Below are 115,343 nucleotides of genomic sequence, written 5' to 3' on the forward strand. Positions count from 1 at the left end.
GGCAGCCGGACCTTGTTAAAGTCAATATTATTCGCCATCATACTACAGAAGCTCTTCCGACGATAATGACAGCCAGCCCTTACCATCAGGGGATAAATATTCCTGCTAATGACAGGAAGCTTCATAAAATGGAAGGCGAGCTTTCTGTCAAAACTGCCCAAAAAATAGCAGTAAAAGAGCCTAAATTTACAAAACTGCCTCTTTCTGACGAGCAGTTGCCACAAGGGGCAGCGGAAGAGACATTCAGCTATATTGACAGTTATGGGCTCAATGATTACTTTTTAGCCCGCGGCTTTGCTAACATCTATGTTTCGGGAATAGGGACTGCCGGTTCTGATGGTTTTATGACCAGCGGGGACTACAGACAGATTGAGAGTTTCAAGTCAGTAATTGATTGGTTGAACGGCAGAGCTGCAGCTTACTCCAGTCCCAGACGGGACAAAAAAGTTTTAGCTTCCTGGGCCAGCGGCTTAGTTGCAACAACTGGAAAATCTTACTTAGGAACTATGTCGACCGGCCTTGCAACGACTGGTGTTGCCGGTCTGAAAGTAATCATTGCCGAGTCCGGAATTTCTTCTTGGTATGACTATTATCGCGAGAACGGTTTGGTTTACAGCCCCGGCGGTTATCCGGGAGAAGATTTAGATGTGCTGACAGAATTGACTTATTCCCGGAATTTACTGCCCGGTGACTATTTACGCCATAACAGAAGCTACCAGCATCTGCTTGATGAGCAGTCGGCTTCTCTTAAACGTTCCAGCGGAGATTACAGTCAATTTTGGCACGACCGTAACTATCTGCCTCATGCCCGCAAAATAGACTGTACGGCTGTTTACACTCACGGCCTGCAGGACTGGAATGTTAAACCCCGTCAGGTTTATAATATCTACAAAGCGCTGCCGGATCATATTCAAAAACATCTTTTTCTGCATCAAGGCGAGCATGTCTATGTGCACAATTGGCAGTCGCTTGATTTCCGTGAGAGTATGAATACACTGTTATCGGAAAAAATGCTGGGTCAGCCTGACCATTTTAGCCTGCCAGCGGTTATCTGGCAGGACAACAGCACAGAGCAAACCTGGCAGAGTCTGAAAGATTTAGAGGCAGATTCGCAGGTCCGTCTGTCACTCGGAAAAGAACAACAGCAGGTTGACAACCACTATAATTCAGCAGATTTTGTCCGCTACGGAGCAGATTTTAATAGTTTTAAAGCTGATTTATTTGCTGGTAAGGCAAATCAGATTACGGTAGATTTTATACTGGAAGAAAGTATCTTTCTTAATGGTGAAATCAATTTGCATCTAACGCTCAAGTCAAACAGCAACAGAGGCCTTCTCTCTGCCCAGCTTCTGGATTACGGTCTGAAAAAACGCTTGGCAGACCAACCGCGTATTATAGAAGGGAATGCGATTGACAATGGGCAGAATTTCGCTCGAGAAGCTTTGCGTGAACTGCCTCTCCAAAAAACAGCTCACCGAGTCCTTACTAAAGGAGCCATCAATCTTCAAAACAGAGAAGATTTACTGATTGTTAAGGCAGTTGAACCAGATAAATGGATGACTGTTTCTTTCAAACTGCAGCCAAGTCTCTATAAACTTCTGAAGGGGGATACCTTGCGGCTGCTGCTTTATACTACGGATTTCGAACATACCGTCCGCGATAACAGCGCCTATACACTAACAGTCGATCTTAGTAAATCCTATTTGGAAATTCCTATTCTTCTGTCAGACAGTGTTGAATAAAAGCAGCTAATACCGATAGTTTCGGTATTAAACAGAAAAAGAGAATGGGGCAAAAATCAAGATTGCTGAAAAAGTCATCTCGATAAAATATCAACTAACTGACAGAAAATCAATAAAAACAAAATAAAAAACGAACGATATAAACTTAGTCCCGTTTGACTAGTATAAAACGTTCGTTTTTTTACTGGCTCGAGTTTTCTTTCGCAAATTTTTCCAGTGGCCTCGCAAAAATCCTGCCTCATTTTACTTTTTGAGACACATGAATTTGACGCAGTGATTGATTGGAAGTTCTCATCCCTTGTTACGCAGGGGATAGGGTCTCCCTAATCAACTGTGCGAAGGTGAAACGTCAAAATCGAAATCATCATTTTATGACAATTTACCGATTTTTGTTCCACTCTCGCACTCTTTTCTTGTTCTGTTGCTAAAAAATCGCATGTGTTCGAATCTGTTTTTTTATTTCCGACAGTCGTAACTGCGGATGCATTTTATAAGGCTTTAACGTTAACAACCAGCAGTTTATTGTTTGAAAAATGCTTCAATATCTGCCTGACTGATGCCAATCATTGGATCAATAGTCAGCAGATTGTCTTCGGTCAGCCTGTATTTAATGGAAGGACTTTCTTCGTTCTGGTCCAATGTGTCATCAGAGTTTGCGCGAAAATCCATTTCAGGAGTCTGCGATTCTGCAGGGGCTGTTTTCGTCACTCCATTTTCGGTCTTGCCTTTTAAGAAGCGTTCAGTCAAATAAGTCTTGCGTTTAGCGCCCGGAGTTTTAATAGCATCAGCAAAAGCGGTTATTTCTCCCAGCATAATCAGTTTGCTTTTAGAGCGGGTGATGGCCGTGTAAATCAAATTTCGCTGCAGAAGACGGCCGCTCTGCCGGGTTACAGGAAGGATAACGACCTGAAATTCACTGCCCTGTGATTTATGGATGCTCATTGCGTAAGCCAAAGTCAACTTATGCCACTCATTGCGGGGATAGGTGACTTCAGTTCCGTCAAAATTAATAGTTAGCTCATCTTGTTTAGATTCTGCATACTTAGCGGGGGTAAGGTCAACGATATAGCCGATATCACCGTTAAAGACATTGAGTTCAGCATCATTGAGCAAATGGAGTACTTTATCGTTTTTTCGAAATTTTGTCTCACTGAAAAGAAATTCAAGAGATTCCTTTAAAGGATTCAGAAGATCCTGCAGAAGTCTGTTGAGATTATTGATTCCTGCCAGTCCGCGATACATCGGTGCCAGGACTTGTATCTCTTCTTTAGCAATACCGCTTTTAATAGCTGAACTGACAATTTGACTGACCATATCCGGGATATGCTGAGCCTGAGCTTCAAAGTAGGAGCGATCAGCTTTTTTATATGTAAAATCAACCGGCAGTTCACCCTTTTTTATCTGGCTGGCTAAAGTAACGATTGTAGAAGTGTCGGACTGTCTGAAAATTTTAGTCAGGGCGATTTGGGGCAGGCTGTCAATTTTTAAAAGGTCGTTTAGCACTTGCCCGGGGCCGACAGAGGGGAGCTGGTCACTGTCTCCGACGATAATTACTTGTGTCTGAGAAGACAGTGCGCTGAAGAGCTGGTGGGCCAGCCAGGTATCTACCATTGAAAATTCATCAATGATGATTAAATCGCAGTCCAGATAATCATTAATTGTTTGGTAATCGCTGTCGCTGTTGAGCCCTAAGTGACGGTGGATAGTAGCGCTGGGCAGTCCGGTCAATTCATTTAGACGTCTGGCAGCCCGTCCTGTAGGGGCTGCCAAAACAATGGGGAGGGCATTTTTTTTACTGTCTTTGAGCTTCTTCAGACGCGTATAAGCTGCAATGATACCGTTGATAACAGTAGTTTTTCCGGTTCCCGGGCCGCCGGTAAGGATAAATACTTTGTTGTTTAGCGCCTGCGCAATGGCTTTTCTTTGTATACTGTCATAAGCAAGTTCTTCCTCTTTTTCTAAGTCGGTAATAGCTGCAGCAAGTTCAGTATCGGAAAACTGCTTATCCAAAGGATGTTCAAGGATTCGCTGGAGATGTGCTTTGATCCCAGCTTCTGCGGCAAAAAGGCTGTTATCAAAAATTTTAGTACCAATATGCTGCACCTTATCCTCAGCAATAAGGTGACTGAGCTCCTGAGCAATAGCTTCAGGATCAAGCTCGATCGGTCTCGCTTCTTCTAAAAGGTCAATAGCTTTTTCCAGCAATTCACGCGCTTCAACATAGGTATCTCCCTGCTTGACGGCTGTCTCGAACAGACAGTGGACAAGGGCAGCCCGCAGGCGCTGAGAGGAATTGCTTTCAATACCTAATTCGGCTGCCAGATTGTCTGCCATTTTAAAACCGATACCCTGAATATCTTCAACTAGCTGATAGGGATTGTTCTCAATGATATCTAATGTTTCAGTCTGATAGTGATCAAAAATGTGAAAAGCCAAACGGTTTCCAATGCCGTATTCTGCTAATTTGGCAAGAATTTGTTCAGTGCCGTAGTTAAGCTTTAAAGCAGCAATAAAATTATCTCTATTGGTTTTAGACAGTCCGCTGATAGTCTCTAATTTTTCAGGTTCCTGCAAAATTTTATCAATAGTGTGGTCGCCGTAGAGACGGATAATTTTTTCGGCCGTTTTCTTCCCGATCCCCTTGAAATGGTTGCTGGAAAAATATTTAACCAATCCGGAAGAAGAGGGTTTAGTCCGTTCATAACGGCTGACTTTGAGCTGTTCACCGTATTTGGGATGCTGAATCAGCTCTCCCCAAAAGGTATAATTTTCTCCCTCTATAACATCAGCAATAGTACCAGTAACAATGATTTCATAATCAGAAAAACTGCTGTCAGTATCTTCAATTTCCAAAAGCAGAATCTTGAAAAAGTTGCTGGCATTTTCAAAAATAATACGCTCAATACTGCCAGAAAAATAATACTCCATAAAAACCTCTTTAACACAAGATAAGGCCGTTAAAAATCCGTATGAAAAGGCGGTAAGTCCGAAATCTTTGATTTCGCAGACGCACCCCTGTCAGGACGACTAGAAGGGTGCGGTCGGCTGTTAAGACGACAAAGCCTTCAGACGTCTACGGCTGGCGGTAAGTCCGAAATCTTTGATTTCGCAGACGCACCCCTGCCAGGATGACTAGGGAGCGAGACAGAACCCCAGACCATAATGTTCGGTGTCTCGCCCCCGCAAAGCCTAGCAGACATTTTAAAGCTTTGAAAAAGCGGCTAAAATGACGCTAGGCTACTGCGTCTTGTACATAACACTGACAAAATTAAGGATTAGTTTTTAAATCATCCTTTAGATCTGTCTATGGGCTATCAATACGACAAAACTTTCAGACATCTACGGCTGGCGGTAAGTCCGAAATCAAAAATGTTGATACGGGACGGTTGGAAGGGGATAAGAATTCTGATTTTTGCTTCCTCAGGTTGAATGAAAAAAGCCGGAAAATGATGTTAATCCGGACTGTTAACTGATTATGCCGATATTGGTCAGCGGCCAGAAGCGGAATTTCACTTCACCGGCGATAGCGCTTTTAGCAAAGGTTCCGACCTCACGGCTGTCTTTAGAGACAATGCGGTCATCTCCCAACAGATAATACTGGCCTTCAGGAACCTGAACAGTGAAATCGGTTTGTCCGTCTGCATCAGTAGTGAAAGCCTCTGCTTGAGCAGCCAGTTCTTGAAACAAGACATTGTAAGAATAGGTGTTTTGAAGTTTGTCCTGAGCAAATTTTTCTTTATAATCATCCAAGTAGGCTTCGTCAACTTCTTTACCATTGATAGTCAAAACATCATTCGTATAAGAGACAGTGTCTCCCGGCATACCAATCACCCGTTTGACAACTTGTTTAGTCTCTCCCTCCTCTGTTTCATCAGCAACAACAATATCAAAACGCTGAATTTTGGCAGTTGTTACCATAATCAGCCGATCTCCCTCTGCTAAAGTAGGATCCATGGAGTGACCGTCAACTTCGACTGGAATAAAGATAAATAGTCGCAAAAGGACAATAACAGTGAGCAAAAGGGTAAAGGGACCCCATTCTTTGATAAATTTTTTCATATTCTTCCTTATTATGATTTTAATAATTGCTGTGCTTTTTGGGTGTTAGCAAAATGAAGTTTGGCAGTATGAGCCAGACCGGGCATTCCGTAAGCGGCCAGGATTTCACTAGCTGTTTTATCCGATTTTGGCCCTGCCCCGCTGGGTAAGGTGAAACCGATATCCTGCCCCAGTCTTGTCAAATTTTCTAAAAAGAGTTTACGGGCAATGATGGAACTGACTGCTACAGCCAGATATTTTGCTTCGGCTTTTTCTTCCAGAGTGACAGACTGACTGAAACGGTTAGCTTCTTTCTGCAGGTATTTCTGATAGTTTTTAGGGCTGGTGAATGCATCAATGATAATATTGTCAGGCCGTATTCCCTTTTGCAGCAGTAAAAAAATAGCCTGATTATGCAAGGCGACTTTCACAGAAACAGCGTTATGCCGTTTACCCTTGCCGACAGTTTCATTGTATTTTTGCGGCGTCAGCAGAAGAGACTGATGCAGAATATCCTTTTCCAAAAGCGGCGCTATCTGTAAAATTTTAGAATCCGTCAGCTGTTTTGAATCAGCTACACCCAGTTCTTTGAGAAATTGATGCTTCTCAGGTTCAACGAAACTAGCTACAACGGCCAAACCGCCAAAGTATGACCCATTTCCGACCTCATCGGAACCGATCAATGACAGTTTTCCGTCACTTTCCTTTTTTGATTTTAGAATGCCGCCAGAGGTCTGGAACCCTAATTTTTGGGCAAGGTCTTCAGCCTGACTCCCTTGAAAAACAACCTTACCTGACGTATAGATAAGAATAGTCACCTGGTCGAGCTTAGCGGCGAAAGTGACATAGGGATTGTGATTTGAAATTTGCTGCTTTATCAAGCGTTTCTGCAAAGCTGTTAAAGTTTGCTTATCAGGTTTTGCAACAACAGTACTCATGTCTAATATTCTATCATAAAAAGACAAAAGTTTTAAAAAAATTCTTCGCCTTATTGTAGAAGTGCTTCTATAGTGGTATAATAGCAGTGAAGGAAACGTTTTCGTTTTTTGGTTTTCGGATGTGAAAAAAAGGGGGGTGGTTTTTATGAAAAAGGTGCTTACAGTTATAGGAACTTTCCTAATTCTAATTGCAGCTGTCTTGTCTGTTTTTATGTCAGCTGTCCGCAGTGAGGAAACGACAACGAGCTCCAGCGAGCCTGCTTCAGAACAAGCGGTAACTGACAATTTGCCGGAGTTAGCTGTTTTAGCAAAACCAACCATCAATCAGCCTTTGGCTCGAGATACGTTTATCTCTGGGACTGGGGAGCCAGGAACAGTTATTAGACTGTACGTTTTTACTGCCGAAACTTATCAAAACTATGTCTCAATTAGTTCAAATTACCCTGCCACAGTTGCTGAAATGGTAGAGGTTGGAGAAGATGGCAAATGGCGTGTGGATTTAACTGGCAGGCTGTCCGATATAGACGGCAGTCCGTATACATTGACAGCAGGCCATGTTGTAGCCGTAACAGCTATGACATTGGGAAATGCAAATGTTGTGACTGGTATGTCAGAAGAAGTAGCAGTAACAGTTGCCTCTGCACAGGGTGTCCCTGCTGAAAAAGCAGAAACGAAAAAGCTTCCGAATACCTGTGTTTTGCCCGAATAATGTTTAAGGGAGAAAGAGGGAATGGATTCTGTAGGTGCAGAAACCCTATTCCTCTTTTTCCTTTCACTGGACTGATGCTGAATTATCCGACAGATACAGCTGGTTAAGCAGGCAGCAGCATCATGAACAGTAGGAGAAGTCTCTTCTTTCGTCTGCTGTGTTTTATTGTTATAACGATATAATAACCTACAATAAGAGTTTGGGGCTTTGTCCCAAGCTCTTAGAGTTTCTGTTCGCCTTGTGCTAAGCGGTAAAGCATTAATCGTCCTGGGACATTAGACCTATTCATTATCATTTCTGTTTTAACTGTTTCCAATACAGCAGTTTATTGCTATCTGTCAGTCAGACTTTCTGAATACGTATGAGGATTGATGTGTCTTCATTTTTTCGAGGAGGAAGAGCCATGAAAAAGAAAACTGGGATAACCATTCTGCTGCTTTTGCTGGTGTTTTTTGCCGCTGTAGGCGCCATATCTTTTTTTCGAACGGATAGCGGTCAAAGCTCAGTTCTTCCATCCAAGCAAAGCTCGGTCCCTTCTTCACAAAGCCGCTATACAGTCAGTCAGGAAGAAAAAAACTATCTAAAAGCGCGTTTCGCTGATCTTTGGGCGGTTAATCCTGAAACAGTTGCTTATATTTATGCTCCCGGAACAATGCTGGATGAACCTGTTGTTCAAACTGGAGACAATGAAACGTACCTGAACAAAACCTTCGATGGCGGCTATGAGCCATATATGGGAACTGTCTTTATGGATGAGGACAATTCCAAAGATTTTGATGACAGCCTTACATGGCTTTTTGGACATGCCAGAGGCTCTACAGTGGCTGACCACCGTATGTTTAATGATGTCAATTTTTATGACAGTCAGTCTTACTTTGATGAACACCCCTACTTAGTGGCAGAAACACCAAGCAGGAAGTATTACTATGAAGCTGCTTTTATGATTATTGTTCCGGAAACGACTGCCTTGTACCAGACTTCTTTTGACAGTCTGGCAGATTTTAAAAATCAGCTTGCTCAAGTTGCTCAGGAAGCGCATACCAAGAACGCAGAGTTATTAATTGATGAGAATGACAAATACCTTGTTTTATCAACCTGCCGTGAAGAAGATGAAACAATCCGCAGCAATCTTTACTGGCGGCAAATTCCTGATGACGAATTGTCTGATTTTTTAGCTAAAGAAGGGGACCGTTTGGTTTATCAGAAAACACGGTAAAAAAACTGCCTGAGACCTTTTTCTGCATAGGTGATGCGCCCGTTCTGCCTATAAACCGCGCTGCTGACAGAGACAGCAATCTCTATTTTACGAAAATCTTATTTTGCGGTATAATGCTAAATGAGAGGTATGAGAGTATGACAAGTAAGAATCGCTATAAATTTAATTTTGGGGACAAACCTCTGACTTTAACGACTGATAAAGATAATCTTTTTATGGAAGAAGTGGAGCGTGTTGCCAAAGAAAAATATGAGGCTATCAAGGAAAAACTGCCGCAGGCTGACAATGAGACAGTGGCTATTTTAATGGCGATCAATTCACTGTCCACACAGCTCAGCCGTGAGATTGAATTTGAAAAAACAGAAAAAGAACTTGTTGAACTGCGGACTAAAACAATTGTTGGGATTCAGGAAAGAGCGGGGCATTCCCAGAAAACTCACACAGGCGGAGAGAAGCAATGATTACTTTTCTGCTTTTGCTTATTTTAGCCTGGCATTTTTATATTGGCTATACACGCGGGATTATTTTACAAAGTTTTTATTTTGCTGGCAGCATTGCCGGTTTGGTCATTGCCAGCCGCTTTTATAAGGGACTGGCACAGCTTATCACGCTCTGGATCCCTTATTCAAATCCGAGTGAGGGCGCAGAGGTTGCGTTTTTTACAAAGGTTGACCTTTTTGATTTAAGCTATGTTTATTATGCCGGGCTGGCTTTTCTGCTGATTTTTGTGGCAGTCTATCTGCTTGTCCGTTTGCTTGGAATATTTCTTCATTTGGCAAAAATCGACCGCTTTGACAGTGTCCGTACTAATTGCGTAAGCGGTACTCTCTCAGTCCTTGTAACGCTGCTGTTTTTTAGCCAATTGCTGTCGGTGTTGGCCACAATTCCTATGGACTTTGTGCAGAATCTCCTGTCAGGCAGTCTTTTAGTCCGTTTGCTGGTCGGTCACTTCCCTATTGTTTCTGCCTTGATAGAACATTTTTGGGTAACTAATATGCTGAAGTAAGGCAGCCGCCTTACTTTTTTTCATTTTTTAGGTATAATAAACGATATGAATAACAAGATTTTAGAACAGCTGGAATTTGTAAAAGTCAAAAGCCTCTTTGCAGCTTACCTGCAGACTGAGCAGGGGGAGCAGGAGCTGGCTGCTTTGGTGCCGATGGCAGACGAAAAAAAAATTAGGCGTTCGTTTGCGGAAATTCTGGATGTTGAGCATATTTTTACAGAAGAACACTCTTTTGCTACAGGACAGCTTCAGGATATTTCAGCCAGTATGCAGCGCCTTGAAGCATCGGCTGACCTAAATATTTCAGAATTGCTTGGTATCAAGCAAGTTCTGCAGCTTACAGCTGAGCTTCAGCATTTTTATACGGATTTAGAAAATGTTACCTTAACTGAACTTCAGCGTTTATTTGAGGGTCTCAGAATTTTTCCTCAGCTGCAGGGAAGTCTGCAGGCTGTCAATGAGGCAGGGTTTATTGAAAATTTTGCCAGTCCTGAACTGGCTAAAATCCGCCGCCAGCTGAATCAGCGTGAAGAGCAGGTGCGTCAGCTCCTGCAGGACTTCCTGAAAAAGCAAGCTGACTTTTTATCTGAAAGGCTGATTGCCAGCCGTAATGGCCGCAGTGTCCTGCCAGTGAAAAATACCTATCGCCACCGTATTCCAGGGGTTGTCCACGATATATCAGCTTCGGGCAGCACTGTTTATATTGAACCGCGGGGTGCTGTTGATTTGCATGAGGAAATCAGTCGCCTGCAGGCGGATGAACGCTATGAACTGCAGAGAATCCTTCACGATTTATCCCAGCTGCTGCGGCCGCATGTAGATTCTTTGGCTAATAATGCCTGGATTATTGGGCATATAGATTTGGTTCGGGCCAAATATCTTTTTCTGCGTGACCGTCAAGGAACAGTGCCCGCTGTATCCAAAGATAAAACGGTTCAGCTTCTTGCAGCCCGCCACCCTCTGCTGGCTGATCCAGTAGCTAATGATTTGCATTTTGCTGATGGTCTGAAAGCCATTTTAATCACCGGTCCTAATACGGGCGGTAAGACGATTATGCTGAAAACTCTTGGCTTAGCCCAGCTTATGGCTCAGTCGGGACTCCCTATTCTGGCCGCCAAAGGCTCAAAAATTGCTGTTTTCCGCCAGATTTTTGCTGACATTGGTGATGAGCAATCCATTGAACAAAGCCTGTCAACATTCTCCAGCCACATGACTCAGATTGTTGCCATTTTAAGTAAAGCGGATGCTGACAGTCTTGTCCTCTTAGATGAACTGGGGGCAGGAACTGATCCGCAGGAAGGAGCCAGTTTAGCGATGGCTGTTTTAGAGCATCTGCGTTTACTGAATATCAAGACGATGGTAACTACCCATTACCCCGAACTAAAGGCCTACGGCATTGAAACCGATGATGTGGAAAATGCCAGCATGGAATTTGACCAAGACAGCCTTCGTCCGACTTACCGCTTTCTTCAGGGGGTTCCTGGGCGGTCAAATGCTTTTGAAATTGCCCGCCGTTTAGGCCTGTCTGACTCAATTGTTGCAGAGGCAGAGGGGCTGACGGACAGAGACAATGATGTTAACCAAATTATTGAGCGTCTGGAAAGTCAGACACTTGAAAGCCGCAAACGTTTAGAACGTATTGCCGAAGTTGAGGAAGAGAATAAAAAATTTAACCGGGCTGTCAAAAAACTTTATAATGAGTTTTCGCATGCGCGTGAACAAGAACTGCTTAAGGCTCGCAGACAGGCTCAGGAAATTGTAGACAAAGCTGTGACTGAAAGCGACGAAATCCTTAAGAATTTAAGGGAAAAAGCAGCATTGAAGCCTCATGAAATCATTGACGCTAAAGCTCAGCTGCAAAAATTAGCTCCGTCAGCAGACTTATCCCAAAATAAGGTGCTGAAAAAGGCTAAACAGTCCAGAACACCGCGCATTGGTGACGATATTACTATTTCAGCTTACGGTCAGCGCGGCACCTTGACCCAAAAGCTTAAAGACGGAAAATGGGAGGCGCAGGTTGGGCTGATTAAGATGACTGTTGGAGAGGATGAGTTCACTCTCGCTAAAACGCAGCAAGGCAAACAGCAGCACAAGAAAAAAGAGCTTAATGTTGTTAAAAAAGTAAACAAGATGAATGGTCCGAAAGCGCGTTTAGATCTGCGCGGGAAACGTTACGAAGAAGCGATGCAGGAATTGGATGCTTTCATTGATCAGGCTCTGCTCAATAATATGGCACAGGTTGATATTATTCATGGTATCGGAACGGGGGTCATCCGCCAAGGGGTCACCCAGTATCTGCGCCGGAATAAACATGTTAAAAGTTTTGGCTATGCTCCGCAAAATGCCGGGGGGAGCGGCTGTACTATCGTTCATTTAGTCTAAAAAACGTTTAGCGTGTATGCCAATTTTTGAAAATTAACAGCGTGAGAGCTATCTATGAAATTAAGTTTTAGTCAGCTTACATGTGCTAATTACACAGCTGCTGCCCGCTTTCGTTTACGATTTTGACAAAAAAGTCATCAGTAAAAGCAAAATGAAAGCAGCAAAAATCAATCCTGATTTTGCCGATGGAGAACTGCTGAGCAAGGCTGATGTCACTCCTTATGAAATAGAAGAGAATGAGAAAAAATCGGTAAATCGTCATAAAATGATGATTTCGATTTTGTTGTCCCACCTCCGTAAGGAGGGGCGCTATCCCTTGCGCGATAAGGGATAAGAACTTCCAATCAGCTGCTGAACGCTTCTAAGGTCACATGGGCAGATGTGAACAATGACTAGAAAGCAACTGGGGTCCATACTCCGGTCAGTTTGCCAAACGACTGGCTAATTTTAGCAGATGCTGCGTTTTTGCAGCAGAAATATGTACTAGTAGGAAAGCGAGCTGCTTCAGTCTACACTGCTGTCGGGGGAAGTGTTGACCAAGCTGCCTAATACTTAGGTTATTGAAGGGCCGCCTAATGATTGAAAGGAAGTACAATGATTGAAATGACTTATTTAGACAATGCTAAACATAAACGAACTGTCAGTTTTACAGATTAAGCAAATGTGTCCGTTTTCAGCAGGCGATTTGGGATTATTTTCACACTTTAAAAGTTCTATACAGGGGGACGGAATCTAAGATTTTCAGACCCTTATGGGGAATTTTACCAATTTTTCTTAAAACAAGATTTGAGTCAGTATGATAATATCTAAAAAAAAGGCAAAAAATTATGCTTCCTTTTATAATAGCATCACAGCGAGTATTTCGGGCAAACCGCATTATGTCTGGCTTCTCAACGCTATGAATACTTTTTTAACCAGACTGGTTTATCTCACCTACCCCTTGCTTTTATGCTTTATTTTTTTGAAACAAAAGCAAGTCCTGCTTCCTTTTATTTTTATCCCTGCCTTTAGTTTTACAGGTGTATCGCTGGTGCGCCACCTTATTAATCGGCCGCGCCCCTATGAACGTTGGGAAATAACACCTTTAATCACTAAAGAGAGGAAAGGCTGCTCTTTGCCCAGCCGGCATGTTTTTTCAGCAGTTATGATAAGTATGGCTGTCTTATGGTTCCATATTTGGCTGGGCCTGCTTTATCTTATCCTGTCGGTCCTGCTGGCTGTCTGCCGTGTGCTGGGAGGAGTGCACTATCCTAAAGATGTTCTTGCGGGTTATGCTTTGGGCTTACTCGGAGGTCTGCTTTTATTTCTGCAGCAATAGTTTCGCTTCAAATACCAGCAGATTTCAAAAAACGCTGCAGTATGCAGTGAGTTTTCTCCTCTGTCCCGCACATACTATAACTGCAAGCGGGATAAGCCAAGCAGCTGTTTTACTGAGGAATAAAAAAAGAAGATAAGCATGATTACATAGCAATTGCAATCGCGCCTGTCTTCTTTTTAACTGACTAAAATGGCTGATTTCAGTCTCATCTCAGGAATGGAGAAGTGCCTTCTGATGAGATACCGCTTTTTATACTATTGTAAGTAACTATGCAGAGGGAAACTTGGAAAGGCAGCGGTCTGCAGTTTTTCAGCGGTAACAAATCCTGGAGGAGCGGCAATAACACTTGGAATACGGTTAACAATTGTGGCGCATGTCAAAGCAACAGTATCGGGCTTAGACACTGAAAATTCTAAATCAGGCTGACCCGATATAAACCAGTCGCACATGTCACCGTCATCTTTACGGTAAACTTTGCCGATGCATTCTACTTCCAGTTCAATCCCCTGCTGTGTCTTTATTGAGGTGACTGCTGACATTCCGGTTGCCTGACCTGCCGGAATAGTACGTCCCAGTGTTTGAGAATAAACATCTTCGTCTAAAACGAAAGGAACATTTTTTTGCTGGATACTGCTGATGGTCCAGTTCATTTTGGTACAGATTGCTTCAGCAGCATTCCACATATAAGATGGCAGGCTTTCTGCAGCGGCAATTTCTTGCTCAAAGCGATTCAAATCATAACCTGCGCCATGAGCTTCTGCTAGTGCCAAACCATAATCTTCGACATTATAACTGACTTTTCCGCTGACTTTTTTTATCTTATTCATGCCGGCCATGGCCAAACAAGGCATATTAATCCAGTAAATATCCTGCATACCGGATCCGCTGATAGTTGCGTGATTCATTTTAGCCAGTTTATCTAAACGGTTAGTTTCTGAAGGCGAGGTTGTCCAAGGGTAAATTGCTTCTTCACATGTCGAAATGACATTGACACCGTGCCTTAGAGCTGTTTCATAAAACGTAAACATTTCAGGCATATAAGAGAAAATTGTGACAATAGCAATATCCGCATCACACTGTTCAAAAACAGCCTCAGCATCATCAGAGATAACGACCCCTGTCTGGTAACCTAAACCGGCAAACTCTCCTAAATCCTGCCCGACCAGTTGGGGATTAGTATCGATAGCACCAACAATTTCAACATCATGTTCTTTTAAATAATGGCAGATAACTTTAGCCATTTTTCCACAGCCAAATTGCACTGCACGAATTTTTTCACTTCTCATAACTACCTCCTTAGTTAAGATACAAAGCCCGTTAAAGGAGCAAAGCAAAAATAGGAGACTGAGCGAAGAGCCGCAAGGCTCTAGGACAGGCTATCTTTTTTGCACAGCTCTTAGGGCGTGTTCAGTTCCAATAAGCTACAAAGCCCGTTAAAAGAGCAAAGCAAAAATGACGGTAAGCCAGAAATCTCTGATTTCGTTGGCGCACCTCTGCCAAGACGGCTACGGTGCGAGATAGAACCCAGATCATAACGTTCGATGTCATGCTACCGCAAAAGCCTGACAGACATTTAAAGCTTTGAAAAAGCGACTAAAAGGACCCTAGGCTGCTGCGTCTTGTTTATCGTACAAGCAATGATTGGGGAGGATAGAATTTTTGTCTGTCTTCAGTCATCTGCGGCTGGCCAAGCCTTGTGACAGAACTTCAAATTATAGATTCCCTCACTCTCACAGCGTATAGCCCTGCCTTAAGTTTGCAAATAGACGCTTTGGGAGAAATAGAGGACAGAAAGTAACAGACGATTTTGGAATCATCTGTTGGTGCAGGCGATTTCAAAACTTCAGGAAATGGCCTGTCCGCTGAAGGGACTGCTATCCGCAGCTCAGTTTTTGTCTGCGTTTTTTTCTTACTTATATTATAATGTCTATAGTAGCTAGAGAGTCAAGAGTAAAAATGGAATGCAAGCATACAAATGTTAGGAAGCATTATTTAACTTCTCTTGATTTTACTAACCTCGGCTGGATATGAGGCCCATGCCTTTTGAAACACAGGGAGGAGGGGGAACAGTGAGAACGCTTTTACGAATCGGAGAATTTTCAAGGATTAATCGTATTTCTATTCAGACTTTACGTTTTTATGATCAAATTGATTTATTAACACCTTTTTATGTTGATCCCATGACTAAATACCGCTATTATCACATTAATCAGTCCCCCTTGGTCGATGCGATTCAGCATTTGCAGCAGCTGAATTTTTCTTTAAAAGAGATCAAACTTATCCTTTCTCGGGAAGATTTTTCCATGCTTAATCAGCTGATTGAAAACCACAGGCAAGAGCTGCAGGAAAAAGAATTGATGCTGCACAGACAGCAGTATGCTTTAGATGAATTTCAAGCCTCTCTGCGTGTTTATGAAAACCACTTGCCGCACAAAGGATTGGATATTGTCAAACTGCCCGAAAGACGGATTCTTTCCTATCCTGTAACTGACAATATCTATCAGATGTCCGCGGAAGAATATGAAATGCAGCTGCGGCTTTTTAAAAAGAAACTGCAGCCTCACACTGCCCTTTTTCAGCATTTTGGCCGTGTTGGCTCAATCATGTCCAAACAACATTTTTTGGCAGGCTACTGGTATTCTAAAAAAATGTTTGTTCTGGCTCAAGAAAAACTTGACTTCCCTTTTACTGAGGCCGATTATCTTCCTCGGTCGCTTTATGCTGTGACTTATTGTGATTCTTTTCAAGAAGAGCTGGCTGTGCTGCCGGCTTTTTTAAAAGCCGTTCAAGAAACTGATTATCATATTTGCGGCGATTATATCTGCCAAGTCATTTATGAACATCCTAAGCTTAAAGATACTCAGAGAAAAATGTTTATTCGTATGCAGGTACCGATTGCACACAAGCGGGATTTGCAGTTTTATGAATAGACAGAGTTTTCTGCCGGTTTATTGGCTTTCCGTAGCAAATATTTGGCAAATAGCAATTTTTACCGTACAATAAGCTCATAAACTAAAAGAAACGAGGAAATAGAATGACACAGGTTGTTACAGATAAAACATTTACAGCCGAAACAGAGCAAGGGCTTGTTTTGGTCGATTTTTGGGCTACATGGTGCGGGCCTTGTTTGATGCAGGCTCCGATTTTAGAACAGCTTTCAGAAGAAATGGATGAGGATGAACTTAAAATTGTGAAACTTGATGTGGATGAAAATCCCCAAACAGCACAGCAATTTGGTATCATGTCTATTCCCACCCTGCTCTTTAAAAAAGACGGTGAAGTTGTTAAGCAAGTTGCAGGCGTTCACACTAAAGAACAAATCAAAGAAATTGTTGCTGAGCTCAGCTAAAACGCTGCTGCCATGAATTGAGAAACCTAAAGAACCAGTGCTGAGGAACAGACACTGGTTCTTTTTTAGGAAAACGTTAAGTGAGCTTTTTTCATCAGCCGGTAAAACGGTTTGGAACAAGGTCTATTAAAGTCCCAAAACCATTTATTACTCTGCCATTTGCCGTGAACTCTTAACAGTCTTTCGCGATGTACTCACACGATGATAAGAGCAGCTTAAGCAAGGAAGCTGTTAGCTTTCTTTAATCCTTCATATATTCTGCCAGCATTTTCTGCTGCGGTGCTGCGAAGGGGTAGCTGGCAAAATGAGCTGCAGAAACCCAGCGGAGTGTTTCATTCTCTGACAAATCAGCCGCCGGCAGCAGCCCTTCGACCAGTTCAATCTGCCATTTTTGATGACTGAAAGTATGTTTAATTAGGGCAAAGGTTTTGTCAGACCAGAGAGGTTTAAGCTGATAATTTTCTTCAAAGGCACTTTTTTGTGACAGGGTCTCAAGCAAGTTATCGGCGGGATCTTCAAGTAAGTTTAACTGCTGAGCGATGAAAGAGGTTTCAATCAGCGGAAAAGACCAAAATCCTTCAAGCAGGCGGCTGTCCTTGTTTTTTTCTAACAGATAATCGCCGTTTTCATTTCTGATGATAAAAGCTTGGACCTGCACAGGACGCGGTTTTTTCTTAGGGCGTTTAATGGGATATTTAGCCATTGTGCCATGCAGATAAGCAGCGCTGAAGAATCGGACAGGGCTTTCTTCCGGTCTGGGATTTTTAGCCGATTCAATATCGCTTCCTAAATCCATCAAAGCTTGATTAAAATCTCCGGGGCGGTTCGGATCGATTAAGACTTCCATCAAAGCCTGAAAGATTTTCCGGTTTTTAGCTTCGCCAATATCATAATCAACCTCAAAAAGACGGGCCAGAACCCGCATGACATTTCCGTCAACAGCCGGTTCAGGCAAATCGAAGGCGATACTGGCGATAGCACCGGCAGTATAAGGTCCTATCCCCTTAAGCCCAACGATTTTTTCATAGCTTGCTGGAAATTCTCCCTGAAAATCAGAGACAATCTGCTGCGCAGCCTTCTGCATGTTTCGGACGCGTGAATAGTATCCCAAGCCTTCCCAGGCCTTAAGCAGTTTTTCTTCATCGGCAGCTGCTAAGTCAGCAACAGTAGGGAAGCAATCAAGAAATTTCTCGTAATAAGGGATGACAGTCTGAACTTGAGTTTGCTGCAGCATAATTTCAGAAATCCATATTTTATAAGGATTTTTGGTCCGCCGCCATGGGAGATCGCGTTTTTCTTGATCGTACCAACTGAGCAGGGTCCGCCGAAAAGAAGCAATCTTCTCTTCGTCCCACATAACAATTCCGTATTCTTTTAAGTTTGTCATATTATTATTGTAGCAGACCGCTAAATTTTTTCAAAACAGATAAAATTTCAGCAAAAAGCTTGACAGAAGAAAACGCTTACAGTATAATAAAGGTGTAAAGAAATAAGGCTCAATTATTAGAGGAGGTAAGAGTCAAAACAGACAGTCAATGACGCTTAAAGTTTTTCAAATAGGTAGGCAATACTATTTATACAGAGGGAGCGGTGTTTATGTTATGTCTGAATATAGGCCGCTATAAGAACGGCGATTGAGTTGTAATGACTTCATTTTATCACTGAAGTTCAAGATTTTTAAGTTTGTCGGAGGTGGTTTTATGCTAAAGATAAATATTAAAAGGTATAAGAACGGAGATTAAGCGGCAGCGCAGAATTATCGGCGCTGAGAAGTTTGGGTATTTTTAGAATTGTTCGTTTTGGAGGGCTGCTTATGAATGTAGCTAGGTATAAAAACGGTGATATTGCTTGAATTACTAATAAAGAATTGAGCCTTATTAACAAGCAGGCAGATGCCCTGCAGATTGGTATGAGGTGAGATGATGCTTAAGCTAAATACAGGCCGCTATAAAAACGGCGATACTACTCCCTAAACCGTAACATTACTCATCACATTAGGGAAAAAGGCTGGGCAGAGACTTAGCAGATAGAAAATAAAATTTTAAGGTGAAGCTGGAACAAATGTTCCAGCTTTTTTTGCGACTATATTTACAGGGCACAGTTGTCCAGCAAACTCCAACATGCTGATAAATCAGCTTTCACGGCTCTATTCCCAATTTTTTGCTTTTATATTAATGCCCTGTCAAGATTATTACAGGCTAAGAGACCTCTGGGATCGGCTTTCATCAGGCAGCGTGTCTAAAACATAAATGGTATTGTTAAAATTTGTTGGGGCTGCTGTTGCCTCAGATTGCTATCAAAAAATTTTGTTAAAAATTCTAAAAAAAATCAAATATCTTCAGCTGCTAAAATGAGCAGCTTTATTTTTTATAAAACAGAAACTTTTGCACTAAGACAAAAATAAAAGTGTCAGTATATTTGCCTAATATAAGGGGAGGAAGCAGCTGGTGGAAAAGGAAAGCAAAACTGAGATTTGTTGTATTTTACAAAGATTACAAAATTGTTAATTGTTTTACATTTTAATGATAAATTAATTACAAATTTTATTACCCTTATGTTATAATTAACACGGGGAGATAAGGATTATAGGTATGTTAAGTAAAGAGAGAAAAAGCTTAAAAAAGCTTAAAAAAATTGAACTTCTGGAAATTATGTTGGCACAGAGCGAGGAAATCGAGCAGCTAAAAGAAAAGCTTGCCTCGGCGGAAAAAAGACTGGCAGATAAAGAACTGACGATCAAAGAGTCAGGTTCTATAGCTGAAGCTTCGCTCAAGCTGACGGATATTTTTATTGAGGCGCAAAAATCGGCAGACTTGTATTTAGAAAATATAAAAGCAAGATTAGGAGAAGGAAATGGAAGATCCGACGAAAGATAAAATTCAAGAAACTCCTGTTTTGCCTGAAAAATCCGAGATTGCAGCTGCCTATAAAGAACTCAGCTACCGCAGAAAATTTTTAGAGACCCTGAGAAGCACTGCTTTTATGCTGACAGTCGTTGCGGCTGTTGCGGTTTTGATAGCTGTGCTTTTTCTGCCGATTTTGCGAATCTATGGGAAATCTATGAAAGGAACGCTTGACAGCGGCGATCTGGTCGTTTCAGTTAAAAGCAACCACTTTGAAACAGGAGATGTTGTTGCCTTTTATTATAACAATAATATTTTGGTTAAACGGGTTATTGCTGAATCAGGCGATTGGGTTGATATGGATAAAAAAGGCAATGTCTATGTCAACCAAAAAAAGATTGCAGAACCTTATCTGAAAGAGAAAGCTTACGGCGAAACGGATATCAGCTTTCCTTATCAAGTTCCTGACGGCCGTATATTTGTAATGGGGGATAACCGCAAGGTATCTATTGATTCCCGCAACAGTTCAGTGGGAACAGTTGCCTCGGAGCAAATTGTCGGCAAGCTGATTTTCAAAATCTGGCCGCTGCCGGAATTGGGATTGATACAATAATTTAGTAAAGAAAGAGAAGATGAGCAATGAGACAATGGTTTAATCTTAAAAATCTGCGATTGCTTAAATCCAGGTATAAGAAATTAGTTGTTGCAGTTGCAATAGTTGTCGTTTTTATAACTACTTATGCCCTGATTTTACCAGCTATTACACTGGATCAAAACACTGCAGGGCAGCAGGCTGGCATAGAGGTAGCTGAGCCTGCTTCTTCAGAAGAAACGGAGGCTGAACCAGAAGCAGAAGATGGTACACAAACTGAAACGGACAATTCTGAACAAGATAAAGCTGAAGAAGAAACAGAGCTGATCAGCCAGCCGACAAGCTTACAATACAGCGGTGATGATTATGAAATCGCTGTTGATATTGATGCGGCTGCCAAGCTTCCTGTGGGCGCCGAACTTAAAGTTAAAGAAATCGACGAGAAATCAGACAGCTATGCCAGCCATTACGAGCAGACAAAGAAAGCTTTAGATGGCGATGAGTTGTCCTATGCCAGATTCTTTGATATATCGTTTGTTTATAAAGGCGAGGAAGTCGAGCCGGCAGCAACTGTTCAGGTGCATATCAAATATCCTCAGGGAATAAAGAAAGAGAAGAACAGTGAACTTTTGGCTCTGCATTTCCCTGATAATAGCAGCCAGTCAGATCTTATTGAGGTTCAGTCAACTGAAAAAGAAGGGAAAGTTTCGGAAGTCAGTTTTGCTGCAGACAGTTTCTCTGTTTACGGTGTCGTGCAGCGCGGCATTACTATTGAAGGGATCAATTACTACACCGTTCGGTTTGTCTATACAGATAATGACGGGCAGGAACAGGAAATATCAACCCTGATTGATGTCAAAGAAGGTGCCACAATTGGTTCTCTGCCCGAAGATCCTTTTAAATCAGGTTATCGTTTCGATCATTGGGAAAACAAGGAGACCGGCGAAACCGTTACAGCGGACACGCCGGTTACAGATGATATGACGGTTGAGGCTGTCTTTACAGATATCTCAATCTATACTGTGACTGTCAATTATTTTTACCATAATAACAGTGCCAATCGGGATGTGACTTTTGATTCTGAAATTTACCAGATTGAAGACAATGACACGCCCTACCGCATTACGCCCCCTGCTTCGACGGAAGTCAGCAAAGGCGAAGATACCAGTCTACCTGCAGATGCTATTTACTACCCCGAACAGTCCTTGATTGAACTTAAAGAGGAAGATTTAGCCGCTAAGGATGCTGCTGACGGCAAAGAAGATCAGAAGATAACCATTAATGTTGAGTATGTGCCTTACACAGCAGAGTATGATTATGTCTACATGCTGAAGGATCTTGACGGAGAAGGTTACTCTGAAATTGAAACGGTTCATGCTTACGGTGTTCTCGGTTCAACGGTAAGACCGCAGGTCCTGTCGTACGACTATGCCAATTTTGAAAAGACAGAGTCGGTTGAGATTACAGAGGCTAAAGGGCAGAAGCTCTATGTTTACTATACTCGAAAGAACTACACGCTTTCCTATGATACCAATGGCGGGTCTTATATAGCGCCGCAAACTGGCCTCTACCAGAGCAAGCAACCTCTGACAGAGACAGTTCCTACTAAGACAGGCTATGACTTTGTCGGCTGGCATGAAAAGGCTGATTTGTCTGATGAGGCTAAAACCAGCGGGTCGGTGACTTTAGACAGTGATAAGACCCTTTATGCTGAATGGAAAGGCAAGACGGTTGATTATACCATTGTCTACTATAAGGAACAGTATGATAATAGCAGCGGAACGACCTCTTTTGTCTACGACAGCGCTAAAAGTGCGCAGGGACAGGTCGGTACAACAGTTTCAGCTGCTGATGCTCCGGTAATCAGTACAGATACTACCGGCTATGAAAAAGACACAGCTCAAAATACCGCTTCTAAGGCAGAAATAGCAGCAGACGGCAGCACAATTCTAAAAGTTTATTATAAACTAAAACGCTATACCTTTATTTTTGATATTAATAATTTTTATGGCCGTATTGCTAAAAACGGTGGCACTTACACTGGTTCGAACTATCGCATAAGCGATGTTGTTTTAGGACAGGATGTCTCCAGCGTCTGGCCGTCTGGAACCAATGAAGTCTATGATGTTGATAATTATTCTCAATTTATAGGCTGGACAAATCCAAGCAATGGGAATATTTTGTTTACAACCAGACGGTTTGAAGTGACCCCGGATATGATACTAGGAGCAAATGCCAGTAATCAAAAAACCTATACAGCTAACTGGCGCCAGGGTCTGGTTACCTACAATGTTGAGTACTATCTGCAGTCAGCGGACGATCCGTCTGTCTATGTGAAATCTGAAACATACAGTCAAACTTTTGCTAGTACGGCAGGGTCAACACTTAGCCCTAAAGAAATCAATGGGTTCACCTACAGAAACGGGACGCCGAACGGCTATTCAGGAACAAGTGTTAATAATTATGGTGGTACCTATCGCTTCTATTACAATAGAGACAGCTTTGAGATTGATTATTATTATGGCAGCAACAAGATAGAGACTAAATCCAACATTCTTTTTGATGCCAATATTAATACCCAAACCTACAATTTCACACCGGAGCGGCCGGCTGATGTGGATGAGGATTATACTTGGGGCGGCTGGTATGCTGATGCCGGTCTGACAACCCCTTATGATTTTACTACCATGCCGGCTAATAATGTGGTTCTCTATGCGAAATGGCAGGCACCGAACTTTACGGTAGATTTTGATGTTAACGGCGGAGACAGCCAGGCGCCTGCAGCTCAGACTGTTGAAAAATATAAGGAAGCCAGCTTCCCGGACAGTCCGACCAGAAAATATTATGATTTTGCCGGCTGGTATACAGAACCTAATGGCGGTGAACTTTATGACTGGTCTAAACCGGTTACTGAGGATACGACTCTCTATGCTCACTGGCAGTTGAAACCCCTGACCTATACCGTCCGCTATTTAGAAGCGGGGACTAATAATCCGGTAGCTGCGGAAAAAACGGAGACCAGCCCGGCTTTTGCTCACGGTCAGACAATTTCGGAATCAGCACTTGGGATTACCGGCTACAGACCGGATGATACCAGCAAAACGATCAATCTGGATTATGAGAACAATATCATTACCTTCTATTACTCGCCTAAGCTAGCAGATGTGACCTATACGATTAAGTATGTCCTTGCGGATAATGAAGCTATTGAAGTGGCACCGACTGTGACTAAAACAGTTGATGGCAGCACTATCCGTGCTAAAGAATCTGCGGTGGCAGTTGATAAAGATCATATGGCTTCGCAGGCTGGAGTAACCGAGGATATGCTGTCGGCAGACTACTACCCGCTGGAAAATGTCGAAAGTTTGGTATTGTCTTCGCAGGCTGATCATAATGTGATTGTCTTTAGGTACCGTAATTATGATACCGCTCAGATTAAGGTTAATTATCTGGATATGGATGGCAATCCGATTCCGGGTCAGGACTCCTTAACGGTTTTGAAGAAGAAGCCGGGGACATATACGGTCAATCGTAAAGCCATCGAGGGCTACACCTTTGAAGAATCGATAGACAGCAATGATGACAAAAATAAGGTTATTTACCGGATTGATAAAGGGGAAACAATCACCATTGACCTTTACTATAAGAAAAATATAACGGTTGCTGCCCAAAACAAGGAAAAAATCTATGATGGCAAGCCTCTGACCAGCTCAGGTCTTTCAGATCTTGTGGCTAATGACAGCGATATGCTGGCTGAGGGAGACAGCTTGGACAGTGTGGCTTACAGCGGCAGTCAGACAGATGCCGGAGTCAGCCAGGTGATGCCTAAAGACCTTGTCATTAAAGACAGTGACGGCAAGGAACGCAATTACTATTATCATATTGATTACACTCCTGGTGTTTTGACTGTTCATAAGCAGCCGGTGACGGTAATCATCAATGGTCAGACGAAGGAAAAAGTGTATGACGGTCAGGAAGCAAGTGTCACCTATGATGATGTTGAGATTGTTGACAGCAGTAAGCTTTATACTGAGTCAGATTTCAGCTTTACCGGTCCGGAAGCTGACCAAAAAATAAAGGCAACTGATGTAGGCACTTACAATCTTAATTTGGAGAATAAGTTCGTCAATGAAAATCCTAATTTTGAAGTGACCTTCCAAGTATCCAACGGTCAGCTGGTCATTAAACCGCGCGAATTAACGCTGGTTTCAGCTTCAGCTGAAAAAGCTTATGATGGCTCAAGTCTGACAGACGGAACTGTGACAGTTAACGTTCCGGATGGTGCTGATTACAGCGGCTTTGTTGACGGAGAAGGAGCCAAGTACACAGTGACTGGCAGCCAGACTGATCCAGGTAAATCAGAGAATAGCTTTAGCTATACGCTGGATGCTGATACCAAGTCGCAGAACTATGAGATTACCGTCGAATTCGGTAGTCTGACTGTTTTGCCAACTCTCAATGTACAGAAAACCAATAAGGGCTGGGAAGCTTTATCCGGCGGTAAATTCCAAATCAGTAAATGGGATGGCAACAAATGGGCTGCAGTGACTGATTTTAGTGAGATTACTATCGACAGTAAGGACGGTGCTAATCTTCCGGGTCTGACAGCCGGCCGTTATAAACTTAAAGAAACGGCAGCGCCGGATGGCTATATTGTACTGGGTGATGATGTTTACTTTACTGTGACTGAAGTAGCTGCTGAGGACGGACTCTCATCTGCCTATACCATTGAGCTGACTAATGAGAACGGCGATGCTGCAGCGGTTCCTAATGCCAGACTGCAGTCGGGAGCCGGCCAGTACAGCCAGCGGCTGCAGATTGCCAATGAACCCGGTAAAGCTCTGCCGCAGACCGGCGGCACGGGCATTAACGGTTACCTTGTCGTTGGCCTGGCTTTAATGGCTTCAGCTCTTCTGGGAGCTGCTCTTATCAAAAGAAAGCACAGGAGGGGGTCGTTTTATGGCTGATACCTCTTGAGCAAACGATTCATTCTAAAAAAGTAAGTGAGGCTGAGAGCAGGTCCCTGTTTTAAGGACTGTCTAGCTGGATAACAATAGTATTATTTTTAAAAAAGAAGGGTTATTATGAAAAACATAAGAAAAATTGTAACACTGTTCTTAGCAGCTTTAACCACTGTTTTAGCTGCAGGTTTGGTGTCTGCTGATGATACAGCAGGTTCGATCACGGTAAGCAATGCTTCGGCAGGGCAGGAGTATTCGGTTTACAAACTGTTTGACGCGACATACAGTGCTGACGGGATTTCATACAAGGTGCCAAGCGGCAAGACCTTTACCGGCAATGAATGGTTTGATGTCGACAGCTCAGGCAATGTCTTGGCCAAAGAAGGCGCAGATGTTTCTACAGAGGCATTCAGAACATGGGCAGAAAGTTTCGGCACTCAGGTCGGCGACAAGGTGACAGCAGAAAATAACACAGTTGTCTTTAATAATCTGCCATTTGGTTACTATTTTGTGAAATCTTCTCTTGGGGCAACACTGACCGTGGACAGTACCAATCCTGATGCGACAGTGATTGATAAAAATGAAACCAAGCCTAACATTCCCGATCCAAGCGAGGGCGGTGGTAAGAAAATTGTGGTTGATGGAAACACCGTTTCAGAAACAACTGCTAAAATCGGTGACACCGTTGACTTCCAAATCAAATATATAGCCACTAACCACGTGACGGCTGATGGTAAAACCGAACAGATCACTAAATATACTATTAAAGATACGCCAGCAGCTTTAAATATCAACGAATCTTCTGTTAAAGTAACAGTAGGCGGGACTGATGTGACTACAGCTGCTGCAGTTTCAAAATCAGCATCCGGCGAACTGACTGTTACTGTGCCATGGGTAAACGGCAGTACTAGCATTTACAACTCACCGACAGACGTTATTGTCACTTACAGTGCTGTTGTGACCAAAGACGCGCAAGGGGGAACGGCTACCAACAAGGCGGCGATTTCCTACGACACTGCAACTACTCCTGACAATCCTGTTGACCCAAGCGATCCAGGTGATAATGAAACAACAGTCAAAACTTACAAATTTAATCTGGTGAAAACTGACGGAACTAAAAATCTGACAGGTGCTCAGTTTAAGCTCTATACAGCAGCCAACGGCGGTGAAGAAATCCAAGTTGTCAAAGACGGTGACAGCTACCGTGTTGCCGAAGCCGGTGAAACAGGTGTGGCTATCGAAGCAGGTCAAGTAGATGTTAAAGGTCTCAAAGGCGATACAACCTATTACCTTGAAGAAATTAAAGCGCCGGACGGCTACAACCTTTTAACAGAACGTCAGGCAGTCACTTTTGCCTCTGCTGATATTGCAAAAGTGGAGGTTGTCAACAAAGCCGGTGCGGAACTGCCATCAACAGGTTCTATCGGTACCACTCTCTTCTATCTCTTTGGTTCTCTTTTGGTGATTGGTGCTCTTGTCTTTATGATTGCTAAAAGAAGAATGAAAAATCAAGCTTAAAGCCGTTTTAAAGTATTGTTAAGCCTATAAAAAAGAAATCTCCGGAAGGAGCGGCAGCTTTTTCCGGAGATGACTCTTTTATAAGAACGGTGCTTTTTGCTGTGATTTTTAAGAACTTTTCTATCTTGTTTGAATTGAACACGGCCTAAACGCTGTGAGAAAAAGGAATATGTACGACCTACTGAAGACTTAAGTTTTAGCCAGCCGTAGCTGACTGAAGGCTTTGTCGTCTTGGCAACCGACCGCACTCTTCTAGTCATCTTGGCAGAGGTGCGCCAACGAAATCAAAGATTTCTGGCTTACCGTCTATTTTCTCTTTGCGTTCTTCACGGCCTTTGTATCTTGGTGAAACTGAACACGGCCTAAGAGCTGTGCAAAAAAGAGAGGCAGTCGTAGGAAGCCTTAGGCTGACGTACGAATGTGGCTGCTCCGTGAGTACAGCCTGTCCTAGAGCTCAGTGGCTCTTCGTCCAGTCTCCTATTTTTGCTTTGCTCTTTAAACGGCCTTTGTATCTTGGTGAAACTGAACACGGCCTAAGAGCTGTGCAAAAAAGAGAGGCAGTCGTAGGAAGCCTTAGGCTGACGTACGAATGTGGTTGCTCCGTGAGTACAGCCTGTCCTAGAGCTCAGTGGCTCTTCGTCCAGTCTCCTATTTTTGCTTTGCTCTTTAAACGGCCTTTGTATCTTGGTGAAAGGGGTTTGTCGTCTTGCTGGATTGGCTAAAGAAGCATATTACAGCTATAAGTTTGACAGGGGTTTTTCTTGTTGGCCTGGGTCTTTTGGCTTATCCGACTGTCAGTGATTATTGGAACTCTTTTCATCAGTCTGAGGCCATTATGGATTACGCTAAAAGTGTGTCGGACATGGATTCTGAAGCTTACGATGAGATACTGGCTAGCGCTGAAGCCTACAATGCTCAAAATAAGATGAATTGGAATTTTTCCGAAGAAGACCGAAAGCAGTATGAAAAAGAGCTCAACTTCAATGATAGCGGAATTATGGGCTACATCAATATCCCCAAAATTGATATTAAACTGTCTATTTTTCATGGGACAGATGAATCGGTTTTACAGACTTCGATAGGGCATCTTGAGGGGACTTCGCTGCCGATTGGAGGGACGGGAACCCACAGTGTGCTCTCCGGTCACCGCGGCTTGCCTTCTGCCCGGTTGTTTTCAGATTTGGATAAACTGCGTGAAGGCGATGTTTTTACCCTGCATATTCTGGATGAAACGCTGACATATGAAGTCGACCAAATTCGTGTTGTTGAACCAACTGACTTGTCGCAGCTGCAGATTGACCCTGATAAAGATTACTGTACCTTGGTGACCTGTACTCCTTATGGGATCAATACCCATCGTTTATTAGTAAGAGGCCACCGTATTGATAATCTTGATGGGAATGCCAATGTGATTGCTGATGCGGTACAGATTAAACCTATTTTTATTGCGCCTTTCCTTGCGGTTCCTATTTTATTGATTTTACTCGCCTATATTTTACTGGTAACCAGCCGTCCTTATCAAGAGCGCTATAAAAAACGCAAGCAGGACTACTTGCGTCAACATGGTTTACAGCCTGTACCAAATACAAATAAGAAGAACGATTACCAGAAAGTGCTGGATAAGCTAAAAGCGTATTCAAAGCACGACTAAGGCAAAAATTTTTAAATAAGCTGCTGACGACTATGGAAAGTTTGTGTGAAATTGCGGCAAAAACTAGCAAACAAGCTGGGACATTTGTTCCAGCTTGTTTTTTGTACGACGGGCATGTCGTATATCTGAGGTGCAAGTCCTCTGTGGGCACCAGCTACCGGTGAACCTAAAAGTGATTCCCAAGCCTGACTATCGTGAGGTAGCGGGGAGAGGAAGGGATAGCGAAATTGTGACTCTACGAACAGAAACGTGATATAAGGCGTACATAACGGATAAGGTGGCAAAAAGCACTAAAGTCCAAAAAGGTAGCCGTAACCTATATGCGTAAATCACGAGAGTAAACAAGGAAAGATATACGACTTATCCCGTGAGGTCTCATGAGCGTCACAGGCGTAGTCACAACGAATCATGAGAAGTCAGCCGAGGCCATAGTAGTGATGAGGCTTCTGTAATGGAAGTGGAGCGAAGGGCTGAACAATTAACCGAAGTATACCTACTTCACTTGTGTCTGTAAAACGAACGGTCTGATAGAACTGGGTGCGGTTACGTATTGACTAGAGGAAAGTTCACCAATATAAGATGTCCCTCAGACACCGAAACAAGAAAGGAATACGCACATGTCAAAGTTACTAGATAATATCCTATCTCGTTCCCATATGCTTGAAGCCTACAATCAAGTGAAAGCTAACAAAGGCTCAGCTGGCATTGATGGCATCACAATTGATGACATAGATAACTATCTCCGTCAACACTGGCGACCAACCAAGGAACTGATAAAACAGAGGAAATACAAACCTCAGCCAGTCCTGCGAGTTGATATTCCTAAACTCAAAGGAGGGGTCCGTCAGCTTGGGATTCCGACAGTGATGGACAGGATGATCCAACAAGCTATTGTCCAAGTCCTTAGTCCTATCTGTGAACCACACTTTTCTGAAATGAGTTATGGTTTCCGACCAAATCGGTCATGCGGAAAAGCCATCGTTAAGCTACTAGACTATCTCAATGAAGGCTATGAGTGGATTGTGGATATTGACTTAGAGAAATTCTTCGATAGGGTGCCTCAAGATAGACTGATGTCGCTTGTCCATAACATCATTCAAGACGGTGATACGGAATCACTGATTCGTAAGTATCTCCATTCAGGTGTGGTCATCAACGGCCAACGGTATAAAACCTTGGTAGGGACACCACAAGGTGGAAATCTGTCGCCACTCCTGTCTAATATTATGCTTAATGAGTTAGATAAAGAGTTGGAAAGCCGAGGGCTTCGCTTCGTCCGCTACGCAGATGATTGTGTCATCACAGTTGGGAGTGAAGCAGCTGCCAAGCGAGTGATGTACTCTGTTAGTCGTTTTATTGAAAAACGACTAGGTTTGAAAGTCAATATGACCAAGACCAAGATTGTCAGACCAGGCAAACTGAAGTATTTAGGATTTGGGTTCTGGAAATCATCTGAGGGTTGGAAAAGTCGTCCTCATCAAGACAGTGTAGTGAGTTTCAAGAGAAAACTTAAGAAACTCACCACACGCAAATGGAGTATTGACTTGGACAGTCGTATTGAGAAGCTCAACTGGCTCATCCGAGGTTGGCTAAACTATTTCTCAATGACGAGCATGAAGTCTATCATAACAAGTATCGATGAAAGGTTGAGGACACGAGTTAGGGTTATTATCTGGAAGCAATGGAAGAAGAAAACTAGGCGACTATGGGGGCTTCTTAAATTAGGAGTTCCGAAATGGATAGCAGATAAGGTATCTGGCTGGGGCGACCATTATCAATTAGCAGCTCAAAAGTCAGTTTTAAAACGTGCTATATCAAAACAAGTCCTCGTCAAACGAGGGCTGATTTCTTGCTTGGATTATTACCTGGAACGACATGCGTTAAAAGTTAGTTGAACCGCCGTGTGCCGAACGGCACGCACGGTGGTGTGAGAGGGGCTAGAAATTAGCCCCTACTCAATTGGCTCTTTGTCAACTGTAGTGGGTTAATGAAAAGCTAACATCTGGAGAGCACTAATTTTAAATTTTTTGCTTTTACCATTCATTATAGAATAATGACTATTCATGACAAAGTGATTTATTTTGATTTTCAATGCGCTATACTAATCCATGTAAAGACGAAGTGCACAAAACCCTCTTTAAAAAAATAAGGAGGAGATTTATGACAGATGAAACTGGGAATAAGAATTTTCCAAGAGACGGATGTAAGCTAACTAATAACTAGGTTTGATTGTCGCAAAAGTGCTTGTAGGAGGGAGGAATTTTAAATGATAATAACAGTTGTTGCAGATGACTCGGTCTGGCAAGAAGTTCCAATGTCAAAAAAAAGAATCCCTGATTAAAAAGCTAAACCCATGATTCAAAGGAGGAAACAGTCATGAAAAAGCAAAACAAACGCAGTACGGTCAGTGTCGGTGTCTTCTCATACACCTATACACGCGGACGCCACTCAATTTAATGTGAACTAATACAAGGAGGGAACAGGTATGAAAAAACAAAACAAACGCAGTACAGTCAGTGTCGGTGTCTTCTCATACACTTATACACGCGGAAATCATAAGATCTAAGCGGGAAATAATTTTTACTGATAGTTAACGGACGAACAGTTAACTATCAATAAGATGGGGTCTAAGTATAAGTTATTAAACCCCATCTTATTGATAAAAAATCGAAAAGGAAAAAGACAATGTTATATACTTCAATTTTAAAATCAGTAGCAAGTCGGAGAGATGTCAAAATATTTTTTGCTTTTATTATCTTGCCCTTGCTGGTACCATTTTTATCTCAAACAATGGATGGCGCCCAATCTCATTTTGGTCAAAGTTTTCTAACATTTTTGGACTTGACTTTAAATACTCAATATCGGATTATCCTACCAGTTATGACTTTTTCCCTGGTCGTTACTTCTGTTTTTAAAGATGAAATTGATTCTGGAATCATGTTCCTTTATAAAGATATCAATCGGACAAAGATTTTTAATGCAAAAGTCTTAAGTCTATTTACCGTTTACGGTTTATACCTCTTAGGTACAGCAGTAGCAGGCTTGCTTGCTTACTATGTAGTGATGGTGCCCAGAGGAAATGTATCGGGCAGTCTGCTCCCTGAACAAATGGCAGATATCGGTCAAGCGGTTGTTTCAATCATTTCAACTATTTTATTGAACTTGATTACAATTGTATTGGTAACAATGGTTTCAATTACATCAAAAACGATCCAATCCGTACTGATAGGTGTATTCTTTACATTGCTTGTGACAGTATCTCCAATGCTGGTTGGTATCCGATATCTATTTCCAAGCGGCTATGTGACGATGAGCCAGAAGAATTTTAGTCTGGCCTTCCTACTTATAATTGCCTTATCGGCTGTTTATTTAGGAATCTGTTACATTCGAGGATTACAAAAATTTAGAAAAATTGAATTTTAGGAGAAGCAGCAATGTTATTATCAAATATAAAACATCTCTTTATCGCAATAGGACCGGTTGTTATAGCTTCGCTAGTCTATATATTCGGTACCTCCATGCTATTCTTTAGTTCTGGCGATCAACTAGAATTCTCTTATCTACTTTCACTTATTTGTTTCATGCCCTTAGGGTTCATTATTTTACCGCATTTTATAGCAAAAAAGAATAATCTTTATTCAAGCGAGCATGACATTCGATTTGGTTGGCAATCATATGTAATATTAGCTGTTTTAATTTTCTTGGTCAATCACTTCTTTATCAAAAGCAATGAATATTTCCATCAAATGATTATTTCAGCCTGCGAGGAATTCCTCTTTCGGTTTGTCCTCTACAAGATTTTGTGAAAGCATTATCGTTTCTGGCCAACAATTATTATCACTTTCCTCTTGTTTGGATTCGTTCTTCATTTGAACTATCCATTCATAGACAATTTAACGCTCAGAGCGCCAATAGGCTTTCTCTTTGCATTACTGGCTTCACGTTTTGGGCTGCAATATTCGATTGCTGGTCACTGGCTTTATAATCTAGTCATTTCACAAATTTCTTTTTAGGAGGTCTCATTATGACACTATTATTCATCACTGCAATTATCTATATCATTCTTACATTAGCTGGTTCACATTTTTTACTAGCATTATCCGCACCGACCTTTGCTTTGCTGGTCTACATCTTACCACTTGTACTTAATTTCCTAGTGACAAAAGTGCAAAAGGATGACAAGCAAAAATTGATTGCAAGTGTGATTTGTCCAACCTTATCTTTATCATACTATATCGGTCTTACTTATTTGTCCTCATCTTCAGGTGTTTGGTCAAAATTTGTTGAAGCCAATAGCGTGGCAAACAGCAGTGTGAGTATGGAAATTACAAAAACACCGCTTGCTGCTTCACAACTTATCTTTGTTGCATTAGTTTTCTATGGTATCTCATTAGCAGCATATTTTATCGCGAAATCATCAGTATCTAGAAATAAAGGAGTTCAACATGCTTAAGGTTGAAAAAATTTCAAAAAAATTCTCAGGTAACGATTTTTATTCTCTCAAAGATGTCAGTATGGAAATTGAAAAAGGAGAGATTGTTGGTCTTATTGGTAAAAACGGTGCAGGGAAATCAACCCTGATGAAATTGATGGCAAAATCTTTAAAGCCAACATCTGGAACCATTACTTATAAGGAAGAAGATATTAACAGCCGCGACAATGTATTGGATGATTTTGGGATTATGATTGACCCTGTCTTCTATCCGGAAATGTCTGTTATTGATAATTTAAAATTCTACCTCAAATTACACGGCAAACAAGATTTATATCCTAATATTGAAAGTACTTTGAAAATTGTTGAACTTTGGAACGCTCGGAATCGTAAGCCAAAAGGCTTTTCATTTGGGATGAAGCAACGGACAGCTTTGGCAATTGCTATGGTGGCTGAATCCGACTTCCTTATTCTTGATGAACCTTTTGTTGGTCTGGATCCAATCGGAGTTCAAAAACTCATTGATATTCTCAAAAAATGGTCAAGCGAACGTCAAATCTCCATGTTGATTTCCAGCCACCAATTGGGAGAATTAGAGGCATTATGTGACCGCTATATTTACATTGATGCTGGGCAGTTAGCTGATTCATTCTTGGGACAGGAAGCTCAAAGTGTTGTTGTCCACTTGACAGAAGGGGCAGATCTAGAGTTCTTGCAGACACTCTTATCAGAATCTGTCAAATTGAACAACAATCAACAATTAGAGATTTCGACTGCCGCTGACAAGGAGACCTTGAATACCGTTTGGTCAAGTCTTGGAAACTATCATCTCATTGAAAGTATTGAAATTAAAGAAAATCATCTTAAAGATGTTTTTATGAAAGGATAAGTCTATGAATGGCATTTTTTCAGCAGTATTAGAATCAGTTTGGAAGCGCAAGGAAACCAAAATATTCTTGGTCTTCGCCCTCTATCCTTTGATTTACTATGTTGCATCTTTCTTTGGAGCATCAAACTTTATGCAAATTGATGTTGGACAAGGAGTCCAAGTTGGCTACCTCGATTTTGCTGACATGATGCTCAATTCAATAGATGCAATGATATTGCCAACCTTAGCCCTGTATTTTTTAACCATCTCAGTGTTTAAACGCGAGACGGATGATCATACCATGTTTTTATATAAGGATATTAATCGTAAGACGATCTTTCTATTGAAATTTTTCAGCCTAGCCCTTATCTTAGTGCTCTACTTTATTCTATTCCTTGCGGTAAGCATGTTTGTTCATTACAGTCGTGTTGTCAACATGGATTTTGGCAGCAGTCGCTTTGGATCTGATAATCTCTACAGCACCCTCTATGTCATCATTAATCTATTGGTGATCTTTCTTAAGGGGATTTTGTCCATTGCCGTAGCAGCATTTCTTTCTCTGCGCTTTGGAACAGGGGCAACCATGGGAGCTTCCATTGCCCTCTCTCTAATGATGGCCGTTGCCTCCATTATCGGTGGTCCCATTGCCATGATCTTCCCAAATGGTTACAACCAGTTTTTCAAAGGCATCAGTGATATTTGGATTCCTTTGGTGGGTTCAGTATCTGTTACTAGTCTCTACACTGTCATTTGTAATTATTTTAGTATTGAAACATTTAAGAATTTGGAGTTTTAATGATGACAAATCAACTGTTCAAATTGCTGATTAACTTCCTTAACAAGCCAAAATTTATTTTAGGGTTTGTCCTAAGTTTGATAGGAACAAGTTTAGGTATTTTGCTGCCGCAGCTAATTGGTAAATTATTAGATGTAAAGTTTTTAACAGAAATCACTTCCCGGCCAAACGTGTTAGCTGGGATGGTTCTATTTTTTATTTCTGCTTATGTCATTCGGGCAACCTCATCCTATTTAGTAGGTACATGTGGTAGCCAAGCTTTAAATAAAATTCAAAAATACATCTATAGTCACCTTTTAAAAACATCGGTTCAGGAATTGGATACCTATCAGTCTGGTGACTTGGCCAGTCGTCTGACAAATGACATGTCCATTGTTCTCAACTTCATCACAGTTGTCGTCCCAAATTTATTGTTAAATTTCATTATCATTGCTGGTTCAATTTACTTTTTATTCACAATCAGTCCATCAATGACTCTGATTAGTTTATTTATTGTTCCAGTGCTGCTGTCGATTATTGTTCCTATCAATACTCGACTAGAAACCTACTATAACAATTACCAAACTGGAGTTGGGGAAATTTCTAGCCGTATCAGTCATAAGTTTGTTCACATCCGTCTCATGAAGGCTTTTCGCGGAGAGCGTAGTGAAGCAAGAGAAATGGGAAAATCTTTTGACCGCCTGACTTCAAATTATAAAAAAATTATCGGTTGGTCTTCCTTCCAAAACACCCTAATCAGCAGTCTGATGATGGGATTCATTATCCTGATTCTGGTTTTGGCTGGTGGTGAAGTGGCTAGAGGGACAATGACAATGAGTTCATTAATGACTTTTGTTCTTTATCTTACGCAGATGATTGATCCAATATCAGATATTTCGGAAGCCATGACTGAAATTAGTGAGTTTAAGAGTGTTTCAAACCGCTTAATGGAGGTCCTGAAGCTGGCCAAAGATGATTATCGTGAGGATAAATTTAGTCTTGAGAATACAGCTATTAACATGAGCGGAGTCCATTTCGCTTATGATACAGATAATATTTTGAATAATTTGTCTGTTCAAATTCCTTCAGGCAAGCATGTTGCCATTGTTGGTCCGAGCGGGGCAGGGAAATCGACTATTTTTTACTTGCTAATGAAATTCTACCAAGATTACCAGGGAAGTATCCAAATTGGTCAGCAGGAATTGAAGAATTTATCACCCAGCCAGGTCCGTCAAATGATTTCTTACATTCCTCAAGATAATACCTTATTTCATGGCACAATCCGTGAAAACTTGCTTTATGGGAAAAATAGTAGCGTTTCGGAAGAACGTTTACAAGAAATCCTTGAGCAACTTGATTTATCTCGGGTAGTTGATGAATTGGAAAAAGGTATTGATACTGGGATATCAGATAGTGGATCGGGACTTTCAGAAGGACAAAAGCAACGCTTTAACATTGCCAGAGCCTTTCTAGTGGATCATCCTATCTATCTTTTAGATGAGGTAACAGCCAATCTTGATAGTGTTACGGAGAGCATTATTAGCAAGGCGATTGATAAGTTCACAGCAGGAAAGACTCGGCTGACGATTGCTCACCGCCTGAATACGATTAGAGAAGCTGATTATATTCTGGTTTTAAATAAGAATGGGTCTGTTTCAGATTTTGGAAAGCATCAGCAATTGCTCCAACGCAGCGGTCTCTACAATCATTTCCTGTCTGAATTGCAAGAAGCAAGCTAGGAAATGGATGAATACTGAATGAAACTATCTATTAAGAATTCTTAGTGAATCTCAAGAAGTTCTTTCAGCTTTCTAAGTTCTGGACAGCCACCTGAAACAGTCTATCTATCCTGGGCTGTCAAAGATTCAATCGCCATGCCTTGATCTTATACGAGCATATTCATTGCAGCAAAAATCAGACTGCTTTACTATTAGAGTAGATTTTCTGTCGTTCCCTCAAATAGCCAGATTTGCTACTTTGTTTTCTTATTTCAAGGTATTTTCTCCGTACTTAAAAGTAGCATTACTCTCTTGTAAAAGCTTATAATAAAACCGTGGGGGACATGTGAAAAAGTGATTATTTTTCTTAAGCATAACAAAAGACAGCCATGATTGCGCAATCATGGCTGTCTTTTGTTATACACGTTTCAGAAAGATTACAAAACTGTTTTTTGTTTATGTATTTGATGTCTAAAGCGCTTTTTTAACATTGAAGACTTTATTATGTTGTGATATGATAAAAAAGTCATTGGGTCATATAAAAAGGCCTGATCTTATTTTTTTATTTTTCAGAAGATGTTAGATTGATAAGAAATGTAATCATCAATGTATTGGCATATTTCATTTTTATCAAGTTCTTTGCTGCTTATGACCCCCAGAAAGCTTATGTGGGTTCTGAAAATCATTGTATAATTGAGTTGATCAGAGACTAAAATAATTTGATCTGAGTAGCCATTAGAACTAAAACGGATATATTTTGATTGTTGAATACCATCCCAATCTTTTAGTGTAGAGTCATCAATGATGAAGAATAGATTAACTTCACTAAGTAAAGGAAAATCTATGTGGTGAGAAATGACTAAGCGATGACTTGGATATTTTTGTTTTAAATAATCTTGGATAATGATTTCTAAGTCTGTCTTGTAAAATAAGGGCTGAATGAGATAAATCATTATTCTTCCTTTCCGTTTTTAATAACATTATAAAAAAATCGAAGGATTAGAGTTGCAAATATCATAAATAGGCTTTTTTTTGTCACAAATGGAATTAAAGTCTAAAAATTAATGTGTATTGATTTTGGAGAGGTGTATTATGTTAAATATATTTATATTAGAGGATGAGTATTTACAACAAACTCGTTTAGAAAATATCATTAAGCAAAGTGCTGCTTCAAAAAATTTAAAGTACAGACATTTAGAAATATATGGGAAACCCCAGCAACTGCTAGATGCTATTACTGAGAAAGGGAATCATCAGTTATTTTTTCTTGATATTGAAATCAAAGGGGAAGATCAAAAAGGAATGGAGATTGCCCGTGAAATTCGCTTAAAGGATCCTAATGCTGTTATTATTTTTGTGTCAACACATTCAGAATTTATGCCTGTAACCTATAAATACCGTGTTTCAGCACTGGATTTTATTGATAAGGGATTGCCCGAAGAAGAATTTCAAAAAGCTGTCGTTTCAGTATTGGCTCATGCTTATGAGCATATGGGGCGCACTATTGGAGAAGATGCCTTTATCTTTAAGAATAAGCATTCACATGTTCAGGTTCCCTTTTCGGATATCCTTTTTTTTGAGACCTCTACAACTGTTCATAAGGTAATCCTCTACACAAAGACAGGACAATTAGAATTTTATGGAAAAGTATCAGAAATCGCTACATCTGATGAACGACTGTATCAAAGTCACCGAGCCTATGTCGTTAATCCTGAAAATATTGTCCGCATTGACCGATCTAATCATTTAGTTTATTTTGAAGGGGATGAGTCTTGTTTTGTCTCCAAGTTAAAATTAAAAGGGCTGATTGAAAGAGTGGAGAAATAAATAGTGGTAGGTAGTATATATAGTGGGTTAATCATTCTAGTCGATTGGCTGATTAAATTATTTGTATTCAGTAAAATAAGCGGTCTGAAAATAGACTTAAAAAAATTCTGCTCATTCTGACTGGTATCCTTATTTTTACTTGGGTCTCACAAGGACTGGGGCCGTTCATTGAATCATTTTATCTTCTTTTTATACTGATCTTTATTTTACGGCCAAGATGGAAACCTTCTCAATATCTCTTTTATGGCTTAGTGCCGATTGTGTTAGTGGATTTATTTCAGCGAATCACAGGGATTTTTATTGTAAAACACTTATTCGTCTTCAATGTGAATACCTCTAGCGATGATTTTATCTTTAGCCTATTCTCTCTTCTCGTATTTTTACCCGTTTACTTCTTATTCATTCGAATCATGCAGGTTGATTTTGAGAATATTGATATCATTTTTAACGGTAAAATGTATAAAAGGTCATCGTTTATATCATCAATGCTTTCCTGCTGGTCTATTGTTTGGTCATCAATCCTTTAATGATTTGGAATAATCAATCTCAATTCTCGCTTGAAGTTCCAAATTATAAGTTCAGCATTGATGTGACTCGCTTTTACCTTTTATTCTTTATTGCAGCCATTATTTATGTTAATTTTAGGGTGAAGGATCAGCTGGACAAGGAACTGCGCCGTTCAAAAGAACGGCAACTGAAATCTCTGTCAGAGTATAGTAAACATGTAGAATCTCTTTATCGGGAAATCCGTAGCTTTAGACACGATTATACTAATATTTTAGTCAGTCTTTCTCAGTCCATTCATAATAATGATTTACCCATGATCAAGCAAATTTATAAATCTATTTTAGAGGACTCGGATAAAAAATTTTATGATGCCAAATATGATATGGCTAATTTGGCAAATATTAAGGATGAAGCATTAAAAAGTATTTTATTTGCAAAACTAAGTCAGGCTCAACATGCTGGTATTGATGTGACCATTGAGATCATTGAGCCGATTGGAGCACCTAATATGGAATTATTGGATGTTATCACTATCCTTTCAATTTTGCTAGATAACGCTATTGAAGCTTCTCTAAAAGCAGAGAAACCAAGTTTTTTGTTTGCTTACTTTAAAGAGGGGGATCAGACTATTCTTATTGTTGACAATGCAACAAAACTTGATAAAATTGATACTAAATCAATATTTAATTACGGGGAATCCAGTAAAGGTGAAGACAGAGGAATTGGTCTAGCTAATGTTAGGGAGATTCTAGGAAAGTATCCCGATGCCAGTTTAATGACCACTAGTTCCAATTACCGATTTAGGCAAGAATTACGCATTCTCGAAAAGAAGGCGTACATGCCAAGTTTGGATAAAGGCAGCTGAGAGCTTTGAACTTTATGCTGAATGACATCAAGCTTGTCAATGTCCGGGCATCGCTGTCGCTCGCAGAAGCAGGTCAATTAGAATCTCTTAAGTTATGAGATCGTGGACCGGACTAGAAGCAGCATGAAAAAATTATATATTCAAAGTGCAATAGTGAGTGGACTGAATTTTAGTGTATTTTTTAAACGATGATAGGCTTTGCCTTGTCTTGTTTAGAGTTAAAGGGAGCTGAAGCACCATTTGGCGAGTTGGACGGTTTAAAAAATTATCATAGGTTTACAAGAACTTTTTGCCCCTTTTCATTATAGGCCGCATGAGATTTTTTCTACACCCAAAAAGGCTCTATAATCTCTGCAGTAGGGTTACCTTACCCCACTACAGAAATTATAGAGCTGGCTTTTTTAGTTTAAGGCGGCTGACCATCTTAAATAAAGGCCTCTGAACGTTTATGAGGTTTAAAGGCGGCGATCTGTCACTATTTTTTCGCCTTTGCTAGCTTTTTAAATCGGTTTTTCAGTGGCTTTAATCGGCTGTCATTGCAGCCAGCTGGTCTACGGCTTTAATAAAAATTTCGGGCTTCTCAGCATGGATATCATGCCCGCTTTTGATATTGTCAATAAAGGTATTCCGACTTAATAGTTTATTAACACGCTTAGCATCTTTATCATCCATAGCGCTGAGAAGGATGCCGTTATCGTCATAATAACCTTTCATGCTGGCGGGTCTGGCGGTGTGCAGCAAAATAGAAGGACACTGAATTTTTTGGAGTGTATCTTCCTGATCGAAACTGTCAAACCAAGAAAAATCATAAAAAGCAAGGCCGAACCGCAAGTCATATTCTCCTGTTCCGTCTTGTAAATTAGCGGTCAAATCATAGATTTCATTGATTTTCAGCTCAGGCGGGTAATACCAGATTCTGGGGATACGCTGAGGATGTTTCTTCATATAGTTTAAGGCTGGGTCTTTGACAATTTTGTCAAAAGGCTTTTGCCCGCCGAAAAGCTCCGCCATATAACTGTGCTCTAAAGAATAACGGGTGAAATTCTTTTGGCCGCTTGACAGAAAATCCGCCATATCTTTGAATCCCAGCCAAGCAAAGGTCGTTTCTGCCCGTCCTTTTTCAGTGGAAAAGAAGGGAGCATCTTCTATCAGGAGGCCGCTGACTGATTCTGGTTTATTAGCAGCTATCCAAGCAGCGATCAGGCCGCCGGAGGAGTGTCCGGAAATCAGTACTGGCTTTTGGATGACAGAATCTATGAAGTAAATCAGATCCTGACCGATAGGTACTGCCGAGTATTTTGTCGGGTCTTTGCTGGATCCGCCGTGTCCGTAGTAATCAACAGCGTAAATATGATAGCGCTGGGAGAGTTCTCCCAATACTTTGGCGTAATCTTCCCAAGATACTTGCTGGCCGTGCAGCAAAACTAAGGGGGCTCCATTATCAGGTCCTTCGCCGTAATTTAAAACGGCCCCATCCGGCAAACGGACTTGTTTTTCCTCAAACTGGGCTTTTTCAATCAGTTTTGCGGCTTTTTGATCATAAGTCATATTGCGGTGGGCGTAAAACACCAAGCCCAGACCGGCACAAATTAAAAAAACAAATAAAATGATAAGCATTGTTTTCCTCTTTTTCCTGTTTTTCATTTCTTATTCCCCTGTATATCAGCTGAGAAAGGAATATTCTTCTGTCCGCCCTCAGCTGTCCTTTTCATTAATTTCAAGAGCCCGGTAACTTTCTAAGAAGAAATTGACATCTACTAAAGCCAGTCCTCTGTCTACATCGCCGATTAACAGTAAGTCATCCCCGGGTTCGATAGAAAAAAGTTTTCTGGCTCTTGCTGGCAGGCTGATCTGTCCGCCTTCCTGAACGGTCAGACTGCCAAAGATGTATTTGCCTTTTGTGTGGGGGAGTGACAGGAGTTCAGTATCCAAGTGCAGCAAATCCTCAATACTAACATCAAACAGCTCGGCCAGTTTTGCACAGGATAAGACATCTGGCAGACTGTTTCCTGTTTCCCACTTGGCAACAGTCTGTCTGGAAACTCCGATTTTTTCAGCCAGTTTTTCCTGAGACAGACCTTGTTTTTTCCTCAATAATTTGATGTTTTTATCAATCATCGTTTTCCCGCCTTTCAATGTATGCCTTTAAGTATAACAGAAAAGCAGAGACTTACAAGCAACTGTCTCTGCCATATTGGACTTATTCTGTTAAAAAAAGGAGCACCACCTATAGTTGCAGCGTCTCAAAGTTCTAATGTCTGACTGATTCGTGTTTAGTATTTAAAATGAAGCTCTTCCCCCAGAATTTACTGCTCATTCAAAAACTCAGACACATACTTTTGCTTTATTTTGCTTGCATTTACTTAGAAAATCTTGTATAATAATATTTTGTGAGTATCCCTCACTTACTCGTGGCAGGAAGTCATGAGTCATTAGTCCAAAAGGAGGAACAAATCAATGGCTAAATACGAAATTCTTTATATTATTCGTCCAAACATTGAAGAAGAAGCTAAAAATGCTTTGGTAGCACGTTTTGATACTATTTTAACAGACAACGGTGCTGTTATTGATGAATCAAAAGATTGGGAAAAACGTCGCCTGGCATATGAAATCCAAGATTTCCATGAAGGGCTTTACCACATCGTTAACCTTGAAGCAAATGATGCCGCTGCTCTTAATGAGTTTGACCGTCTTGCAAAAATTAATGATGACATTCTTCGCCATATGGTCGTTAAATTAGACGCTTAAGAAGAAGGTAATTTATGATTAATAATGTAGTACTTGTAGGCCGCATGACCCGTGATGCAGAATTGCGCTATACCCCAAGCAATCAGGCTGTAGCAACATTTACTTTGGCTGTTAACCGCAACTTTAAAAATCAAGCTGGTGAACGTGAGGCTGATTTTATCAATATCGTGATTTGGCGGCAGGCTGCAGAAAATTTGGCTAACTGGGCTAAAAAGGGAACTTTGCTTGGAATTACAGGGCGGATTCAGACCCGCAATTATGAAAACCAGCAAGGTCAGCGAGTTTATGTAACGGAAGTTGTTGCTGATAATTTTCAAATTTTGGAGAGCCGTGCTGTGCGTGAAGGCAACAATGCCGGCAGTTATCAGTCTGCGGGCGGGAACCAGTCTTTTGGTGCTCCCTCACAAGGCACTGCTCAGCAGCCTTCGCAAAATCAAACACCTAATTTTGGCAGAGATGAGAGCCCCTTTGGCAATTCAAACCCATTGGATATCTCAGATGATGATCTGCCGTTTTAGGAAAAAACAGATAAGGAAAAGTGCTTTTGTCCAAACCTTTACTTTTCCTGTATATGTTTAGCAATAATACGAATCGAATACAGCCTAAAATCCCAGTGAAAAAGATTTAGTTCATCGCGATGTGATACAAGGATAGTAAGGACCGACTTAGCTGTTCTGGCGGAGGTGCGCTGCGAGATCAAAAGATTTCGGACTTACCATTAGCCGCAGCAAGCTGACGGTTCTGGTTCACTCTCTGGTTTAGCATCTTTTCATGCGGTTTTTTCATGGCTTTTGCATCTTTAAATAAAGGAGAAATAGTATGGCTCAACAACGCCGCGGTGGCTTTAAACGCCGTAAAAAAGTTGATTATATCGCTGCAAATAAGATTGAATATGTTGATTATAAGGATACTGAGCTGCTCAGCCGCTTTGTTTCAGAACGCGGAAAGATTCTTCCGCGCCGTGTGACAGGCACATCAGCTAAAAATCAGCGTAAAGTCACAACTGCAATCAAACGTGCGCGTGTTATGGCTCTCATGCCTTTTGTTAATGAAGACTAAGCACTGTCTGTCTTTAGCAGGCAGTGAGATCCTGTACTGATAACATTAAAAACAGTTATAAGTTTTATGGTGATTCCCAATCGGCTTTATTTGTTAGCTTTGTTGGGAAGACGCCAATGCTTATAACTGTTTTTGTTTTTGCAGGAAACTAGGAACGCTTTTCCTTTGCTTTGTAGGCAAGCATAAACTTTTGTGGCGGCAGCTCTATTCTCTGCTACAGGCGTAACAGCGGCTATTTGCGCCAGAAGACAGAATAGTAAACGTGCGAGAAAGCTGGTTTCTTCGAAAGCGCGAATCTGCTCCTTTTTGAATATTAGCAACAATAAAAAATCAGTAGTATGCCTGACAAAGCCACAGCTCATTTCGCCTACTTATGATTTCAGAAAAGTGCTTAGGATTGCCGTTGCTGAGCTGTTAAGGCATTCAGAATATTATATTTTCTTTTGAGGTAGAAGCGCAGGGCGAGAGCTGCACCTCCAAGAAGGGTCAAGGCATACCAAGGGAGCTGAGGATTGGCTGCTGCTGGCAGAAGCGCTGTAGCAGAGTATACGAGGACAAAGGCCAGCATAGCAGCACCCAGAATGAAGAAAGTTTTCAAACGTCCCGGCCGCTGATCCCTTTCTTTGCCTATGTGGCGGTAAAGAAAATGGTAAGTGGCATACATGACAGCTCCAGCGCCAAATCCCAGTGTAAGCAGTGATAGGAGACCTGTAGCAGCCGTATTGCTGTTGAAAAGCATGAGGACGCCGTTAAGCAGTGCAACGATTCCTAAAAAAAGGAGCGAGGTATCCAGCCACATCAGCCAGGGATTGGTGTTTTTTTCTTGCTGTTCATCTCCAGCTTTATTCTGGCCGCCCCGCTGAGGAGTAAAGGAGGCTGCCCAAGCTGTTGGCGAACCCAGAAATGAGCGGGCAGGAATGCTTTTTTCTTGCTTTTCTAAGATTTCAGGCAGAGCTTCTTCAAGAATAGCCCTGATCTCTGTGTCTGTCTTGCCATCATCTGTAAATTGGTGTGTAGCAATATGTATGAATTCCTGATTTTTCTTAGTTAATTGTGAAAGTAGCTCTTTGTCCATGATTCCTCCTTAAATTAAGATACAAAGCCCGTAAAGAAATCCGTATGAAAATGACGGTAAGCCAGAAATCTTCGATTTCATGGGCGCACCTCTGCCAGGACGGCTAGAAGGGTGCGGTCGGCTGCAAAGCCGATAAAGCCTTCAGCCCGTCTACGGCTAGGGTTATTTAGCAAAATACTTGCCTCACGCTGGCAGGCAGCTTTTCACTAGGATTTTAGGGCGTGTTCAGTTCCAAATAAGTTTAGCCCTTGCTGGGGATAGCTAATTACTGCAAAAGCCCTCAGGAAGCCTGAGTTAAAACCATTTTTTTCTGATAAAGTAAACAACAACGATGGCGCTCATTATTGAAGCGATAAAGACGATATGCCAAAAGGCATGAGGCAGGCCGTTTAAGGGCAGCCAGTTGTTTTTAAAGTTCATACCGTAGGCAGAAAAGATAACGGTCGGAATATCCAGAGCCATTGTCATCAAAGCTAAGGTTTTCATGATAGTGTTCTGATTGTTGTTAATAATAGAAGCTGTGGTTTCGGTCATGGCATTGAGGACATTTTCATAGATCCCCGCCATTTCAATCGCTTGCTGTGTTTCAATCAGGGTATCCTCCAGCAAATCCTCATCTTCAATATATTTTTTCAGACTGCTGGTGCTGCTGGAAAGCTTTTTGACGATACGTTCATTAAATTTAAGTGAAGCTTTCAAATAAACGATGGATTTTTCCAGCTCCATCATGTCAATTAGCTGTTCATTCCGCGTTGCGCCTTCCAGCTGCGCTTCAATTTTGTCGCTTTGCCGGTCAATCGTCCGCAGGGCAGCCAAATACAGTTCAGCATTGCGGTAGAGGAGCTGAAAGACAAAACGGGTCTTCATAAAGGTGTAAAAATTGCGCACCCGCCGGTTATAAAAATGATCAAACAGTGTCAGTTCTTCCAAGCAAGTCGTGATGACAGCATTTTTGGTTACGATGATACCTAAAGGGATGGTCACATAATAACTCTTGTTATTGCGCTCTTCATAGGTTGGAACGTCAACGATAATAATAGTGTAATTATCTTCAACAGAAATCCGGGAGGTTTCTTCAACATCAAGAGGAGCGCGCAAATCAGTAATATCAATGTGAAACTGTTCAGCTAATTGACTCGATTCTTCCTGGGAGGGGTTGACCAGATTGATCCAAGCGCCAGGCTCGAATTGTTCAATTTCTTTGAATTCTAATGCTGTTGAAAGAAACATTTGCTTCATGACAAGCCCTCCTTCGAAGTATGATAGTGTGCTGAAAGTCTGAAAAAGGTAGGGTCAGTCTCGTTTTCAGACTGCATTGAATTTTCAGCAACTTATGCACACTGTTCTATTATACTATAATTGTTGAATTTTGGGGCAGGAGATTCCTATAATTTTTTGATATAATGTTAAAGACAGTTAGATAGGAGGATATGCTTTCAGAAAAAGCATGTAAGCTATGCAGGATAAACTGATAATACACGGGGCCAGAGCCCATAATTTAAAAAATATTGATGTTGAAATTCCGCGTGACAAATTAGTTGTTGTAACGGGTCTTTCCGGTTCAGGAAAGTCGAGTCTGGCATTTGATACAATCTATGCTGAGGGGCAGCGCCGCTATGTTGAGAGTTTGTCAGCCTATGCCCGGCAATTTCTCGGAAATATGGAAAAGCCAGATGTAGATTCTATTGACGGGCTTAGTCCTGCTATTTCTATTGACCAGAAAACAACCAGCAAAAATCCGCGTTCTACAGTGGGGACGGCGACAGAAATCAATGATTATCTGCGGCTGCTTTATGCGCGCGTCGGGATACCTTACTGTATTAACGGCCATGGCGCCATTACCGCTTCTTCTGTTGAGCAGATTACAGACCAGATTTTAAGCCTGCCGGACCGTACTCGGATGCAGATTCTGGCGCCGGTTGTCCGCCGTAAAAAAGGGCAGCATAAGACTGTTTTTGCCAGGATACAAAAAGACGGCTATATCCGTGTTCGTGTGGACGGAGAGATTTTTGATATTGCCGAGGTGCCTGAGTTGTCCAAAAGCAAAATGCATAATATTGAAATTGTTGTTGACCGTCTGATTAATAAAGAGGGTATCCGCAGCCGGCTCTTTGATTCGATCGAGGCAGCTCTGCGTTTGGCTGACGGCTATGTTATCATCGATACGATGGATGGCAATGAGCTGCTTTTTTCAGAGCATTATTCCTGCCCTGTCTGCGGTTTTACGGTGCCGGAATTGGAACCGCGGCTCTTTTCTTTTAATGCGCCTTTTGGCTCCTGCCCGACCTGCGACGGACTGGGCAGCCGGCTGGAGGTGGACTTGGACTTGGTAATTCCTGATAAAACCAAAACACTGCGCGAGGGGGCTCTGGCTCCTTGGAATCCGATATCATCGCAATATTATCCGGCGATGCTGGAACAGGCTATGGCTGCTTTTGGCGTGGATATGGATAAGCCGTTTGCTGAGCTGTCCGAAGATGAGCAGAATTTAATTCTTTATGGTTCCGGTGAACGTGAATTCCATTTTCACTATATCAATGATTTTGGCGGTGAGCGCGACATTGATTTGCCGTTTGAAGGAGTGGTTAATAATATTGATCGGCGCTATCATGAAACAGCCAGCGACTTTACGCGCAATGTCATGCGCGGCTATATGAATGAACTGCCTTGCATGACTTGCCGCGGCTACCGGCTTAACGAGCAGGCGCTCTGTGTCCGGGTTGGCGGTGAAAGGGGACTGAATATCGGTGAAATCTCTGATTTATCGATTGCTGATCACTTAGATCTGCTTAAGCGCATTGAACTGTCCGAAACAGAAAAAACCATCGCTGCACCGATTGTAAAGGAAATCAAAGACCGTCTGACCTTCCTGCATAATGTCGGTTTAAATTACTTGACACTTTCGCGTTCAGCTGGCACTCTTTCCGGCGGCGAAAGCCAGCGGATCCGTTTGGCGACCCAAATTGGCTCCAACCTGTCCGGTGTTCTCTATATTCTTGATGAGCCTTCAATTGGTTTGCACCAGCGCGATAACGACCGTCTGCTTGCCAGTCTGAAAAAAATGCGGGACTTGGGCAACACCTTGATTGTGGTGGAGCACGACGAGGATACCATGATGCAGGCGGACTGGCTTATTGATGTGGGCCCCGGTGCAGGCGACTTCGGAGGAGAAATTGTCGCTTCAGGGACACCTAAGCAAGTGGTTAAAAGCAGGAAGTCAATTACCGGTCATTATTTGTCAGGTAAAAAGGCCATAGCAGTGCCTTCTGAACGCCGTTCAGGCAGCGGCCGTTTCCTTGAGATAGAAGGAGCAGCAGAAAATAATCTGCAAAATCTAAATGTCCGTTTTCCTTTAGGAAAATTTATTGCTGTAACCGGAGTGTCCGGATCGGGCAAATCCACTCTAATTAACGGCATTCTCAAAAAAGCGGTGGCTCAAAAACTGAACCGCAATTCAGCTAAACCAGGAAAATATAAGACGATTACAGGAATCGAACACTTGGAGCGGCTGATTGATATCGACCAAAGTCCAATTGGACGGACTCCCCGCTCAAATCCAGCAACCTATACTGGGGTTTTCGATGATATCCGCGATTTGTTTGCTAAAACCAATGAAGCTAAAATCCGCGGCTACAAGAAAGGACGTTTCTCTTTTAATGTTAAAGGCGGCCGCTGCGAAGCTTGCTCAGGGGACGGTATTATCAAGATTGAAATGCACTTCCTGCCGGATGTTTACGTTCCTTGTGAGGTTTGTCACGGAACCCGTTACAACAGTGAAACCCTGGAAGTTCATTATAAAGAAAAAAATATTGCCCAGATTCTTGAAATGACGGTCAATGATGCGGTTGATTTCTTCGCACCAATTCCTAAAATTGCCCGTAAACTGCAGACCATCAAAGACGTTGGTTTGGGTTATGTTACTCTCGGACAGCCTGCAACAACCCTTTCAGGAGGAGAAGCACAGCGGATGAAGCTGGCTTCTGAACTCCATAAGCGTTCGACCGGCAAAAGCTTCTATATCTTAGACGAACCGACAACAGGTCTCCATACGGACGATATTAAACGTCTTCTTAAGGTTCTTGAACGTTTTGTGGACGACGGCAATACCGTTCTTGTCATCGAACACAACCTTGACGTGATTAAGACAGCTGACCACATTATAGATTTAGGTCCGGAAGGCGGTGTTGGAGGCGGTACTGTCGTTGCCACAGGAACTCCGGAAGAAGTCGCTCAAGTCAAGGAAAGTTATACAGGACAATACCTCAAATCAAAATTAAAATAAATCAAAATCCGGCAGCTCAGCCGGATTTTTTGTGTGTTTAGAACAAAAATTAACACATAAAATATTTAAACGGAAGATATTATATGATGGTAATAATATGGACAAATGATAAGCTTAGAGTTAAAATATATGTGAAATAATTAAAATAAATTTAGGAGATGACGATATGGCTGATATTATGCTAACTGATATTTTTAGGTTTGATAATTTGCTCTCACAGCCGAATTATAAGGGGAAAAGGATTAAACTACGTTTTAATAAAAACTGGGGTGATTTTAATTTTGTTAAAGAATATCAAGAAAATTCAGATTTATTTATACCATATTTATTAAGTATGCATCCTAAAAGAAATAATAATTCTGATATTCAATTTCATTTTATTGAAGTTCGCCCCCATCTTTGGTTATTTGTAGGAGCATATAATATTATCAGAAAAGACAGTGAAATACTGAGGGACCACTTTAGAAATTGGGATGTCGTATATGCTAAAGCAGAAAGATTAACAGAGTTTGATAAATATATAAACAGAATAATCATTAATTATTCATTACCATCTCGAAGTTTTTTCTATGTAGATAAACGTATTATTAATTCAGTTCCAGTTAGTGAAATATTATCTGAAGACTATTTTGAGAAAAGCAAAGATTTTCCTGGTTATGAAAATATTTCACTATCTTACCAAGAATTGAAGCAACATCTGCATAGCAGTATTTGGTATGAACATTTAACCGCAGTGTATGGTGTTTATTTGATTACAGATATTAAAACAGGGAAAATGTATGTTGGTTCAGCTTATGGAAATAACGGTGTTTATGGTAGATGGTCAGTCTATTTGAGTGACGGATATGATAAAACTGAACTGGAAGGTAATCGTTATCCGAATAAAAAGTTGAGAGAAGTGGTGAATAAAAATGGTATTAGATATATTCAGAAAAATTTTCGATATACTCTTCTTGAGATTTTTAGTAAAAATGAGCTTGGTAAACAAAAGGCTCTTAATCGTGAAATTTACTGGAAAGACGTCTTACAAACCAGAATGTTTGGCTATAATATAAACTGAGGAAAACTGAAATGGATATGAGAGACTATGAAAAACAGGAAGAATTGCGGAGGGCTAATGAGTTAACCGCAGAAAATAATCAAATCCAGAGAAAGCAGTTAGAGCAGCAGGAAAGACAGAGCTTAGAATCGTGGTATCAGCATGAGGAAGCGCTACAGGCAATAAGGGAAATTGAAAAGAATAAACAGACTGATCAATTTGAAAGGGATATGGATGATAGAATCTTTGAACTCAAACTAGAGATTGCTAAAGCAGAAGATGACAAAGCGAAAAATGAATTGCAAAGCTTACTAGAAGAAGAAAAACAGAAACGAGAAAGCTATTATCAGGAAAAGCAAGCTAAACTGCAAGCGAAGGCAGCTGCTCATGAAGAGGCAATAAAGAAAGCTCAAAGACAACAGCTTCTTTCTAGCATAAAAAAATTTTTTTTAATATTTTTTCTATTGATGATAATCTTTGCTGGTATAATTTGGTATTTTTCATCCAGTAATAATAACAGTTCGAAAAAATCCTTTGATACAAGAACTTCAAGTATAGTGGTAACAACAAATAGTACGAATGAAACCGGTACTTCTTCGGTTACTGAAGAAGCATCACAAGATACTAATTTCAACGTTCAGGTTACCATTGATGATTTGAATATACGAGAGTCAGCAAGTGCTTCAGCGAAAATTGTTGGGCAATGTCCTAAAGGAACTTATACTATTGTGGAAACAAAGACGGCAGATGGTTATACATGGGGAAAACTGAAATCTGGTAAGGGCTGGATTGCTTTAGATTATACTGAACAGTCAAATACAGAATGGGCAATGGTTTATCATTATTACTACGTCCAATCAGATACTTCTAGTTTAATGCAAGCAGGATTAGAATTAAAGACAAATGGGGAGGCGGTTCTGTTTCTAAATGGAGCTGAAATAATGAGTGCGAATCAAGGGAACCCAGTTTTAGGAAAATATATTATAAAAAAATATTCTGCAGACAAGCAGATAAGGTCTTATGTTGTTGACCAAAAAACAACTGTGGCAGGGGGAAATTCCCCACAGATTATAACTATTGTACCGGATATAATTATTGAAATTCATATCTCTAAAGAAGAACTGCAAAAAGCTGGTGAGAACCTGGCGGAGGATCAATATTTAATTTATTATGGCTATCAAAATTCTTCAGGTCAGCATGTTTTGACTGATGGTGATTGGCCGATGGTTTTTTTCCATAGAGGAGAGTAATCTGATCAAACCGTAGGATTTGTTTGTGAATTCCCCCTCTTTTATGGAAGAGCTGAACCCTTTTCGATTTGTAAAGCAACTGTATAAAAATTAACTGTTACCTATTTCCTAGAATTACTGCTGAAATCATGATAGAATAAAGGAAAACTATATGATGAACAAGGGCTTTTATGGAACAAAGAATCCTCAATTTTGAACAAAAACTTGCTCAGTCGGAGCTTGATGGTTTTCTAGTCACTAATTTGCTGAATATTTATTATTTAACAGGCTTTTCCGGGACTGAAGCCACTGTTTTTATCTCTAAAAACCGCCGGCTTTTTCTGACTGATGCCAGATACACGTTGATGGCAAGAAAAAGTGTTCAGGGTTTTGATATTATTGAAACACGTTCACCTTTGTCAGTGCTTGCCAACATCGTCAGCGCAGACGGTCTTTCCCGTCTGGGATTTGACAAACAGGTCACTTTTGCCTACTATCAAAATCTTAAAGCCTGTTTAGCAGGAGTCGAACTGGCTGCAATGGATGATTTTACAGAAGAACTGCGTATGATTAAAGATTCCAATGAAATTGCAGCCATTAAGCGTGCCTGTCAGATTTCTGACCAGGCTTTTGCTGATGTTTTGAGCTTTATCAAACCGGGAGAAACCACTGAATTGGAAGTCGCCCATTTTTTAGATTTTCGCATGAGAGAATATGGAGCAGCAGGTATTTCTTTTGAAACTATAGCAGCTTCTGGCGGCCGTTCGGCTATGCCCCATGGAACGGCGACAGACAAGGCTATTGTCTCTGGTGATATGCTGACGCTGGATTTTGGCTGCTATTACAACCACTATGTCAGCGATATGACACGTACCGTTCATATCGGTCCGCCAACAGATGAAGAATTTGACATTTATGAGACCGTTTTAAAGGCTAATCAAAGCTTGATTGAAGCGTCTAAAGCTGGCCTTAGCTACCGTGACTTTGATAGGATTCCGCGCCAAGTAATTGATGAGGCAGGATATGCTCAGTATTTCACACATGGCATTGGACACGGGATTGGTCTTGATATTCATGAACGTCCTTATTTTGGCAATGCTGATGGGGTTGTTGAAGCTGGCATGGTTGTTACTGACGAACCGGGAATTTACCTAGATAATAAATACGGTGTCCGTATTGAGGATGATCTTCTTATCACTGCAGCAGGCTGTGAGGTACTGACACAGGCACCGAAAGAACTGATTATGCTTTCATGAAACCAGTATTTAAACTGCCGTTTTAGCAGAGACAGGTGCCTAGGTCCTATTGACAAAGTTGAATACGGCCTAAGCTTTTTTCAAAAAAGAGACGCAATCGAAGGAAGCGCAATCTGACGTATGAGTGTGGCGGCTTCTGTGAATTTGCTTACCAGCATGATGCAAGCAAATTGCTAAACAGCCCTAGCCGTAGCTGACTGAAGGCTTTGTCGTCTTAGCAGCCGCCCGCACCCTTCTAGTCATCTTGGCAGGGGTGCGCCGACGAAATCACAGATTTCGGGCTTACCGTCTTTTCATACGGATTTTTAACGGCCTTTGTATTTTGAGGAAGGAATATTTTTTATGGTGAAGGATAAACGCCTATCTTGGCAGGATTATTTTATGGCTAATGCAGAACTGATTTCTAAGCGCTCAACATGCGATCGGGCTTTTGTGGGAGCGGTGTTGGTCAAAAACAATCGCATTATTGCTACTGGTTATAACGGAGGTGTTTCGGAAACTGCTAACTGTAATGAAGTTGGACACCAGATGGAAGACGGGCATTGCATTCGAACAGTTCATGCGGAGATGAACGCTTTGATTCAGTGTGCTAAAGAAGGCATTTCGACTAATAACACAGAAATCTATGTGACGCATTTTCCGTGTATCAATTGTACTAAGGCACTTTTGCAGGCCGGTATCAAAAAGATTACCTATAAGGCTAGTTATCACCCCCATCCTTTCGCTATTGAACTCCTTAAGGCAAAGCAGGTTCCCTATGTCCAGCACGATGTGCCGGAAATCAATCTGGGGAATGGCTTAAAGCCTATTACGGAGCAGAAAAAAATTTGAGTGCTTGTTTATTTTATGATAAAATGAGATGATAACTATTTATAAGAGGTAAAAACAATGATTGAAGCAAGCAAGCTAAAAGCTGGGATGACTTTTGAAACGGCAGACAAGAAACTGTTAAAAGTGCTGGAAGCCAGCCACCACAAACCCGGCAAAGGAAATACGGTTATGCGCATGAAACTGCGTGATGTACGAACCGGTTCCACATTTGATACAACTTACCGTCCGGAAGAAAAATTTGAACAGGCTATTATTGAGACTCGGCCTGCACAGTATTTGTATCAAATGGATGATACGGGCTTTTTCATGGATACTGAAAATTATGAACAGTATGAAATTCCGGTCGTCAATATCGAACAAGAGCTGCTCTACATTCTTGAAAATTCTGAGGTGAAAATCCAATTTTACGGCAGTGAGGTCATTGGCATAACAGTGCCAACTACGGTTGAGCTGACGGTAACTGAAACACAGCCGTCAATTAAAGGGGCTACGGTAACTGGTTCAGGCAAACCTGCAACTCTGGAAACTGGTCTTGTTGTTAATGTGCCGGACTTTATTGAAGCAGGGCAAAAATTAATTATTAATACAACAGAAGGAACTTATGTTTCGCGTGCCTAAGCCTTAGAGCCGGAGCTATAGAAAGGAATGCTATGACAACTGAAAATATTGGCGAAATTGTTATCTCTCCCCGAGTGCTTGAAGTGATTACTGGAATTGCTGCGACTAAAGTTGAAGGTGTCCATTCGCTGCATAATAAAACGGTGACTGACGGGCTCAGTAAAGCAACTTTGAGTAAAGGTGTCTATCTGCAGACCGAGGAAGATGGAACAGTTAATACGGATATTTATGTTTATCTGCAGTACGGTGTTTCTGTTCCTGAGGTTGCGATGGCTATTCAAAAAGCAGTGAAGGCCGCTGTTTATGAAATGGCAGATGTTGTGGTTTCGGCGGTTAACATCCATGTTCAAGGGATTGTAGCTGAAAAAACAGCAAAACCCGATATGAAATCTCTGTTTGATGAGGATTTCCTAGATGACTAAGACATTTGAAGATTCGCGCCGTGATTTGCGTGAGCGTGCTTTTCAGACTTTATTCAGCTTAGAACTTGGCGGCGATACTCTGGGAGCTATGCAGTTTGCTTACGATTATGATAAGGAACAGGAAAATCAGGAAATCCCTGTTTTTCTTTCCAGCCTTGTCACAGGAGTTTTAGCCTATCAAAAGGACTTAGATCAGATAATCAGCCAGCACTTAAGAACAGGCTGGTCTTTAGAACGCCTCACATTAACGGATAAAACCTTGCTGCGCTTAGGGTTGTATGAGATTAAATATTTCAAAGAAACACCTGACCGTGTAGCGGTTAATGAGATTATTGAAATTGCGAAAAAATATTCTGATAAAACATCCGCAAAGTTTGTTAATGGTCTGTTAAGCCAGTTTGTTGTCGAAGAGAAGGACGAAGCTGACAGTCCTGTCTGATTAGGCTGCAGAGCTTTTAAAAAATATAACAGGGTGAGCAAAAACGAAAATTTTTGCTCACCCTGTTTTTGGTTAAAAATGCGATTATAGTCATTTTACTGCAAAATATAGAGAGTCTCTTGCTTATTAGCAGAGGCTATTGAATTATGAAACCGTTTTCGCTATAATGTAAGAAAGTGAAGTTTACTGAACTGATCTGGTCTTTGTATCTTATTGGAACTGAACACGCCCTAAAAGCTCGGAAAAAAGATGCCCCTCCCTCGTGTTTTGCAGCACATCGGTCGGGTCCCTATTTTTCAGTCGCTTTCTTAACGGGCTTTGTATCTTATGTTAGGGAGTTGTTGATGAAAGAATGGACACTTGCAGAACGTTACCGTGTTTTAAAAGATAAAAGTGAGCTTGAGCTGCTCTACAACCGTACCAAGCAGTCGCTTTACCGTCAGGCTTACCATGTTCAGCCAATAACAGGGCTTTCCAGTGATCCTAATGGCTTTATCTACCACCAAGGTTTGTGGCACCTTTTTTATCAGTGGTGTCCCTGGGGAGCTGTTCACGGTTTAAAATACTGGTACCATACAGTATCGGCAGACCTTATTCATTGGCAGAATAAAGGGATAGGTCTTGCTCCGGATACACGTTATGATAATAAGGGTGTCCATTCAGGCTCTGGTTTCTCGGAAGGTTCTGATTTTTATCTTTTTTATACAGGCAATCATCGGGATGAAAACTGGATTAGGACGCCTTATACTTGTGCGGCTAAGGTTAACGAAGCCGGAGAAATTAAAAAATTATCTCAGCCGCTTTTTGGTCCCCATCCCGACTATGCGGAGCATCAGCGTGACCCCAAAATTGTTTATCACGAAGCAAAACAGAGTTATTATATTTTATTGGGAGCTCAGTCGAAGGAACTTAAAGGCAAGGTGCTGGTTTATAAATCCAAACATTTGCTTGAAGATTGGCATTTTGCTGGAGAATTGAGAGTTCCGGGCTATGAAGATTTAGGAGGCATGTGGGAATGCCCGTCAATTGCTCATATTGATGGTAAGGATGTCCTAGTGTTTTCACCTCAGTATACTAAACTTCCCGGAAGAAGCAACAACACTAACCATAATATTTATCTCATCGGCCGGATGGATTATGACCGTTTAACCTTCACAGCTGAGGGACCATATCGTTTTTTAGACTATGGCTTTGATTTTTACGCTGCCCAATTTGCTGCTAATGTTCAGGAAATGGACCGTGCTGTTTTAACAGCTTGGATAGGCCTTCCGGATAATCATTATCCGACAGAAAATGAAGATTGGGAAGGAAGCCTCACCTTACCCAGAGAGCTGCGGATCGTTAACGGCCGCTTGCGGCAGCTGCCGTTAGCGCAAATCAAAGAATTGAGGCAGGAAAAGCTGCAAAGTGAACAAGAACTGCCCAGAGTCTGTGAGATTCAGGCTATTAATAAGGGAGCAGATTTCTGCCTGAAGCTTTTTGCACGGTCGGACGGCAGCGGCGGTTTGATTATTTCGTATGATGCTGCCAACAATAGCTGTCTTATTGATCGCAGTCAGATGGCTCAGCGGTTTAACCGTGAATTGGGGGAACAGCTGACTATACCGCTGGACAGTCCTTTAACCAATCTGGCTGTTTTCGTTGACAGAAGTTCTGTCGAACTTTTTATCAATCAAGGCGAAGCCACCTTTACTTCCCACCTTTATCCAGTAGAGGAAGAGCATACTTATACAGTCAGCGGAGAACTGGATGTGGCTATTTGGACTTTAAAAACCGCAGTCAGTGACGAGTTTATTATTTAAAAATCCGCCAAGCTTTCAATACAAGCTTGGCGGATTTTAGTGTTATTATTGCTATCAGCTTTGATGTTTTTTGAAGTCTATCAAATAGACAGCTGCATCAAATGCTTTTACCCGGGAGTAGGGTGATTGGCAGAATATATTCTAATTTAAGGTCGTCATCACCTTGGATTTTTTTGAGAAGCAGTTCTACCATTAATTTTGCGATATCCTTGATGGGCTGTTTGACGGTAGTTAAATAAGGCACATAATTTTCGATGAAGGCTGTTCCGTCGTAACCAATAATTTTTAATTGCTCAGGAATGCTGATTCCGAGTTCTGCTGCAAGTTTCATCACCAGCATAGCCGTAACATCGTCAGAAGTGAAAACACCGTCTGGTTTGGTCCGTTTCATCAAATTTTTAATTTCCATCATTTTACGGACAGGGGAAAAATCGCTGGACAAATTAATGTAGGTTGCATCAGGCAGAACAGAACTGAAACCGATGCGCCGTCTGGCTGTCGGAGAGTCGCTGTCATCATTGCCGGTAATCATAACGATATTTTGGCAGCCTGCTTTTGTCAGCGTTTGAGCAGCTAGAGCACCGCCGGCAAAATTATCTGAGGAAACGACAGGAATGTTGGGAGCCAGATTACGGTCAAAGGCAATAATCGGTGCAGTAACACGGTTATAATCGGAAATTCCTAAATTATGGCTGCCGGAAATAATACCATCCACCTGGTTGGCTTCCAGCATTTCCAGATATTCCTTTTCTTTTTCGGAATTGTGCTCACTGTTACAGATGATAGTCTTATAGCCTGCTTCGAAAAAGTCACGCTCCAAATATTCGATCAATTCAGCATAGAAGATATGGCTGATATTAGGAAAAATCAGGCCGATAAGTTTGGCTGATTTTCCCTGCAGACTGCGGGCTAGGTTGTTTGGGCGGTAACCGAGTTCCTGCATGGCTTGAGTGACTTTTGCGATTGTTTTTTCTGATAAGTAGCCTCTTCTGTTAATAACCCTTGAAACAGTGGTCGGGCTCACGCCGGCCAATTTTGCAACATCAGTTAGTTTTGCGACCATAATCCAATTCATAGTATTTTCCGCTTACCTTACCGCTTTTGGCAAGGATGCCTGTTTGATTGTTGTCAGGGAAAATACGGCCGGAAAATACTTTTTCTCCTTTGTTAATAAAAATTTCAAATACCGATTTATCGATAAAAATACTGGCAGTTATCAGCCCCGGTTCAACAGAGCAGGAACGGCTCTGACCATATTCCAGTGCATACTGTTCCCCAGCTTGGCTTCTGTCAATTGTAACTGTACCGCGCTCACTGTCTACCTTGATGGAAAGACCTCTCCCTTTCTGATCGGCAAAGAGGATAATTTCTGTCTGACTGTGAGCTGCAAAAGTTAATTCCAGCTCATAAACATTGTCGGTAGCAGGCAAATCGACAACATCATGTCCTTCGTCTTTGCGCAGGCTGCTGATTGCTTCGACAGGATACTGGTACAGCTTTCCGTCTTTGATTTTCAGTTCTTTAACAAGTGAGAGAACACCTTGATAATCATACTTATCTGTCGGGTAATCAATATCAGGCAGTCCCAGCCAGCTGACTGTGAGGGCACGTCCGTCAGGAGCATTAAAAGCTTGAGTTGCATAAGCTTCAAAGCCATAGTCCAGATTTTGGATGGCAGACAGATTGTGAAGTTTCCCTGTCTGAGGCTCAAAAGACTGAGCAATCTTATACATATTAGGGTAAATATTATGATAATCTATAACAGCTTTATCAAGGCCTTGCGGACAGTAGAGCAGAACTGGCTGTCCATCGACAAACACAAGGTTAGGACACTCCATCATATAAGCAGTCTGATCGTTGTCAAAATCCAAATCAGCAACAAAACTCCAAGTCTTATAGTCGCGGTTATCAGCCTTATAAAGTTTAATGAAGCCCTTCTCATTTTTATCCTGAGCGCCGATTAAGGCATAATATTCTCCGTCAAAATAGAAAATCTGTGGATCACGGAAATGTGCTGTCACGTCATCAGGCTGAGCAATCAGTGTCTGAGGAACCTTTTCCCAGTTGCCGTCACTGTCAAGAAGCACTCCGTTTTGATAGGTCTGGCGCAGCCAGTTTTCATCACGGACATTGCCGGTATAGAAAATAAAAAGCTTATCACCAAACTGCATAGCCGATCCGGAATACATACCATGGCTGTCTAAAGGAGTAGTAGGGGTTAAAACAGTTCCAGTCTCTTCAAAATGAACCAGATCCTCAGATTCCGTCTGAACCCATGATTTCAGACCATGAGCCGCTCCAAAGGGGAAATATTGATAAAACAGCTGCCATTTGCCCTTGAAAAAAGAAAAACCATTAGGATCATTCAGCAAACCGTAAGGAGGTTCAACATGAAAGTTGGTATGCCAAGGAGAGCGCGCAGCATTTTCCTTGATTTTTTTAACCTCTTCTTCGGTCCATTCAGCATAAGGTTTATATCTTTGCTCGCGTGTTAGCGCCATCTGTGCCTCCGTTTAAATAACTTTATAACTATATAATAGACGTTTTCAGAACAAAAAGCAATTAAATGCGGTAAAAAAACATAATCCGAAGAAATTTCTGTAAAGCGCTTGACATATTAATAAAAAATGTTACAATAAGAATACAATGAAAGTGAAACGCTTTCAAATTGAAAAAATGAGGAGAATTGCTTTATGGATTATAATAAAGTGGCTGGGGAAGTTATCAAGGCCGTAGGGAAAGATAATCTAGTAGCTGCAGCTCACTGTGCTACCCGCCTTCGGCTGGTTCTGAAGGATGATACAAAGGTTAATCAGGAACTTCTTGATAACGATCCTGATGTTAAGGGAACTTTCAAAATTGACGGACAATATCAAGTTATTATTGGTGCCGGAGATGTAAACTTTGTTTACGAAGAACTGATTAAACAAACAGGTCTTTCAGAAGTTTCTACTGATGATTTGAAAAAAATCGTTGCAAGTAATACTAAGTTTAACCCAATTATGGCTTTAATTAAGCTGTTATCGGATATTTTTGTACCAATTATACCTGCCTTGGTTGCAGGCGGTCTGTTGATGGCTTTGAGGAATTTCTTGACATCACCGGATTTGTTTGGACCGCAGTCACTGGAACAGCAGTTTCCGGCAATTCAAGGTTTATCAGAGATGATTCAGCTGATGTCAGCTGCACCATTTATGTTCTTACCTGTACTGGTAGGTATTTCAGCTGCGAAAAGATTTGGTGCTAACCAATTCTTAGGGGCAGCTATCGGTATGATTATGACAACGCCGGATCTTGGCGGCGCTGATAAATTTTGGGATCTTTTTGGATACCATGTAGCCCAAACAAGCTATGTTTATCAGGTTATTCCTGTATTGGCAGCAGTATTTATTTTATCAAAGCTAGAAAAATTCTTCCACAAGCGTCTGCCATCAGCTGTTGACTTTACTTTCACTCCACTTTTGTCAGTAATGATTACTGGGATTTTAACCTTTACTGTTATTGGACCGGTAATGATGGTTGTTTCAGATGCTGTTACAAATGTTATTGTTTGGCTGTACAATACAACAGGATTTATTGGAATGGGTATTTTTGGTGGAACCTATTCGCTAATCGTTATGACAGGTTTGCACCAGTCATTTCCTGCTATTGAAACACAGCTTCTTTCTGCCTTGCAACAAGGAAAAGGAGCAGGGGACTATATATTTGTTGTAGCATCTATGGCTAATGTGGCACAAGGTGCTGCGACTCTTGCAATCTGGTTCCTGACTAAAAATTCTAAAACAAAAGGTTTGGCATCTTCTGCTTCGGTATCAGCTTTCTTGGGGATTACAGAACCGGCTCTGTTTGGTGTTAACTTAAAATACCGCTTCCCATTCTTCTGTGCTTTAGTAGGTTCTGCCATAGGTGCTGCAATTGCAGGTCTGACAAATGTTATAGCAGCTTCTTTAGGTGCTGCTGGATTCATTGGTTTCCTTTCTATTCAGGCTAAATCAATTCCAATGTACGTTGTTGCTGAATTAATTTCTTTCGCTATTGCTTTTGCTCTCACTTATGTTTACGGTAAAACAAGAGCTTCGTCAGTATTTGCCGCGGAAGCAGCTGCAGCGCTTGCTGAAGCAGAAGTTGAACCAACTTCAGATGCAGCACCGGCTGTTGAAGAAAAAGTTGTTGAAGAAGCACCTGTAGCGTTGGCTGATACAACAATCCAAGCACCGCTTTCCGGTGAAGTTGTTGCACTTGAAGATGTTAACGATCCGGTATTTTCAAGTGGTGCTATGGGCCAAGGTTTAGCTGTAAAACCAAGTCAGGATGCTGTTTATGCTCCTGCTGACGCTGAAGTAACCATCGCTTTTGAAACCGGTCATGCTTATGGCCTGAAAACAGAAACTGGTGCTGAAATTTTGATTCACATCGGTATTGATACCGTTTCTATGGACGGTGACGGCTTTGTTAAAAATGTTTCTGCCGGACAGAAAGTTAAGGCCGGCGATAAACTCGGATCCTTTGACTCAAGTAAAATTGCTGCAGCTGGGTTGGATAACACTACTATGGTTATCGTAACTAACTCAGCCGACTTTGCTTCAGTTGAAGGCCTGGCAAGCGGTTCTGTTAAACATGGTGATGATCTGCTTAAAGCGACAAAATAACAAACCGTCTGTGATCTGGTCAAAACAGGACTTTAGATGAAAAACGGCAGTTTTGTCTGCAAAAGGTGGTTTTGCCTTGTTAACACAACAAAACAATAAATGAAAGGCTGGGATCAAAGTCCCAGCCTTTTTTTAGAGACAGCAGGATCCGTTAAAAGAGCAAAGCAAAAATGACGGTAAGCCAGAAATCTACGATTTCGTAGGCGCACCTCTGTCAGGGTGACTAGAAGGGTGCGGTCGGCTGCAAAGACGACAAAGCCTTCAGTCAACTACGGCTGACGGTAAGCCAGAAATCTACGATTTCACAGGCAGCACCCCTGCTAGAGTGACTAGGGAGCGAGACAGAACTCCAGACCATAACGTTCGACGTCTCGCTCTGCAAAGCCTAGCAGACATTTTAAAGCTTTGAAAAAGCGACTAAAATGATGCTAGGTTGCTGCGTCTTGTTAATCATACAAGCAATGATTTGGGAGGCTAGGATTTTTGTCTGCCTTCAGACGGCTACGGCAAGCTAACAGTAAGACAAAATCTCAGATTATAGAGTCCCCTCACTCTCCAATTTCCACGTTTGAGCTGACATCATCTGCTGGGTGATGTTACTTCCCAGCTCTTATGGGGGTGTTTGCTTCCGCCGATATGCAGAGACCATAAAGAAAGTATCTGAAACTTAGCAGCTGGCCTAGAAAAGATAAAGCTTGCAGAACAGCGGTAATGAACCGTCTTTGGGCTGCTTTTCTTTGTTCGACTTTTCAAATCTGTGAAAAACGCTGGAGAATGAAGATATTTCCCTGTCTTTCCTTTAAATCGGCTTAGATTAATGCTATAATATAGATGATTTTAAAAACTATTAATGTTGAGGTTTTACAATGACAAAATTATACGGCAGTGTTGAAGCAGGCGGCACAAAATTTGTCTGCGCAGTAGGCGATGCTGATTTTCAGATTGTTGAAAAGGTGCAGTTTCCGACTACAACTCCCTATGAAACTATTGAAAAGACGGTGTCTTTCTTTAAAAGATTCGAGGAAGACTTAGCCGGTGTGGCTATCGGCTCCTTCGGACCCATTGATATTGATGAAAATTCACAAACTTACGGTTTCATTACGACAACCCCTAAACCGAATTGGGCTGACGTGGATTTAGTGGGACTGATTTCAAAGGATTTCAAGATTCCTTTCTATTTTACGACTGATGTGAACAGTTCTGCTTATGGGGAAGCACTTGTGCGCAAAGGAGTGGACAGTCTAGTTTATTATACAATTGGGACCGGTATCGGCGCTGGTGCTATTCAAAAAGGAGAATTTATCGGCGGTCTCGGCCATACAGAAGCCGGTCACGTTTATATGGCGATGCATCCTAAAGATGTTGCTGATGAGTTTTCAGGAACCTGTCCTTTCCATAAAGGCTGCTTGGAAGGCTTAGCTGCAGGCCCCAGCTTGGAAGCACGTACCGGAATTCGCGGAGAACAGATTGCGCAAAACGCTGATGTTTGGGAGATTCAGGCCTATTATATCGCTCAGGCAGCTGTTCAGGCCACTGTTCTTTATCGGCCTCAGGTCATTGTCTTTGGCGGCGGTGTTATGGCTCAAGAGCATATGATAAAGCGAGTGCGCAGTAAGTTTACAGCCCTTCTAAACGGCTATCTGCCGGTACCAGATGTTGAGAGCTATATTGTAACACCTGCTGTTGCTGAGAATGGCTCTGCAACACTTGGAAATTTTGCGCTTGCTAAGAAAGTTGCTGAGCGTTAAGTTAAGGAGCCGCCTTCAGAGAGGATTTGGGATTCCTTTCTGACTGATATCGCTTTTACAAATTTTGCCAATAGGCAGGAGCAGGAACAAAGATAAGACGGATTATCTTTCGTTTCTCTGCTCTTTTTTACTGTAATCACACTGCAAAGGGGGAATTATGAATTTTAAAGAACGCATTTCAATTCAGTTTACTAATTTAACGAAAACGGATAAGAAAATTTCGAATATTCTTTTAAAACATCCAGACTATTTAATTGACAACAGTGCTCAGGAAGCAGCTGAAATTATTGGAACATCACCGGCAGCTCTGGTCAGACTGGCTAAGAAAATGGGCTATAAGGGGCTGGCAGATTTTAAAATATCACTGGAAGATTATGCTGGACAGGAACCGAGCAGAGAAGACTACTTAGAAAAACCGTTAATAACTAAAGTCATTGACAATTACCGAGACAATTTGCATTTATTAGAGCAGCAGCTTGATGAAGGTCAGTTAGACCGGATTTCAGATATATTGGCTAAAGCCCAGCATATTAAAATTTTAGGTATCGGCAGTTCTGGTTTGGCAGCAGAACAAATGGTTTATTTTTTGCTCTATCAGGATAAATACACTGAAAGTGTCACCAGCAAAACAAAAATGTATTATCTATCCCGCAGTCTGACAAAGGAGGATGTTTTGCTGATTTATTCTGTATCGGCCAATAAAGATTATGATGAATTGCTTGCTGCTGCTAAAAAGGCAGGAGCTCAGCTCATTATGGTAACAATGAATAGTCAGGATAAAATAAGAGAAATTGCTGCGGAATTTGTTTTGCTGCCATCGAATTTGACCAACTTAGGCAGTGCTTCCGGAGAAATTTATCAGTTAGATAATCGTTCTTTGTTTTCAGTATTTTCAGAAATATTAGCTGCCTATATCCACAAAAAAGTGAAATAAATTTTATTTTTTAAAAGTATATTGAAATTTATTTTATTCGTGATATAATAGTTTCAGAAATGTTATTTCTGCTTTTCCAATAAAAATACTGTATGAAAGTTCGCAAAAGCGAAGCAGTCTTAAGGAAAGCTAAGCTCTTTGCAAAAAGCATGCACACCCAAGTGTTTCTTTAAATATTAATCGGGCTTAGCCGTCCTAGAAAGGGTGCGCCTGCGAAATCGAGGATTTCGGACTTACCGTCAGCCGTAGCTGACTGAAGGTTTTGTCGTCTTAGCAGCCGACCGCCCCCTTCTAGTCATTCTGGCAGAGGTGCTGCCTGTGAAATCATAGATTTCTGGCTTACCGTCTTTTCATACGGATTTTTAAACGGGCTTTGTATCTTGTTGGAACTGAACACGCCCTAAACGCTGTGTAAAAAAGATAGCCCTCCCTTGAGTCTTTAGTGACTCGGCGGTCAGGCTCCTATTTTTACTTTGCGTTCTTAACGGGCTTTGTATCTTTTTAAAGGAGGATATCATGAATAAATTTATGGATATGCTGAGTCAGAAAATTTTGCCGCTGGCTACAGCTTTGGGGAACAATAAGTATCTTTTGGTCTTGCGTGATGCTTTCATGCTGTCATTTCCCTTGACGATGTTTGGTTCACTGATTGTGGTGTTTAATAATCTGCCTTTTTGGCCGGATAATTTAAAAGCACAGTTTGCAGATCTTTTTGGCAATGGTCAGAGTGCGACTATGTCAATCATGACTGTTTTTGTGTCGCTGGGAATTGGTTATTATATGGCTAAAGCCGAAGAGCTTGAGGAAGGGCTCTTTGGAGCTGTTGTTTCTCTAGCCTCCTTTCTTATTTTAACCCCCTTTTTCTTTGATGTGCTGAATGATGACGGAGAAACTGTGGCTACAGCGACCGGCGCCTTAAGTCTGGATAGGCTGGGTGCTAAAGGGATGTTTTTAGGAATCTTGACATCTTTTTTAGCAGCTAAACTGTTTGTCTATTTAACTAAAAAAGGTTTTACGATAAAAATGCCTGACAGTGTTCCGCCGGCAGTAGCTAAATCTTTTTCTGCTTTGATTCCTGCTATTGGGACTTTGATGCTCTTCTTGATCCTTAACGCTGTAATGACAGCTGTTTTTAAGACAAACCTGCACGATGTTATTTACGATATGATCCAAAAACCGCTGACCGGTTTAGGCACCAGCTTGCCGGCAACTGTTATCGCTGTCTTTTTTGTACAGTTTCTCTGGTTTTTTGGCCTGCATGGACAAGTTATTATCAACTCGGTCTTTGAACCTTTTTGGCAGGCTAATATGCTGGATAATGCCCGCTTGACTCAGCAGGGAGCAGAGCTGCTGTCTCAGCAGGGGCATATCGTTACTAAATCCTTTATGGATACCTTTACTGTAGGCCTGGGCGGATCTGGTTCGACCCTGATTGTTGTTATCATGATGGCTTTTATTATGAAACAAAAACAATATCGGGAAGTTGGCCGTTTCGCTTTAGGTCCTGGAATTTTTAATGTCAACGAGCCTGTTATTTTTGGCCTGCCGATGGTGATGAATGCCAGCATATTTATTCCCTGGCTCTTAGCGCCGATTGTATCCGTTGTTGTTGCTTATCTCGGTTTTGCAAGCGGTTTGGTGCCTTTGACGACAGGAGCTCAGGTGCCGTGGACAATGCCAATTTTTATTTCCGGCTTTTTGGCGACTAACTCAATTATGGGTTCTTTGCTGCAGCTGGTTCAGGTCGCTGTGATTGCCGCAATTTGGTTTCCTTTCCTGAAAATGATTGACCGCAGCCAGACTTTGTCATCATTTTAATGGGCATAAAGCTGGCCGCAGCCGGAGTTCATTCCGGCTTTTCTTGATAAGGGAGATGGGCTTAGTCTTTTGTGAAAAGGAAGTGTTGGGACTCAAGCAAAAGTGGGAACCAATTGTTTTTTCAGGCCTGCAGAGCTTGATTGGGCTGGCTTCTGCCTCATCTACAGCGGAGCAGCAGGTCCACTGTGTGCCCTTATCAAAGAGGTGTTTTGCAAGAATTTGGCTCACTTTTATCCCAAAGCTGGTCATTTATGAAAAGCTTGGCTGCCTTTGTGGTTTGAAACAGGAGGAGAAAGAGGTATGGAAACATTACAATTTCCCGAAAATTTTTGGTGGGGAGCAGCTACCAGCGGCCCACAGTCGGAGGGAAACTTTAAAAAACAGCACCAAAATGTCATGGATTATTGGTATGCACAAGCACCTGAAGATTTTTACAATCAGGTGGGCCCGGACACAGCCTCGGATTTTTATCATGATTTTCAGACGGATATCCAGCTGATGAAAGTCTGCGGTTTAAATACTGTGAGAACATCTATTCAGTGGTCGCGTTTAATTGATGATTTTGAAAAAAATACAGTTAATACTGAAGCTGCAGCTTTTTACAGTGCAGTAATTGATGCTTTTTTGGCAAATGGCATTGAGCCTTTTATAACCCTGCATCATTTTGACCTGCCGGCGGAGCTTCTTCACAAATACGGCGGCTGGGAAAGCAAACACGTCGTTGATTTATTTGCTGGTTTCGCAGAAAGATGTTTTGCTTTGTTTGGAGACCGTGTTAAATACTGGTTTACTCACAATGAGCCGCTGGTTGTTGTTGAAGGCGGTTATTTGGATCAGTTTCATTATCCCAAGAAAGTAAATGGGAGAGCCGCTGTTCAAGTGGCTTATAATCTGCAGCTGGCCAGCAGCAAGGCTATCGCCAAATATCGGCAGTTAAAGCAGGACGGACAAATCGGGATTATCTTAAATCTGACTCCTGCCTATCCTGCAAGTCAGGCAAAAGCAGATATTGAAGCCAGTGAGAAGGCAGATTTATGGTATAACCGCCTGTTTATGGATGCCAGCAGCAAGGGAGAGTTTCCGCCTGCCTTAGTCGAACTGTTAGAACAGGAAGGGGTCCTGTGGCAGGCTGCTAAGGATGAACTCACCTTAATCCGGGAAAATACAATTGATTTATTGGGAGTGAATTTTTACCACCCTAACCGTGTTCAAAGGCCGAAATTTTCCCCAAAAAGTTTGGTAGTGGATTTTCGGCCGGATAAATACTGGCAGGCTTATGATATGCCCATGGCTCGGATGAATGTGGATAAGGGATGGGAAATTTATCCCAGAGCCGTTTATGACATTGCTAAGGATATTCAGGAGAATTACGGCAATCTGCTTTGGTATATCAGTGAAAACGGTATGGGTGTATCGCAGGAAGAGCGCTATCTGAATGCGGACGGTGTTATTGAAGACGATTACCGCATTCAGTTTATCAAAGAACATCTTTATTGGCTGCACAAGGGTATGCGTGAAGGAAGCAATTGTCTGGGTTATCATCTTTGGACACCGATTGACTGCTGGAGCTGGTCTAATGCTTACCGTAACCGCTACGGCTTGATTGCCAATAATATCCACACACAGACAAAAACAGTGAAAAAATCAGGCCGCTGGTTTAAAAAAGTTGCAGCGAGCGGCCGGCTTGAATTAGAAAATGATATAATAGAATAAAATAAAGCAAAAGGAGCTGGTCCAATGGCAGAACCATTGTTTTTAGAATCTGTTATGCATGATAAAATCTGGGGCGGGACTAGACTCAGAGACGAGTTCGGCTACAGTATTCCGACAGAGACAACTGGAGAATACTGGGCAATTTCTGCCCATCCTAACGGTGTATCCACGATTAAGAACGGCCAATTCAGCGGCCAAAAGCTGGATGATCTTTACCGGGACAGACCGGATTTATTTGGCTATCCTAAAGAAAAAGTCTTTCCGCTGCTGACAAAGATTTTAGATGCTAATAATTGGCTCAGTGTTCAGGTGCATCCGGATGATACCTATGCTTTGGCACATGAAGGAGAACTGGGAAAGACAGAGTGCTGGTATGTTATCGCGGCAGAACCGGATGCAGAAATTATCTATGGCCATCATGCGCAGTCAAAGGCAGAGCTGGCAGAGATGATTGACGAAGGGTGCTGGGACGATCTGTTGACCAGAATTCCTGTCAAAGCCGGTGATTTTTTCTATGTTCCCAGCGGAACGATGCATGCTATCGGCGGCGGCATCATGATACTGGAAACACAGCAGTCAAGTGATACGACCTACCGAGTTTATGACTTTGACCGCACAGATGCCGGCGGCCGGAAGCGTGAGCTCCATATTGCGCAGTCACTGGATGTTTTGACAATAGGTGAACCCGCTAATTCAACACCGGCCGGTCTGCAGATTGATGATTTACTGACAACAGTTTTGGTCGCTAACCCTTTCTTTACGGTCTATCATTGGCAGCTTTCAGGCAAAGCTGCGATGAAGCGGCCGGGCCCTTACCTGCTTGTCAGTGTCTTGCAGGGACAGGGCAAACTCATTTTAGACGAACAAGAAAGCTATCAGCTGCAGAAAGGGGATCATCTGATACTGCCGCATGATACTGAAAACTGGATTATTGAAGGAGAACTGGACATTATTGCCAGCCACCCCCACTCCAGCTAAACTGCGTTAGTAGGAAGCGGGGCACATCTCAAAACCATGAGGCTTTACCCGCTCTTTAATTTCTAGGCGAAACTGAAAACTTATAAGGCCTTCCAATAAGGTAAACGGCTCTGGGACAAAAAGTCCCAGAGCCGTTTATCGTTTAAGAGACCGTCAAATATACTTTTTAACAGGCAGTTTCCTCTCTTTCAAAATCTGACTGTGACAGTTAAAAGTCGGTCTTTTTTATTTCACTGCCTGGGAATAGGACAAATGCGAAAGAATTCCTGCAGCAGACAGCCCTTCCCTTTGTTTTTCAAACAGTCTATGCTATACTAACAAACATTAAAATGAATAAAAGATAAGGAGCGGGATATGGCTAAAAAGAAAGGTTTAAGCAGACCGGCTAAGGTATTCTGGGGACTGCTGGCTGCGGTTCTCATCGCCATCACAGGAATTTGGGGGTATAATCGTTATATGGAACAAAAGAAGATTGATAATTTATATAAGCATGGTTTTAAACTTTTAGAGGAACAAACAGCGCTCTATATAAAAGAAAATTATTCTGGTATCAGTAAAATTGAATTTTCTCCTATTTTCATTGATGGAGATGGAAAATTTACGATGTTAACAGCTAATGTTGTCCCTGTTGTATATGATGAAGAGGGGAACAAAGGGTATTTAGGCAAAAAAATGGATAATGTTATACCTGCCGGTTATGGTTTACTAGATGGTATCTCTGCTTTAGAATTTGATTTATGGGGAAACGATGTTGTTTATTTGTCTGATTCCGCTTCAGGGAAAGAAATTGATGTTTCAAAATATGATCGCCTGCCAGATAAGGCAAAGTTAACATCTGCTCCAAGTATTGATGAAAATATGGAGTTGCTGGTTCAAGGCGGACAGCTAAAAAATATTATAAAGTCTTCAGATGGCAGTCCTAACGTAAAAATTCAATATAATACAACTGTTAAGAAAGGAGATTATACCAAATGGCGTTAACCGATGCAGAAGTCCAAAAAATACAAATTAAAGTAAAAGACAATGTGGATAAGCAAGAAGGAGACATTATTAATATTGGTACTAAATCAAACCCTGAGTATTACCAAGTGGTCAACGGCGTAGATGAGACGACCCAGGCTCTGGCCGTTGTTCCGGTGGACAATATCAAGGGCGATAATCCAGACTACAGCCAAACCGCTATCGTTGTGGCAGGGACCTAAAAATGATGGCAAATGTCACTTGTCTTTTCAGTATTACTATGCTATACTAACAACAATTAAAACGAATTAATAAACTTGTCTACAGAAAACAAGGAGCAAGGCTATGGCTAAAAGAAAAGGTTTAAGCAGATCGGCTAAGATTTTCTGGGGACTGCTGGCTGCGGTTCTCATCGCCATCACAGGAATTTGGGGGTATAATCGTTATATGGAAAAGAAAAAAGTTGAACAGCTTTACCGATACGGTTTTCGGCTGCTGGAGGAACAAATTGCCACATACATCAAAGAAAATTATTCTGGTATCAGTAAAATCGAATTCTCACCTATCTTTGTAGATGGCGACGGTCGCTTTACGATAATGACAGTTGACGTTGTCCCAGTAGTTTATGACAATTATGGAAATAGAAGTTTGTTGGGGACTAAGATTGGAAATACTAGTTATGGAGGATATGGAGTAAATGGTGGGCTCACTCTTGATTTTGATATTAGCGGCAATGAAATAATTTATTTAGAAGATTTTGACAATAATAAGGAAATAGAAGTTTCTAATGATACCCACTTGCCTGATAAAGCAAAGCTTCTTTCTAGCAAGAAAATTGATGATAATATGGATGCCTTAATTGAGGATAAGCAGTTAAAGGATGTCACAAAATCTGCTGAGGGTAGCCCTGAAGCTGAAATTGTTTATAATTTAAAAATTAAAGAGGGAGAATATTGGAAATGGCGCTAACTGATGAAGAAATTAGGGATCTTCAAGAAATTATAAAAAAAGAATCCAGTACTAAAGAAGGAGAAATTATAACTGATAAAAAAGGAAGACCTTACCAAATAGTCAACGACGTAGATGAGACGACCCAGGCTCTGGCCGTTGTTCCGGTGGACAATATCAAGGGCGATAATCCAGACTACAGCCAAACGGCTATCGTGGTGGCAGGCACCCAGCCTGGTTTCACTGAATCCACTAAAAATGCGATTGAAGCTAGAGGCAAGATGACCCCACAGGTAGATGACATCTCCGATTTTTATGACAGCACGGCTGCCAAACTGGAAAAAGCCCATGGCGGCGGGACCATTTCCAATATGTCCGGCTTCAGCCAGTCCGGCCCGGCGGTCGCCAAGGTAGCTGCCCAACATCAGGTGCCTAAAATCACCAACTTCATGGACTGGGGTGCCAGTAGTTCCCTCTACTCCAAGGATAATCCTAAGGGCATTACCGCTGAGGAGAAGACTTGGCTGGATAAACATGCGACCATCTATATGGACTCGACCAGAGATGTGACCTATCTGGACGGGAAAAGCCATGGGGATATTCCTTATGGCAAGAAATATATTGTTGAAAGAAGGCAATTTTTTATCAGTTAAACAGTTTGCCTTTTTATTTATCCTATGCTATACTAACAACAATTAAAACGAATTGATAAACTTGTCTACAGAAAACAAGGAGCAGTCTATGGCTAAAAGGAAAGGTTTAAGCAGGCCGGCTAGGATTTTCTGGGGACTGCTGGCTGCGGTTCTCATCGCCATCACAGGAATTTGGGGGTACAATCGTTATATGGAAAAAGAAAAAGTGAATCAGCTTTATAAACATGGTTTTAGACTTTATGAAGAACAAATCGCCACTTATATTAAAGAAAATTATTCTGGTATCAGTAAAATCGAGTTTTCACCTATCTTTGTAGACGGCGACGGGCGTTTTACGATGCGAACAGTGAATGTTGTGCCTGTGGTTTATGATGAGGAAGGAAATAAGGCATACCTCGGTAGGAAGGTTGGAAATGGGAATGATGGTTTCTCAGATTTTGGGATAGCAGATGGCTTAATCGTAGATTTTGATGGCTTTGGGGAAGAAGTTATTGAGTTAGAAGACTTTGAGACGGATAAAGTCTATGATGTATCTGGCTATGAGACACTTCCCGATTTTGCCAAGTTGAAAAAAAATTCTATATTGGATGAGAACATAATGGCTTTAATAGATAGTCACCAATTAGAAACCGTTGAAAAATCATCAGAAGGAAGCCCTGATAGTGAAATTGTTTATAACCTAGAAATAAGGGAAGGAGACTACACCCAATGGCATTGACAGACCTTCAGATACAAGCTGTACAATCAAAAGTTAAAACTTGGAATTTATTAGAAATTGGGACTCAAAAATCAGTCAAAGGGCAAAAATACGAAATTGTCAATACCCAAGACGGCACGACAGAAGCCATCGCTGTAGCTCCAGTTGTTGATGGTAAGACAGACTACAGCCAAACAGCAATCGTAGTGGCCGGCACCCAGCTGATTGGCAAAGAAGGTTTTGGAGAGGATGCCTGGAATTCCACTAAAAATGTGATTGAAGCTAGAAGCGGGCTAACCTCGCAGGTAGATGACATCTCCGATTTTTATGACAGCACGGCTGCCAAACTGGAAAAAGACCATGGTGGCGGGACCATTTCCAACATGTCCGGCTTCAGCCAGTCCGGCCCGGCGGTTGCCAAAGTGGCCGCAGCGCATCAGGTGTCTAAAATCACCAACTTCATGGACTGGGGTGCCAGCAGTTCCCTCTATTCCAAGGCTAATCCTAAGGGCATTACCGCTGAGGAGAAGACTTGGCTGGACAAACATGCGACCATCTATATGGACTCGACCAGAGATGTGACCTATCTGGACGGGAAAAGCCACGGGGATATTCCTTATGGCAAGAAATATATTATTGAAGGCACCGGCGATTGGATTTCCGACCACGATACCGCTTTTCCGCGTATCAAAGGGAATGGTCTTGACATAGACTGGTATGTTAAGCACGGCCAGTTCACCTCCGGCATGACCAGAGAACAGGTGATTAAGGTAGCCAGAATGAAAGCCAAGAAGGCTAAGGGGCTGGATATCAAAGATCCTGATACTTGGTTTGACAGTACGGATTATCGCACTTATCTGCTGGAATATGTCAAGACATACGGTGACTTTGCGGTTGAACCGACCAAGGCCGAGCTTCTGAGCTCTTACAAGAAGACGGTTAAGGAGTTGAGAAGCCAGCTGAAAACAGCGACAGGGTCGAAGAGAATCAGTCTGCGTGAGGAGCTTCTGCGGGCGGTTGCTCAGAAGGCGAGACTGCATGCAGAAGTTAAGACAGAGGCTGTCCTGCAAAAGCTGGAGGAGAAAAAAGCCAGCTTTCAGGCCGATATCGAGGCGACCCGTCAGGCTATGTATGCCGTGGCAGAAGAGCTGTCGGAGAGTGAAGTGACCGACCTGCTGAGCCCTTATACCATGGAGAACTTATGGGACAGTCAGGCAGAGGAACAGAACAGAGCCGAGCTTGACGCCTATAAGAACAGGATGATGGCTTTTGCGGACAAGCTGGATGCGGCGGCAGATAACTTAATAGCGGCCGATCAGGAAGGGGCCGCTTTGTTTTCAGCCGGCAGCCAGTAAAGCAGGCAGAGGTTTAGCAGACTTTGCACACAAAGGGATTCATGGATAAAAAGGAATGTTATGAAAGTGACAGATGATTTAGATGCACTCGCCCAAGCGGCTAAGGAGACCAAGAAGGCGCAGGAGCGCTTGGTCATTCAGGGAGCGTTAGCGGCAAAAAGCAGGGCTTGGTCGGGAGAACAAGAGGAGCTGCAGACTTGGTTAGAAGGCCAGGCTGAGGAGCTTCAGTCGTTTGCGCAGGGATCGCTAGCCGGAGAGCTGGCGGATTGTTTTACGGGTCAGGCAGCCGACAGTGTGGCGGCTTATTTGGCCGAATGGCCGCAGGCAGACTTTAGCAGTCCGATACGGGCTTAGAAGAGGAGAAAGAGTTGATGGATAAAGAAGAACAATTGACCCAGGAGCATTTGGGGCGGGTCAAAGCCATAGACGAAGCGGCATGGGGCTGCTGGGACCTGCAGCAGGAGGCATCTAAGCGGACAGAGGCTTTGAGCAACTGGCTGCTCGAGCAGTGCCGTGAGCTTCCTGAGGCTATGCCAAACCATACGATATGGGCATTGGAAGATGAGCGGGATAAGCTGCTGGCCAAGATTCGTCAGAAAGAAAATGAGTTGGAGGAGGCTAGGTCAGAGGAGACCAAGAGCTACAATCAGGCGGTAGAGGAGCTGCAGGAGCAGCAGAAGCAGGAGCGCCAGCAGGAGGAGTCTTTAAGTATGCTCAAGCGTCGCTTGGAACTCAGCATTGCTCATGTGAGTTTTCTGGGCCTTCAATCCGACAAGAGCAAGGGGCGTTTCCGGTGTAAGGAGTGCCGTTATGAGTGGGAGGCGGCTCTTGACTCTGTCACGGGGCGAAAGTCCTGCCAGCAATGCGGCGTTTCCTTTGAGAAATAAGAACAGAAGAAGAGCAGTTCCGGCTGCTTTTTTTCTGCGAGATAAACTTTTTTAGCAGCTGACTGCCAGTTTTTTGCAACTGTTTTACCGCAAAAAAGCAGAAATATGCTATAATGAGTTGATTATTCTATTAAACATAAGGAACATGAAAATGAACAATTATGCAATTATTTTAGCAGCGGGGAAAGGAACCCGCATGAAGTCCGATCTTCCCAAAGTTCTGCACAAAGTGGCAGGACTGACAATGCTGGAACATGTCTTTGCCAGCGTTGAGGCGATTGCTCCTGCTAAAACAGTTACCGTTATCGGCCATAAGGCTGAACTGGTACGAGAAGTATCCGCCGAAAAGTCAGCTTTCGCTCTGCAAAGCGAACAGTTGGGGACAGGCCATGCTGTTATGATGGCAGCGGAAGAGCTGGCTGACCTTGATGGTCAAACCTTAATTATTGCCGGAGATACACCGCTGATTACAGGTGAAAGTTTGAGAAATCTGCTGGATTACCACAGGCGCCATAAAAATGCAGCGACTATTCTGACGGCTATGGCTGACAATCCTTTTGGTTATGGCCGGATAATCCGCAATAACCGCAGTGAGGTTACTAAAATTGTTGAACAAAAGGATGCATCAGACTTTGAACAACAGGTCAAGGAAATTAATACAGGAACCTATGTTTTTGATAACCAGCGTCTGTTTGCTGCCTTAAAAGAACTCAATACAGACAATGCGCAAGGAGAGTACTACCTGACAGATTTGATTTCTATTTTCCGTGACAGTGACGAGAAAGTTGGAGCCTTTACCTTAGCTGATTTTGCAGAAAGTCTAGGTGTCAATGACCGTTTGGCTTTAGCGACTGCTGAGAAAATTATGCGCCAGCGCATTAATAAAAAGCATATGCTCAATGGAGTGACACTTTCTGACCCTGACACGGCTTATATTGACAGTCAAGTTGACATTGCAGCAGATGTCACCATTGACGCTAATGTCACTCTCAAAGGGAAGACCCAAATCGGTACCGGTTCGCTGATAACCAGCGGCAGCTATATTGTTGACAGCACTATCGGTCAACAGACTGTCATCACGCAATCAATGATTGAAGAATCGACTCTTGCTGATCAGGTGACTGTGGGGCCTTATGCGCATGTCCGCCCGGGTTCGCTTCTGGCTCAAGAGGCACATATCGGCAATTTTGTTGAAGTTAAAGCAGCGCAAATTGGTGAAAAGACAAAAGCAGGGCATCTGACTTATATCGGCAATGCCTCTGTTGGAAAAAACGTCAATTTTGGAGCAGGAACAATTATTGCCAATTATGATGGCAAAGATAAGTATCAGACGACTATCGGTGATAATGTCTTTATCGGCAGCAATTCGACCTTAATTGCACCAGTAAAACTGGGAGATAATGCCCTGACTGCGGCAGGCTCTGCTATTAATGAAGATGTCCCTGCTGACAGTGTTGCAATCGCTAGAGGCCGTCAAGTTAATAAAGACGGTTATGCGATGACGAAACCACATCATCCCAATAATCAAAAAGGACAGGAATGATTCTATATCATTACGGTCAGAAAAAAAGGCTTAAAATCCTTTATATTGGAGGGGGAGGCAGAAGTGAGCAGCGTGGAACTGTTTTTACAGCGTCTGTAATCACTTTTATAACGTTAATATATTGAATAGGGCCTGAAAAGCTCAAAATAATAACAAATAGGCAGCTGCACGGTTTCTGGACTCTTTGCAAAGGATAATGTCGGAAAAACAGAAGCTTCATCTGGTGCCTATTTTTGCTTTGCTCTTTTCACGGCCTTTGTATCTTGTTTGAACTGAACACGGCCTAAACGCTGCGGGAAAAAGACCGCCCTCCCTTGAGTCTTTAGTGACTCAGCAGTCGGACGCCTATTTTCCCATTGCGTTCTTCACGGCCTTTGTATCTTGTTTGAACTGAGCACGGCCTAAACGCTGCGGGAAAAAGACCGCCCTCCCTTGAGTCTTTAGTGACTCAGCAGTTGGACGCCTATTTTCCCATTGCGTTCTTCACGGCCTTTGTATCTTGTTATAAAGGAGATAGTTATGACGATCAATTATAAGTTGCAAAAAAGTCTGCTGGCTTTGGAAGGTAAAGGTTATGGTGCCTACAAAAGTCTGATTGGCAGCTATGATTATCCCTCTTACCGCCTGATTATTGATCATGTTCAAGTGGATCCTTACGCCCCTCCCTCTAAGATGCGGCTTTTTCTGGCGAAATCAGCAGCCGGTATACCTGCCGATCTGCTGTCTTCCCGCTCAAAATGTATAGCTGTCAGTGATTTTTTAAATCGTTCTTTTGCTCAGGCTGTCAGAGCATACAGCCGGGATATTAAGGCAGCGGGCGGTAAGGGAAGCATTGCGATTGACCCCTGCGGGCAGGAAATCTTGGAGAAGACAGCTGTTATCATTCATCCCCATAGTCTGGAAATTCGTATTACGGTCAATTTGCCGGCAGCCGGCAGGCGAATTATGGGCAAAGCAGCTGATACATTACTGAATACTGTGCTTCCCCTTATTGCTGAAAAAGCCCTTTTTTATAAGAATATTAACCAAAAAAGTCTGCAGGGACAGGTCCGCTTATTTTTAGATCAGCTTTATATCCGTGAGGAACTGCGCAAAAGGGATTTAACCGCTTTTATCGGCAATGGTTCACTTTTGGCCAGATCCAGCGGTGTTTCTGATTTGCCCCTGACTTCAGCGGTTCCCTTTAAAAGTCCCGAAAACAGTGAGATTGCTTTTCACTTACCTAGTGGAAAAACCATCAAAGGTATGGGAATCGGTACTGGTGTCAGCCTAATTGTCGGAGGCGGCTACCATGGAAAATCAACCTTGTTAAATGCACTTGAGCGCGGTGTTTATTCTCATATTGCCGGAGACGGCAGAGAATATGTCATTACTAGGACAGATGCTGTCAAGATTAGGGCAGAAGACGGACGCAGTATTGCTAAGGTCAACATCAGTCCTTTCATTAATAATCTGCCTGCTAAGCAGGATACCAAAGTCTTTTCTACTGAAAATGCCAGCGGTTCAACCTCGCAGGCAGCCAATGTTATCGAAGCTTTGGAGGCTGGGAGTTCTCTTTTACTGATTGACGAAGATACTTCAGCTACAAATTTTATGATTCGCGACCGCCGCATGCAGGAATTGGTTGCCAAAGAAAAAGAACCTATTACCCCTTTTGTTGAGCGGGTAGAGTCGCTTTACAGAGATTTAGGAACCTCTGCCATTCTTGTTGTAGGCGGTTCCGGTGCTTATTTTGATGTGGCTGACAGAGTCATGCTGATGGATAACTATCGTGTCTATGATGTGACCGAACAGGCGCATGCAATTGCCCGAAAGGACAGTCATCAGGCGGTCGATCAAGGGCAGCAGCCTTTTGCAAAATCTGAAAAACGGGTAGTGCTGAGGTCAAGTTTTGCAAAGAAAGGCAGGGAAGACCGGTTTAAGGCTAAAGGAATACAAACAATGGCTTACGGCCGGGAGGCCATTGATATTTCCGGCCTAGAACAGATTACCAGTCCCTCACAGGTCAACTGTCTGGCGGTGATGTTTAGGTTTATTAAGGACAATCTGCTGGATGATAGCCGCTCGCTGCGGGAAATAGCCGACAGTCTCTATGCACATATAGATCAGGAAGGATTAGCGGCACTTGCTCCTGCGGCTTCGTTTCCAGGGGATCTGGCTCTGCCCCGCAAACAGGAATTCTGTGCAGCGCTGAATCGTTACCGCAGTCTGAAAATAAAATGACCTTATTGTTGAAAACAGTCATCAGATAACCAATAAAGGGGTTTGACGGCTGTTTTTTTGGGGGCTTGCCACAGAAAATAGCTTTTCTGTCTGAATTATAGTACAATTGGGATAACAGAATTGTGACAGTTTATGATTTTTAAATAAGGATAAACGTATGGAATTTGAAGAAAAGACGTTAAAACGGCGAAAGATTTTTAAGGGACATATTTTTGAAGTGGCTGTTGATGAGGTTGAACTGCCTAATCACCTTGGCCGCGCAGAACGCGAGCTGATTTTTCACCGCGGAGCCGTTGCCATTTTAGCTGTTACTCCTGACGATAAACTTATCATCGTCAAGCAGTACCGTAAGGCAATCGAAAAGATCTCCTATGAAATCCCTGCCGGTAAACTGGAAATCGGTGAAAATGGTTCCGAATATGATGCTGCTTTGCGCGAATTGGAAGAAGAAACGGGTTACAGCGGTGATTTGGAGCAGATTCACGAGTTTTATACAGCTATCGGTTTTTGCAATGAGAAAATCAAGCTTTATTTAGCTACTAACCTTAAAAAAGTTCCTCAGCCTCGGCCGCAGGATGAGGATGAAGTGCTTGAATTATTTGAGCTGACTTACGAAGAATGCTTGGATTTGATCCAGTCTGGGAAAATTGAAGATGCCAAAACAATCATCGCCCTTCAGTATTTTGCTTTGCATTTTAAAGGAGGTAAATAAATGGGAAAACCACTTTTGACAGATGAAATTATTGAAGCTGCTAATCGTGAGCAGAGACTATCTGAAGCGGCTGACGATGATTTTGAGACAAAAGTCCTTGATAAACAGCTGATAAAAGATGATTTGCTACATGAACATCGGGACGAACGGATTGTTAAAAGCCGCCGGATTGAGAATGCAAAGCGCGGCGAATTTCAATCTAAATTAAACAAAATTTTAATTGTTGTTGTCATCTTGCTGGCTATTCTTATTTACGCTGTTTTTAACTTGTAGTTTAGCAGATTGGTTACGGATTTTAGGTAGGAAAGATATGAGAATTGGAATTATAGCCGCCATGGAGCAGGAGCTCCGTCTTTTACTGGAGCAGCTGGAGAACCAGACAGAGCAGACTGTTTTTGGCAAGACCTATTATGCAGGAAAAATCGGCAGACACGATCTTGTTTTAGTCCAGTCGGGAGTGGGCAAAGTCATGTCAGCTATGAGTGTGGCTGTTTTAGCAGAAGTTTTTGCTGTGGATGCTGTTATTAATACAGGTTCAGCGGGGGCAGCAGCGGCTGATCTGTCTGTTGGCGATATCGTAGTTGCAGATAAACTGGCCTACCATGATGTTGATTTGACGGCTTTTGGCCATGATTACGGCAAGATGTCGGGACAGCCGCTTTATTTTGAGTCTGATCCACATTTTATTGCGGTCTTTAATCAGCTGCTGAAGGAAGAAGGATTAGCTGCCAAAGTTGGGCTTATTCTCACTGGAGACAGCTTTATTGCAGGAGAGGATAAGCTTGCAGCTATAAAAGGTCATTTTCCGCAGGCTTTGGCTGTTGAAATGGAGGGAGCTGCCATTGCGCAGGCAGCATGTGCTGCCGGCAAGCCCTTTATTGTTATCCGTGCGATGAGCGATACGGCAAGCCATGATGCCAATATCACTTTTAACGAATTTGTCCTTGAAGCCGGACGAAAATCGGCTCAGCTTTTGCTGGCTTTTCTGAATCGGCTTTAACAGTTTGGCTTATACTTTTTAGTATGGTATTACTATTTTTCTAAAACAAAAAAAGAATCTGTTTCAAATCAGATTCTTTTTTTGTTAAGATAAAAGGCTGTATTTAGTTTTTATACGGGAAGCTTCAACAATCTGCTGCAGAGTCAGCGTTCGCTGAATAAATATCAAACTTGGAGCTGCTACTCTTTTTTTTCAATATAGATCTGAGCTGCAATATTTTCAGGAATATCCAGTTTTTTGCCATTGTACACAATCGTATAAGTCTTAGCATAACTGTCGACCTGCCTGAGTTCAATCAGCTGCCCCAGCTTAAGCTCGTGTTTAGCTAGGTAATCAAGCAGCAGGAAATCGTCATGGATTCGTCTGACACAGTAACTCCCGCTTTTTTTAGCCCGATTCAGCGGCAAATGATAGGTTTCCTTAAGAAGCTCTCCTTTTTTAGGAATAGTTCCACCATGGGGACAGAAACGAGGATATTCCAGTACCCTGTCTAAACGTTCGATAAAGGCTGCTGAAACGGTATGTTCTAAAACTTCAGCTTCTTGATGAATTTCATCAATAGCATAGTGGAGGTAGTCCACCAAAAAAACTTCAATCAGCCGATGTTTGCGGTATAAATCCGATACCAGCGGCAGGCCTTTCCCAGTCAGCAGATAGCCGTGTGCTTTATCCTTAGCAATCAGACCTTCAGCAAGCATTTTTTTTATCATTTCCGAGACAGCCGGTGCTGAAACCTGCATTTTGGCTGCAATTTGTTTATTGTTGATTTTTTCGTGCTCCTGCCCGATTTCGTAAATGCATTTTAGGTAGTCTTCCTTATTTGGGGTCATTGTTTACCTCTCTTTTACTGTAAAACTATTATAACAAATTTTAGAAAACTGTTGACAAAATGCGTTTTTTAAGTTATCCTAAATTTAAAATTAAGTATACCTAATTTTAAAAAATATAAGGAGCTGCAAATGAAGAAAAAAATTACTGTTATAGTCAGTTTACTGGTCTTGGGATTTGTAGTCTCGGCCTGTTCAGTATCCGGGCAGAAGACTGGTAATAATAAATTAAAGGTGGTGGTGACCAATTCAATCATTGCTGACATCACTAAAAATATTGCTGGGGATAAAATTGACCTTCACAGCATTGTCCCTGTCGGCAAAGATCCGCATGAGTATGAGCCGCTGCCCGAAGATATTCAAAAAGCTGCAGAGGCTGATCTCATCTTTTATAATGGAATGAACCTCGAAACCGGAGGCAATGCCTGGTTTAGAAAATTAATTAATAATACTGGCAAGAAGAAAAATCACGATTACTGTGCAGTCAGTGAGGGGATTAAGCCCATATATCTTGAAGGAGCAAGCGGGCAAGGCAAAGTGGATCCGCATGCTTGGCTCAGTCTGGCAAATGGGATAGCTTATGCTGAAAATATCTGCAGGCAGCTAAGCGCTAAAGACTCATCTAACAAAGCTTATTATAATGAACAATGCAAGGCTTATATCGCCAAGCTGGAAAAACTGGACCAAGAAGCTAAAGAAAAATTAGCTGCTATTGCAAGGGACAAACGGTTAGTTGTCACCAGTGAGGGCTGTCTGAAATATTTTTCACAGGCCTATGATCTCCCGTCAGCTTATATTTGGGAAATTAATACGGAAGAAGAGGGGACACCCGATCAGATTCGTTCTTTAGTGGAAAGATTAAAGGAGCAGCCCCCTTCAGCTCTGTTTGTTGAATCCAGTGTTGATTCCCGCCCGATGGAAACTGTTGCGAAAGAGAGCGGGATTCCGATTTATGCGAAGCTGTTTACAGACTCCGTTGCTGAAAAAGGTAAGGCGGGGGACAGTTATTATGCCATGATGAAATGGAATATTGATAAAATAGCGGCTGGTCTGTCGCAGTAACAGCAAGATGAGGCAGCAGTGAAGCGCAAGTTTGCAGTCTTATCTCTTGTATATAGGGTCCAAATACTGTCAACATGAAACGTTCAGCGAAATCGAAGATTTCTGGCTTACCGTCAGCCGTAGCCGTCTGAAGGCTTTGCCGTCTTTACAGCCAGCCACAGCTTTCTAGCCGTCTTGGCAGGGGTGCGTCTGCGAAATCGGAGATTTCGGACTTACCGCCATTTTCATACGTTTTTTTGACGGCCTTTGTATCTTAGTGGAATTGAACACGGCCTAAACGCTGTGTAAAAAAGATAGCCCTCCCTTGAGTCTTTAGTGACTCGGCGGTCAGGCTCCTATTTTTACTTTGCGTTCTTCACGGCCTTTGTATCTTGATGGAACTGAACACGGCCTAAACGCTGTGTAAAAAAAGATAGCTCTCCCTTGAGTCTTTAGTGACTCGGCGGTCAGGCTCCTATTTTTACTTTGCGTTCTTTACGGCCTTTGTATCTTATTGGAACTGAACACGGCCTAAACGCTGCGGGAAAAAGATAGACTTCCCTTGAGTCTTTAGTGACTCGGCGGTCAGGCTCCTATTTTTACTTTGCGTTCTTCACGGCCTTTGTATCTTATTGGAACTGAACACGGCCTAAACGCTGCGGGAAAAAGACCGCCCTCCCTTGAGTCTTTAGTGACTCGGCGGTCAGGCTCCTATTTTTACTTTGCGTTCTTTACGGCCTTTGTATCTTATTGGGGGAATTAGAATTGTGATTAGGATAAGTCATTTAACATGCGATTACACTAGGACACAGCCTGTGCTGGATAATCTTTCTCTTACGTTGGAGAAGGGCAAAATTATCGGTATTGTCGGTCCTAATGGCGCAGGGAAGTCAACTTTTATTAAAGCACTTTTAGGTTTGGTGGAATACAGCGGAACAATTGAAGTACTTGGAGAAGACTACCGTCAGTTAAGCGGTAAAGCTGCTTATGTTGAACAGAGAAGCCAGATTGATCTTCATTTTCCTATTACCGTTAAGGAATGCGTACTTCAGGGGGCTTACCGCAGAAAATGGCCTTTTCCTTTATTGACTAAAAGAAAAGGCCCACAGCTAAATCAGGTTTTGGAGCAGCTGGGATTAACCAGCCTTAAGCACCGGCCGCTTCACGCTCTTTCTGGCGGCCAGCTGCAGCGGGTTATGATAGCTCGCTGTTTAATTCAGGAGACAGAGTATCTTTTTTTGGATGAACCCTTTGCCGGGATTGATCTTGTCAGCGAGAAAATGATTATTGATTTATTAAGAGAGCTGCAAAGTCAAAGTAAAACGATTGTTATGGTGCATCATGACTTAAGTAAGGTTAGAACTTATTTTGATTATTTGCTGATTTTAAAGCAAAAGCTAGTCGCTTACGGTCCAGTGTCTCAGGTTTTTACCGCTGAAAATTTACAGGCTGCTTACGGCAGCGGACTGTTTATTAATACTAATGGGGAGGTGTAGAATATGCTGCTGAATTTTTTTGATGGTCTGCTGCGTTACCATTTCCTGCAAAATGCTCTGCTGACAGCCGTTGTTATCGGGATTGTTGCAGGCATGATAGGCTGTTTTATCATTCTGCGGTCGCTGTCGTTAATGGGAGATGCGATTTCTCATGCGGTTCTGCCGGGCGTTGCTCTTTCCTTTATTTTGGGACTTCATTTTTTTGTGGGAGCCGTTGTTTTTGGTCTTTTGGCCTCGGTAATCATCACGTTTATTAAAGAAAACAGTACGCTCAAAGGTGATACGGCCATCGGGATCACCTTCAGCTCTTTTTTAGCCCTAGGCGTTATTTTGATAGGTTTGGCCAACAGTTCTACAGATCTTTTTCACATTCTGTTTGGCAATATTTTGGCGGTACAGGACAGTGACAAGTGGATGACACTCTTTATTTCAGCCTTGGTATTGCTGGCTGTTATTATTTTTTTTAAAGAATTGCTTATCAGTTCTTTTGACCCTATTTTTGCCCAATCAATAGGATTAAACGTAACATTTTATCATTATTTGCTAATGATTCTTTTGACTTTGGTTGCCGTTACGGCCATGCAGAGTGTCGGGACGATTTTAATTGTTGCTATGCTGATCACACCAGCGGCAACAGCTTACCTGTACGCCAACAGTCTGAAAGTAATGTTGCTGCTGGCAGGAGCTGTCGGCGCTCTGTCTTCTGTTCTAGGGCTTTTTCTTGGCTATACCTTTAACATTGCCGCCGGCTCATCGATTGTTTTAACGGCGGCCAGCATTTTTCTTCTTTCTTTTCTTTTGTCGCCTAAGCAAAATTGGATAAAAAAATAAAAATGCATCAAGGCTGGCTTAGTTACATATTATATTTTGTTCCTAAATTCTTAAGATTTCTTTTGTAAATCGGATGAGATCAGCAAAAAATTCAGAGTTTTGTTCAGATTTACAAGCTATTCCATACCATAAGGGATAATCAACCGATAGAGTTACAGAGGCTAGCTGATTATTATCCTGTGAGGTTACAAAGGAAGGCATGACAGCGATGCCGACATTTCCTTGAACCAAAGTATGGCTGAGAATAATTGAATCAGTAAAATAAATGGAGGCATTTGGGCACTGCCTTCTGATGAGGCTCTGGATATCACTTTGGCCCGGAGGTGCCTGAAGGGCATTGATAAAAATGAGATTTTCATTGGCTAATTCACTTATTTGGATAGCTGTGTGTGTTCGTAAGCGATGCTCAGGTGGAAGCAAACAGACAAAATGTCCTTCGATCAAGCTTATAAATTGAATGCTGTTAAGGTGCTCGACATCATCTAAAGTTGTGAAAATAAAATCACATTCGTCGTTTAGGAGCTGTTTCTGCAAAATAATATGGCTGGAATTACATAGATAGAGTTTGATATCAGGGTGTTCTTCTTTCAATTTTTTAACGATATATGGCAGACACTGCATTTCTAAAACAGTACCGGTATAACCTACAGATAGTGATGATGAAATTCTTTGCGAAATACTTCGTGCCCGGTTGATTGCCAGATTCATATTTCTGGTGATGTGTTTACAGTCTTCATAAAAACTTTTTCCTGATTCGGTCAACCGTACGTATCGTTTGCCTCTTTGGAATAATTGAAATCCAAGCTCATCTTCTAAAGTTTTTATGGCTTTAGTAACGGCTGGCTGGCTGATATGCAATGCATCGGCAGTTGTTGAAAAATTTAGCGTTTCAGCTAAATGAAGAAAGAGCTCTAATTTCTGAAAGTCCATAGCGTTCTCCTTATACCGAGAGACGAGAGCGTTAAAAAGCCAAGTGATGAGTCTTATAGTGGGTTCTGTTTTATCAAGATTTCTGGCTTTGCTTAAATCTGCTCTCATTTATACTAATAACCTTTTGTCATTAAGTATAACAAACTTCTATTATAAAAGAAAACGTTTTTATGTTATCCTTTTCACATGAAATAAAATAAAAAGGAGGACGTGAAAATGCGTTATATTGTAACTGGAGTTGATGGGCAGCTAGGCCGCCGCATTGCTGAAAATATGCTGGAAAGTGTCACTGGATCAGAACTGACATTTACTGCTTCAGATATTAATCGTTTAAAAAAGGAGCAAATTGCGGAATGGGAAAGAAAAGGAGTGCGGGTTGCGGAAGCAAATTATGACCATTTTAATCAAATGGTAGAAGCTTTTAAAGGCGGAGACCGTATTTATATTATGTCAGGGCTTGAGGTTGGCAAACGTACTAAACAGCATCGTGATGCCATCGATGCCGCCATTAAAGCAGGCGTCAAGCATATTATTTATAATTCCTGTATCGGTGCAACAGAACCTGAGTATGAAAAAGTTTACATCACACCGGATCATACAGCAACAGAAAAATATTTGCGGAGTTTAGATACTGTTACATGGAATACAATGCGAAACAATCTCTACCTTGAGAATTACTTGACCATGTATCCTATGCTTGCTTTTATGGCAGATAATGAATGGTACAGTACGGCAAAAGAAGGGAGAGCTACGTTTGTCCACAAAGACGATGTGGCACGTGCCGGAGCCGCTCTTTTGCTTGGTAAAGGAGAGGTGAATACTTCGTATAATATTTGTGGTTCAGAACATATTTCGGTTCGAGAAATTTGTGATTTAGTAGCGAAAGCTTCAGGACGGCCGTTGAAATATCTTGGAGTTGAACCGGAAGAGTACTATGCATATCTTGAAAAATTGCATATCCCTCGTTTAATTACCGGAGATTTTTCGCAATCTCCAGTCCCTTTTTGCGGTGCAGATATTGTTACCAATGATGAAGCTGTCTTGAACGGCATGGAAGATGTTGAATCAACAGCTATTAGAGATTTGACCGGTCAGGAACCAAAAACAGCTGCGGATATTGTTAAGCATTACAGCTATATATGGGAAGAAAATATTACTAGCTGGGATCAGATGCGCTGAGTGCAGAAGCAAGAGCAACCTACACGGTCCCTTCAGCTGTAAAAATTGGTAATTGGTAATCTTACAGCTAATTTTGACTCTCGCTATAAAAAATACTGTCACAAAAAATGTATTTTCTCTCCGCTCTCAAAAAACAGGCCAGCCTGTCCCAGTGAAATGAAACACTGGCAGGCTGGTCTATTTTTAGGTTTATTTTTTAAATGAATAATCTTTGATGATTTTAACAGAGGTAATTGTTACGTCGGTTTCAGGCTTATCTTGGCTATCGGTAGCTGTCTGTGCAATTTTATCCACAACATCCATTCCGTCGGTCACCTGTCCGAAGACAGTGTAATTCCCATCTAAACTGGGATAGCCTCCATCTTTGTAGGCTTCAATAACAGGCTGCGGGTATTGGCTTGCAGACAGAGATTCTGACTGGTTTTCCGTATTTTGTACAATAAAGAATTGACTGGTATTTGTGTTTTCACCGCTGTTAGCCATAGCCAGCGCACCACGAAAATGATAGAGATAAGGAGTGATTTCATTGGCAAAACCATTGCCGCTGTCAATACTGCTGTCTTTTCCTTTCCAGATGGATTCACCGCCGTCTCCCTGACCGCTGGGATCGCCTCCTTGAATAACAAAATCATCAATGACACGATGAAAAAGCACCCCGTCATAATAGCCTGTTTTGGCATGTGTCAGAAAATTTTCAACGGCCAGCGGAGCGTAATCAGGAAACAGTTTGACAGTGATATCACCCATAGAGGTTTGTATTTTGACTTGAGCCTCATTAGAAGCGACCTTTTTGGAAAGCTGCGGGAAGGCAGACGTTTTGGCTTTTAACGCTTTATCCAGAGCTTTTTGGTAGCTGCTGGCTGCTGACTGGCTGGCGCTGGCTGCCTGACTGGAGGCAACGTATTCCTCTCCTTTCAGCAAACGGTTGAGATCCTCACAGCCGGCTAAAAGAAAAAGTCCGGCAGCGGCTAAAGCCAGATAAAAATATTTCTTCATACGAACTCCTTTGTACATCACGATTGACTTCATTTTACCACATTTTGCTGAAAGAGCAGCCAGACAAATGTGATTTTAGAGTGCAGCTCTTACAGTTGTTTTTTATACCATTTGCCCCATTCTCTCATACTTTGGACAATCGGCTCTAAACTTAAGCCTAATTCGGTCAGAGAATATTCAACACGCGGGGGAACTTCCGGATATACTTCTCTGTGGACAATACCGTTTGCTTCCATAGCCCGTAATTGCTGGGTTAAGACCTTCTGGCTGATTGGAGTCAGTGATTTTTTCAGTTCACCAAACCGTTTGGTGCCTGTCAGTAAATCACGCAGGATGAGAACGACCCATTTATTTCCGACAATTGTTAATGTTGTTTCGACAGGACAGTCGGGTAATTGTTTTTTTGCCATTATGCCTCCTAAAAAAATAATTTTGTGGATAGTTTATTTTATTCATTTGGTACCTTAAAGTAACTAGAAAACTTAAAAGTGCGTACTTCCCAAACCGGATCTATAGGTATATTATAAGACTATAGCTTGAAAAAAACAAGCTAAATATATTTGGAAAAGGAGCCTAGGCAATGACAAACATTTCTATTTTTGGTAAGGGGAATATGGCTCAAGCTCTGCAGGCCCGCTATGAAGAAGCTGGCCATACTGTTACTTTAATCGGTCATGAAGCAGATGCAGTCTTAGGATCTATTGTGATCCTTGCAGTACCCTATTCAGCAGTTGAAGATATTCTGGAAAAATATGCTGATTCTTTGGAAAATAAAATTTTAGTTGATATGACTAACCCTTTAAATTTTGCAACATTCGATGATTTGGCTGTTCCGTCAGATAGTTCGGCAGCAGCAGAAATTGCAGAAAGGGTGCCAAAAGCAAAGGTTGTAAAGGCTTTCAACACCAATTTTGCGGCCAGCCTTGCAACGAAAAAAGTAGCAGATACAGCCGATACGACAGTTCTTCTAGCAGGTGATGATACAGCTGCTAAAGCGGAATTTACAGATGCTCTGACCGGTTCCGGCTTAACTGTTTTGGATGTCGGTAGTCTTAAGCGTGCGCGTGAGCTTGAATCATTTGGCTTTCTCCAATTAGCTTTAGCTGTTCAAGAAAAAATCCCATTCACTGGCGGTTTTGCACTCTATAAATAAAGTCCTCTAAAAGAAAACTCTATGTGATATAGAGTTTTCTTTTTAAATTGAATCGATTACATAAAATGTTCATTTTTTAACTGTAACGCCGCCGGTATTCTGAAGGAGTACAGCCTATCTTCTTTTTGAATTTAGTGTAAAAGTAAGAAAGGCTGGGATAGCCACAGTCGGCAGCGATATCTGCAATGCTGTCTTTTCCAAAAATCAGCCTGATTTGTGCTTCTCCTAAACGACAGCTGACGATATAATGATTAACCGTGTAGCCAGTGTACTTTTTAAATTGTCTGGAGAGGTGGAAAACACTGATATGAAAGGTTTCTGCCAGGGAATTCAAAGAGAGATCTTCTTTAAAATGATTGTCAATGTATTTTCTGATTTCCCGGATAGCATTTTCACGTTTATTTGCAGTTATCAGACGATGTCCTTCTGTCTTATAGGTGATAATCTGGAGAGCAGATGATAGAAGAGAATTGATGTGATTTATGCTTGGGGACGGATTCTTTAAAATTTCATTAAGCATTTCACGAAAAATAGAATCTATTATTTTCCGGTGACGACCTGCTGGTATAATAGGCCAAGAGTCATTTGAAAGCAGATAATTTTCTTCCATTCCTTCAAGTTTTAAACTCTTGATATTAAGACAAATTTCTTCAATTGAATTGGCGACACTAGATTTTTCTGCATGGAGGACTGATGGATTTTTAATGATGAGATCACCAGCCTGAACATCATAAAGTTTACCATCAATATACAGTTTGGTTTCTCCTTTAAAAAGATAGGAGATTTCCAGTGTATCTGCATGGGCATGCAAGTTAAAGGTCCAAGCGTCTTTTTCCTGTTCTTGAATATAGTAAAGGTTTGTTAGATACGGGCTTCCTAACGAGGAGGAGGGAAGCTGTTTTTTTAAATCACAAGTATAGGTGTACATGAGAGCCTCACTTTCTCTTTTAGTATATTTCTTTTTGTCAAAATGAGCAAGAAATAAAATAAATAAATTCACTTGTAAAATATAAAAGTCAGTAAAATAAGCTTTCATGGGCTTTCTGAAACAAAAATAAGCAATCTTTTAGAATAGTTTTAGTGCAAAAAATAGAATATACTATAGATGAGCGAAAGCTTAAATAAAATGTATCAAGGATGGTAGTGTCAATGGCTAAAGATGAATACAAGCAAATGGCCCAACAAATCATTGCAGAAGTAGGGAAAGATAATATTTCCAATGCAACCCACTGTATGACACGTCTGCGTTTAAATCTCAAAGATCAGTCACTGATAGATGATGAGAAGATTAAGGCGATTAAAGGTGTGATAGGGGTTAATCGTGCCGGGGGACAGTATCAGATTATTATCGGGCAGACTGTGGATAAAGTTTTTGCGGCCTTTACTGATTTAACTGGTTTGGCTGTTAAATCAGAATCGGAAAATAGAGATAAGCCAAAAGAAAAATTAACAGTTAAATCTGCTTTTTTAAAAGCCTTAGATTATCTGTCAGGCAGTATGACACCGCTCATTCCTGCTATGATTACAGCGGCAATGTTTAAGACTATTCAAGTAGTTGTCGGACCGGAATTACTGGATCTGGTCAGTGCAGATAGTGACTTTTACCTCTTATGTGGTTTTCTTTACAGTGCTTTCTTCTACTTTCTGCCCATTTTTTTGGGTTTTACTGCGGCTAAAAAATTGGGTGCCAGTCAAATTATGGGGCTCTATATTGGTGCTCTTCTGGTTGTTCCGGAATTGGTTCAGCTGGATGGTCAAGGTTTTACTGTTTATGGTCTTATTCCGACGACTATCCACAACTATTCTCAAACTGTCATTCCGGCGGTTTTAAGCGTTTGGGTGATGTTTTATGTGGAAAAATTTTTTAAAAAGATAATTCCGGCTGTGCTATCAACCATTTTTGCCCCTTTCTTAACGATGTTCATCATGACACCGCTTGTACTTGCCGTACTTGCTCCGCTGGGTAATATTTTAGGCGGCTGGATTGGGAGCGGTCTGATTGCTTTTGGCGGAATCGGAGGTTTCTTAGCAGTTGCTGTCGTTGCTGCTCTTTGGGAATTGTTAGTCATGACAGGCATGCATATTGTTTTAATTACTTTTGCCCTAACCAGTCTTCTTACAAATGGTGTTGACCGTTTTATTATGGTAGCAGCTATTCTTGCTACTTGGGCAACATTTGGATTAGCTTTAGGAGCGGCGCTTAAAATTAAAGATAAGGAAGAAAAAGCACTTACCTTTGGTTATGTTATCAGCGGTATTGTTGGCGGAGTGACCGAGCCCACTATTTACGGGGTCATGCTTAAGTATAAACGCACCATTGTGACATTGGCCCTAGGCGGTGGTTTAGCGGGTGCTTATGCTGGTTTAACCCATGTTGGTTTGTATGTTGCCGGCGCTTCAAATTTTCTCAGCGTTGTCGGCTATTTTGCTGGCGGAATGACTAATATTATTAATGGGTTTGTAGCAACAGGGATTGCTTTTTTCGGCACAGCTGTTTTGACATACTTTTTTGGATTTGAAAAGGAAAGTCAGCACATCAGTCCATCGGTGTCAGAAAAGACACAAACTATTACAATTACCAGTCCTGTGGCTGGTAATACTGTAAAACTTGCTGATGTGGAAGATGACGTTTTTGCTTCTGGCATGATGGGCAAAGGTATTGCTGTTGAACCATCTGAAGGGGCTGTTTTCGCACCGGCCGATGGAGAGATAAGCGTTCTTTTCCCTACTGGTCATGCGGTTGGACTGAAAACTGATGAAGGAGCAGAAATCCTTATTCATATCGGTATGGATACAGTGACACTGGACGGTCAAGGGTTTACAACATATGTGACCGCAGGTGATAAGGTAAAAAAAGGACAGAAGTTAATTGATGTTGATCTTGAGGTCGTTAAAAAAGCTGGGCTCAGCAGCCTTACACCGATTGTCGTTAGTAATACAGATGCATTTGAGAGAGTTGTGGCAACAACTGAAGATGATGTTTTACCAGGAAAATTCTTGCTAAAATTGATTAAATAAGGAGAGCTTATGCCAAAAAAATTACTGTTACGTGCAGATGATCTCGGTTATTCTGAGGCGGTTAATTATGGAATCGAAAAAACCATCAAAGACGGTCTTATCCGCAGTCTGGGAGTGATGGTTAATATGCCGGCTACCCAGCATGGTGTTGGTTTAATCAAAGACTGTTATCTGGCTCTTGGCGTACATACTAATATTTGTACTGGTAAGCCTTTAACGAATCCTGAACTTATTCCAAGTTTGGTTGATGAGAATGGTGAGTTTAAATCATCGAAAGTATACCGTTCTGCTAAGGAAGACTTTGTTGTCTTTGAGGAAGTGGTCTCGGAAATTGAAGCGCAGTATCATCGTTTTCTGGAACTTTTCGGCCGGCAGCCGGATTATTTTGAAGGGCATGCGGTAGCTTCAGACAATTTCTTTAAAGGTTTGGAGCATGTGGCAGATAAATACCATTTGAAGTATTCTGGTTTTTCTATGGGAGGATCTCCCCTTAGGATAGGTCAGTCACAGGTCCAGTTCAATATGGAATCAATGGCGCCAGATTACAATCCTTTTGATATGCTAAAACGTATGGTGGCAAAGGCCGATGAGGAAGTGGTACAGTTAGCAGTTTTTCATCCGGGTTATCTGGATACTTTTATTTTGTCGCATTCCAGTCTAACTTTTCCTCGGACACAAGAGGTTGACCTTCTGACTGATCCGGATGTTAAAAACTGGCTGATTCAGCAGGAAATCAGCTTAATAGATTACAGAGATCTGTGAGCTGAATGTAAAAGAATCGGTTCATTTATATTAGTAAAAATATTTGACTATTTTTCCTTCTTATTTTAAAATATAACAAACCACCTGTAGTAAGAGGAGCGTCATGAAGTTTATTTATTATAGTCTGACTGCCGAGGAGGCTCTTCAGTTACATTTTTGGTCTGAAGGGCAGTACTCTGTATTTAGCTTAACTGCTGACTATGAGATATTCAGAGAAAAACTCACTTGGCTGCTGGAAAACCAAACTTACTATAAAATTTCTTACCGCGGTGCCCATATAGAAAAGCCAATACTTACAGTAGTTGGTACTTTAATATCTAAGGGATTGACAGCTAAAAATATTAGTCAAAAGGTCAAAGTACTTGAAGAATTGACAGGATCTCCCAGTCAGCGATTAAGAAATGTACTGGCTGATATAGATACAGACTTTTATTCTTTTTACTTAGAATTACTGGCCCATCCACTTATGTTAGATATTGAGACCTTTGATGGCCGAATCTACCATAACAGTTTTGACCGTTTAGAAATTCAGGCACAGCTACGCCCTGCTGGGACAATCAAAGACTATCTGATGCACTTAGAATTAATCTTTCAAACAAAGGCATTTCAAAAGGTTTTCCAGCAAAAGAACTATCTGCTGCAAGAATTTTCGGGACAGTTTTCGATTCCTGTTAATCTGACAACAACCGATGCTCAACTGACGGAATCATTTTATACGCAGAGAAAGCTGCAAGATGCTGACTCAGTTTTTATACCGCAGAAATATTTACCCTTTACCTACTTTCTAAAAGGCAATCTTGAACAGCTTTATCATACTTATCAGAGCAGCCATCCTAAACAGGCTATCAGAAGACGGTTTGGTAAAAATGGTGCTCTTACCCAGTTGGGAGATTTTGTTATTTCGTCGGGCGCTTCAGCACCTATAGGTTTTCAAATCAAGGGATTTAAGCCTGAAAAAAACTGGACCGGTCAGGTCAAAGCCAAGTATTTTGACCATGCTATTCGTCTGGATTTGACGCATATTCAGACCAACATCTTGCTGCACACGGTAAAAGATGCCTATTTTCAACAGCAATTATCTAAAGTTTTGACAAAATGGCGGAACGAACCTGATAAGCGTCAGGCTTTGAACCGGCTTCTGTATCCGATTCAAGGGAGTATGGATACTTCTTTTGACCATCATTTGCATACTCCGCATTATGCTTACAGTATGCGTATAACCCATAACCTCCTTTTGATTGGTCTTTTGACAACATTAGTTGAGGAGGGCATGTCTCCGATCAGCCTTAATAACGAAGTAATTTTTTTAGAGACGCACCATTTGAACCAAAAACGACTCGAGCAGCATCTGCAAACCTTAGATAGCTACTTTGATTATCGTATTGTTGACAATTTATTTATCAAGGATACTAATAATTATACCTACTTTGATACCCGGGATCAAAAACAGGTTTTTAGAGGAGCGTCATTCAATCATTATGAGGGGGCTGATGTGATAACTAATTTGGATGCGCCGCCGATTGTGGATGCTGTTTTGCGCCGAATGATTATTGAACTGGGAGAATTTGATGTCTCTATGATTTCAGCTTATTTGGCGGATTTTATCCAAAAAGAGTCTTTAGAACGTATCAAAGAATATTTTATGCTTCCTTTGTACCCTTTAAAGAACCGCCGGCAATTTGTGTTTAAAAATGCTTGCTGTCAGGAAATTTTGTCTGCGAAAGCCTGTTTTATATCACAAAGTAAGGAAGCATGGACTTACAGGCGGCTGTATGTCAGTAAAAAAGCAGTCAGTCAAGAAGCAGCCTTTTTAAAAAAATACGGCATCAAGTCGGATACACCTTTAAAAGAAGTGGCTAACAGCCGACTGCGTATAGAACCGATAGACGCTTTATCTGCAGAGAAACTTGATTTAGGCTACTATTCGAAATTGATTGCTGATGAAATGGCTCTATGGGAGGTGAGTGAATGGCGATGACGCATTTGGAATTCTTTGCATCACTGGATTTTGATGACGGACTGGCCGTAGTGACTAAGATATTTGAACGTTTTCCTTTACAATACGGAACAACTCTAGGGCTTGACGGCCATCCGCAGATTCGTCCGCTAGAATTTAAATTTGAGGAAGGCGGTGTCTTGTATTTTGATACTGTGACCTTCTACAGTTCATATAGAGAAATGCAGACACATCCCTATTTGCAGCTTTGTATCGGCGAGCAGGAAACGATGACTTACCTGCGTCTGGGTGGCAAGGTAAACTTTACGAAAGACAGGCGGATTATTGAGCGCTGTTTTGAATCCAGTCCAGTGTTAACCTCACAATTTAGTGACCAGCCTGATAAGGTTATCGCTTACTATCTGACTGAAGTTTGGGCGGAATTTCAGTCCTTTTCGCCGAATTTGCCAGCCAAACGCTATCTTTTAAAGAACAAATATGATGTTTAAAAACTAAACACGCCTAAACGCTGCGGGAAAAAGAAACATGTGCGGTTCTAGTGCTGACTTAAGTTTTGGCCAGCCGTATCTGACTGAAGGCTTTGTCGTCTTGACAGCTGACCGCACCCTTCTAGTCATCTTGGCAGAGGGAGCTGCCTGAGAAATCAAAGATTTCTGGCTTACCGTCTATTTTCCCATTGCGTTTTTCACGGCCTTTGTATCTTGGTGGAGGAAAAAATGAAAGGAAAGAAACGTATTTTAGGGCTTTTGCTGCTTATCGCTGGAGTGATTGGCGGAGGGTTGATTTGGTTTAGACAGTCAGTCCGGACTTCTCAAAGTGAGACAGTTATCAGAATAGGGTCTAAAGATTTCACAGAAAATCTGGTTGTGGCTGAAATCTATGCTCTGGCGCTGGAGGACGAGGGCTATAAGGTTGAACGTGTCGCTAATATTTCAAGTTCGCTTATCCATGAGACAATTCTTAATGATGAGATTGATCTTTATCCTGAATATACGGGGACAGGATTATTGACTATTTTGGGAGAAGGACTGGAAACAGACCCTGAAAAAGTGTACGAAACCGTAAAGAGACAGTATAAGAAACAGTTTCAGCTAACTTGGCTGGATTATGCAGAGGCTAATGACAGTGCCGGACTGGCTATTCGCAAAGAAACAGCTGATAAATACAATATCAAGACTATTTCAGACTTGCAAGAAAATGCCGGAAATATTCGTATGGCTTCACAGGGTGAATACGAGGAGCGTGAGGACGGTCTGCCAGCGCTTGAAAAAGTCTACGGAAAATTTAATTGGCAGTCTTCACAAATTTATGACAACAGTTTGAAATATCAGGTCCTTGAGAATAATGAGGCAGACGTGACGCCTGCTTATACAACTGAAGGCCAGCTGGCAGAGACGGATAAGTTCCTTATTTTAGAGGATGATAAACATGTTTGGCCGCCATATAACTTAGCACCAGTAGTTCGAGATGATCTTTTAGAGGATTATCCTGAGATAGAGGAGATTTTAAATAAGATCTCAGCGAGTTTAGCTACTGAAACCGTCACAAAACTTAATGCTCAAGTTGATGTCGAAGGAAAAGAGTATGCTGATGTTGCAAAGGAGTTTTATAATAGTATCAAATGAGGGGGGAATATATAATGGAAATTTTATTAGATAAACAAACTGCTGTTATTTTCGGTGCAGGGCGGGGAATCGGCCAAGCGATGGCCCAAGTTTTTGCTGAAGCTCAGGCAACGGTTTATGTGGCAGATATTATGCTTGAAAATGCGCAGATTTTAGCCCAAGATATTGTTGACCAAGGCTATAAAGCTGTAGCCGTGTCCTGTGATGTTTCAGATTATGAATCGGTTGATGCTGTTTTAGAAAAAGCAGAAAAAGAAACGGGCCGATTGGATATTATTATTAACAATGCAGGGATAGTGACTCTGGATTCTTTTTTAGAAACTAGCCAAGAAGATATTCAGAAATTGTTTAATATCAATTTGCTTGGAGCAAATAATGGAATGCAAGCGGGAATTAAACGAATGAGGAAATATGATAAGGGTAAAATTATTAATACCTCATCATTTGCAGGACGCCATGCTTTACCAGAAGGGTTTTCTCATTATGGTATGACTAAAGCGGGGATCATTTATTTGACACAGGCAGGAGCGTATGCTGGAGCTGATTATAATATCAATGTTAATGCTATTTGTCCCGGTATTATCCGCTCACAAATGTGGGAAAAAATTTTAGACAGTTATGCCCAAGCCGAGCAAGACAGAGAAGAAGCTTGGAGAACAAGCTTGAAACATTTTATCCCTCTTAAAAGAGGCGATCAGAAGCCGGAAGATATTGCGTATACGGCTCTGTTTTTAGCTTCTGACTTGGCTGACCATATCACCGGGCAAGCCATTAATGTTGATGGTGGAGCTGCAATGAACTAATAGAAATAACAGATATAGTAGGAAAGGTATTGTATGAAAGAAAATAGTATTATGTATTTAGTAGAAGCTAAAGTTGATGAAAAAGACCTATCATCCTTAAGAGAACTGATTAAGAAAATGGTTGATCATACGCGTGAAGAAGAAGGTGCGCTCACTTATCACTGGTCAATCAAAGGAAATACGGTCCATACAATTGAACACTATCGTGATAACGAAGCTGCTAAGATACATCTGGCCGACTTCACACAGCATTTTGCAAAAGATTATATGGATCTTGTTGAGGTAACGGCCTGCACGGTCTATGGACGTCCAAATACCGAGGTGAAAACTGTTCTCGATGGTTTTGAGGCAGTTTACCGAGAAACGATCGATGGTTTTGTCAAATAAAGGGCTTAGAAAGTAGAAAGGGACGAAAAAAGATGGCTAAAACAGTTATGGTAACAGGAGGTGCGCAAGGGATTGGTGAGGCTATCTCGAAACGCTTAGCTAAAGACGGATTTACGGTTGTCATTGCTGATTTGAATCTCCAAAAAGCTGAGGCGGTTGCTGAAACTATTAAGTCGCTTGGCGGTCAGGCATTAGCGGTTCAAACTGATGTCTCAGACCGTGCCAGCTTCTTTTCAGCAGTCAGGACAGCTGCTGAAAGATTGGGAAGATTTGATGTGCTGGTTAATAATGCAGGTATCGCTCCGGGTACACCGATTGAAACTGTGACAGCAGAAGATTTTGATCAAATTTTCCGCATTAATGTAGCAAGTATTGTTTGGGGAACGCAGGCTGCCTTAGAACAATTTGAAAAGAAAGAGCGACAAGGGACAGAAATCATCGGCAAGATTATCAATGCCAGCTCACAAGGCGGTGTGGTCGGCAATGCTGGCGCCTTTCTTTACAGCGGTTCTAAATTCGCTGTGCGCGGTCTAACGCAGGTTGCCGCCAAAGATTTGGCTGCAAAAGGGATTACAGTGAATGCCTATGCTCCGGGGACGGTCAAGACCCCAATGCTTTTATCTGCAGTCAATGATATTGCCCAAGCTAATAATCAAGATGAAGAATGGGCTCTGCAGCAATTTAGTCAAAATATTACTCTGGGACGTTTGTCAGAGCCGGAAGATGTGGCAGCAGGAGTGGCTTTTTTAGCAGGATCAGACTCCGACTATATGACCGGTCAAACACTCGAAATTGACGGCGGCATGCAGTTTCATTAAAGGAAATATTGCGAACAGAGCAGATTGAGCATATTTCTTTGTATCTCAGTCAAAAAAGAAAGGAAAATACAATGGTCAGATTTGAAGAAAACAATATACAAGCAGTCGGCAGCACGTATTCTTTGGTTAAATGTAATCATGAGCCTGTTGTTCGTGTTGTTAAAGATAAGGCCATCATGGAAGATGATGAACCCACCTATGCCAAAATGTTAGACAGTGACTTCCATGATGGGACGATTGAAGCTGATGTCCTTAGCCGTCTGTTACCTGACGCACCAGACCATGCCCGTGGTTTTATTGGGATAGCTTTTAGAATTGCCGCTGACGATTCAGCCTTTGAGGCTTTCTATATCCGGCCAACCAATGGCAGAGCAAAGGTTCAGCTGCGCCGAAACCGTGCAACACAATATTTTTCCTATCCTCATTTTAAATATATGCATTCAAGAGAGTCGCATCCTGGGGAATACGAAGCTTATGCAGATATGGAGTTAGACAAATGGATCCATTTGAAAATAACTGTTCAAGGAGAAAAAGCACAGCTTTACCTGCATCACCAAAAACAGCCGGTTCTGATTGTCAATGATCTTAAGCACGGAGACAGCAGAGGGCAGATTGCTCTTTGGGTTGATATAGGGACAGAAGGTTTTTTTAAAAATGTAAAAATCACCTCTCTTTCATCATTATAAAAGGATTTTTTATGGGGAAAAAGATGCAGCAGGCAGAAAAACGTCTGTTTTTAATCCATTATTTATTAAAAGAAAACAGAGCTTACAGTGCTATTGAGATTCCTGACAGTAGCGAAGCGCAAAAAACTCTCCTTCGGGCCCTTTTAAATGTCAGACCGCCTCAGGCTGTTTCTTCCGAATTTTTAGCTGTTCAGGACAGCTATTTGCAGACAGAATTACTGAGAGGAGGGATAATCTCAATTGGGGATCTTTCTCCTCTTCAGCCTCAGCTTTACCTCTGGCGCGGAGATATCACACGGCTCAAAACAGATGCTGTTGTCAATGCAGCTAATAGTCAAATGCTGGGCTGTTTTCTGCCTAACCATGCCTGTATTGACAATGCCATTCATACCTTTGCAGGCATTCAGCTGCGGCAGGCTTGTGATAAGCTGATGAAGGTACAGGGGCATTTAGAGAAAACGGGAAAAGCGAAAATAACGCCTGCTTATAACCTGCCCAGCCGCTATGTTATCCATACAGTGGGACCAATCGTGACACAAGATCTTACAGATACCGAGCGGGATGATTTACGTTCCTGCTACCATTCATGCCTGATAATGGCAGAACAGCACCATTTAAACAGTATTGCATTCTGCTGTATTTCAACGGGTGCGTTTCATTTTCCTAATGAAGAAGCTGCACAGATTGCCGTGTCGGCGGTCAAACAATTTTTACAGGAAAGTAAAAGTCAAATGAAAGTGGTGTTCAATGTTTTTAAAGAAAAGGATGAAGAAATCTACCAAAAAATACTCCAACCATAATATTAGAACGGCCCGTCATCTTTTACAGGAAGCAGAAGCCGTTTTAGTCGGAATCGGTGCCGGTATGTCCGAATCTGCAGGCTTGACTTACTCAGGGGAGCGTTTTACTCGTTATTTCTCAGATTTTAAGGAAAAATATGGTATCTCAGATATGTATTCCGGCGGTTTTTATCCCTTTGCCAGTCAAGAAGAATACTGGGCTTGGTGGAGCCGCCATATTTACTATAATCGCTTTGCTGCTGATGCTGGAGAACCTTATCTTAATCTATTAGAGTTACTTAGAGATAAAAATTATTTCATTTTAACCACCAATGTTGATCACCAGGTCCAAAAAGCAGGTTTTAATAAAAAGAAGCTTTTTTATACCCAAGGGGATTACGGGTTATTTCAATGCTCAGTTCCCTGCCACCAAAAAACATATGATAATAGGGCCGTCATTCTTGAGATGCTTGATAAGCAGGAAAACATGGCTGTTCCTAGCGATTTGATTCCTTACTGTCCCAAATGCGGTGCTGTAATGACCGTCAATCTGCGTTCAGATAACCGTTTTGTCGAAGATGCCGGCTGGGAAAAAGCTAAGCAAGGTTATGGAACATGGCTGGAAGCAAATATTGATAAGAGAATTGTTTATTTGGAATTAGGTGTTGGTATGAACACTCCAGCTATTATCAAATACCCCTTTTTGAAATTGACGGCAGCGAATAAAAAAGCTGTATTTCTGACAGTTAACCAAATCTCTTTTCAGTACCCTGATGAAATCAATAAACAAATCCTACAGCTGACGGGCGATATCGGAGAAATGCTATTAGCTTTATTGCTGCAGTAACTGTCACACTCTTGCCTTTGCCCAGGGTGTTTGACCCGCTTTAAAAAAGCTGTTTTTATTAAATCTCATCAGAAAAAGTGACAACATAAGACCACTGATTTAGAAATTATGATAAAATAGGAGTAATTAAAAATTGGAGGAGATCTTATGGCAACAAAAGAAGAGTGGACCAGCTTATTTGAGACGGTTGTCGGCCGCAAGCCCAGTCCGCAGGAGTTTATGAAGGCAAAAGAAACCGGTTTTGATCCAAGTAAAATTATCGAAATTTCAAGCGCTGAGCGGGTGGATGCTGCAGCGCAGCCTCAAAATACTGCTGCAGTAAATAAAACCTCGGCTGCAGATGATAAGAAGGCTAAGGAAAATATCGTTTTACCGATTGTTTCCTTTGTTGTTTCAGGCCTTTCCCTGCTTTTGGCTCTGCTGACTCCCTGGAAGATTGCGTTCACCATATTGGCTCTTTTAGGATTGATTTTTGCCATGATCCTGCTGATTGTCAATTGGAAGAAAAGTAAGAAAATCCTGACTGTTATTGCTTTTGCGGCCGCTGCGCTTGCCTTTGTGTTTAGTCTGGGCGTGACAGCTTACACGACTTTCAATGGTGATTGGTTTAAGACTGTTACCGAGGAGCCTAATCGTGATAAAGATGCCGACGAGGATGACCTCGATGATGATGGAGAAGACAGCACGGATATCAATGACTATATTGACAAAGATTATCAATTCGACTGGACTGAGTCTGAGTTTACTTCTTTAAATGTCTATTCTGTTTCGTCAGATAAAAGCGGAGACAAGGTCAAAGATATTCTTAAAACCTACGGCAAAGCAAGTGATGCTCGAATCAGCGATAACAGTCTGTATCTGACTTACAAAGATGGCAATGATTCTAAAACGGTTGATCTGACGTTCAGCCGAAGAGATGGAGTCTATACACTGACCTCCGCTCATGCCTATAGTCTTACAGATAATGTTAAGACAGATTCAAACTATAAGTCAACTTGGAAACAGTCTGACTTTGATGCTTTAAAAGAAGCCTCTGATTCAGATTTGACAGCAGGCAGCAAGTGGGCAGATATTCAAAAGAAATTTGGTAACCCTGAGTCAGCTGTAGAAAGTATTTCTAATTACGGCTATGGTGATGGCTTTGAGAAAAGCTTGGATGTTACCTATAGTGACTATTCCTCTTCTGAGGACTATTTATCCTATGTCAGCCTTGGTTTTAAAGAAGAAGACGGCACTTATTATTTGACACACAAATACGCTAGTGGATATTAGGTCATTTTTTGACATAAATGCTTAAACAGCTTAACGGTTTACATGAAAAAGCCGGGATTTGAACAGTACCTCTAAAGTTAGATTTCTTGTCTGACTTTAGAGGTGCTGTTTTTATGACATTTAGCTGCTGGAAAGAACGGACAGGTTTATCCTTCTGAAAATATGGTAAAATAAGGGTGATTAAATTAAGGGAGGGAGATTTTATGGCAACAAAAGAAGAGTGGGCCAGTTTATTTGAAACGATAGTCGGCCGCAAGCCCAGTCCGCAGGAATTGATGAAGGCAAAAGAGACCGGTTTTGATCCGGGCAAGATTATCGAAATCGCAGGAGCTGCTCAGGAAAATTCCGCAGAGCAGGCTCAGCAGTCAGCGCCTGTCAGTTCTGATAGAGAAACGAATGAAAAGAAAGTTTGGCCGATGATTTCTCTGGCAGTTTCAGGTTTTTCCCTGCTTCTGGCCCTGCTGACACCTTGGAAGATTGTGTTTACCATATTAGCTCTTTTAGGATTGATTTTTGCCGTGATTCTGCTCATTGTCAATTGGAAGCAAAGCAAGAAAATCCTGACTGTTATTGCTGTTGCAACAGCTGCACTTGTTTTTGCAGCCAATCTGGGGGTGACAGTCTACACAAACGTAAATAACAAGAGCCCTCAAACCACTGTCAGTCAGAGTGATAAAGGTAAAAGCAAAAAAACTGAAGCGAAAAAAGATAAGGACAAAAAAGACGAGGACAGTGACGATACCAAAGAAGACAGTACAGACATTAATGACTATATTGACGGAGATTATCAGTTTGACTGGACCGAGTCTGACTTTCTGTCCTTGAAAGTTTATTCCATTCATGGCAGCGATAGAGGGACTAGAATTAAGACTATTCTCAAAACTTACGGCAAAGCAACGGAAGGCCGCATGAACGGTGACTTTTTGACCTTGACTTATTTCAATGGAGATTACAGTTCTTTAAAGGAAGTTGAGCTGCGTTTTGTTAGAAAAGACGGGATTTATAGTCTGGACAAAGCAACAGCAGAAGGTCTTTCAAATACTGTTGCGATAAAGAAAGATTATCGGGCGAACTGGACGCAGTCTGATTTTGATGCCCTGCAGGAAGCCCCTGAAGAACCCAACTCGGACTTAACAGTAGGCAGTAAGTGGACGGATATTCAAAAGCAGTTTGGAGATCCGCGTTTATCGGATCAAAGAATCGTCAACTTTGGGGACGGTGAAGGATTTGAAAAACAGCTGAGTGTGACTTATCTTGATTATTCTGCCGCTGAAGGCTACTTGCCCTACATTAATCTTGACTTTAAAGAAAAGGATGGGGTTTACTACTTAACACATAAATATGCTAAGGAGTGATCCGCTTTGAGGTTAAAATACAAAGTCAACATTCAGTGGCGTGTAAGGAGAAACCTCTTTTGCTCTGCTGGAAAAAGATTTCTAACAGCAGGCTCATGGCATAGCCATTGCTTATGACTCACTAAGACAATTTTTATCTGTAAACTGCAGAGCCGGGTTTTCCCGGCTCTTTTGTCTTTTCTTTCATGTGCATGCCTTCTCAGCATGCTTAGTGATCCGTTTTTCGTCCTGTCTAAAATCTTATCACTTTTGCAGCTGGTTTTTTCGGTATCACTGTGCTATACTATCAACAATTAAAACGAATAAAAAGATAAGGGAGCAGGCTATGGCTAAAAAGAAAGGTTTAAGCAGACCGGCAAAGATGTTTTGGGGACTGCTGGCTGCAGTTCTCATCGCCATCACAGGGATTTGGGGGTATAATCGTTATATGGAAAAGAAAAAAGTTGAACAGCTTTACCAGCACGGTTTTCAGCTGCTGGAGGAACAAATTGCCACGTACATTAAAGAGAATTATTCCGGTGTCCGTAAAATCGAGTTTTCACCGATTTATATAGACGGTGATGGGCGCTTTACGATGCGAACGGCTGAAGTGGTGCCAATCCTGTACGATGAGCATGGGAATAAAGCACAATTTGGCGGAAAAATAGACCATTTTGGACATCCCAGCTATGGGATTCTCAATTATTTACGAATAGACTGGGATATTTATGGTACAGAAATAATTGAACTGGCCAGCGGGAAAGACTATTATGTCGAAGTGGCCTACGGTCAAAGTTTGCCGGAAGCAACGAAATGGACAGAAAATGAGAATATTGATAATAATATTCAAGCCTTGATAGACATTGGAGAATTGAAAGGGATTGAAAAGTCGGCTCAAGGCAGTCCGTCGGCTGAGATCCGTTACAATGTGACATTTAAGAAGGGGATACTCAAATATGACACTGACAGATAAAAAAATACAGAATTTGCAGGATGTTGTGAAGGATTATACTTCATTTAATGAAGGTGAAATATTTCAAATTCCTGGGAAAGCCGAGTACTACCAAGTGGTTAACAGCGTAGATGAGACCACTCAGGCTCTGGCCGTTGTTCCGGTGGACAATATCAAGGGCGATAATCCGGACTACAGTCAAACCGCTATCGTTGTGGCAGGGACCTAAAAATGATGGCAAATGTCACTTGTTTTTTCAGTGTTACTATGCTATACTAACAACAATTAAAACGAATCGCCGAGGTTATCTACAGGGAACAAGGAGCAGGGTATGGCTAAAAAGAAAGGTTTAAGCAGACCGGCAAAGATGTTCTGGGGACTGCTGGCTGCAGTTCTCATCGCCATCATAGGAATTTGGGGGTACAATCGTTATATGGAAAAGAAAAAAGTTGAACAGCTTTACCAGCACGGTTTTCAGCTGCTGGAAGAACAAACGGCGCTCTACATAAAAGAAAATTATTCTGGGATTAGTAAAATTGAATTCTCACCTATCTTTGTAGATGGCGACGGACGTTTTACGATGCGAACAGTGAATGTTGTGCCTGTGGTTTATGATGAAGAAGGAAATAAAGCTATATTAGGTGGAACCATTGGCCATCATAGTTATGCTGGATATGGCATTCTGGAGGGAATCATGTTGGACTTTGACGGAAATGGGGGTGAAATTATTGAACTGGCAGGTAGGAATGGCAAAATGGTAGAGGTACAACAATATCAGCATTTGCCAACAGAAGCACAGTTGAGAGACAGCCAAAAAATTGATGAGAATATACTTGCTTTGATAGAAGACGGACAATTAAAAGGAGTGGAAAAAAAATTAAAAGGCAGTCCTAGTTGCAAAATAGATTATAATCTGGAGATTAAGAAGGGAGAATATTGGAAATGGCAACCCTAACAGACCAAGAAATCCAAAGGATACAGCAAAAGACTAAATCTGTTGCCAATAACGAAAACCAAACTGTTGGTGATACTTTTGATGTGGATATAACAGATTCTTCTGGAAACATTGTTGAGACGCAAACCTATGAAATTGTAAATAAAATAAATGGAACAACTGAAGCACTAGCTGTAGCTCCTATTAATAATAAAGTAACGGACTACAGCCAAACAGCTATCGTAGTGGCCGGCACCCAGCTGATTGGGAAAGAAGGTTTTGGAGAGGAGGCCTGGAATTCCACTAAAAATGTGATCGAAGCTAGAAGCGGGCTAACCCCGCAGGTAGATGACATCTCCGATTTTTATGACAGCACAGTTGCCAAACTGGAAAAAGACTATGGTGGCGGGAGCATTTCCAACATGTCCGGCTTTAGCCAGTCCGGCCCCGCGGTCGCCAAGGTAGCTGCCCAACATCAGGTGCCTAAAATCACCAACTTCATGGACTGGGGTGCCAGCAGTTCCCTCTACTCCAAGGATAATCCTAAAGGCATTACCGCTGAGGAGAAGACTTGGCTGGATAAACATGCGACCATCTATATGGACTCGACCAGAGATGTGACCTATCTGGACGGGAAAAGCCACGGGGATATTCCTTATGGCAAGAAATATATTGTTGAAGGCACCGGCGATTGGATTTCCGACCACGATACCGCTTTTCCGCGTATCAAAGGAAATGGTCTTGACATAGACTGGTATGTCAAGCACGGTCAGTTTGTCTCCGGCATGACCAGAGAACAGGTGATTAAGGTGGCCAGAATGAAAGCCAAGCAAGCTAAGGGGCTGGATATCAAAGATCCTGATACTTGGTTTGACAGTACAGATTATCGCACTTATCTGCTGGAATATGTCAAGACATACGGTGACTTTGCGGTTGAACCGACCAAGGCCGAGCTTCTGAGCTCTTACAAGAAGACGGTTAAGGAGTTGAGAAGCCAGCTGAAAACAGCGACAGGGTCGAAGAGAATCAGTCTGCGTGAGGAGCTTCTGCGGGTTGTGGCACAAAAAGCCCGGCTGCAAGCTGAGCTTAAAGTTCAGGCTGTTAAAGATGAGATTGCTCAGGCGAAAGAAAATCTGCAAGCTGATATTACGTCTACGCATCAGGCGATGTATGCTATGGCTAAAGAGCTGTCGGAGAGTGAAGTGGCCGACCTGCTGAGTCCTTATACCATGGAGAACTTATGGGACAGTCAGGCAGAGGCTAAAAACCTGGCAGAAGCTGATGCCTACCAAAACAGATTGATGGCTTTTGCGGACAAGCTGGATGCGGCGGCAGATAACTTAATAGCGGCCGATCAGGAAGGGGCCGCTTTGTTTTCAGCCGGCAGCCAGTAAAGCAGGCAGAGGTTTAGCAGACTTTGCACACATAAAGAGATTCATGGATAAAAGGGGATGTTATGAAAGTGACAGATGATTTAGATGCGCTCGCCCAATCGGTTAAGGAGACAAGGAAAGAGCAGGAGCGTTTGGCAATTCAGGCAGCTTTGGCGGCAAAACAAGGTGATTGGTCGGCCAAGGCGGCAGATTTGCAGAGCCGGTTAGAGACGAAAGCTTCTGACCTGCAGACTTTAGTGCAGGGGACGCTAGCCGGAGAGCTGGCGGATTGTTTTACGGGTCAGGCAGCCGACAGTGCGGCGGCTTATTTGGCCGAATGGCCGCAGTCAGACTTTAGCGGCCTGATACGGGCTTAGAAGAGGAGAAAGAATTGATGGATAAAGAAGAACAATTGACCCAGGAGCATTTGGGGCGGGTCAAAGCCATAGACGAAGCGGCATGGCGCTGCTGGGACCTGCAGCAGGAGGCGACTAAGCAAACGGAGACATTAAATGAGGAGCTGTGTTATTTTTGCCGGGACTTGCCGGGGGCTTCTCTCAGTCAGGCGATATGGGCATTGGAAGATGAGCGGGATAAGCTGCTGGCCAAGATTCGTCAGAAAGAAAATGAGTTGGAGGAGGCTAGGTCAGAGGAGAACAAGAGCTACAATCAGGCGGTAGAGGAGCTGCAGGAGCAGCAGAAGAAGGAGCGCCGGCAGGAGGAGTCTTTAAGTATGCTCAAGCGGCGCTTAGATCTCAGCATTGCTCATGTGAGTTTTCTGGGCCTTCAATCCGACAAGAGCAAGGGGCGTTTCCGGTGTAAGGAGTGCCGTTATGAGTGGGAGGCGGCTCTTGATTCTGTTACGGGGCGAAAGTCTTGTCAGCAATGCGGCGTTTCCTTTGAGAAATAAGAACAGAAGAAGAGCAGTTCCGGCTGCTTTTTCTTTTTGGCCATGTTTTATATTATTTGAGAAATTCTGTTACTTAAATCGGGCTGTTCTGGCACATTACGGATAGGCAGGACAGCAAACTTTCTTTAAATCAGGATCTGCAGAAAAAGATGACGTTAAAAGATGAGATAATTCTCATTTTTCTCATATGTAAAAAGCACGGCCATTCTTGAACTGACTTCTGTTTTGTGATAAAATAAAACGATAAGACTTTCGAAAGGAAATAGGATGGCAAATATTCTACGTAAAGTCATTGAAAATGACAAAGGCGAATTAAGAAGATTAGAAAAAATAGCAAAAAGAGTTGAAAGTTATGCTGATGAAATGGCCAACATGGCTGATGCAGACTTACAGGCTAAGACACCGGAATTTAAAGAGCGGTACCAGAATGGGGAAAGTCTGGAGGATCTTTTGCCTGAAGCCTTTGCTGTTGTCCGTGAAGCTGCCAAACGCGTATTGGGGCTTTATCCTTATCATGTTCAAATTCTTGGCGGGATAGTCCTTCATAATGGGGACGTTTCAGAGATGCGGACCGGTGAAGGGAAAACTCTGACAGCCACTATGCCGGTATACCTCAACGCGCTTGCCGGTGAAGGGGTTCACGTTATCACTGTCAATGAATACCTTTCGACCCGCGATGCGACTGAAATGGGTGAAATTTACAGCTGGCTGGGACTGTCTGTCGGGATTAATCTGGCGGCCAAATCAGCTGCTGAAAAACGCGAAGCCTATAATTGTGATATTACTTATTCAACGAACTCTGAGGTCGGATTTGATTACCTTCGTGACAACATGGTCGTCCGTCAGGAAGATATGGTTCAGCGTTCTTTAAATTTTGCCCTTGTGGATGAGGTTGATTCTGTTTTAATTGATGAGGCCCGGACACCTTTAATTGTTTCCGGGGCAGTCAGTTCAGAAACCAATCAGCTCTATATTCGGGCAGACCGTTTTGTCAAAACGTTAAATGAGGCTGACTATGTTATCGATGTTCCGACAAAAACAATCGGCTTAACCGACTCAGGAATTGATAAGGCTGAAAAATATTTTCATCTGGAAAATCTGTATGACCTTGATAATGTTGCGCTGACTCATTTTATTGACAATGCTCTGCGGGCGAATTATATTATGCTTTTAGACATTGATTATGTCGTCAGCGAAAATCAGGAAATCCTTATCGTTGACCAGTTTACCGGACGGACAATGGAAGGCCGCCGTTTTTCTGATGGTCTTCACCAGGCAATTGAGGCAAAGGAAAGTGTTAAAATTCAGGAAGAATCCAAAACCAGTGCTTCAATTACCTATCAGAATATGTTCCGCATGTATAAAAAACTGGCCGGTATGACAGGGACGGCTAAGACCGAGGAAGAAGAATTTCGTGAAGTTTACAATATGCGTATCATTCCGATTCCGACCAACCGCCCCATTGCACGTCTTGATAATGCCGATTTGCTCTATCCTACCCTGAATGCTAAATTTAGGGCTGTTGTTGCTGATGTTAAGAGGCGTTATGATAAAGGCCAGCCTGTTCTGCTGGGAACAGTGGCAGTTGAAACATCGGAACTGATTTCTAAAATGCTGGTGAAGGCAGGAGTGCCGCATGAAGTGCTCAACGCTAAAAATCACTTTAAAGAAGCTCAGATTATTATGAATGCCGGACAGCGCGGTGCGGTGACGATTGCGACTAACATGGCCGGACGCGGAACGGATATCAAATTGGGCGAAGGAGTGCGTGAACTTGGCGGGCTTTGCGTTATTGGGACCGAGCGTCACGAAAGCCGCCGGATTGATAATCAGCTGCGCGGGCGTTCAGGCCGGCAGGGTGATCCGGGTGAGTCACAGTTTTATCTCTCGCTTGAAGATGATTTGATGCGCCGTTTTGGCTCAGACCGTATCAAGGTTTTCCTTGAGCGTTTAAACATGGATGATGAAGAGACGGTTATCAAGTCGGGCATGCTGACCCGCCAGGTTGAATCTGCCCAGAAACGTGTGGAAGGCAACAACTATGATACACGTAAGCAGGTCCTGCAGTACGATGATGTGATGCGGGAACAGCGGGAAATCATTTATGCGGAACGCCGCGATGTCATTACAGCTTCCAGAGATTTAGGTCCGGAAATTAAAGCCATGATTAAACGGACGATTGCCCGGACTGTTGATTCCCATAGCCGCAGTACTGATCGGGACGATGCCTTGGAAGCCATCCTGAACTTTGCCAGAACCAATCTGGTGCCCGAAGAATCCATTAAACGCTCTGATTTAGAAGGACGAAAAGACAGTGAGCTGAAAGATGATCTGTATCAGCGTGCATTGGCCGTCTATGATCGCCAGATTGGTAAACTTCGTGATAAAGAAGCCGTTATTGAATTCCAAAAAGTCCTGATTTTGATGGTAGTGGACAATAAATGGACAGACCATATTGATGCACTTGATCAGCTGCGCAATGCTGTCGGGCTTCGCGGTTATGCCCAAAACAACCCTGTTGTTGAGTACCAGTCTGAAGGTTTCAGGATGTTTCAGGATATGATTGGCGCCATTGAATTTGATGTGACACGCACAATGATGAAAGCACAGATTCATGCACAGGAACGTGAGCGCACGGCACGTCCGGCCAGAACAGTGGCCGCAAGGAATATCAGTGCTCAGCCAGCTGCAGAAAAACAGGCTGAAGGGATTGATTTTTCTAAAGTTAAGCGCAATGATCCTTGTCCATGCGGTTCCGGCAAGAAATTTAAAAACTGCCATGGACGCAGGCGCTTATAAGACTATTGATTAAATTTCAGGAGAAAGCATGTCATTTAAATCAACAAACGAAAAAATTAATCTGACAGAAATCAAAAACAGTACAACCTTAGATGGGACTGCTCTTACTAAGAAAAAAGAACGCGACCGGCAGCTGAATGCTATTATCAGAGGTGAAGATGATCGTATCCTTTTGGTTATCGGTCCTTGTTCATCTGATGATGAGGCTGCTGTTCTTGAATATGCCGGCCGATTAGCCCAGCTTCAGGAAGAAGTTAAAGACCGGATATTTATGATTATGCGCGTCTACACAGCTAAACCCCGTACTAACGGCGATGGTTATAAGGGTCTTGTTCATCAGCCCAATGCTAAAGGGACCCCTCATTTAATTAATGGGATAAAGGCGGTTCGCAAACTCCACTACCGTGTTATTGAAGAAACCGGACTAACTACTGCTGATGAGATGCTTTATCCGGAAAATCTTCCTTTAGTTGACGATTTAGTTTCTTATATTGCTGTAGGTGCCCGTTCTGTTGAAAATCAGCAGCACCGCTTTGTTGCTTCGGGGATTGATGTGCCGACCGGCATGAAAAATCCGACATCCGGCAATCTCACTGTTATGTTTAATGGTATTTATGCAGCGCAGGCGCGGCAGAATTTCCTCTTTAACGGTGAAGAGGTGGAGACATCGGGTAACACTATGGCTCATGCCATTTTGCGCGGGGGGACCAATGAATATGGCAAAAATATCCCCAACTACTATTATGATAATCTTTTGGACACAATTGACCAGTACGAAAAAATGGCGCTTGAGAACCCTTTTATCATGATTGATACGAACCATGATAATTCAGGTAAGAACTATCTTGAGCAGATTCGAATCGTACGGCAGACGCTTATCAATCGTGACTGGAGTGAAAAAATTAAACGCTATGTCCGCGGCTTTATGATTGAATCCTATCTGGAAGATGGCAGACAGGATAAGCCGGAAAAGTACGGCCAGTCTATTACTGACCCCTGTCTTGGCTGGGAGAAGACCGAAGAACTGGTTCGCGAAATCTATCATACATTAGGGAAATAACATGGGAATTCATCAGAAAAGTGCGGCTCTTTCTGTTGCACAGATAAAAACACTGTCTAAATTGGAAGGCCGTTTTCTTGATAATAAGCTGGCTCGCGATCGGGAACTGGCTGCCATTATTAAGGGGGAAGACAGACGCCTGCTCTTGGTAGTCGGACCTTGTTCATCTGATAATGAATCAGCTGTGCTTGATTATGCCCAGCGATTGGCGAAGTTGCAGGATGAAGTGAAGGATAAACTGTTTATCGTTATGCGCGTTTATACCTCAAAGCCGCGTACCAACGGTGATGGCTATAAAGGAATGATTCACCAGCCTGATGCTGAGGCGGCACCCCGTTTGATGGACGGGATTGCGGCGGTTAGGCGCCTGCACTACCGCGTGATCGCTGAGACTGGTTTGACAACAGCCGATGAAATGCTTTATCCTGCTAACCTATCTTTTTTAGATGATCTGGTTTCATATCACGCTATTGGCGCCCGTTCTGTTGAAGATCAGGAGCACCGTTTCGTTGCCTCGGGTTTAGATGCACCTACAGGAATGAAGAATCCTACCTCAGGCAATCTTACTGTTATGTTTAATGCCATCTACGCTGCACAGAATCAGCAAAATTTTATTTTTCACGATGCCGAGGTGGAGACAGATGGCAACTCTTTAGCACATGCTATTCTGCGCGGTGCAGTGACCGCTGAGGGTGAAAGCAGGCCTAATTATGCTTATGAGGATTTGCTGAAGGCGATTAACCAATACGAAAAAATGGGACTGAAAAATCCTTTTCTTATGATTGACACCAATCATGATAATTCAGGGAAAGACTATCTTGAGCAGATTCGGATTGTCCGTCAGACGCTCGTTAACCGCGACTGGAATGAAAAAATTAAACACTATGTCCGCGGTTTTATGATCGAATCCTATCTGGAAGACGGCAGACAGGATAAGCCGGAAAAGTACGGTCAGTCTATTACTGACCCCTGTCTCGGCTGGGAAAAAACAGAAAAACTGATCCGTGAAATATATAGGTTCTTAGATATCGATTCTTATGAAGATTTGATTTTCACGTCATAATATAAAAAGAGGAGAGAGGCTGAAAAATGATTTTTCTGTCTGCTCTCATTTCTTTTTTGGAAAATACGGCTAAACGCTGCGGGAGTATACAGGCAGCCCGAATTTGAAAATGGGAGAGTGAGAGAACCTGTCATTTGAGGTTCTGTTACAAGGCTTACCGTCAGCCGTAGCTGACTGAAGGCTTTGTCGTCTTAACAGCCGACCGCACCCTTCTAGTCATCCTGGCAGAGGTGCTGCCTGTGAAATCACAGATTTCTGGCTTACCGTCAGCCGTAGCTGACTGAAGGCTTTGTCGTCTTAGCAGCCGACCGCACCCTTCTAGTCATCCTGGCAGAGGTGCTGCCTGTGAAATCATAGATTTCTGGCTTACCGTCAGCCGTAGCTGACTGAAGGCTTTGTCGTCTTAACAGCCGACCGCACCCTTCTAGTCATCCTGGCAGAGGTGCTGCCTGTGAAATCACAGATTTCTGGCTTACCGTCTTTTCATACGGATTTCTTTGCGGCCTTTGTATCTTGGTGAATTGAACACGGCCTAAACGCTGCGGGAAAAAGATAGACTGAGTCTTTAATGACTCAGCGGTCAGTCTCCTATTTTCCTTTTGCGTTTTTGACGACCTTTGTATCTTGATGAATTGAACACGGCCTAAACGCTGCGGGAAAAAGATAGACTGAGTCTTTAATGACTCAGCGGTCAGTCTCCTATTTTCCTTTTGCGTTTTTGATGGCCTTTGTATCTTGATGAATTGAACACGGCCTAAAATCCTAGTGAAAAAGATGAAGTCCGTCGCGATGCAGGTCATCGCTCGTCCTTCCCTATTTTCATACGGATTTTTAAACGGCCTTTGTATCTTGTGTAAAGGGGGAGTCATGATAGTAGGGCATGGTATTGATTTGCAGGCTATAGATGCGGTTGCTGCGGCTTATCAAAAAAATAATCGATTTGCTCAGCGGATACTGACAGAAGAGGAGCTGGCTGTTTTTCAATCTTTAGCTGCCCCTAAGAGGCAGATGGAGTATCTGGCTGGGCGCTGGGCGGCTAAGGAGGCCTTTTCCAAAGCTTTAGGCACGGGCATCGGAGCTGTGGGTTTTCGCGATATAGAGATTTTGGCCAATGCTAAGGGAGCTCCCGTTGTGACACGTTCTCCTTTTGCAGGCAGGAGTTTCGTCTCATTGAGCCACAGCGGCAATTTTGTTCAGGCCAGTGTTATTTTGGAGGCAGAAAAATGATTCCCAGTGTACATCGTCCAACAAGAGCAATTATTAATTTGCAGGCTATTGCTGATAATGTTCGGACTATTCAGCAGCATATTCCTCGAGACACTAAAACCTATGCGGTTGTTAAGGCGGATGCCTACGGACATGGAGCCGTAAAAACTGCCCATTTTATCAGCCGGTCAGTGGATGCTTTCGCTGTTTCTAATTTAGACGAAGCGCTGGAACTTCGGCAGTCCGGTATTTCTAACGATATCCTCATTTTAGGGCCCATAGCACCGGAGGATGTCGATCTGGCTAAAGAATCTGCTCTTACTGTGACAGTTAGCAGCCAGAACTGGCTCGAACTAGCCCGGTCTCAAGGCGTTGATATGCAGGGGCTAACTGTTCATGTAAAGGTCGACTCAGGTATGGGACGCATCGGTGTCAGAAGTGCTGAAGAAGCGAATACGTTACTAGCAGAGCTGCAAAAATCAGGCAGTAGGGTCGAAGGTATTTTTACACATTTTGCGACAGCAGATGAGGCTGATGATTCTAAATTGCAGCAGCAGCTGGCTTTTTTTAAGAATTTATTGGAACGGCTGGATAATCGGCCTAATTTGATTCATGCCAGCAATTCAGCTGCCAGTCTGTGGCACGGAGAAACGATTTTTAATGCGGTGCGTTTGGGTATTGCCATTTATGGTCTAAATCCGAGCGGAACTGCTTTACCTCTTCCTTATCCGTTGAAACCGGCTCTTTCTTTGGAATCTGCCTTGATTCAGGTGAAGAAAGTCGAAAAAGGGGCAGACATCGGTTACGGTGCCAGCTACACGGCTTCTGCAGAACAGTATATCGGAACAGTGCCAATCGGCTATGCTGATGGCTGGACACGTGATTTACAAGGATTTTCGCTGCTTGTTGATGGTTTGGAATGTGAAATTGTCGGACGCATTTCAATGGATCAGCTGACAATCCGTCTGTCAGAGCCCTACCCGCTTGGGACTAAGGTCACTTTAATTGGCTCTGACGGAGACAAAGAGATTTCTGCAACAGATGTCGCACATAAACGCGACACCATCAGCTATGAGATTCTTTGCTTACTCAGCAGCCGTATACCTAGGCTGTACTTAGGTTTGTGATAAATCCTTGATAAAAGGGCTGCAGCCAGCGGTTTATATGCATTGCTGAGCTGTGAGGAACAGTGCTTGACTAAACCGAGGCTGGGACAAAAGTCCTGCCTCATTTTACTTTTTAAACAGCTGAGTTTGGCGCAGCGGTTGATTGGAAATTCCTATCCTTTGCTGCACAAGGAATAGCGACCTCCCAATTCAACTGTGCGGAGGCGGGCGGCAAAATAGAGATCGTCATTTTATGACAATTTGCCGATTTTTGTCCCCCCTCTCTTTCTTTTCTTTTGTTATAATAAAAATAAATCGGCTAGTCTGGCAGTATAAGCTTAAAAGCTGCTTTTGAATCATCTTTTGTCTTTTTAACTATCTGGTGAGGAAGAATGGATCTACAGTCATCTATTGCAGAATTAAAGGGATTGGGACCTAAGTCTGCGGAAAAATTTCATAAAATAAATATCTACACTATCGAAGACCTCCTGCTCTACTACCCTTTTCGCTACGAAGACTTTAAAAGTAAATCTGTATTTGAATTAGCTGACGGCGAAAAGGCAGTTATCACCGGAACGGTAGTGACACCTGCCAATGTGCAGTATTACGGTTATAAACGCAACCGTCTTTCTTTTAAAATGAAACAGGGGGAGACGGTCATAAATGTCAGCTTTTTTAATCAGCCTTATTTGCAGGATAAAATAGCTGCTGGCAGTCAGCTGGCAGTTTTTGGCAAATGGCAGGCTTTAAAGTCAGCTGTTACAGGAATAAAAATTCTGGCAGAAGCAGCGGATGATATGCAGCCAGTTTACCGCTTAGTGCAGGGAATCACGCAAAATGCTCTGGTAAAAGCTATTAAATCAGCTTTTTCGGCTGATGCTCATAAATGGCTGCCGGAAAATCTTCCGCAGGTACTGCTTGACAAATATCGGCTGTTAGGCCGCAGTCAGGCCACTGCTGCGATGCACTTTCCTAAAGACTTGGCTCAGTACCGTCAGGCCCTGCGCCGGATTAAATTTGAAGAACTTTTTTATTTTCAGATGAATCTGCAGCTTCTTAAAGCAGCTGACAAGGCAGAAAGCAGTGGTATAGCCGTTAAATATGACGAAAAACGGTTGGAGCAAAAGTTTGCAGAATTGCCTTTTTCCTTGACGGAAGCGCAAAAAAACAGCTTGAGTGAGATTTTAGCTGATATGAAGTCAGGCAGGCATATGAATCGGCTCCTGCAGGGTGATGTTGGCTCCGGTAAGACCGTTATTGCCAGTCTGGCGATGTATGCGGCTTATACCGCTGGCTGGCAGTCTGCTTTAATGGTGCCGACAGAAATTTTAGCAGAACAGCATTATGAGAGCCTCTCTGCTTTGTTTCCAGATTTATCTATTGCTATTTTAACTTCGGGAATGAAAGCGGCAGTCAAACGCACTGTCCTATCGGCTATTGCTTCAGGTTCAGTCAATATGGTTGTCGGAACACATGCTTTGATTCAAGAGGCGGTGACTTATCACCGTTTAGGCTTAGTTATTACAGATGAGCAGCATCGCTTTGGTGTCAGACAGCGGCGGCTTTTTCGGGAAAAAGGAGCTAACCCTGATGTTCTCATGATGACTGCTACACCAATTCCGAGAACTTTGGCCATTACTGCTTTTGGTGAAATGGATGTATCAACGATCGATGAGCTGCCAGCCGGCCGTAAGCCGGTCGTGACACGCTGGGTCAAGCATAGTGAATTAGACACCGTTTTTTCGTGGATTCGCTCAGAGTTGAAAAAAGCAGCTCAGGTTTATGTGATTTCCCCCTTGATTGAGGAGTCAGAAAGCTTGGATTTGAAAAATGCAGTAGCCCTGCATGAGGAGCTGTCTGCCTATTTTGCAGAGGATGCCAAGGTTGCCCTCCTGCACGGTCGATTAAAAAATGATGAAAAAGACAGTATTATGCAGGATTTTAAAAATAAAAAAATCCAGATACTGGTTTCAACGACAGTTATCGAAGTTGGAGTCAATGTACCGGATGCTACTATTATGCTGATAATGGATGCTGACCGCTTTGGCTTAAGTCAGCTGCATCAGCTGCGCGGACGGGTAGGACGCGGAGATAAGCAATCGTATGCTATTTTGGTCGCTAATCCTAAAACGGATTCCGGCAAGGAGCGGATGCAGATTATGACACAGACTAATGATGGCTTTCTGCTGGCAGAAGCCGATTTAAAACTGCGGGGAGCCGGTGAAATTTTTGGGACACGCCAGTCAGGCCTGCCAGAGTTTCAAGTAGCTGATATTGTTGAAGATTTTAATATTTTAGAAGAGGCCAGACGGGTTGCTGCTCGCAT

Annotated in this window: 101 protein-coding genes and 1 pseudogene (2 of these 102 running past the window's edge); 85 read left to right on the forward strand and 17 right to left on the reverse strand. The window is 42.2% G+C overall.

The features are described 5' to 3' along the window. A protein-coding gene (locus tag DDV21_RS02160; protein WP_116877455.1) for a Xaa-Pro dipeptidyl-peptidase crosses the window boundary here: on the forward strand, nt 1–1,742 show its 3' portion. It extends 553 nt beyond the left edge of the window; the window shows 1,742 of its 2,295 coding nt (coding positions 554–2,295); the start codon falls outside the window, past its left edge; its stop codon occupies nt 1,740–1,742. 726 nt (nt 1,743–2,468) lie between these two features. On the opposite strand, the pseudogene recD2 reads toward DDV21_RS02160, so the two are convergent. From recD2 to rnhC, 3 genes and pseudogenes are all read right to left on the reverse strand, one after another. Beyond that, nucleotides 2,469–4,670, reverse strand: a pseudogene (gene recD2 / locus DDV21_RS02165) (SF1B family DNA helicase RecD2); the annotation flags it as partial. 537 nt (nt 4,671–5,207) lie between these two features. After that, nucleotides 5,208–5,801 carry a signal peptidase I gene (gene lepB / locus DDV21_RS02170; RefSeq protein WP_116877453.1) on the reverse strand — a complete coding sequence of 198 codons (594 nt, stop codon included), beginning with the start codon at nt 5,799–5,801 and terminating at the stop codon, nt 5,208–5,210. An 11-nt stretch (nt 5,802–5,812) separates the two neighbouring features. Further along, complete coding sequence (rnhC, locus tag DDV21_RS02175) at nt 5,813–6,718, reverse strand: ribonuclease HIII (protein WP_116877452.1); 906 nt, start codon at nt 6,716–6,718, stop codon at nt 5,813–5,815. A gap of 145 nt (nt 6,719–6,863) precedes the next feature. Between rnhC and DDV21_RS02180 the strand changes: the two genes are divergently transcribed. From DDV21_RS02180 to DDV21_RS02210, 7 genes are all read left to right on the forward strand, one after another. Further along, the gene (locus tag DDV21_RS02180; RefSeq protein ID WP_116877451.1) at nt 6,864–7,427 is read left to right on the forward strand and encodes a hypothetical protein; all 564 of its coding nucleotides are present in this window, start codon (nt 6,864–6,866) and stop codon (nt 7,425–7,427) included. A 403-nt stretch (nt 7,428–7,830) separates the two neighbouring features. Continuing rightward, on the forward strand, nt 7,831–8,643 hold the full coding sequence (srtB, locus tag DDV21_RS02185) for a class B sortase, LPKTxAVK-specific (protein WP_116877450.1): 813 nt from the start codon (nt 7,831–7,833) through the stop codon (nt 8,641–8,643). Nucleotides 8,644–8,780: 137 nt separating this feature from the next. Beyond that, a complete protein-coding gene (locus DDV21_RS02190; RefSeq protein ID WP_116877449.1) occupies nt 8,781–9,104 on the forward strand; it encodes a cell division protein ZapA in 324 nt (107 codons plus the stop codon). Next, on the forward strand, nt 9,101–9,649 hold the full coding sequence (locus tag DDV21_RS02195; protein WP_116877448.1) for a CvpA family protein: 549 nt from the start codon (nt 9,101–9,103) through the stop codon (nt 9,647–9,649). Before DDV21_RS02190 ends, DDV21_RS02195 begins: the two co-directional genes overlap by 4 nt. A 45-nt stretch (nt 9,650–9,694) precedes the next feature. Continuing rightward, entirely contained in the window at nt 9,695–12,031 is a 2,337-nt protein-coding gene (locus tag DDV21_RS02200; protein WP_116877447.1) for an endonuclease MutS2, read from the forward strand. Between the two features lie 151 nt (nt 12,032–12,182). After that, nucleotides 12,183–12,365 carry a hypothetical protein gene (locus tag DDV21_RS02205; RefSeq protein WP_142917733.1) on the forward strand — a complete coding sequence of 61 codons (183 nt, stop codon included), beginning with the start codon at nt 12,183–12,185 and terminating at the stop codon, nt 12,363–12,365. 462 nt (nt 12,366–12,827) lie between these two features. Next, the gene (locus DDV21_RS02210; protein WP_116877445.1) at nt 12,828–13,349 is read left to right on the forward strand and encodes a phosphatase PAP2 family protein; all 522 of its coding nucleotides are present in this window, start codon (nt 12,828–12,830) and stop codon (nt 13,347–13,349) included. Between the two features lie 254 nt (nt 13,350–13,603). On the opposite strand, the gene DDV21_RS02215 is transcribed toward DDV21_RS02210, so the two are convergent. Then, on the reverse strand, nt 13,604–14,635 hold the full coding sequence (locus DDV21_RS02215; protein WP_116877444.1) for an NAD(P)H-dependent amine dehydrogenase family protein: 1,032 nt from the start codon (nt 14,633–14,635) through the stop codon (nt 13,604–13,606). Between the two features lie 750 nt (nt 14,636–15,385). Here DDV21_RS02215 and DDV21_RS02220 point away from each other — a divergent pair. Both DDV21_RS02220 and trxA read left to right on the forward strand, forming a co-directional pair. Beyond that, nucleotides 15,386–16,279: a MerR family transcriptional regulator gene (locus DDV21_RS02220; protein WP_162886272.1), complete on the forward strand. Its 894-nt coding sequence runs from the start codon at nt 15,386–15,388 to the stop codon at nt 16,277–16,279. Between the two features lie 104 nt (nt 16,280–16,383). Next, nucleotides 16,384–16,698 carry a thioredoxin gene (gene trxA, locus DDV21_RS02225; protein WP_116877442.1) on the forward strand — a complete coding sequence of 105 codons (315 nt, stop codon included), beginning with the start codon at nt 16,384–16,386 and terminating at the stop codon, nt 16,696–16,698. A 241-nt stretch (nt 16,699–16,939) separates the two neighbouring features. Here trxA and mutY read toward each other — a convergent pair whose 3' ends face one another. Further along, a complete protein-coding gene (mutY, locus tag DDV21_RS02230; protein ID WP_116877441.1) occupies nt 16,940–18,085 on the reverse strand; it encodes an A/G-specific adenine glycosylase in 1,146 nt (381 codons plus the stop codon). 1,204 nt (nt 18,086–19,289) lie between these two features. Between mutY and DDV21_RS02235 the strand changes: the two genes are divergently transcribed. From DDV21_RS02235 to DDV21_RS02295, 12 genes are all read left to right on the forward strand, one after another. Further along, nucleotides 19,290–19,574, forward strand: a complete 285-nt coding sequence (locus tag DDV21_RS02235) for a DNA repair protein (protein WP_116877440.1) — start codon at nt 19,290–19,292, stop codon at nt 19,572–19,574. After that, entirely contained in the window at nt 19,552–20,154 is a 603-nt protein-coding gene (gene lepB, locus DDV21_RS02240) for a signal peptidase I (protein WP_116877439.1), read from the forward strand. Before DDV21_RS02235 ends, lepB (DDV21_RS02240) begins: the two co-directional genes overlap by 23 nt. Before the next feature lie 26 nt (nt 20,155–20,180). Then, nucleotides 20,181–25,100 carry an InlB B-repeat-containing protein gene (locus DDV21_RS02245; protein WP_116877438.1) on the forward strand — a complete coding sequence of 1,640 codons (4,920 nt, stop codon included), beginning with the start codon at nt 20,181–20,183 and terminating at the stop codon, nt 25,098–25,100. 117 nt (nt 25,101–25,217) lie between these two features. Further along, on the forward strand, nt 25,218–26,612 hold the full coding sequence (locus tag DDV21_RS02250; RefSeq protein WP_116877437.1) for a SpaH/EbpB family LPXTG-anchored major pilin: 1,395 nt from the start codon (nt 25,218–25,220) through the stop codon (nt 26,610–26,612). A 706-nt stretch (nt 26,613–27,318) separates the two neighbouring features. Then, nucleotides 27,319–28,263, forward strand: a complete 945-nt coding sequence (locus DDV21_RS02260) for a class C sortase (protein WP_116877435.1) — start codon at nt 27,319–27,321, stop codon at nt 28,261–28,263. A 617-nt stretch (nt 28,264–28,880) separates the two neighbouring features. Next, nucleotides 28,881–30,158 carry a group II intron reverse transcriptase/maturase gene (gene ltrA / locus DDV21_RS02265; protein WP_116877434.1) on the forward strand — a complete coding sequence of 426 codons (1,278 nt, stop codon included), beginning with the start codon at nt 28,881–28,883 and terminating at the stop codon, nt 30,156–30,158. A 790-nt stretch (nt 30,159–30,948) separates the two neighbouring features. Next, nucleotides 30,949–31,686 carry an amino acid transporter gene (locus DDV21_RS02270; protein ID WP_116877433.1) on the forward strand — a complete coding sequence of 246 codons (738 nt, stop codon included), beginning with the start codon at nt 30,949–30,951 and terminating at the stop codon, nt 31,684–31,686. Nucleotides 31,687–31,697: 11 nt separating this feature from the next. Then, nucleotides 31,698–32,069 (forward strand): hypothetical protein, encoded by a 372-nt coding sequence (locus tag DDV21_RS11870; RefSeq protein WP_241964690.1) that lies wholly within the window; start codon nt 31,698–31,700, stop codon nt 32,067–32,069. A 218-nt stretch (nt 32,070–32,287) separates the two neighbouring features. Further along, nucleotides 32,288–32,716: an Msa family membrane protein gene (locus DDV21_RS02280; protein ID WP_116877432.1), complete on the forward strand. Its 429-nt coding sequence runs from the start codon at nt 32,288–32,290 to the stop codon at nt 32,714–32,716. Next, entirely contained in the window at nt 32,709–33,584 is an 876-nt protein-coding gene (locus DDV21_RS02285; RefSeq protein WP_116877431.1) for an ABC transporter ATP-binding protein, read from the forward strand. The genes DDV21_RS02280 and DDV21_RS02285 overlap by 8 nt, the downstream gene beginning before the upstream one ends. A gap of 4 nt (nt 33,585–33,588) precedes the next feature. Beyond that, nucleotides 33,589–34,359 (forward strand): hypothetical protein, encoded by a 771-nt coding sequence (locus DDV21_RS02290; RefSeq protein WP_116877430.1) that lies wholly within the window; start codon nt 33,589–33,591, stop codon nt 34,357–34,359. Nucleotides 34,360–34,361: 2 nt separating this feature from the next. After that, nucleotides 34,362–36,077, forward strand: coding sequence for an ABC transporter ATP-binding protein (locus DDV21_RS02295; protein ID WP_116877520.1), 1,716 nt, complete (start codon nt 34,362–34,364; stop codon nt 36,075–36,077). Nucleotides 36,078–36,625: 548 nt separating this feature from the next. Here DDV21_RS02295 and DDV21_RS02300 read toward each other — a convergent pair. After that, nucleotides 36,626–37,009 (reverse strand): hypothetical protein, encoded by a 384-nt coding sequence (locus tag DDV21_RS02300; protein WP_116877429.1) that lies wholly within the window; start codon nt 37,007–37,009, stop codon nt 36,626–36,628. A gap of 139 nt (nt 37,010–37,148) precedes the next feature. Between DDV21_RS02300 and DDV21_RS02305 the strand changes: the two genes are divergently transcribed. Beyond that, the gene (locus DDV21_RS02305; protein ID WP_116877428.1) at nt 37,149–37,883 is read left to right on the forward strand and encodes a response regulator transcription factor; all 735 of its coding nucleotides are present in this window, start codon (nt 37,149–37,151) and stop codon (nt 37,881–37,883) included. A 526-nt stretch (nt 37,884–38,409) separates the two neighbouring features. Further along, the gene (locus DDV21_RS02310; protein ID WP_116877427.1) at nt 38,410–39,255 is read left to right on the forward strand and encodes a sensor histidine kinase; all 846 of its coding nucleotides are present in this window, start codon (nt 38,410–38,412) and stop codon (nt 39,253–39,255) included. Between the two features lie 522 nt (nt 39,256–39,777). Here the strand turns inward: DDV21_RS02310 and DDV21_RS02315 are convergent. Together DDV21_RS02315 and DDV21_RS02320 are read right to left on the reverse strand one after the other, a co-directional pair. Continuing rightward, nucleotides 39,778–40,872, reverse strand: coding sequence for an alpha/beta hydrolase (locus DDV21_RS02315; RefSeq protein ID WP_241964691.1), 1,095 nt, complete (start codon nt 40,870–40,872; stop codon nt 39,778–39,780). Between the two features lie 78 nt (nt 40,873–40,950). Beyond that, nucleotides 40,951–41,373: a helix-turn-helix domain-containing protein gene (locus tag DDV21_RS02320; protein ID WP_116877426.1), complete on the reverse strand. Its 423-nt coding sequence runs from the start codon at nt 41,371–41,373 to the stop codon at nt 40,951–40,953. A gap of 339 nt (nt 41,374–41,712) precedes the next feature. Between DDV21_RS02320 and rpsF the strand changes: the two genes are divergently transcribed. The 3 genes from rpsF to rpsR all read left to right on the forward strand — a co-directional run bounded on the left by rpsF (nt 41,713) and on the right by rpsR (nt 43,062). Then, nucleotides 41,713–42,003, forward strand: coding sequence for a 30S ribosomal protein S6 (rpsF, locus tag DDV21_RS02325; protein ID WP_116877425.1), 291 nt, complete (start codon nt 41,713–41,715; stop codon nt 42,001–42,003). Between the two features lie 14 nt (nt 42,004–42,017). Next, complete coding sequence (locus DDV21_RS02330; protein ID WP_116877424.1) at nt 42,018–42,521, forward strand: single-stranded DNA-binding protein; 504 nt, start codon at nt 42,018–42,020, stop codon at nt 42,519–42,521. A 301-nt stretch (nt 42,522–42,822) separates the two neighbouring features. Continuing rightward, nucleotides 42,823–43,062 (forward strand): 30S ribosomal protein S18, encoded by a 240-nt coding sequence (gene rpsR / locus DDV21_RS02335; protein WP_000068664.1) that lies wholly within the window; start codon nt 42,823–42,825, stop codon nt 43,060–43,062. A gap of 391 nt (nt 43,063–43,453) precedes the next feature. Here the strand turns inward: rpsR and DDV21_RS02345 are convergent, their stop codons facing one another. Together DDV21_RS02345 and DDV21_RS02350 are read right to left on the reverse strand one after the other, a co-directional pair. Continuing rightward, nucleotides 43,454–44,137, reverse strand: a complete 684-nt coding sequence (locus DDV21_RS02345) for a DUF1129 domain-containing protein (protein ID WP_116877422.1) — start codon at nt 44,135–44,137, stop codon at nt 43,454–43,456. A gap of 294 nt (nt 44,138–44,431) precedes the next feature. Further along, nucleotides 44,432–45,376: a magnesium transporter CorA family protein gene (locus DDV21_RS02350; RefSeq protein ID WP_116877421.1), complete on the reverse strand. Its 945-nt coding sequence runs from the start codon at nt 45,374–45,376 to the stop codon at nt 44,432–44,434. Nucleotides 45,377–45,593: 217 nt separating this feature from the next. Between DDV21_RS02350 and uvrA the strand changes: the two genes are divergently transcribed. The 9 genes from uvrA (at nt 45,594) to DDV21_RS02395 (ending at nt 56,055) form a co-directional block, all read left to right on the forward strand. Next, on the forward strand, nt 45,594–48,419 hold the full coding sequence (uvrA, locus tag DDV21_RS02355) for an excinuclease ABC subunit UvrA (RefSeq protein ID WP_116877420.1): 2,826 nt from the start codon (nt 45,594–45,596) through the stop codon (nt 48,417–48,419). Nucleotides 48,420–48,585: 166 nt separating this feature from the next. Next, nucleotides 48,586–49,479 carry a GIY-YIG nuclease family protein gene (locus DDV21_RS02360; protein ID WP_116877419.1) on the forward strand — a complete coding sequence of 298 codons (894 nt, stop codon included), beginning with the start codon at nt 48,586–48,588 and terminating at the stop codon, nt 49,477–49,479. Between the two features lie 11 nt (nt 49,480–49,490). Next, on the forward strand, nt 49,491–50,708 hold the full coding sequence (locus DDV21_RS02365) for an SH3 domain-containing protein (RefSeq protein ID WP_116877418.1): 1,218 nt from the start codon (nt 49,491–49,493) through the stop codon (nt 50,706–50,708). Nucleotides 50,709–50,878: 170 nt separating this feature from the next. Continuing rightward, nucleotides 50,879–51,943, forward strand: a complete 1,065-nt coding sequence (locus DDV21_RS02370) for a M24 family metallopeptidase (RefSeq protein WP_116877417.1) — start codon at nt 50,879–50,881, stop codon at nt 51,941–51,943. A gap of 342 nt (nt 51,944–52,285) precedes the next feature. After that, entirely contained in the window at nt 52,286–52,774 is a 489-nt protein-coding gene (locus DDV21_RS02375) for a deoxycytidylate deaminase (RefSeq protein WP_116877416.1), read from the forward strand. 57 nt (nt 52,775–52,831) lie between these two features. Continuing rightward, the gene (efp, locus tag DDV21_RS02380; protein ID WP_116877415.1) at nt 52,832–53,392 is read left to right on the forward strand and encodes an elongation factor P; all 561 of its coding nucleotides are present in this window, start codon (nt 52,832–52,834) and stop codon (nt 53,390–53,392) included. A gap of 32 nt (nt 53,393–53,424) precedes the next feature. Continuing rightward, nucleotides 53,425–53,814 carry an Asp23/Gls24 family envelope stress response protein gene (locus DDV21_RS02385; RefSeq protein ID WP_116877414.1) on the forward strand — a complete coding sequence of 130 codons (390 nt, stop codon included), beginning with the start codon at nt 53,425–53,427 and terminating at the stop codon, nt 53,812–53,814. After that, nucleotides 53,807–54,253 (forward strand): transcription antitermination factor NusB, encoded by a 447-nt coding sequence (nusB, locus tag DDV21_RS02390; protein ID WP_116877413.1) that lies wholly within the window; start codon nt 53,807–53,809, stop codon nt 54,251–54,253. The genes DDV21_RS02385 and nusB overlap by 8 nt, the downstream gene beginning before the upstream one ends. 344 nt (nt 54,254–54,597) lie before the next feature. Beyond that, nucleotides 54,598–56,055 carry a sucrose-6-phosphate hydrolase gene (locus DDV21_RS02395; protein WP_116877412.1) on the forward strand — a complete coding sequence of 486 codons (1,458 nt, stop codon included), beginning with the start codon at nt 54,598–54,600 and terminating at the stop codon, nt 56,053–56,055. 97 nt (nt 56,056–56,152) lie between these two features. On the opposite strand, the gene DDV21_RS02400 is transcribed toward DDV21_RS02395, so the two are convergent. Then, nucleotides 56,153–57,118 (reverse strand): LacI family DNA-binding transcriptional regulator, encoded by a 966-nt coding sequence (locus DDV21_RS02400; RefSeq protein WP_116877518.1) that lies wholly within the window; start codon nt 57,116–57,118, stop codon nt 56,153–56,155. Further along, entirely contained in the window at nt 57,099–58,556 is a 1,458-nt protein-coding gene (locus DDV21_RS02405; RefSeq protein ID WP_116877411.1) for a sucrose-6-phosphate hydrolase, read from the reverse strand. Before DDV21_RS02405 ends, DDV21_RS02400 begins: the two co-directional genes overlap by 20 nt. A gap of 192 nt (nt 58,557–58,748) precedes the next feature. On the opposite strand from DDV21_RS02405, the gene DDV21_RS02410 reads away from it, so the two are divergent. The 19 genes from DDV21_RS02410 to DDV21_RS02500 all read left to right on the forward strand — a co-directional run bounded on the left by DDV21_RS02410 (nt 58,749) and on the right by DDV21_RS02500 (nt 78,873). Next, nucleotides 58,749–60,704, forward strand: coding sequence for a sucrose-specific PTS transporter subunit IIBC (locus tag DDV21_RS02410; protein ID WP_116877410.1), 1,956 nt, complete (start codon nt 58,749–58,751; stop codon nt 60,702–60,704). A gap of 866 nt (nt 60,705–61,570) precedes the next feature. Continuing rightward, nucleotides 61,571–62,452 (forward strand): fructokinase ScrK, encoded by an 882-nt coding sequence (scrK, locus tag DDV21_RS02415; protein ID WP_116877409.1) that lies wholly within the window; start codon nt 61,571–61,573, stop codon nt 62,450–62,452. A 157-nt stretch (nt 62,453–62,609) separates the two neighbouring features. Beyond that, nucleotides 62,610–63,386, forward strand: coding sequence for a MurR/RpiR family transcriptional regulator (locus tag DDV21_RS02420; RefSeq protein ID WP_116877408.1), 777 nt, complete (start codon nt 62,610–62,612; stop codon nt 63,384–63,386). 516 nt (nt 63,387–63,902) lie between these two features. Further along, nucleotides 63,903–65,204: a PTS cellobiose transporter subunit IIC gene (celB, locus tag DDV21_RS02425; protein WP_116879112.1), complete on the forward strand. Its 1,302-nt coding sequence runs from the start codon at nt 63,903–63,905 to the stop codon at nt 65,202–65,204. Between the two features lie 300 nt (nt 65,205–65,504). After that, nucleotides 65,505–66,917 (forward strand): glycoside hydrolase family 1 protein, encoded by a 1,413-nt coding sequence (locus tag DDV21_RS02430; protein WP_116879113.1) that lies wholly within the window; start codon nt 65,505–65,507, stop codon nt 66,915–66,917. 24 nt (nt 66,918–66,941) lie between these two features. Then, nucleotides 66,942–67,895 carry a mannose-6-phosphate isomerase, class I gene (gene manA, locus DDV21_RS02435; protein ID WP_116879114.1) on the forward strand — a complete coding sequence of 318 codons (954 nt, stop codon included), beginning with the start codon at nt 66,942–66,944 and terminating at the stop codon, nt 67,893–67,895. 354 nt (nt 67,896–68,249) lie between these two features. Continuing rightward, nucleotides 68,250–68,876, forward strand: a complete 627-nt coding sequence (locus tag DDV21_RS02440; RefSeq protein ID WP_116879115.1) for a hypothetical protein — start codon at nt 68,250–68,252, stop codon at nt 68,874–68,876. Further along, nucleotides 68,867–69,097 (forward strand): hypothetical protein, encoded by a 231-nt coding sequence (locus DDV21_RS02445; protein ID WP_116879116.1) that lies wholly within the window; start codon nt 68,867–68,869, stop codon nt 69,095–69,097. The genes DDV21_RS02440 and DDV21_RS02445 overlap by 10 nt, the downstream gene beginning before the upstream one ends. Nucleotides 69,098–69,200: 103 nt before the next feature. Then, nucleotides 69,201–69,824: a hypothetical protein gene (locus DDV21_RS02450; protein ID WP_116879117.1), complete on the forward strand. Its 624-nt coding sequence runs from the start codon at nt 69,201–69,203 to the stop codon at nt 69,822–69,824. Further along, entirely contained in the window at nt 69,815–70,456 is a 642-nt protein-coding gene (locus DDV21_RS02455) for a hypothetical protein (RefSeq protein WP_117287759.1), read from the forward strand. The genes DDV21_RS02450 and DDV21_RS02455 overlap by 10 nt, the downstream gene beginning before the upstream one ends. Before the next feature lie 88 nt (nt 70,457–70,544). Then, entirely contained in the window at nt 70,545–71,174 is a 630-nt protein-coding gene (locus DDV21_RS02460) for a hypothetical protein (RefSeq protein ID WP_241964692.1), read from the forward strand. Continuing rightward, nucleotides 71,165–72,508, forward strand: a complete 1,344-nt coding sequence (locus DDV21_RS02465; RefSeq protein WP_117287760.1) for a hypothetical protein — start codon at nt 71,165–71,167, stop codon at nt 72,506–72,508. The genes DDV21_RS02460 and DDV21_RS02465 overlap by 10 nt, the downstream gene beginning before the upstream one ends. A gap of 60 nt (nt 72,509–72,568) precedes the next feature. Then, nucleotides 72,569–72,862, forward strand: a complete 294-nt coding sequence (locus DDV21_RS02470; RefSeq protein ID WP_116879199.1) for a hypothetical protein — start codon at nt 72,569–72,571, stop codon at nt 72,860–72,862. Nucleotides 72,863–72,879: 17 nt separating this feature from the next. After that, the gene (locus DDV21_RS02475; RefSeq protein WP_117287761.1) at nt 72,880–73,395 is read left to right on the forward strand and encodes a hypothetical protein; all 516 of its coding nucleotides are present in this window, start codon (nt 72,880–72,882) and stop codon (nt 73,393–73,395) included. 151 nt (nt 73,396–73,546) lie between these two features. Then, on the forward strand, nt 73,547–74,938 hold the full coding sequence (gene glmU, locus DDV21_RS02480; RefSeq protein WP_116878700.1) for a bifunctional UDP-N-acetylglucosamine diphosphorylase/glucosamine-1-phosphate N-acetyltransferase GlmU: 1,392 nt from the start codon (nt 73,547–73,549) through the stop codon (nt 74,936–74,938). 519 nt (nt 74,939–75,457) lie between these two features. After that, a complete protein-coding gene (locus DDV21_RS02485) occupies nt 75,458–77,161 on the forward strand; it encodes an ABC-ATPase domain-containing protein (RefSeq protein ID WP_116878699.1) in 1,704 nt (567 codons plus the stop codon). A 157-nt stretch (nt 77,162–77,318) separates the two neighbouring features. Then, entirely contained in the window at nt 77,319–77,873 is a 555-nt protein-coding gene (locus tag DDV21_RS02490) for an NUDIX hydrolase (protein WP_116878698.1), read from the forward strand. Then, nucleotides 77,874–78,146: a cell wall synthase accessory phosphoprotein MacP gene (gene macP, locus DDV21_RS02495; protein WP_116878697.1), complete on the forward strand. Its 273-nt coding sequence runs from the start codon at nt 77,874–77,876 to the stop codon at nt 78,144–78,146. It abuts the gene before it with no gap. Nucleotides 78,147–78,183: 37 nt separating this feature from the next. Further along, entirely contained in the window at nt 78,184–78,873 is a 690-nt protein-coding gene (locus DDV21_RS02500) for a 5'-methylthioadenosine/adenosylhomocysteine nucleosidase (protein WP_116878696.1), read from the forward strand. Nucleotides 78,874–79,052: 179 nt separating this feature from the next. Here DDV21_RS02500 and DDV21_RS02505 read toward each other — a convergent pair whose 3' ends face one another. Further along, complete coding sequence (locus DDV21_RS02505) at nt 79,053–79,703, reverse strand: metal-dependent transcriptional regulator (RefSeq protein WP_116878695.1); 651 nt, start codon at nt 79,701–79,703, stop codon at nt 79,053–79,055. A 129-nt stretch (nt 79,704–79,832) separates the two neighbouring features. On the opposite strand from DDV21_RS02505, the gene DDV21_RS02510 reads away from it, so the two are divergent. The 3 genes from DDV21_RS02510 to DDV21_RS02520 all read left to right on the forward strand — a co-directional run bounded on the left by DDV21_RS02510 (nt 79,833) and on the right by DDV21_RS02520 (nt 83,068). Further along, a complete protein-coding gene (locus tag DDV21_RS02510; RefSeq protein ID WP_116878694.1) occupies nt 79,833–80,762 on the forward strand; it encodes a metal ABC transporter substrate-binding protein in 930 nt (309 codons plus the stop codon). A gap of 746 nt (nt 80,763–81,508) precedes the next feature. Next, a complete protein-coding gene (locus DDV21_RS02515) occupies nt 81,509–82,237 on the forward strand; it encodes a metal ABC transporter ATP-binding protein (RefSeq protein WP_116878693.1) in 729 nt (242 codons plus the stop codon). A gap of 3 nt (nt 82,238–82,240) precedes the next feature. Then, entirely contained in the window at nt 82,241–83,068 is an 828-nt protein-coding gene (locus DDV21_RS02520; protein WP_116878692.1) for a metal ABC transporter permease, read from the forward strand. Between the two features lie 42 nt (nt 83,069–83,110). Here the strand turns inward: DDV21_RS02520 and DDV21_RS02525 are convergent, their stop codons facing one another. After that, nucleotides 83,111–83,998 carry a LysR family transcriptional regulator gene (locus tag DDV21_RS02525; RefSeq protein ID WP_162886273.1) on the reverse strand — a complete coding sequence of 296 codons (888 nt, stop codon included), beginning with the start codon at nt 83,996–83,998 and terminating at the stop codon, nt 83,111–83,113. Between the two features lie 216 nt (nt 83,999–84,214). Between DDV21_RS02525 and DDV21_RS02530 the strand changes: the two genes are divergently transcribed. After that, on the forward strand, nt 84,215–85,177 hold the full coding sequence (locus DDV21_RS02530) for an NmrA family NAD(P)-binding protein (RefSeq protein WP_116878690.1): 963 nt from the start codon (nt 84,215–84,217) through the stop codon (nt 85,175–85,177). Between the two features lie 189 nt (nt 85,178–85,366). Here the strand turns inward: DDV21_RS02530 and DDV21_RS02535 are convergent, their stop codons facing one another. Then, the gene (locus DDV21_RS02535) at nt 85,367–86,173 is read right to left on the reverse strand and encodes a peptidylprolyl isomerase (RefSeq protein ID WP_116878689.1); all 807 of its coding nucleotides are present in this window, start codon (nt 86,171–86,173) and stop codon (nt 85,367–85,369) included. Nucleotides 86,174–86,262: 89 nt separating this feature from the next. Then, on the reverse strand, nt 86,263–86,583 hold the full coding sequence (locus tag DDV21_RS02540; RefSeq protein ID WP_116878688.1) for a winged helix-turn-helix transcriptional regulator: 321 nt from the start codon (nt 86,581–86,583) through the stop codon (nt 86,263–86,265). Between the two features lie 170 nt (nt 86,584–86,753). Between DDV21_RS02540 and DDV21_RS02545 the strand changes: the two genes are divergently transcribed. Next, on the forward strand, nt 86,754–87,326 hold the full coding sequence (locus DDV21_RS02545) for an NADPH-dependent F420 reductase (protein WP_116878687.1): 573 nt from the start codon (nt 86,754–86,756) through the stop codon (nt 87,324–87,326). Nucleotides 87,327–87,402: 76 nt separating this feature from the next. Here the strand turns inward: DDV21_RS02545 and DDV21_RS02550 are convergent, their stop codons facing one another. After that, a complete protein-coding gene (locus tag DDV21_RS02550) occupies nt 87,403–88,362 on the reverse strand; it encodes an AraC family transcriptional regulator (protein ID WP_116878686.1) in 960 nt (319 codons plus the stop codon). A gap of 113 nt (nt 88,363–88,475) precedes the next feature. Here DDV21_RS02550 and DDV21_RS02555 point away from each other — a divergent pair, with 113 nt between their 5' ends. The 25 genes from DDV21_RS02555 to recG all read left to right on the forward strand — a co-directional run. Further along, nucleotides 88,476–90,344 carry a glucose PTS transporter subunit IIA gene (locus tag DDV21_RS02555; protein ID WP_116878685.1) on the forward strand — a complete coding sequence of 623 codons (1,869 nt, stop codon included), beginning with the start codon at nt 88,476–88,478 and terminating at the stop codon, nt 90,342–90,344. Nucleotides 90,345–90,353: 9 nt separating this feature from the next. Further along, nucleotides 90,354–91,106, forward strand: coding sequence for a ChbG/HpnK family deacetylase (locus DDV21_RS02560; protein WP_116878684.1), 753 nt, complete (start codon nt 90,354–90,356; stop codon nt 91,104–91,106). Between the two features lie 103 nt (nt 91,107–91,209). Further along, entirely contained in the window at nt 91,210–93,084 is a 1,875-nt protein-coding gene (locus tag DDV21_RS02565; protein WP_116878683.1) for a hypothetical protein, read from the forward strand. Continuing rightward, nucleotides 93,075–93,551, forward strand: a complete 477-nt coding sequence (locus DDV21_RS02570) for a pyridoxamine 5'-phosphate oxidase family protein (RefSeq protein ID WP_116878682.1) — start codon at nt 93,075–93,077, stop codon at nt 93,549–93,551. The genes DDV21_RS02565 and DDV21_RS02570 overlap by 10 nt, the downstream gene beginning before the upstream one ends. Nucleotides 93,552–93,779: 228 nt before the next feature. After that, the gene (locus DDV21_RS02575) at nt 93,780–94,688 is read left to right on the forward strand and encodes a glycine betaine ABC transporter substrate-binding protein (RefSeq protein ID WP_116878681.1); all 909 of its coding nucleotides are present in this window, start codon (nt 93,780–93,782) and stop codon (nt 94,686–94,688) included. Nucleotides 94,689–94,702: 14 nt separating this feature from the next. Next, entirely contained in the window at nt 94,703–95,491 is a 789-nt protein-coding gene (locus DDV21_RS02580; RefSeq protein ID WP_162886274.1) for an SDR family NAD(P)-dependent oxidoreductase, read from the forward strand. Between the two features lie 33 nt (nt 95,492–95,524). Then, nucleotides 95,525–95,878 carry a putative quinol monooxygenase gene (locus DDV21_RS02585; protein ID WP_116878679.1) on the forward strand — a complete coding sequence of 118 codons (354 nt, stop codon included), beginning with the start codon at nt 95,525–95,527 and terminating at the stop codon, nt 95,876–95,878. Between the two features lie 32 nt (nt 95,879–95,910). Continuing rightward, nucleotides 95,911–96,696, forward strand: a complete 786-nt coding sequence (locus DDV21_RS02590) for an acetoin reductase (RefSeq protein ID WP_116878678.1) — start codon at nt 95,911–95,913, stop codon at nt 96,694–96,696. Nucleotides 96,697–96,767: 71 nt separating this feature from the next. Continuing rightward, nucleotides 96,768–97,382, forward strand: a complete 615-nt coding sequence (locus tag DDV21_RS02595; RefSeq protein ID WP_116878703.1) for a hypothetical protein — start codon at nt 96,768–96,770, stop codon at nt 97,380–97,382. A gap of 23 nt (nt 97,383–97,405) precedes the next feature. Continuing rightward, nucleotides 97,406–98,182 (forward strand): protein-ADP-ribose hydrolase, encoded by a 777-nt coding sequence (locus DDV21_RS02600; protein WP_116878702.1) that lies wholly within the window; start codon nt 97,406–97,408, stop codon nt 98,180–98,182. Beyond that, nucleotides 98,130–99,008, forward strand: a complete 879-nt coding sequence (locus DDV21_RS02605; RefSeq protein WP_116878677.1) for an SIR2 family NAD-dependent protein deacylase — start codon at nt 98,130–98,132, stop codon at nt 99,006–99,008. Before DDV21_RS02600 ends, DDV21_RS02605 begins: the two co-directional genes overlap by 53 nt. Nucleotides 99,009–99,155: 147 nt before the next feature. Then, a complete protein-coding gene (locus tag DDV21_RS02610; protein ID WP_116878676.1) occupies nt 99,156–100,280 on the forward strand; it encodes a hypothetical protein in 1,125 nt (374 codons plus the stop codon). 203 nt (nt 100,281–100,483) lie between these two features. After that, a complete protein-coding gene (locus DDV21_RS02615; RefSeq protein WP_116878675.1) occupies nt 100,484–101,635 on the forward strand; it encodes a hypothetical protein in 1,152 nt (383 codons plus the stop codon). Nucleotides 101,636–101,960: 325 nt separating this feature from the next. Beyond that, nucleotides 101,961–102,587: a hypothetical protein gene (locus DDV21_RS02620; protein ID WP_241964693.1), complete on the forward strand. Its 627-nt coding sequence runs from the start codon at nt 101,961–101,963 to the stop codon at nt 102,585–102,587. Then, on the forward strand, nt 102,571–102,795 hold the full coding sequence (locus tag DDV21_RS02625; protein WP_116878674.1) for a hypothetical protein: 225 nt from the start codon (nt 102,571–102,573) through the stop codon (nt 102,793–102,795). Before DDV21_RS02620 ends, DDV21_RS02625 begins: the two co-directional genes overlap by 17 nt. Before the next feature lie 102 nt (nt 102,796–102,897). Further along, nucleotides 102,898–103,521 (forward strand): hypothetical protein, encoded by a 624-nt coding sequence (locus DDV21_RS02630; protein WP_116878673.1) that lies wholly within the window; start codon nt 102,898–102,900, stop codon nt 103,519–103,521. After that, the gene (locus tag DDV21_RS02635; protein ID WP_117287762.1) at nt 103,509–104,894 is read left to right on the forward strand and encodes a hypothetical protein; all 1,386 of its coding nucleotides are present in this window, start codon (nt 103,509–103,511) and stop codon (nt 104,892–104,894) included. Before DDV21_RS02630 ends, DDV21_RS02635 begins: the two co-directional genes overlap by 13 nt. Before the next feature lie 62 nt (nt 104,895–104,956). Continuing rightward, entirely contained in the window at nt 104,957–105,250 is a 294-nt protein-coding gene (locus tag DDV21_RS02640; protein ID WP_116879187.1) for a hypothetical protein, read from the forward strand. Between the two features lie 17 nt (nt 105,251–105,267). Continuing rightward, nucleotides 105,268–105,783: a hypothetical protein gene (locus DDV21_RS02645; protein WP_117287763.1), complete on the forward strand. Its 516-nt coding sequence runs from the start codon at nt 105,268–105,270 to the stop codon at nt 105,781–105,783. Between the two features lie 267 nt (nt 105,784–106,050). Continuing rightward, nucleotides 106,051–108,582 (forward strand): preprotein translocase subunit SecA, encoded by a 2,532-nt coding sequence (secA, locus tag DDV21_RS02650; RefSeq protein WP_116878113.1) that lies wholly within the window; start codon nt 106,051–106,053, stop codon nt 108,580–108,582. Between the two features lie 28 nt (nt 108,583–108,610). Next, nucleotides 108,611–109,642, forward strand: a complete 1,032-nt coding sequence (locus DDV21_RS02655) for a 3-deoxy-7-phosphoheptulonate synthase (protein WP_116878112.1) — start codon at nt 108,611–108,613, stop codon at nt 109,640–109,642. Between the two features lies 1 nt (nt 109,643). Then, nucleotides 109,644–110,705: a 3-deoxy-7-phosphoheptulonate synthase gene (locus DDV21_RS02660; RefSeq protein ID WP_116878111.1), complete on the forward strand. Its 1,062-nt coding sequence runs from the start codon at nt 109,644–109,646 to the stop codon at nt 110,703–110,705. 867 nt (nt 110,706–111,572) lie between these two features. Next, nucleotides 111,573–111,932, forward strand: a complete 360-nt coding sequence (gene acpS, locus DDV21_RS02670; protein WP_116878109.1) for a holo-ACP synthase — start codon at nt 111,573–111,575, stop codon at nt 111,930–111,932. After that, nucleotides 111,929–113,038 (forward strand): alanine racemase, encoded by a 1,110-nt coding sequence (gene alr, locus DDV21_RS02675; RefSeq protein ID WP_116878108.1) that lies wholly within the window; start codon nt 111,929–111,931, stop codon nt 113,036–113,038. The genes acpS and alr overlap by 4 nt, the downstream gene beginning before the upstream one ends. 371 nt (nt 113,039–113,409) lie before the next feature. Further along, on the forward strand, nt 113,410–115,343 hold the 5' portion of the coding sequence (gene recG, locus DDV21_RS02680) for an ATP-dependent DNA helicase RecG (protein ID WP_116878107.1). The gene runs 82 nt beyond the window's last position; only the first 1,934 of its 2,016 coding nucleotides appear in the window; its start codon is at nt 113,410–113,412; its stop codon lies beyond the right edge, outside the window.

Origin of the sequence: Streptococcus chenjunshii, from assembly GCF_003086355.1 — a bacterium.
GTDB lineage: Bacteria > Bacillota > Bacilli > Lactobacillales > Streptococcaceae > Streptococcus > Streptococcus chenjunshii.

Bases quoted from the DNA above. Each gene is read 5' to 3' on its own strand.
- lepB (WP_116877453.1), bottom strand. From the start codon at position 5,801: ATGAAAAAATTTATCAAAGAATGGGGTCCCTTTACCCTTTTGCTCACT.
- rnhC (WP_116877452.1), bottom strand. From the start codon at position 6,718: ATGAGTACTGTTGTTGCAAAACCTGATAAGCAAACTTTAACAGCTTTG.
- DDV21_RS02180 (WP_116877451.1), top strand. From the start codon at position 6,864: ATGAAAAAGGTGCTTACAGTTATAGGAACTTTCCTAATTCTAATTGCA.
- srtB (WP_116877450.1), top strand. From the start codon at position 7,831: ATGAAAAAGAAAACTGGGATAACCATTCTGCTGCTTTTGCTGGTGTTT.
- DDV21_RS02190 (WP_116877449.1), top strand. From the start codon at position 8,781: ATGACAAGTAAGAATCGCTATAAATTTAATTTTGGGGACAAACCTCTG.
- DDV21_RS02195 (WP_116877448.1), top strand. From the start codon at position 9,101: ATGATTACTTTTCTGCTTTTGCTTATTTTAGCCTGGCATTTTTATATT.
- DDV21_RS02200 (WP_116877447.1), top strand. From the start codon at position 9,695: ATGAATAACAAGATTTTAGAACAGCTGGAATTTGTAAAAGTCAAAAGC.
- DDV21_RS02205 (WP_142917733.1), top strand. From the start codon at position 12,183: ATGAAAGCAGCAAAAATCAATCCTGATTTTGCCGATGGAGAACTGCTG.
- DDV21_RS02210 (WP_116877445.1), top strand. From the start codon at position 12,828: ATGATAATATCTAAAAAAAAGGCAAAAAATTATGCTTCCTTTTATAAT.
- DDV21_RS02215 (WP_116877444.1), bottom strand. From the start codon at position 14,635: ATGAGAAGTGAAAAAATTCGTGCAGTGCAATTTGGCTGTGGAAAAATG.
- DDV21_RS02220 (WP_162886272.1), top strand. From the start codon at position 15,386: ATGCCTTTTGAAACACAGGGAGGAGGGGGAACAGTGAGAACGCTTTTA.
- trxA (WP_116877442.1), top strand. From the start codon at position 16,384: ATGACACAGGTTGTTACAGATAAAACATTTACAGCCGAAACAGAGCAA.
- mutY (WP_116877441.1), bottom strand. From the start codon at position 18,085: ATGACAAACTTAAAAGAATACGGAATTGTTATGTGGGACGAAGAGAAG.
- DDV21_RS02235 (WP_116877440.1), top strand. From the start codon at position 19,290: ATGTTAAGTAAAGAGAGAAAAAGCTTAAAAAAGCTTAAAAAAATTGAA.
- lepB (WP_116877439.1), top strand. From the start codon at position 19,552: ATGGAAGATCCGACGAAAGATAAAATTCAAGAAACTCCTGTTTTGCCT.
- DDV21_RS02245 (WP_116877438.1), top strand. From the start codon at position 20,181: ATGAGACAATGGTTTAATCTTAAAAATCTGCGATTGCTTAAATCCAGG.
- DDV21_RS02250 (WP_116877437.1), top strand. From the start codon at position 25,218: ATGAAAAACATAAGAAAAATTGTAACACTGTTCTTAGCAGCTTTAACC.
- ltrA (WP_116877434.1), top strand. From the start codon at position 28,881: ATGTCAAAGTTACTAGATAATATCCTATCTCGTTCCCATATGCTTGAA.
- DDV21_RS02270 (WP_116877433.1), top strand. From the start codon at position 30,949: ATGTTATATACTTCAATTTTAAAATCAGTAGCAAGTCGGAGAGATGTC.
- DDV21_RS11870 (WP_241964690.1), top strand. From the start codon at position 31,698: ATGTTATTATCAAATATAAAACATCTCTTTATCGCAATAGGACCGGTT.
- DDV21_RS02280 (WP_116877432.1), top strand. From the start codon at position 32,288: ATGACACTATTATTCATCACTGCAATTATCTATATCATTCTTACATTA.
- DDV21_RS02285 (WP_116877431.1), top strand. From the start codon at position 32,709: ATGCTTAAGGTTGAAAAAATTTCAAAAAAATTCTCAGGTAACGATTTT.
- DDV21_RS02290 (WP_116877430.1), top strand. From the start codon at position 33,589: ATGAATGGCATTTTTTCAGCAGTATTAGAATCAGTTTGGAAGCGCAAG.
- DDV21_RS02295 (WP_116877520.1), top strand. From the start codon at position 34,362: ATGACAAATCAACTGTTCAAATTGCTGATTAACTTCCTTAACAAGCCA.
- DDV21_RS02300 (WP_116877429.1), bottom strand. From the start codon at position 37,009: ATGATTTATCTCATTCAGCCCTTATTTTACAAGACAGACTTAGAAATC.
- DDV21_RS02305 (WP_116877428.1), top strand. From the start codon at position 37,149: ATGTTAAATATATTTATATTAGAGGATGAGTATTTACAACAAACTCGT.
- DDV21_RS02310 (WP_116877427.1), top strand. From the start codon at position 38,410: ATGATTTGGAATAATCAATCTCAATTCTCGCTTGAAGTTCCAAATTAT.
- DDV21_RS02315 (WP_241964691.1), bottom strand. From the start codon at position 40,872: ATGCTTATCATTTTATTTGTTTTTTTAATTTGTGCCGGTCTGGGCTTG.
- DDV21_RS02320 (WP_116877426.1), bottom strand. From the start codon at position 41,373: ATGATTGATAAAAACATCAAATTATTGAGGAAAAAACAAGGTCTGTCT.
- rpsF (WP_116877425.1), top strand. From the start codon at position 41,713: ATGGCTAAATACGAAATTCTTTATATTATTCGTCCAAACATTGAAGAA.
- DDV21_RS02330 (WP_116877424.1), top strand. From the start codon at position 42,018: ATGATTAATAATGTAGTACTTGTAGGCCGCATGACCCGTGATGCAGAA.
- rpsR (WP_000068664.1), top strand. From the start codon at position 42,823: ATGGCTCAACAACGCCGCGGTGGCTTTAAACGCCGTAAAAAAGTTGAT.
- DDV21_RS02345 (WP_116877422.1), bottom strand. From the start codon at position 44,137: ATGGACAAAGAGCTACTTTCACAATTAACTAAGAAAAATCAGGAATTC.
- DDV21_RS02350 (WP_116877421.1), bottom strand. From the start codon at position 45,376: ATGAAGCAAATGTTTCTTTCAACAGCATTAGAATTCAAAGAAATTGAA.
- uvrA (WP_116877420.1), top strand. From the start codon at position 45,594: ATGCAGGATAAACTGATAATACACGGGGCCAGAGCCCATAATTTAAAA.
- DDV21_RS02360 (WP_116877419.1), top strand. From the start codon at position 48,586: ATGGCTGATATTATGCTAACTGATATTTTTAGGTTTGATAATTTGCTC.
- DDV21_RS02365 (WP_116877418.1), top strand. From the start codon at position 49,491: ATGGATATGAGAGACTATGAAAAACAGGAAGAATTGCGGAGGGCTAAT.
- DDV21_RS02370 (WP_116877417.1), top strand. From the start codon at position 50,879: ATGGAACAAAGAATCCTCAATTTTGAACAAAAACTTGCTCAGTCGGAG.
- DDV21_RS02375 (WP_116877416.1), top strand. From the start codon at position 52,286: ATGGTGAAGGATAAACGCCTATCTTGGCAGGATTATTTTATGGCTAAT.
- efp (WP_116877415.1), top strand. From the start codon at position 52,832: ATGATTGAAGCAAGCAAGCTAAAAGCTGGGATGACTTTTGAAACGGCA.
- DDV21_RS02385 (WP_116877414.1), top strand. From the start codon at position 53,425: ATGACAACTGAAAATATTGGCGAAATTGTTATCTCTCCCCGAGTGCTT.
- nusB (WP_116877413.1), top strand. From the start codon at position 53,807: ATGACTAAGACATTTGAAGATTCGCGCCGTGATTTGCGTGAGCGTGCT.
- DDV21_RS02395 (WP_116877412.1), top strand. From the start codon at position 54,598: ATGAAAGAATGGACACTTGCAGAACGTTACCGTGTTTTAAAAGATAAA.
- DDV21_RS02400 (WP_116877518.1), bottom strand. From the start codon at position 57,118: ATGGTCGCAAAACTAACTGATGTTGCAAAATTGGCCGGCGTGAGCCCG.
- DDV21_RS02405 (WP_116877411.1), bottom strand. From the start codon at position 58,556: ATGGCGCTAACACGCGAGCAAAGATATAAACCTTATGCTGAATGGACC.
- DDV21_RS02410 (WP_116877410.1), top strand. From the start codon at position 58,749: ATGGATTATAATAAAGTGGCTGGGGAAGTTATCAAGGCCGTAGGGAAA.
- scrK (WP_116877409.1), top strand. From the start codon at position 61,571: ATGACAAAATTATACGGCAGTGTTGAAGCAGGCGGCACAAAATTTGTC.
- DDV21_RS02420 (WP_116877408.1), top strand. From the start codon at position 62,610: ATGAATTTTAAAGAACGCATTTCAATTCAGTTTACTAATTTAACGAAA.
- celB (WP_116879112.1), top strand. From the start codon at position 63,903: ATGAATAAATTTATGGATATGCTGAGTCAGAAAATTTTGCCGCTGGCT.
- DDV21_RS02430 (WP_116879113.1), top strand. From the start codon at position 65,505: ATGGAAACATTACAATTTCCCGAAAATTTTTGGTGGGGAGCAGCTACC.
- manA (WP_116879114.1), top strand. From the start codon at position 66,942: ATGGCAGAACCATTGTTTTTAGAATCTGTTATGCATGATAAAATCTGG.
- DDV21_RS02440 (WP_116879115.1), top strand. From the start codon at position 68,250: ATGGCTAAAAAGAAAGGTTTAAGCAGACCGGCTAAGGTATTCTGGGGA.
- DDV21_RS02445 (WP_116879116.1), top strand. From the start codon at position 68,867: ATGGCGTTAACCGATGCAGAAGTCCAAAAAATACAAATTAAAGTAAAA.
- DDV21_RS02450 (WP_116879117.1), top strand. From the start codon at position 69,201: ATGGCTAAAAGAAAAGGTTTAAGCAGATCGGCTAAGATTTTCTGGGGA.
- DDV21_RS02455 (WP_117287759.1), top strand. From the start codon at position 69,815: ATGGCGCTAACTGATGAAGAAATTAGGGATCTTCAAGAAATTATAAAA.
- DDV21_RS02460 (WP_241964692.1), top strand. From the start codon at position 70,545: ATGGCTAAAAGGAAAGGTTTAAGCAGGCCGGCTAGGATTTTCTGGGGA.
- DDV21_RS02465 (WP_117287760.1), top strand. From the start codon at position 71,165: ATGGCATTGACAGACCTTCAGATACAAGCTGTACAATCAAAAGTTAAA.
- DDV21_RS02470 (WP_116879199.1), top strand. From the start codon at position 72,569: ATGAAAGTGACAGATGATTTAGATGCACTCGCCCAAGCGGCTAAGGAG.
- DDV21_RS02475 (WP_117287761.1), top strand. From the start codon at position 72,880: ATGGATAAAGAAGAACAATTGACCCAGGAGCATTTGGGGCGGGTCAAA.
- glmU (WP_116878700.1), top strand. From the start codon at position 73,547: ATGAACAATTATGCAATTATTTTAGCAGCGGGGAAAGGAACCCGCATG.
- DDV21_RS02485 (WP_116878699.1), top strand. From the start codon at position 75,458: ATGACGATCAATTATAAGTTGCAAAAAAGTCTGCTGGCTTTGGAAGGT.
- DDV21_RS02490 (WP_116878698.1), top strand. From the start codon at position 77,319: ATGGAATTTGAAGAAAAGACGTTAAAACGGCGAAAGATTTTTAAGGGA.
- macP (WP_116878697.1), top strand. From the start codon at position 77,874: ATGGGAAAACCACTTTTGACAGATGAAATTATTGAAGCTGCTAATCGT.
- DDV21_RS02500 (WP_116878696.1), top strand. From the start codon at position 78,184: ATGAGAATTGGAATTATAGCCGCCATGGAGCAGGAGCTCCGTCTTTTA.
- DDV21_RS02505 (WP_116878695.1), bottom strand. From the start codon at position 79,703: ATGACCCCAAATAAGGAAGACTACCTAAAATGCATTTACGAAATCGGG.
- DDV21_RS02510 (WP_116878694.1), top strand. From the start codon at position 79,833: ATGAAGAAAAAAATTACTGTTATAGTCAGTTTACTGGTCTTGGGATTT.
- DDV21_RS02520 (WP_116878692.1), top strand. From the start codon at position 82,241: ATGCTGCTGAATTTTTTTGATGGTCTGCTGCGTTACCATTTCCTGCAA.
- DDV21_RS02525 (WP_162886273.1), bottom strand. From the start codon at position 83,998: ATGGACTTTCAGAAATTAGAGCTCTTTCTTCATTTAGCTGAAACGCTA.
- DDV21_RS02530 (WP_116878690.1), top strand. From the start codon at position 84,215: ATGCGTTATATTGTAACTGGAGTTGATGGGCAGCTAGGCCGCCGCATT.
- DDV21_RS02535 (WP_116878689.1), bottom strand. From the start codon at position 86,173: ATGAAGAAATATTTTTATCTGGCTTTAGCCGCTGCCGGACTTTTTCTT.
- DDV21_RS02540 (WP_116878688.1), bottom strand. From the start codon at position 86,583: ATGGCAAAAAAACAATTACCCGACTGTCCTGTCGAAACAACATTAACA.
- DDV21_RS02545 (WP_116878687.1), top strand. From the start codon at position 86,754: ATGACAAACATTTCTATTTTTGGTAAGGGGAATATGGCTCAAGCTCTG.
- DDV21_RS02550 (WP_116878686.1), bottom strand. From the start codon at position 88,362: ATGAAAGCTTATTTTACTGACTTTTATATTTTACAAGTGAATTTATTT.
- DDV21_RS02555 (WP_116878685.1), top strand. From the start codon at position 88,476: ATGGCTAAAGATGAATACAAGCAAATGGCCCAACAAATCATTGCAGAA.
- DDV21_RS02560 (WP_116878684.1), top strand. From the start codon at position 90,354: ATGCCAAAAAAATTACTGTTACGTGCAGATGATCTCGGTTATTCTGAG.
- DDV21_RS02565 (WP_116878683.1), top strand. From the start codon at position 91,210: ATGAAGTTTATTTATTATAGTCTGACTGCCGAGGAGGCTCTTCAGTTA.
- DDV21_RS02570 (WP_116878682.1), top strand. From the start codon at position 93,075: ATGGCGATGACGCATTTGGAATTCTTTGCATCACTGGATTTTGATGAC.
- DDV21_RS02575 (WP_116878681.1), top strand. From the start codon at position 93,780: ATGAAAGGAAAGAAACGTATTTTAGGGCTTTTGCTGCTTATCGCTGGA.
- DDV21_RS02580 (WP_162886274.1), top strand. From the start codon at position 94,703: ATGGAAATTTTATTAGATAAACAAACTGCTGTTATTTTCGGTGCAGGG.
- DDV21_RS02585 (WP_116878679.1), top strand. From the start codon at position 95,525: ATGAAAGAAAATAGTATTATGTATTTAGTAGAAGCTAAAGTTGATGAA.
- DDV21_RS02590 (WP_116878678.1), top strand. From the start codon at position 95,911: ATGGCTAAAACAGTTATGGTAACAGGAGGTGCGCAAGGGATTGGTGAG.
- DDV21_RS02595 (WP_116878703.1), top strand. From the start codon at position 96,768: ATGGTCAGATTTGAAGAAAACAATATACAAGCAGTCGGCAGCACGTAT.
- DDV21_RS02600 (WP_116878702.1), top strand. From the start codon at position 97,406: ATGCAGCAGGCAGAAAAACGTCTGTTTTTAATCCATTATTTATTAAAA.
- DDV21_RS02605 (WP_116878677.1), top strand. From the start codon at position 98,130: ATGTTTTTAAAGAAAAGGATGAAGAAATCTACCAAAAAATACTCCAAC.
- DDV21_RS02610 (WP_116878676.1), top strand. From the start codon at position 99,156: ATGGCAACAAAAGAAGAGTGGACCAGCTTATTTGAGACGGTTGTCGGC.
- DDV21_RS02615 (WP_116878675.1), top strand. From the start codon at position 100,484: ATGGCAACAAAAGAAGAGTGGGCCAGTTTATTTGAAACGATAGTCGGC.
- DDV21_RS02620 (WP_241964693.1), top strand. From the start codon at position 101,961: ATGGCTAAAAAGAAAGGTTTAAGCAGACCGGCAAAGATGTTTTGGGGA.
- DDV21_RS02625 (WP_116878674.1), top strand. From the start codon at position 102,571: ATGACACTGACAGATAAAAAAATACAGAATTTGCAGGATGTTGTGAAG.
- DDV21_RS02630 (WP_116878673.1), top strand. From the start codon at position 102,898: ATGGCTAAAAAGAAAGGTTTAAGCAGACCGGCAAAGATGTTCTGGGGA.
- DDV21_RS02635 (WP_117287762.1), top strand. From the start codon at position 103,509: ATGGCAACCCTAACAGACCAAGAAATCCAAAGGATACAGCAAAAGACT.
- DDV21_RS02640 (WP_116879187.1), top strand. From the start codon at position 104,957: ATGAAAGTGACAGATGATTTAGATGCGCTCGCCCAATCGGTTAAGGAG.
- DDV21_RS02645 (WP_117287763.1), top strand. From the start codon at position 105,268: ATGGATAAAGAAGAACAATTGACCCAGGAGCATTTGGGGCGGGTCAAA.
- secA (WP_116878113.1), top strand. From the start codon at position 106,051: ATGGCAAATATTCTACGTAAAGTCATTGAAAATGACAAAGGCGAATTA.
- DDV21_RS02655 (WP_116878112.1), top strand. From the start codon at position 108,611: ATGTCATTTAAATCAACAAACGAAAAAATTAATCTGACAGAAATCAAA.
- DDV21_RS02660 (WP_116878111.1), top strand. From the start codon at position 109,644: ATGGGAATTCATCAGAAAAGTGCGGCTCTTTCTGTTGCACAGATAAAA.
- acpS (WP_116878109.1), top strand. From the start codon at position 111,573: ATGATAGTAGGGCATGGTATTGATTTGCAGGCTATAGATGCGGTTGCT.
- alr (WP_116878108.1), top strand. From the start codon at position 111,929: ATGATTCCCAGTGTACATCGTCCAACAAGAGCAATTATTAATTTGCAG.